The sequence below is a fragment of the Colwellia sp. MB02u-9 genome (assembly GCF_014077085.1).
GTDB lineage: Bacteria > Pseudomonadota > Gammaproteobacteria > Enterobacterales > Alteromonadaceae > Cognaticolwellia.
Genome location: NZ_JACGVF010000098.1, coordinates 57,672 through 173,014, shown reverse-complemented (window position 1 = coordinate 173,014; position 115,343 = coordinate 57,672). Strand labels below are relative to the sequence as shown.

The window sequence follows — 115,343 nt, the reverse complement described above, 5'->3', positions numbered from 1 at the left end:
TCGGTGCCATGACAGTACGATTTTTTAAGGTTAAACCACCGATAGAGAAGGGTTGAAAAAGTTTAGCCGCACTATTTTCGGTGTTAGTTACAGTTTTAATTACGGCTTTATTTACGCCCTTATTCTCAGCTTTTTTTTCTACATTTGTTTCTGCGTCAATGCTAGTCATCTTATTCCCTAAACTCGTTCATTTTTATTTGCTCTGCGTAAATTAACTAAAGTGGCGACAATAAGTCTAACAGCCGGAGCCAACACTAATTGACGCTTGTGATATAAATTTAAAGGGCTATTACCTAGCCAATCAAATAGCCGCCATCAACATTAATCGCCGTACCTGTGGTGTAGCTTGAAGCGTTGGAAACCAAGTACAATACAGTACCCGCCATTTCTTCAGGCTGAGCCACTCGCTTCATCGGCACGTGATGTAACATTTGTGCTAATATTTTTGGATTATTAACTAAGGTAGAAGCAAACTTAGTGTCTGTGCCACCGGGTAATATGGCATTAACACGAATGTTAAATTGGGCACATTCTTTCGCGAAAGTTTTGGTCATCGAAATAACCGCAGCTTTAGTAATAGAATATATACCTTGATAATCACCCGGTATAACACCATTAATAGAGGCCACGTTAACAATCGCCCCACCGTTATTTGCTTTCATCAATTTAGCGCCAATCGTTGACATGAAAAAATAGCCACGAATATTAACGTCAACCGTTTTTTGAAACACCGCTAAATCAGTATCTAATACATGGCCAAAGTATGGATTTGTCGCGGCATTGTTCACTAATATATCTAGCTTACCGTGCTCTGCTGAAATTTGAGCAAATATGGCTTCTATCTGCTCCATTTCACCAATATGACAAGCAATGGCTTGTGCACTGCCACCCGCGGCAATAATTTGCTCAACAACGGCTTGGCAACCTGCTATTTTACGACTCGAGACAATAACATGAGCGCCGTTTTCTGCGAGCAGTTTAGCGATATGCTCGCCAATGCCTCTGCTTGCACCGGTAACTAAAGCAATTTTTCCTGTTAAATCAAATAAATTGGTACTCATATCTTCATTCCTTGTTATAAATTTTGTCTTTATTTACACTTGTCTCTTAACGCTTATCTCACCTAAACGTAACCCAGTCAGCACCTGCTTGGGTTAAATGACTATAATTATTAAAATAATCAATGCTTAAGTTTTTTTTTGAAAAGAGTAATTTGGTCACACCGGTATTACGTAACTGTTGAATGATGGCCAGTGTATTTTGATCTGATAACCCTAATATATGTTGAACAAGCACAGAGATTGTTCCGCCCGAGGTAAAAATACATATATCGTTTGACCCTTTGGCGTTATTTAAAGGTTTTTTAATCATTAATGCTTGGTTAATAACGTCTTGCAAAGCTGTGATACAACGTTTTTTAAATTGTGGCCAGCTCTCAATATAATCACTGTCGTATGCGCCACCAACCCAGCGTTTAATTGCCAGTGAAAATTCTGCTTGAAAAACCTGATTGGCGTTGGCTAACTGATTGGTTTTTGCTACCTTATCAGCAAAATTTCTCCATTGGGCATCATAACGTGTCAGCACTTCTACATGGTTAAATTCATTAAAACCTGAATGTAAAATCCTCGCGGGCTTATCACCCTGATACCCCAATAAAAAATTTTCAAGGGTTTGTTCATGGCGCAGTAAATCGCCCGAAAAAATGTGCTCAGGTGCAGGTAATGACTGCCAACACTTACCCAATAACTGAGATTGCATTGCCCCTTTTTGGGATAACTGATCATAATCAGCTTTACCAAATGAGGCTTGGCCATGACGAATCAGATAAATAGCGGCCATAAAACTAGGCTGCTGCCATAACGTATTGGTTTTGCATTAAATTTAAATATTCTTTTATGATCATTTTATTGCTTACCACTTTATTGCTTATCTGTTTATTACTTGCCATTGTCATGATTAAAATATCAGCTTAACGCGATTAATCTATGCTAAGTGCCCGCAAAAAATTAAGCAAATGAATAGTTCTTATAACTTACTATTCAAATTATGAATAGATAATAAGGTGGATTACTTGTAACATAACTAAAGAATAACGCATCACCCTTGACACTATTTTAATTGGCTTGTTATTAATTGCCTTGGTATCAATGATTATGCTTTTACGGATGATAATACAATTGTGGGTGATTTTTTGTAGGTCGGACTTTAGTCCGTCAACGGTTAAACCAGCTATTAACCTAGTGAGTTAACAAAGATCTACAGCGAGCTATTTTTTATCTGTCTTAATACCATAAGTAAAAAATGAATAGTTCTAGCTAACTAGTAGCCAAAAATGCACATAGATTAAAATAATAACATGACCCATAGTGGCTTAATGCTTGCTAAATTAAATGGAGAAAGTATGAAAGTAGATTTAAATCTATTTGTGGTGTTTGAAGCGATTTACTGCGAAGGAAATATTACCAAAGCGGCTTCAGCCCTTAACTTATCGCAACCTGCCGTGAGTCATTCATTAAGTAAACTTCGGCATAATTTTGATGATGCTTTATTTATTCGTCAAGGTAACCAGATGCGGCCAACACCGGTTGCCAATAATGTTATTGCCGATGTGCGTGAAGCCTTACAACAATTAAAAGTTTGCTTGGCGCAGTCTAGACAGTTTGAACCTTTGGTCTCGCGTAATAACTTCAATGTTTCGTTACATGGCGCTTTAGAAGCCTCATACTTACCCCCTTTAATGCAGCGCATCAGAAAAGAAGCGCCTTTAATTAATTTACAAAGTAGTCGCCGAGTCAATCGTCATGAATTGGAAAACAAATTGGCCAGTGGTGATATTGATTTAGCGATAGACACCTTATTGCCGGTTAGTGACAATATTTTGCATACCCAATTAGATCAAAGCAAATTAGTGGTGCTAGCACGAAAAAACCACCCAATTGTAAAATCGACACTTGATTTAGCGACCTACCTCGCACAAGAGCATGTACTGGTTTCATCTCGCACAGTAGGATTAAGTATTGAAGATTTTGAGTTAGGACGGTTAGGACTACAACGAAAAATTGGCTTGAGGTGTCAGCATGCCTTTTCTGCCTGCCAAGTTATTGCCGATAACAACATGTTGCTAACTCTGACCGAAACAACAGCCAAAATGTACAGCCAGCTGCTTGATTTGCAGGTATTTTCCTTACCCGTGAGTTTGCACGATATTGACGTACATTTATATTGGCACAGCAATGTCGATTTTGACCCCGCCAATAAATGGTTAAGAAATAAAATTATTCAAACTACATCGACCAGTTCAACACTTAATGGCCAAAATACGTAACCGAAAACACTTAACAGAAAACACTTTACCGAAAACAATGGCGGCAATAAACTTATGCCCATTTCATTAATTAGGTGGTCTACTTTATACACAGGAATAATGGCCAAATAGAAGGCATTTATTTAATAACGAGTTGTTCTAATGATTAAATAAATAACGCAGTAGTGGGTTATTTTAACCCGTAAAAATGATCAGATAATTAGTGAGATTGGTATTAATAAGAAAATAATACTAACCTTGAAATTTAGTCTATTGGGTTGGCTAGCCTAGACAGGCTAAGATTTAAAACAGTGAACACCGACTCGGAGAAGTCAGCTTTAAAGCTCAGATAAGATGTTTATATTATTTTTTACCGGAACCGGTCTAACTTAACAGCCAACAAGTGTGGCTTTACATTTATTCATCCGTATTGAAACCCAGTATTGAAAACTGATTTTACACTTAATTAAGTTGGTTCCATTTATTAATTATTTTATCTAACTCACCCGATTTTTTTAAATCACCAATGGCCTGATTAATCGCTGTAACCACGTCAGGTTTAACTGATTTTTTGCTAAAAATAATATGAATGTCTGCCTGGTAAATACTTAAAGCATGCTTTTCAAACTCTCCAGCCATTTTGTACTTGTCAGAGAAGGCTTTAATGGTGGCCGGATCAACCAAAAAGCCATCAATGTGCCCGGCTAATAGTAATTTAACATTCTCTTCAATATCAACAACTTCAATAATATGTTCTTGAAATCCAGCCGTTTTCATTAATGCTTGATATTCATCACCGTAATAATAACCACTTTCGATACCAATCATGTAATTGCTGTTGGTTAAGTCTGATAAACCACCTAACTTAATATTATCAGCTTGGCCATTTCTAACAAATAAATTCACTGTCTCTTGTCTATAAGCTTCACTAAATATAGCGTAACGCTGTCTTTCTTCGCTTAATGACGCGCCCATAGCAACATCCATTTCACCGGTTTTTATATAGTGTAAATGTCGCTTCCAGGGTAATTCAGTATATTCTGCGGTATAACCAACTTTGGCAAATATTGTGTTGAAAATTTCGAAATCTAAGCCGACAAGCTCTTGCTGGCTATTACGATATTGATAAGGAAACCAAAGTTCCCAGCCAGCATAGAAATTTTTGGCATCACTAGTAAAATTTACCATTAAACAAACTAAGAGGAGAAATTTTTTCATAGTAACCTCACTTATGACCTTAGCTAAATTATTTTTATTTTTATTTCAACGGTTTGAGCTTTAAGACTAATGCTGGATCTAAGCGCATATTAAACCAATTTATGCGCCAATCTAAGTGTGGGCCTGTCGCTCGACCACTCGCGCCAACAGCAGCGACCAGTTGTCCTTTGCTTACTTTGTCGCCAACACTGACATATGAAGCGCTTAAATGCAAAAATGTTGAACTAACACCATGGCCATGATCTATGATCATTGTGCCACCTGAGTAGAACATATCAGAGACAAACATCAGCACAGTGCCATCGGCAGGCGCTTTAACAGCGTCGCCTGTATCGCCTGCATAATCTAAACCATAATGTGGCCATTTAGGCACGCCGTTATAATAACGTTGACTACCATAAACGCCGGTAATTACTCCTTCAATAGGGGCAATAAATCCCTGAGCAAAGGCGATTAAGTTACTGTCAATTTTTCGAGCGGCTTTAATTTTTTTATTATCTTCCCTAACACGAATATTGGCCTTTTTGTTAGGGTTCATAATGCTTTTAGCAATACCTTCAACCCGTTGAATATTGTATTCACGTTTTAGCGGTTTTAATATCTGCTGTTCAATTACGCCACTTGGGCTAATGATGGTGAGTTCACTATTATTTTTTTCATCTCGGCTGAAGCCTAAGGCATAGTCGCCGTTTAAAGAAACCTTAATCACTTTACCATTAAGCATGACTTTATTTTCTGGCGCTGTTTTACCTACAATTAACGCCCCTTGAAAAAACTGCTCACTCAGCTGCGTTTGAGTTGACGTTTTTGCTGACACCTCTTGCGTGGCCAGTAAACTAGCTGTAAAGGTGAGTATTAATAATAATGAACACTGTTTAGCCATTAGCTATAGCTCCTTTAGCAACACCTTCAAAAGCAACCACTTTAAATTCATCGTTCGGAGCTTGCTTTTTAAGTTGGCGCAAAATAAAGTCAGCCAATAATTCAACCGTTGAGTCGCAATCAACCACATCTAAAATGTTACTTGGCACGGCAATATCAAATCGACCTTGTGGCGCAAAGTAAGAAAATAATTGGTGATCGGGCGTTAAATTAGCCATAGCTGTAGCTGACAATTCTATCTCACTTAACGCCATGCGGTCAGCTTCACTAGCAAGATATATATCTTGCCAACGTGAACTCCAAGCCGCTTCATGTGCTGCTGAGCGTTGACCATTTTTATAAATATGAATTTTTGAACGATGACCATGGGCGATACGCTGACAATTACCGTCATGTAATTTTAAACCATGGGTATAGTGATAATAAGCACCATCAATATTTTCTGGCCGTAATTTTAGTATCAAACCTTGGACATTTTTTGGTAAATGACTCAAAATTATATCGGTTAAATAATTTGTCACCGCCGCGATGTCTATTTGCTTGGTATCTATTTTGGCAAATGCACAGCTCGGTGATTGTAAATAGTAGCTACTCTGCTTAGCACTGAAATTGACAAATTCATGACCTGCTCGATGAGAGGATACTTCCACACTAACGGTGTTACTTTGCATGGGCAATAATAACTTATGATCAACCGCATCATCTATAATGGCCTTAATTTGCTTTTTAACCACAGCAAAATCAAGCACCATACTCATTTCATTTAAACTACCCTCAAGCAAAACATCAACAATCCAACTTTCGCCCACAATGCCACGTTCAGCACAACAGTACGAGAAGTCGATAACGGTTAAATCATTTACAAATAACTGCATTTAATAACTCTCCTACAACTTAACTTGCCAAGCAATGGTTTCATTCGCGCGAATAGGCACCACTTCGTCGTTACCAAAAGCCATGGTGGCCGGTACAGTCCATGCGGCTTTAACTAGGGTTATTTTATCAGTGTTTACCGGTAAATTATAAAATTTAGGACCATGTAAACTAGCAAAACCTTCAAGCTTATCAAGCGCACCGGCTTGTTCAAATGCTTCAGCATATAACTCGATAGCAGCATGTGCGGTGTAAGCACCGGCACAACCACAAGCATTCTCTTTTGCATGTTGTGAATGCGGCGCAGAATCTGTACCTAAGAAAAATTTATCACTGCCACTGGTCGCCGCGGCAACTAAGGCGTCTTGATGAATATTACGTTTTAATATTGGCAAACAATAATAATGTGGACGAATACCGCCCACTAACATGTGGTTACGATTAAATAATAAATGATGAACGGTAATGGTGGCGGCTACGTTGTCACCCGCGGCTTTAACAAAATCAACCGCATTTTTGGTGGTGATATGCTCTAACACTATTTTTAATGTCGGATGCTTTGCCACTAGTGGCCGCAATATAGTATCGATAAAGACCGCTTCACGGTCAAAAATATCAATATCGTGACTGGTTACTTCGCCATGCACCAACAACGGCATGTTCTCGGCTTCCATCGCCGCAAATACGGGGGCAAGATTGTCGATGTTAGTTACGCCAGATGAAGAATTTGTTGTCGCTCCTGCTGGGTAAAGCTTGGCCGCATAAACAATACCTGAGGCTTTTGCCGCTTTAATATCTTCTGCGCTGGTTTGATCGGTTAAATACAACACCATTAGCGGTTGGAACTGTGCACTCGGCTTTGCCGCCATAATACGCTGATGATATTGACGCGCTAATTCAGCATTGGTTACCGGTGGTACTAGGTTTGGCATAATAATAGCGCGGCCAAAATAGCGGCTAATATCAGCAACTGTGTTATTTAAGCTGGCGCCATCGCGCAAATGTACATGCCAGTCGTCTGGTCGAGTAATGGTTAATGTGGTCATTTTCTTTCCTAATGTCATCTATTCATCTGCTACTGCCGTGTGTAGGCAATATGTTTTATCACTTATTAGCTTAGCTTGAGCTAATACTAGTATTCGTCTTCTGAACTTTCTGAGCTTTCTGTTTCTGTGCTTAGTCCTGACGTTATGGCTTGGCCTTGGCTAGCGCTCTGGTTAGCATTACTTTCTAATAACGCTAGTAGTTGATCTTTTAAATTTGGCGGCACTTTATAAATGGTAATACTTTCATTGGCTGGATTATAAACCACATCTTGGCCAAAATGACTACGCTCGAAGCTTAAACTGATACCGTTACCATAACCCGCATATTTAGTGACTTTATTTACTACGGCCTGATCATGAGGAAACGATTCCTCAATGGGGTATGATTGCTCTTGGCAAAACTTATAAAAGTCTTGGCCGCTCTCTTCGGTTTTAATCACATCACTTATTTCTTGCAATGAAACATCTTGCGCCGACTCTTTTTGCTCTTTGCAGTAACTTAGGAGTTCTTTACGGCTGTGTTGTTTTTCATTGGCGTCAAATTGATTAACTGCAACATAATCTTCAACCGCTTGCACTAAGGTTTGGGTTTGTTCCTTTGAGTTTAAGCCTTCTTCACAGCTTAAAAAATCTAAGAAAAAGTCAGACACTTTTCTGCCCGCGCGACCTTTAATAAAAGAAATATAACGGTTACCTTGGGCATTATTCTGATAATCGAATAAATCGATGCGAGCCGCTAACTGAAGCTTATTGGTATCAAGGTGTTGATCAGCTGAAATATGTAAATCACCGTCAACTGAATAATGTTCAGAAATAGGAATTATCGCCACGAGTAAGTAGCGTCCACCCATATACTCGTAATGACAAACAATTAAATAACCGGTTTCTGCCAGGTCATATTTTTCTAATTCATTTTTAAGTAAATTTCCCGCTTGGCTACTAAATTCATGAAAACTTTGTGAATCACCTAAATAGCTTTCCATAATATCAACAAATCGGGCTTTGTCGCCTTGGGCTGGCATAGCAGAAAAATGTCCGTAGGCCTTACTGCCTTTGCTGTTGTAAATTTTATGTAGTGCATCAACAAAACTTTCAATTTTGCTGCTAGCTGCAACATTCTCAGGACCTAACCTGAGTACAACTTCGCCAGTTTCTTCTTTTTTTGTTAAAAAATGCAGTGCAATATTCGAAATTATTAAGCTCATAGATAAAGGTCAGTATTATATTGTTCGGGCATTTGATAAACTTATGTCTGTTTATTAAATTACCATTAAGTGTATAAGATGCCCATTGTATCCAAGTATTCCAACGAACGTGTAGAAAAAATTATTAAAGATTTGCTTGATGTACTCGTTAACGAGTCTGCAACCCCTGATCTAGCGCTAATGTGCCTAGGAAATACCCTAACAGAAATTATTACAAATAATGTGCCGAAAAAGGAACGAGAGGCAATAGTAGACAATTTTACCAAGGCATTAAAACAATCTATACAAAATTCTAAATAAAACGTATAAATAATCAGCGACATTCATAAAAAATAATAAGAGAATTAAACGACGCAATGGTTTCATTTGAATCAAAACCCTATAGTAAGCGACTATTACAGTTAATTAGCTGGAGCCACTGGTTCACTTTTTTTAATATTATTGCGGCGATCTTATTATCGTCAATTTATGTATTTAGTGAAGCAATGCCTGACACTTTGTTAGGGCAAACCTACTTAGTCACCACTTGGTTAAGCCATATAGCTTTCTTAACTTTTATGAGTTTTGTGCTCATTTTGTTTCCAATCACCCTGTTGTTTCCTCGAACCCGATTTATTCGGGTGGTCGCTTCTATCATTTTTAGTGCCCAGTTATTGCTTTTGCTGCTCGACGCATTTATCTATACCCGCTTAGGCTATCATTTAAATATTTCATCAAGTGCGCCCATACTTGACCTTATTAATAACGAAATACAACAAAATAGCCGAGCGTTCTGGTTTGTTAGTCTAGTATTGACCATGGTGATATTATCATTTGAACTGATAGCGTCAAATTATGCTTGGAAACACCTAAAAGAATTACAAAAAACTATTTTTGCGCGCTTTATCGTTATTCCTCTGGTAAGCTTTTTCTTTTTTAGTCATATTATTCATATTTGGGCTGATGCCAACCTGGAATATGACGTATTACGCCAAGACACAGTATTGCCCTTGTCTTATCCATCAACCGCCAAAACCTTATTAACCAAATACGGTATGTTCGATCAAGTGGATTATATTGCCCGTCGCACTAGCCCGCTTGCCTTTACAGATGCCGTACCCCAGTACCCGCTTTATCAAGGCCAATGTCTCAATGACACCAAATTAAAACAGTCGGTTTTCATGGTGATTACAGACCAAATATTGCAAACTCAACAACTAGATAAAATAAAACAAAGAACCAAGCAAGGTGTACTATCGCTAGACAATCATATTGATAACGCGTCACCAAAAGAAGCCTGGTTTAACTTGTTTTATAGCTTGCCAAGTATTTACCAAAAAGCCTTGTTCGAACAGCAAGCACAACCACTATTATTTCAAATTATGGCTCAGAAAGATTTAGCCACATCACTTACTATTGTCGGTGAAGATCACAATGAAGCCTCAGTCATTAATACCGATGGTTTGTTAAGCCTGACCCATAAACTATTTCCAACAGTAACAAAACTAGCCGATATATCGAGTTTGATATTTGCGGATAAACTCAATAGTTACGCCCCAGGTTTACACGTGTTTTATTTTAAAGGTAACAATAGCTATCAGTTTGAACTGTTTTTAGACGCTTTAATGTCGGTGCAAAATAACCAACGAGGCGATAAGCAACTCAAGGATATCCTTTGGATCAGCTCTATTGGTAATAGCACCACAGAAACAAGTTTATCGATTAAACCTGCGCTATTGGTTTTACCGGCAAGTAAAAATAAATCAATTAATAAACTCACCAGTCATATGGATATGCAACCTACGCTGATTAAAAACTGGCTAAACTGCGATATTAAAGCCACAAGCTATAGCAACGGTACTGATATCAAAAAATTAAATAATGACCGTATTATTGCTAATACCATGGACAACGGCATTGTAGTGTTTAATAAAGATAAATCGATGTTTGTTGACCAAAATGGTAACTTTCAAAGTTATTCTATTCAACTGGCCGCCCCTATTACGGCAAAGCCTGATTTTCCATTAATGATTGATGGTGTTCACTTTATTAAGCAATTTAGTAAACAATTCGATGAACAAGTGGATAAACAATTGAATAACGTACAATAATTAGACGCTTAACTCAATTGATGATGTTTTTTAATTGCATTCGAGCGATAAATCATTAATATAGCCCACATAAGCTTTTATCCCCATTAAGCTTATCAATCGGGGTATAGCGCAGCTTGGTAGCGCGCGCGTCTGGGGGACGTGAGGTCGCAAGTTCGAATCTTGCTACTCCGACCACATTTAGAGCAAAAAAGCCCTGTCTTGACAGGGCTTTTTTGTAACTGTTATATGTTAACTCGATGTAATACCCAGTTGATTAATTATCTACTCATGTTTTATCGCTTATTGACCAAGATAAATGACCAAGATAAACCTTAACAGCTAATTTTAGGTATATCTCGCCACTTACTCGTAAAGCTTGGCGAAAGAAATTCACGTCGCATATGCCACTTATCAATTTTACCTTGTACGGCTAATTGCAACGTATAATTACCGTAACGATTATTTATCCCGTCATAACAGCGCATTAGCTCTGGATCTTCTTCATTTAGCGAAAACAAATCACCTTGTTGAAATTGAGTATTTTCAAGCTCAATGGCTCCTACCCCACAACGATAAAAGTTAACACCGCCGGCATAAACACAATCAAAAACGGCTGATATAGCGTTCGCGATACTTAGGGTGTTATCTGTTGCCACTAAAAATTCATAAATTATCGATTTGTGGTAATAATTATCATCATGAGGCGAGCTAGCAGCGGATATCACCAGCCGTTTTACGCGCGAATGCTGTTGTCTTAGTTTACGACCTACAATGGCGCCGTGGCTCACTAAAGCCGCTTTTAATTGATGTTCTTCATTTATCCGTTGACCAAAGCTTCTAGTGGAAAATATTTCTTTTTTTGCCTGCTTAACTTCATCCCAGTTTAAACAAACTATACCGTTTAACTCGTTAACCGTTCGTTCAACCATAACGCTAAATTGGCTGCGCATAATTTTAGGTGACTGGTTGGCTAAATCCCAAGCGGAATTTATTCCCAACACGTTTAAACGCTTGCCTAATCGACTACCAATGCCCCACACGTCAGTCACCGCCATTTTTGATAATATGTCTTTACGTGACGTGACATCATCTGCAACTGCCACACCGTTATAGCCCGCTAATTTTTTAGCTGCGTGGTTTGCGGCTTTCGCTAATGTCGGCGTTGAGCCAAAGCCAACACCCACCGGCAAACGCGTTTCCTGCCAAACCGCACGTCGTATTTCATGGCCATATTTATGCCAATCATTAATAATTTGGTTATAGTTTTTAAATTGTAGAAAAGACTCGTCAATCGAGTAAACATATTGGTTATCGCAGAAACGGCCAATAACATTCATCATTTTGTCACTGAGATCCGCATATAGCTCATAGTTAGACGAGCGAACAACCACATGGTGTTTGGCTAAAAAATGTTTAATTTGAAAATAGGGTTTAAATTTTGGTATACCTAAACGCCGACCAATTGGACACACAGCACATATACAGCCATCGTTATTTGTTAGTACGACCACAGGCCGATTTCTGATTGAGGGGTCAAACACCTTCTCACAAGACGCGTAGAAAGATACCGCATCAACTAACGCATACATGCGCTTAACTCCCTTAGCTGTCGATGCAAACGAATTGAACGGGTAACGACTCCCTCTATTTGAAATTCATCCTCAGGTGTAATGCTGACCGGTTGATGCTTGAACGATGCAGATAATAGCCTAGCGTTTTTTTTATCAATAAGTTTACAAGTAAAACAGCCATTGTAATTCGCCACAATAACATCACCATCTTTTACTGGCTCGCTACGATCGACTAGCAATAAATCACCATCAAAAATGCCAACCTCTTGCATCGACTGCCCTTGCGCCAAACCGATAAAGGTGGCATCGGGGTGTGCTATCAAGAGTTGATCTAACGATAAGCCGAGTTCTTTATATTCAGCTGCAGGTGATTCAAAGCCGGATATACCCGCCTCAATAAAAATGGGAATAACTTTCATAAAATACAACCTATACTGTACATTTAACCAGTATAGGTTAAGGCGTAAAATTGAGGAAGCTTTTTGTTAACTGCTCATACCGTTTTTCTGATGGATAAAATAAAGCTGGCGCTTGTCACTTTGTCTATATTAACGTTGTCTATATTAACTTTGCTTTAAAATATTTTATAACTCAGTAGCAAACACAACTTGACTGAAACTTTACTGCGCCCTTTTAACCTGGCTATTTTAAATGTCGTTATTCTTTAGCGCATTGTGTTAACGTCGGTCTCATAGCAAAACACGGGGACAAACACGAGGTTTTTTATAAAAACTTTCCAAAATTTATTGCACACTACTTAATATATTAGTTTACTATAATGTAATGGAGCAAAAAATAAATATACCTTAATGAAAAATAAAATAAAAACCACAAAACCAAGTACTGCCAGTGACTCCCGTCGGTTGAATGCTCTAAAAAAACCATCCAATATTGTCGGCATCGGTGCTTCTGCGGGCGGTTTAGAAGCATTGGAAGACTTTTTTACTCAGGTACAAACGCCTTCCGATATGGCGTTTGTCGTTATCCAGCACTTAGATCCCTCTCGCACAGGCATCATGGCTGAGTTGTTGCAACGTACTACGCAAATGATAGTCAAAGAAGCTCGCAACCACATGAAAGTACAGGGAAATTGTGTTTATGTAATTCCTCCCAACAAAGATTTATCCATTTTGCACGGGTCATTATTTTTGTTTGAGCCCGTGCTTAGTTGCGGATTACGCTTACCGATTGATTTTTTCTTTCGATCGCTTGCCAGTGATCAGCGCGAACATGCTGTGGCCGTTATTCTTTCTGGCATGGGTTCTGATGGCACCCTAGGTTTACATGCCATCAAACAAAATGCTGGTCTGTCTCTGGCCCAGTCGCCTGAATTTGCAAAATTTGCTTCTATGCCTCAAAGCGCCATTAATGCAGAATTAATCGACATCGTTGCCCCCGCTAAAGAATTACCCGAACATATACTGAGTGGGCTCAAACATGGCCCTCGTATTGCCCCAAAAGATATTGAACCAAGGTTAGAAATCAAATCAAAAAGTACATTGGAACAAATCGTTATTATCTTGCGTGAACGCACAGGAAACGACTTCTCACTGTACAAAAAAAATACCATCTATCGTCGTATTGAACGGCGTATGGACCTACATCAACTTGAAAATATAGCGCTTTATGCGCGTTATCTGCGAGAGAACCCACAAGAACAAGACCTATTATTTAAAGAACTGTTAATTGGGGTAACCCATTTTTTTCGCGATAAAGACGTTTGGGCGCAACTCAAGTCAAGCTCGCTGCCAGCACTATTAGAAAATTATCCTGAAGGTAAAGAACTTCGAGCTTGGGTTACCGCCTGCTCGACCGGTGAAGAGGCTTATTCACTCGCCATGACTATGATGGATGTCTTAGATGAGATTAAGCCTAAAGCGCGTTTTAAACTACAAATTTTTGCGACCGATCTTGATGAAGATGCTATCAATATTGCCCGGCAAGGCTTTTATCCAGCAAGCATTGAGGCGGATATAACGCCCACACAATTGGCGCGTTATTTCATTAAAGATGATAGAGGTTATCGTATCAATAAGAAGATACGTGACATGATCATCTTTGCACCCCAGAATATCATCATGGATCCACCATTTACCAAGTTAGATATTGTTACCTGCCGTAATCTGCTAATTTACCTTGGACCAGAATTACAAAAAAAGTTAATTCCATTGTTCCACTACGCATTGAATTCTCATGGTATTTTGATGTTGGGCAATGCCGAAACCATAGGTAATTTTACCAACTTGTTCTTAGCACTTAACGATAGTGCACGGATTTTTACCCGTATCGATATTTCCAAAAAACGAATGGATGTCGACTTTCCCTCAAGGATATTTCCTGTTATATCTTTGATACACAATGAACCCAAGAGAACCCGCGACATGAGTAAAGACATCATTAACCTACAAACGCAGGCAGACCAAATCCTACTACAAAATTACTCGCCTGCAGCGGTATTGGTTAATGCTGCCGGTGATATTATGTATATCAATGGTCGCACGGGTAAATATTTAGAAGCCTCGGCGGGTAAGGCCAATTGGAATATTCACGTGATGGCGCATGAAGAACTCCTCATGCACCTTAACCTCGCGATGAAAAAAGCGCAGACACAAGAAGCGCCAGTTATTATTGAAAACCTGATGGTAGGCAAAGAAACCATTAACTTAACGGTGCAAGCCATTGCTAAGCCAAAAGCTTTAATGGGTTTGCTGATGGTGGTTTTTACCAAGGTGTTAGCACCGACCGCGCAGCCGAGTAAAAATCAGGGTAAAGCAGCAGAAAATAATCAGCTAGAACTGCAACATGCGCGCGATGAGATAGAAGCAACTCGCGAACAAATGCAGGCGGCACAAGAAGAACTCAGGTCCACCAATGAAGAGTTACAATCAACCAATGAGGAGTTGCAATCCACCAATGAAGAATTGACCACTTCTAAAGAAGAAATGCAGTCAATGAATGAAGAGTTGCAAACGGTTAATACCGAACTACAATCTAAAGTTGATGATTTGTCATGGGTCAACAACGACATGAAAAACCTGCTTAATAGCACAGAAATAGCGACGATATTTCTCGATAATGGGCTACGTGTAAGACGATTCACCAACTACGCCACCCACCTATTTAAGCTGATCCCGAGTGATGTCGGTCGACCACTGTCTGACATAGTTACTGAGCTCGATTATACTTCACTACAAAAAGATGCGCGGGAAGTGTTAGACACACTGGTTTTCATAGAAAAAGAAATAACCGCCAGTAATAATCGTTGGTTTAGGGTGCGCATTATGCCTTATGCCACACAAGAAAACGTGATTGACGGCGTGGTCATTACCTTCACTGACATTAGCGAAGCCAAGCTGCTTGAATCACAGTTACGTAAAATAAAGCCAACTATATGACCAAGCCTACACAGCCACCCAAACTATTAGCGAAACTCTCACCCAAAGAGTTACGCCAGCTTGCTGAAGCACAAGTGAAAAAAAATAAGGACAACAAAAAAGCTGTTCTTATCGAAAATGATACCCTAAAGCTGTTACACGAACTGCAAGTTCATCAAATTGAATTGGAAATGCAAAATGATGAGTTGCAGCAAGCGCGGATAACTGAAAAATTACATTATCGCTACACTGAGTTATTTGAGTTTGCACCCATTGCTTATTTTTCTTTTGATCTGCAAGGTAAAATTACTCAGGTCAATTTACGAGGTGCGAACTTATTGGCTATTGATCGCGTTCACTTAGTCGGAAAAAGCTTTGTCAACTACGTCACAATACCTCATCGCCATACTTTTAATGATTGTTTGGCAAAAGTATTTCAGCATAAGGGCATACAATCTTTTGAGATATTAGTTCGCGTTAACAAGACAACACGTTGGCTAAATATCGAAGCTAATCTGGGTATTACAGGCACTGATTGTCTTGCCGCACTGATTGACGTTACCGAAAGAAAACAAGCTGAAAATGAGCAAAAACTGTCCGCCAGTGTCTTTACTTATGCTAGAGAAGGCATCACGATTACCGATAGTAATGCTATTATTATCGATGTTAACGACAGTTTCACCCGTATAACAGGTTATAGTCGTGAAGAGGCGATTGGTCAAAACCTGCGTTTTCTCCAATCAAGTCAAGAGACCCCTGAATTTTTTTCCAACATTGATCAAGCACTGCAAAAAGATGGCAATTGGTCTGGTGAAATTTGGAACAAGCGTAAAAATGGTGAAGTGTATGCTGAAATGACGACCATTAGTGCGGTGTGCAATGAGCATGGCATCGCGACCCATTATATCACCTTAGCTAACGATATTACCCCGATGAAAGAGCATCAAACTCAACTAGAGAGAATAGCTCATTACGATGTACTGACTAATTTACCCAATCGAGTATTGCTGGCTGACCGATTATCTCAAGCCATGTTACAGTGCCGTCGTCACAAGCATTTACTTGCCGTGGCTTTTCTAGATTTAGACGGTTTTAAAGCGGTTAATGATATGCATGATCATGACGTGGGGGATAAACTACTCATTGCCCTCTCAGTTCGTATGAAAGAGGCGTTACGCGAGGGTGATACCTTAGCCCGCATTGGCGGTGATGAGTTTGTCGCCGTATTAACTGATTTAGACAAAGTGGAAGATTGTGAGCCGGTATTAGAACGCTTGTTATTATCCGCGTCTGAGCCGATTACTGTCAATAATGTTATCTTCCATTTATCAGCCAGTATTGGCATAACGATTTACCCACAAGATAATGCCAATGCTGACCAGTTGGTACGCCATGCCGATCAAGCTATGTATGTAGCTAAAGGTTCAGGTAAAAATTGTTATCATTTGTTTGATACCGCTCAAGATGACGCGGTTAAAATGCATCAAGAAAACCTAGAAGCTATTCGTAATGCCTTAGACCATCATCAATTTGTACTTCATTATCAGCCTAAGGTTAATATGAAGACTGGAATAGTGATAGGCGTTGAAGCGCTTATTCGCTGGCAACATCCTCAACGAGGGTTATTAAACCCTATCGATTTTTTACCCGTTATTGAAAATAACCCGATGAATATTGAGGTGGGTGAATGGGTTATTGATAGCGCACTGACACAAATCAGCGAATGGAAAAAAATGGGGCTTAGCCTCCTAAACATAAGCGTAAACATTGCTGCGGTTCAATTACAACAGTCTAGCTTTACACAGACCTTAACCTCATTACTAGCAGCCCACCCCGATGTTGAACCTCGCTATTTAGAACTAGAAGTGCTGGAAACCAGTGCGTTAGATGATATTAACCATATCTCAAACATCATGCATGACTGTATCGCGCTGGGTGTAAACTTTGCCTTGGATGATTTTGGCACCGGTTATTCATCACTCACTTATCTTAGGCGTTTACCCGCCAGCATGATTAAGATAGACCAGAGTTTTGTCCAAGACATGCTAATTGACGTTGAAGATTTGGCCATTGTTGAAAGCGTAATAGCTTTAGCTAAGTCATTCAAACGTGGCGTAATTGCTGAAGGCGTTGAATCAATTGAACATTGTAAGGCTATACTAGAACTGGGCTGTGACTTAGCTCAAGGTAATGGTATTGCCAAACCTATGCCAGCAAGCGATATTCCTGCTTGGGTTAATCAGTGGAATCCTGATGTGAGTTGGCAAACGCAATAAGCTTAAAAACCTCGCAGTAACAGGTCTTTTTTTCTATAAAAGTGCAGTTAACCTTAGGCCCACTTTATGGCTGCAGCACTTCATGGTTGTAGCACTATATTCAAAAACCAAAAAAACAGCTTATCGCCAACAAATTTATTAATTTTTCACCTGTAAATACCCTACAGTCATCTCTTTCATAGTCGCCAATATCATAAACTAGCGATTGTTTGACAACATGCGATTGTATTCTCTCCTGCCTTACCGCCATTTAATAGCAATCACATTAAGTTATTGCTCACTTGTGAAGGGTATCAATTAGCATGGTCTGACTTGGCAAAAATTGCTGGTTTTCCAGTAATTTCTAACAAATCGATACGCTTTAGTAACGGAATACGATTCGCAGAAATGTCAGCAATAGTGACACCATCTAGCACATCCATAAATGCATGAGTTGCTTCCTGAATTTTTTTAGATAGCTTGCAAATACCAATCAACGGGCAGGTGTTTTTCTCAGGGTTAAAACACTCCACTACATCTAATGGCCCTTCGGTAAGACGCACAACATCACCGACAATGATCTCTTCTGCCGGGCGGCTTAACCGAAAGCCACCATTACGTCCTCGCACTGTTTCTAAATAACCGGCTTTGCCTAGCTCGTGCACCACTTTGACAATGTGCGGGCGTGACACGCCATGAATGAAAACCACGTCATCTACCCGCACTAGTTCAGGGGCTTTAAGTGCGGCCAACTGTAAACAACGCATCGCATAGTTGGTATAACTGGTTAATTTCATCAGGTGCTCTCTATTTTTATGTTGGGCTTTTATTGATTGTCACATTTAAAAGTTATATTTTCAATATTGCTTTTATTGCCACATCAGTTTAACATACATTTAAAATACAACTTATATGAGCACTATAGTTATGTTGGAAAGCTTCACTGCGGAGACCCTTGCCAGAATGCAGTTTGCATTCACTGTCTCCTTCCATATTATATTCCCAGCCTTTTCGATCGGAGTGGCCAGTTATCTAGCGGTATTGAATGGCTTGTGGCTAAAAACACATGATCAAACTTACCTTTTTTTGTTTAACTATTGGAAGAAAATTTTCGCGGTTGCCTTTGGCATGGGTGTAGTGTCCGGTATTGTGATGTCGTATCAATTTGGCACTAACTGGTCGGTGTTTGCAGATAAAACTGGGCCAATACTTGGGCCACTTATGGCCTATGAAGTACTCTCTGCCTTCTTCTTAGAGGCGGGTTTTTTAGGCATCGCTTTGTTTGGACGTGAGCGCGTGGGTAATGGACTACACATGTTCGCAGTGTGTATGGTCGCCTTTGGCACTTTGATGTCAGCTACTTGGATTTTATCAGTCAACTCGTGGATGCAAACGCCTGTTGGCTATAGTATTAATGACGTAGGGCAATTTATTCCAGAAGACTGGTGGCAGATTGTTTTCAACCCTTCGTTTCCGTACCGTTTAGTACACATGGTAATGGCTGCCTTTCTGACAACCGCGCTAGTGGTTGGTGCTGTTGGTGCATTACACCTGCTAAGAAACAAGGCTGATGCTGCTGCACGTCGCATGTTTTCAATGGCGATGTGGATGTTAATTATTGTCGCCCCCTTACAAATTGTTGTGGGAGACTTTCACGGTTTAAACACTTTAGAGTATCAACCAGTCAAAGTTATGGCGATGGAAGGACACTATGACAGCCACCCAGAGGGTGGACCGCTCATCTTATTTGGCATTCCTAACTCAGAAGAAAAAAGGATTGATTACGCTATTCAGATACCCAAACTCTCTAGCTTGATCTTAAAGCATGACTTAAACGCCCCGCTCGCAGGTTTAGATACTATTCCTGATGAAGACGAACCCCCTGTTGCAGTGATATTCTGGAGCTTCCGTATTATGATTTTGCTAGGCTTTGCCATGTTAGGACTGGGCGTATGGAGCTTATGGCGACGCATTCGCGGCAAGCTTTATGATGACGATTTGTTAAAGCGGGCGACAATTGTTATGGGCCCCATGGGATTTGTTGCCGTACTGGCAGGTTGGGTTACTACTGAAGTCGGCCGTCAACCTTTCACCGTTTACGGACTATTGCGCACAACCGACAGTCTTGCACCGATTGATGCGCCTGCGGTTGCGGTATCGCTAATCGCATTTATCATCGTTTATTTCTTTGTCTTTGGTGCAGGTACTTTTTATATATTAAGACTGATGAATAAACCGACAGCGACGTCAGACCTTGAGATAAATGACGGCCCTACCCGGACCGCACAAAACCAATTTATTGCAACAACTGCCGCAGACCTTAAGTCAAGTGCGCAAGGAGACAATCGTGGAATTTGAATTATCGTTTATCTGGGCGATGATTATCGCCTTCGCTGTACTCACTTATGTCATTTTAGATGGCTTTGATCTGGGCATAGGTATTTTGTTTCCGTCGGCTAAATCAGAGCAAGATAAGTCCGTTATGATGAATACCATTGCCCCCGTTTGGGACGGTAATGAAACTTGGCTAGTCATGGGAGGCGGTGGTTTATTTGCCGTTTTCCCTCTAGCCTATGCCGTTATTATGCCAGCCTTGTACATGCCTATTATACTGATGCTGTTAGCACTGATTTTCAGAGGCGTTGCCTTTGAATATCGCTGGCGAACTGTTCGTTGGAAGCCTGTTTGGGACTTTGCCTTCTTCGCAGGCTCGGTTATAGCAGCCTTTACTCAAGGTATTTCGCTCGGGGCCTTGGTGCAAGGTATTGAAGTGTCAAATCGCGCCTACGCTGGAGGCTGGTGGGATTGGCTAACCCCGTTTTCACTATTAACCGGCTGTGCCGTTGTCATTGGCTACGGCTTGCTGGGCTCCACTTGGTTGATTATGAAAACAGAAGGTGAACTACAAGCTAGAATGCGCGGTTATGCAAAATGGTTAGGCATTGCTACCCTAGGTTTTATTGGTGTTGTCAGTATTCTCACCCCGTTCAAAGACCCCGCTTATTTTCAACGTTGGTTTACACTGCCAGGTAGCATTTTTAGTGTGTTGGTTCCCGCTTTAGTCGGGCTGTGTACTTGGTTGCTATTTATGGGGTTAAAACAAAACAAAGAAGCGCAACCATTTCTCGCCTCACTGGGCTTATTTGTCCTCAGTTTTATCGGTATTCTTGTTAGTTTTTACCCTAATATTGTACCGCCAAGTCTCACAATTGCTGAAGCAGCAGCGCCTGATTCAAGTTTAAAGTTCACGCTGGTGGGGACTATGGTTTTAGTGCCACTTATTTTAATCTATACCGCTTATGCATATTGGGTTTTCCGGGGCAAAGTAAAACCTGAAGATGGCTATCACTAATGGCTTGGCAAAAATGGAAAAAACTAGCTTGGTTTGTTGGCATTTGGCTTGCTGGGGTTTTAGCACTGAGCATTGTAGCTATGCTTATCAAGTCAGTAATTCTTTAACGGTTTGCTGTATCGGGTCTGACTAAAACTTGCTTGGTTTGTTAAATTAAACCGAGCAGATTTTGGTTGCTAAGCCGTCCAACCTATCACTACATTTTAACCATTAAGAATAAGAAAGTAATTAATCAATTTGGTATGAGTGTTCATAGCGGCCTTGGAGTGAAAGTGTGCCCGTGAGGCACAAAATAAAAGGCGGCTGAATAAATTCAGCCGCCTTTATATATCAACAAGAACGATCAATAAATCATAAGATATTTATTAACGGATCGTATTAAGATTACGCTCGATTTTTATCGAGATGATAAGCCTTAATTTACTGCTGTTATTTTCCTTTTTTACCTTTCTTTGATTCACAGCTTGTAGCGGCATAAGCCATTTCATTAGTACCATTAGTGCTCATGTAAACTTCATTGACTTTGACACTGTCATGTTTTTTATGACAACGTTCTATTTCGCCTTGGAAATTCAAGGTTGCCATGCCACCTTCTGAACTCAACACTTGAAGGTCTTCGCCAGGTACTGGTGCTGTGCCATTGCCATCATTGAAATATGATGAGCCAACACTACCATCGTCATTTTCTATGCCAACGGTTAAGTTTGCAGGAATAAGCGGCAAGTCAGCATAAACAAACCAAATGTTTGAGGTATTCGTTTCTACCCAAACTTGGAAAGTAGAAGTGGTAGGGTCACCAAAAAATGGCACGTTTTCCCATTCATAAATAGTGAACTGTCGTGGTCCTGCATCCAGTACAGCTACATACCAATTACCACCTGCAGCAAGATTTAAGTCTGACCAAAATGGCGCTAAAATATTATTAGGCAGTGAAACGTTGGGTAAATTTTGGTTGGACGCTCCAGCAGCAGAGCCACTGGCGGTGCCTACTTCAATGGTGCCATTCACCGACCAAATAACACTAGAGTAGGTTTGTCCATTGTAATCAAACGAGGGGACGTTCAGGGAGAATGAACCATCATCACAATCTACCGGACAACCAAAGGGTGCTATTCCGAAGGCTCCTAACGAGAAGTAGCCAAAAGGTGCTGGTGAGCTTTGTAAATTAAGGCCACCCACGTCAAGGAAAACGCTCCAGTCAACTTGATTATCATTTACGTTAACAGGAGATGCTTCTGAGCCATTAGTGATAGCACTACTGACTGAGCCATCTACTAAACTCATGCCTGCAGGTAACATGTCAGTAATATCAATAACATCAATTATTTGCCCGTTAGTTACCTTGATTTCATAGTTAAGCACGTCACCTTCTTTCGCCGATGCCATATCGACAGTTTTTGACAAGTTAGGCGTTGAGCTTCGATTGGCGTTAACGGCAATCGGCATGTGCAAGTCAACATAATGATGGCCCGACGATTTTAGCTTTAACTCACCAAAATTCCAGCCTGCTGGCGCTAATGTGGTGTCAGCCGTGATAGTTATAGTAGCGCTTTCACCTTGATGTAGTGAAATGTTTTTAGGTGCAACGCTTACCTCCATAGTGTCACTTTTACCACTTAGCTTCCAATGCCCGTGTTTGTCACCTGTATGCGTAACCACACGGGTCCAGCTACAGGTTCTTACACAGTTGCTTTCTTGCATACTGGCAATGTTTAAGGTACGAGGATCTCCGCCGGTATCTGGGTTAGCGGCAAGAAAGTTTTCAGGCGTTTCACTTAACACTAAGCCTGCGCGTAATACTTTATTGAGTTGTACTCTACCTGCACCAACATCAAAGGGGTCTGCTGAAGTTATGCCATCATCTTTTAGAAGATGCTTAGTTTTAGAGGTCATCATTAAGGCAGATTTTATTTCATAAGGGGTCCAGTCGGTCAGCATGCCTACTAAAGCACCACTACCGGCATTATGCGGACTTGACATAGACGTGCCCGATAAAAAGGCAAATTCAGGCGAAGGTGTTACGCCGTCAGTATTAACTGCTGCCATAATGTCGACACCAGGAGCACCAATATCAGGCTTTAATATATCAAGGGTAGTATTTGGACCACGTGAACTAAAACCCGCAGTGACATCGCCATTAGCTTTATCAAGATTAAGTGTATAACCTTGAATAGAGCCGATAGTATTGGCATTTGATGCAAGCCAATTTTTTAGTATTTCACCATTAGTGAAACCTAAATGTACCCCAGGTAAAAAGTGAGCATCGCCAACAACGGCTTCGCCGTTAGCCGCAGCATTGGCAAGTACAAAGCCACCAGCCCCACCTGCTAGCACATTAGCACCTTTTGCTGTACGTGCTATAGCACCACGATCACAAACCACTATTTCACCATTGAAATGACCTGCTGGAAATGGCGCTAAGCATTGCTCCGGTGTGGCATCGTTTTGCGAACCATTTGCTGTTGGGAAGTTACCCGCAAACACGATAGGAGCCGGACCATAACCACGGGTAAAGCCCTTGCCAAAAATATTTGCTAAGACATCACCATCACTGGACATATCCACTACCGCGTTTTCTATTTTTCGGTTATGTGTCATTGCTGCAGTAGTACTTACCCACGGAGAATTATGGGCAACCGTTGCCGCACCTGGGCCACTATTACCGGCAGAAGTTGATACATAAATACCGGCAGCCGTAGCATTTAAAAAACCGAGTTCTACGGGATCGCTATAAGGGTTTTCTCCTCCTGAAATAGAATAGTTTAATGATTGAATACCATTGGGTAGATTAGAAGCATCTACTACCACTTGGTCAATGGCGGCTAATAGCGCTGAACCCGGGCAGCTGTCAACACAAACATCATACATAATAATATTTGCATGAGGAGCAACACCTGATATATCACGAGTTAAATCAGTTGTTGGCGCATACATAACCGCAGGTTTTACAAAGTTTCCTGCTGTGGTACTGGCCGTATGGCTACCGTGACCATCACTGTCTTCAGGCGAGTTAGGATCGGCTGGTGTTTGCACCATATCCCAAGCACCTATCAGTTTGTCATTACAAAACCCTGGGTTAGTTTCACAATAGCTGCCTGGCAGGTAATTGCCAGATCCTAATGGATTTTCATGATCGTAACCATCACCGCCTATGTCAGCAAATGAAGGATGATCGTGATTAATACCGCTATCTAATATGGCTACCACAGCGCCTTCACCCATTGAGCCTTGCATATGATTACCGTGGTTACCATGATGTTTACCATTACTATGGCTACCTTGCCAGATTTTATCTGCACCTATCCATTTTGGACCTACATCAGTCAAAAGATATTCAATGCGCTCTTTGCTGACACTAATGACATTGGGTAAGGTAGCCAAAATTTTAGCTTCTTGTTGATTGAGCTCCATCGCTACACCATTAAAGGCATGTTGATATTTATATTTCACATCAACTTTACGACCAAAGGCACGTTCAGAATTTTCGACTAAATCCACTTGCTTGGTTTTTAAAAACTTAGCATATTGTTTACTTGCTTTTGAATTAGCATTGAGTGACTTCACTCCTAAAGTTGCCGGGTTTGTGGCGCTAAATGCTTCAATACCACCTTTATAGCTTGCTACTGAAGGTGCATTCATTCTGACTATATATATCGACTTTTTATGGTCTGCTGACACTTTTTTATAGTTTTCATTAATAGAAACAATACTCTTAGCCTGAAAGTCGTGCGCGGTTATATTTATCTTTTCAGCATTGGCCGAAAGCGCTACAAATATACCGAGAAAAAAGCTAGATAGTCGTTTTATATTGTGTAGATTATAAGGAGGGATCTTTTTACTTATCATTGTTTATATCTCCAATTATTTGAAATAATTTCCGAGAAGCGCACAACAAAAGCGCTAATACATCACGGTAAAATATAATGTAATAAAATGAATATTTACCTGTTTCTACCAAAATATTTTTTTAATTAATATCAATCACACCATTACAATTTATTTAAGTTACCTAAATGTAATTGCTTGTATTTAGCCACTAGCACTGACCTTTAAACCTTAAAAGGCCTTAGATATTATTTAAAAACAAGCAGAAATAATGGCTTATTTCTCCCGATACAACTCATATTTTGGTGTTTGTGTTAAATATCATAATTTCAATTATATTTTTGCTTTTATGAACGAAAATCGTTCTTTATATACAAAAGCAATAATTATACTTTGATTAATCATTTTTTAATTAACAACTCGTTATAGAAAGCAAACATTACGTTCGTTGTTAAGTGTAAAAATATGACAATTAGCTATAATTTATTACTGTTTATATAGTAAACACTTGAACTAACTCAGAGCTAGGGTAAGTCAATTTGCATAAAAACCACATTAAGATCTAGCTCAATGAGGTTTTCAATAAGACAGAATGACCAATATTGGTCAAACATGAAACATCTAGCTACATCTTGTAATGATAGTTTTTCTTACTCATTTAGCCATCTTGCTCAACCAAATAATTTTAGTCAGCGCTATCACAATTTCTTTCCGCTGCGCGATAACTCAATCGCCTATATGTTTTTAAATGAAAGTATTGGCAAAGTGAATTAACTACATTCATAGTTTGATAAGCTCAAAACAGTATGACTATAGGCTTAACGGCGCTATTAGTGTGCGCTTTTCAACATAATTTAATGCCGCTTGTAGGGCTTCATGGCGATAGGTATAAGTGTTTTCTTTAGGCACCATAGCTAATAACTCAAATTTTTCTAATTGTTTTCGCGTTTGCTGATTTGGGCAGAGTAAGAACACGGCACAATTTGCCTCTCGGGCATCTTTAATCACATTTTCAAGCGCCAAACCGACGGTGACATCGAACATAGGTACGTCGGTTAAATCAAGGATCATCGCTTCATAATCACTGACACGGCTATGTTGACGCGCAATAGCTTTTGAGACGCTAAAAATCATTGGCCCTGAAAGATAAAAAAATAGCACTTTACCATTGGCGCGATCTAATAATACTCGTTCACCGTCGGTTAGCGGTACCACATCTTGATCTGTGTCACTGATCGCCTTTACTTGCTTGGCTTGTGCTCGACTCAGTTGTTCAATAATGAGGATGTTGGAGATAAATACGCCCAGCCCTACCGCTACAATCAAATCAACAAACACGGTTAATAACATAACGCCATACATAATCATCATGCCTTGTAGGCTGACTTTATGGGCGCGTTGAATAAAGCTCCAATCTAAAATATTTAAACCAACATAAACCGCAATACCGGCTAATACGGCCATCGGAATAGGCTCGGTTAGGCCACCTGCAATTAATACCACCAATGTTAATACCAGTGCCCTCACCATGCCTGATAACGGCGAACGCGCGCCAACTTGAATATTAGTAACTGTGCCCATAGTGGCGCCAGCGCCAGGTAAAGCGCCAAATAATCCTGAGATCATATTGGCAAGCCCTTGGCCACGTAGCTCCTTATCTGAGTCATGCTCTTTTCGGGTCAGTGAGTCACCAATAACCGCGGTTAATAAAGTATCAATACAGCCTAGCGTGCCTAAAACAAGAGCATCAACCACCATGGTCATAAACATGTCAGCCGTAAAGTGTGGCATAACTAAAGCAGGTAAGCCTGCAGGAATTTCTCCAATACGGCGAATACTGTCGATATCAAAAAATACAATGGAAAATAAAGTCACGAATACTAAAGCAACAAGTTGTGCAGGCACGTATTTTCGATACGGTTTTGGGAAAAAAAATAACACCGCTAAAGTCAGTATGCCAAGTAATAACTCGCTAAAATTAATATTTGATAAAATATTAGGCAGTGCTGATATTGTGCCTAAAACTCCACCGGCTGGGGCCGCTTGGCCTAACAGTGGTGACAGTTGCAAAATAATTAAGATCACACCTATACCTGACATAAAGCCAGATATGACACTGTAAGGCATTAAGGTAATATATTTACCCAACTTAAGTGTGCCGATTAATATTTGAAAGGCACCCGCCATCATGACCACAGTAAATGCCATCGCCATGCCTGATTCAGGATATTTCGCCATCATACTGGTAAGCACAGCGGTCATGATCACTGTCATCGGCCCAGTAGGCTCAGAGATCAGCGATGTTGACCCGCCAAATAAGGCAGCAAAAAAGCCAACTAAAATAGCCCCCCAAAGCCCAGCTTCAGCACCGGCTCCTGACGCTACGCCAAAAGCGAGTGCCAAGGGTAAAGAAATAATAGCGGTTGTGACACCACCAAAAATGTCACCTTTGAGATTTATATCGTTAAAGCGCTCACCAAACAAAACTTGATTCCTTGCCTTTGTTTAAATTAACTAATTCTAGCAAAACTTTAATTAGATAAGTACAGAAATAGCTTTAGATCAACGCTATTTAGATTGCCACAATAAGACACATTTATAATAGTGACTTAAACCAAAATGGCGAACATTACTGCTGGCAAATCCTACCCGAGTTATAGCTAATATTAAACGAGATAAAATTAATCCCATAAACTGCTATTAGTTTATCTATCACACACAATCACAGCATACATAGCCTTCTTTAAAAGGGTGAAACACCTCATACTGCGCTTCGCCAATGGTTAGCTATTATGATGTTTGGGCTTGTGTCTGATATGAATTAAAACCCCATCAATAAACAGAGTGTTAAAGGTTTTTCCAACACGCTCTATTTTGATGCTAATGCTAATGAAAAGTTTGCTTTTTAGTTTGTCGAAAAAAAGATAAAAAAAAATCCAATAACTAGGTATTGGATTTTATGATAAAACTTTCATAAACGCTGATTAGTTTATGTTAGTACAACCTTTCATATAAGGTTGTAAAACCGTGGGTACATTAATACTACCGTCAGCTTGTTGGTAGTTTTCTATCACAGCAACTAGCGTGCGACCCACTGCCAAACCTGAGCCATTGAGTGTATGAACAAGCTCTGTCTTATTAGTTTCACTATTGCGATATCTAGCTTGCATTCTACGGGCTTGGAAATCTGCCATGTTTGAGCAAGATGAAATTTCGCGATAGGTGTTTTGTGCTGGTAACCACACTTCAATATCAAAAGTTTTTGTCGCGCTAAAGCCGATGTCACCGGTACATAACACAACCGTACGATAAGGAAGTTCTAATTTTTCAAGAATTTTTTCTGCATGACCGGTTAACTCTTCTAAAGCTTTAAAAGAATCTTCAGGTTTAACAATTTGTACCATTTCAACTTTGTCGAACTGATGTTGGCGAATTAAACCGCGAATGTCACGACCATAAGAACCCGCCTCACTACGAAAACATGGGGTATGAGCACACATTTTAATGGGTAATTCTTGTTCGTCAACAATTTCGTCACGCACTAAGTTCGTTAACGGAACTTCAGCAGTTGGGATCAAAGAGAGTTTTTTATTGTTGAGTTCGGTATGGAATAAATCTTCACCAAATTTTGGTAACTGGCCAGTACCGTATAAAGATTCATGATTGACCAAGTAAGGCACATACATTTCTTGGTAGCCGTGCTCTTCACTGTGCACATCTAACATAAATTGTGCTAATGCTCGGTGTAATTTAGCAATTTGACCGCGCATAACAGCAAAGCGCGTACCCGCAAGCTTGGCACCACTTTCAAAGTCTAAACCTTTACCTAGAGCCGTGGCAACGTCAACATGATCTTTTACTTCAAAGTCAAATACACGCGGCGTACCCCAACGTTTAATTTCTACATTGTCGTCTTCACTTGCACCGGCAGGCACTGACTCATGAATTAAATTAGGTATGGCTGAAGCGATAAGGTCAATTTGCGCCAACACTTGCGTTTGTGCTTCTTTCGCGGCTTCTAACTCATCACCGAGTTTACTCACTTCGGCCAACAAGGGCTGAATATCTTCGCCACGGGCTTTCGCTTGACCTATCGACTTAGAGCGAGTGTTACGCTGATTTTGCAAATCTTGCGTGCTAATTTGGATCGCTTTACGTTGCTCTTCCAACATAATTAATTGCGCGGTGTCTAATTTATATCCGCGTTTAGCGAGCTCAGTTGCGGTATTTTCGATGTCTGTTCTAAGTAATTTTGGATCAAGCATGATATATCAGTGTTTTCTTTGTTATTTACTTGTTAAAAATAGATACAATATACATACCTAATGCTGCTGCAAAAATGCATAAACTGACATTAAGTAAGATGTTTATTGTCGCTTTAAATATGTCGCCTTGTTGTATTAATAACAAGGTATCTAATGAGAAGGTCGAAAATGTGGTAAATGCGCCTAAAAAGCCAATACCAATAAGTGTTCGATAAATACTAACCTCAATAACACCTTGTTCAATTAACCCATAAAGTGCTCCCATGATCAGGGAGCCGGAAATATTAACCGCCAGCGTCGCAAAAGGGAATCCTTTTCCGAGCCAATTGAAAATTAATTGTGAAATGTAAAATCTAAAACTCGCACCAAATGCACCCCCTATGGCGACAAATAGATATAAATAAAAGTTGCTTAGGGTATTAGTCATATCGTTTTTGGTCACTTTGTTGGTCTAACTGGTTTAAATAATTTAACTTATCACGCAATTGCTTTTCTAATCCGCGATCTGTGGGTTGGTAAAGTGTTGTTTGGGCTATTGCTTCTGGAAAGTAATTTTCACCGGCGGCAAAACCACCGACTTCGTCATGAGCATAACGATATTCTCCACCGTGCCCTAGTTCTTTAGTAATAGCGCTGGTCGCATTTTTTAAATGTAGCGGTACGTCAAGGTCACTAGTTGCAGCGGCCAAAGCTTTTGCTTGATTGAATGCGGTATAAACGGCATTACTTTTCGGCGCTAAGGCCATATAAACTGTAGCTTGGGCAATCGCTCGCTCGCCTTCACTTGGACCAACACGCTGAAAAGTATCCCAGGCATTCAGGGCTAATTGTATCGCCCTTGGATCAGCATTGCCAATATCTTCACTAGCAATCGCTAACAACCGACGAGCAACATACAGCGCATCACCACCACCGGTTAAAATACGGGCATACCAATATAGTGCAGCGTCAGGGTCTGAGCCGCGAACTGATTTATGAAAAGCACTAATTAAATCATAAAAGGCATCACCACCTTTGTCATACAGGGCAATTTTATTACCCGCTACTTGAATGAGCTGGGCTTTATTAAGTATTTGTTGGTTATTTTCAACGTTAGTAATTTCTAAACAGTTCTCAAAGAGGTTAAGTAACCTACGGGCATCACCATTTGCCAAAGCAATAAGTTGCTTTTTTGTTGCCTCGTCAATAATAATATCAAAGGTTGAACTTTGCTCTTGATAACTTATCGCACGGGCCAAGACATTACTGAGGTTGCTTTCACTGAGTTTTTTTAAGGTGTAAACACGAGCTCGCGATAATATCGCCTGATTGAGCTCAAAAGCCGGATTTTCAGTGGTTGCACCAATAAAAATAATAGTACCGTCTTCAATATGCGGTAAGAAAGCATCTTGCTGACTTTTGTTAAAACGATGAACTTCATCAACAAATAGTACGGTTCTGCGTTGTTGATGGGTAGCACGGTCTTTGGCATTTTCAATCGCCTGTCGTATATCTTTAATGCCTGACGTTACTGCAGAAACTCGTTCAATATCGGCATTGGCGTGATTGGCAATAATTTCTGCAATCGTGGTTTTACCTGTACCAGGTGGCCCCCAAAATATAAGGGAATGCACCTTACCTTGCTCGATAGCCAAAGCTAATGGCATGCCTTTAGCTAAGATATGTTCTTGGCCTTCATACTCAGCAAGCGATTTAGGCCTTAATTTTGCTGCTAAAGGCTTAAAACTGTCATCTTCAGCAAAACCTAGATCAAGTGAACCATTAGCGTTGATCATCTAAATAAACACCTTCGGGAACAGAAAACGTAAATAAATTCGCCTTAGGCGCTTTATCTTGATGTGTCAGGGTAATGACACTTAATTGGCCCGTGGCATCAAGAATATTAAACGCGGCAAGTTCGAGGTGGTTAAGCTTTTGTACAAAGCTAAGTTCTAAACTTTTAACACGAGCATTTTCATTGTTAGCGCTGATTAAATAACGATTATCTGTTAACTGCTTTACGCTATAATCTTGCCATAGCTGCTCGTCATTACTGGTGATTAATAAAATGGGTGTATTAGCTATCGCACTTTCTAAGGTATAGACACTGACCTGTTCAACAAACGGGTCATAAAACCACAGGTTTTTACCGTCTGAAACAATCAATGACTCATCGGGCATGATGGTTTGCCAATTAACTAAATTGGGTTTGCTAACGGCAAGTAACCCACTGCCTTGTTGTAATTTATTGCCCGCTTCATCAAAAATTTGCTGATTAAATTCAGCGCTAAAAAATTCAATTTTAGCTAATATTGCCATTAATTCACGTTTACTGTCATCGGCCTTTTTTTCAGCGGTATGAGATTCGACATTGCTAGTCGTCATGCTCACTTCATTGTTCGCTACACTACTGACTGCACTGGTTTTTACTGTGGTTTTTAGCTCTGCTATCACTTCACTTTCAGCACTTAAAGCAAGGCTAGTCGTTGATAATGCGGTACTAAAAAGTGCGGCGATGACCACAGCATTTTTTATCAATTTTGTCTTGGTTAGCATATTATGGCTCCTTAATTGGCGGTGGCGCTAGTACTTCTCGTGCGCCATTATTGCCCGGTTTGGTTACGACACCATGTATTTCCATTTGCTCGACAATACGGGCTGAACGGTTGTAACCAATTCTAAATTTACGTTGAATACTGGAAATAGAGACTCGGCCATTTTCAGTAATAAAGGCGATGGCTTCGTCATATAAGGTATCGAGTTCTTCTTCGCTGTCGGCGTCTGCTTGTTCACCGGGTAAAAGAATTTCTTGGTCTGAACCGCCTGACAAAATGTCTTCAATATAATTAGGCTCAGCTCTTGATTTCCAATCATTGACTACCGCATGCACTTCGTGATCATCAACAAAGGCACCATGAACTCGAATAGGTACAGCTTCACCTGGTGGTAAATAAAACATATCACCCATACCCAATAACTGATCAGCACCTTGCTGGTCTAGGATAATACGAGATTCAATACGAGATTGCACTCTAAGCGCCATACGGGTTGGAATATTGGCTTTAATTAAGCCAGTAATAACATCGGCTGATGGACGTTGCGTGGCTAAAATTAGGTGAATACCTGCGGCACGGGCTTTTTGTGCTATTCGAGCAATTAGTTCTTCTACTTTTTTACCCACTATCATCATCATGTCAGCAAATTCGTCAACAATAATCACGATTGATGGTAATTTACCTAAAGTAGGAGGTGTTTGCGTAAAAGCATCACTGGCTTGCCATAAGGGGTCAATCAGTGGTTCTCCCGCGGCGATGGCTTTAGCGACTTTGTCGTTATAGCCTTTAAGATTTCTCACCCCGAGTTTCGACATTAATTGATAACGGCGTTCCATTTCACCTACACACCAACGCAAGGCGTTAGCAGCTTCTTTCATGTCAGTGACCACTTCAGAAAGTAGATGAGGAATACCGTCATACACTGATAATTCAACTTGTTTAGGGTCAATCATGATCATACGGACATCTTCCGGCGAAGATTTATACAATATGCTGACAATCATGGTATTTACCGCAACAGATTTACCCGAACCTGTTGTACCTGCCACTAATAAATGCGGCATTTTCGCTAGGTCGGCAATCACAGGTTCGCCAGATATATCACTACCAATGGCCATGGCTAAATTTGATTTTGAATTAGCAAACTTGTCGCAAGCAATCACATCAGAAAAGAATACGGTTTCGCGATGTTTATTAGGTAATTCAATACCAATAACTGATTTACCTTCAATAACTTCTACCACACGCACACTTTTAGCTGATAACGAACGGGCTAAATCTTTCGATAGGTTGGTAATTTTACTGGCCTTAACACCTGGTGCTAAGTTTAATTCAAAACGGGTAATGACCGGACCAGGAAAAACACCCACCACTTCGGCTTTAATGCCAAATTCAATAAGTTTTGCTTCCACTAAGCGAGAAACTAGGTCTAATTGTTCTTGATCAATCGGATTTTTAACCCTATCGGTACGATCTAACAAATCTAATGACGGCATGTCATGATGATTTGGCGCTGCGGGCTTATCATTTTCTAATTGCTGGTAAATTTTGTCATGCAATGTGGCCGGCTCTTCAACAATGATTTTTTCAACTGGCTCAAATGCCGCTGCAATTTCATCAGCACTGACGTGTTCTTGCACATTGATGGCTAGCGGCTCACCCATTAACTCGTCGATATCAACATAGGGTTCTTTTTCGCGGGTGTTATAAGCACTGTCGTCATCACTTTTGGCAAAAATACTCTCATATTCTGTATCACTGATGGTCTCCAGCGCTTTTTTTACTTCTTCCGGCTCTTTCTCAAAAGCAATATAATGCTCAGTTACACTGCTGTCACTGTCACTATTATCACTGTCATTATTATTTTCCATATTTAAATCTTGTAATACTTGTTCAGTGTCATCAGATATTGCTGCTTTGGGCTCTTGTTCAGGCTTAGTGTCTAAATGTTGCTTGATCAGCGCGGGTATCGTTAAGCAGTATTCAATGGCGATAATGGCGTACTCCCCAACTCTGTCAATAGCCTTAAGCAGCGAAATTCCTGTTAGCAAGACGAATCCTGAACCGCAAAATGTTACAAATAACAAGGTGCTACCAATGAATGATAAATACGGCAAGAGTGAGTTACTTAATACATCCCCTAGAATACCGCCAGCAGAGAAGTAAAAAACATCGTCAAAATTCATACTGGCAATCGAAGTTATGCCAATATAAAACAAGATGAAACCAATAAATTTCAAGCCAAGTGTAAGGTAATCTAGTCGGATTAATTGGTGATATTTTTGAAATAATAGCCAACCGATAATTGCGATAACAAAAGGTAAACTGTAGGCAACTAAACCAAATAAGTTTAATAACAAATCAGATAAATAAGCCCCCACTGCACCACCTAAATTACGCACAGAACTTTGATAACCTGTTTGTGACCAACCAGGATCTGCGGGATCAAAACTAAAGAGCGCTAACATGATAAACATGGCAAAGACGCAAAAGACTAAAAGTCCTGCTTCGAGGAGACGTTGAACGCCGTTTAACTTTGGAGATGGAGAAGACAAATGCACACTCTTGAAAAAATTATCATTATATTAAGCTTAAAATACCAAAAATTAGCGATGAATAAAACGTAATACCGAACATTAGCGCTTTATTGGCAAGAGATTTGACGATTTTACCTCTTCCATCACGACATAAGTTCTACTTTCACTCACCGCAGGCAGTCTTAATAAGGTATTACCGAGTAACTCACGATAAGCGGCAATATCAGCCACACGTGTTTTCAATAAAAAATCAAAATCCCCTGAGACCAAATGACATTCTTGAATAACATCTAATTCATGAACCGCTTTGGAAAAGTCATCAAATACATCTGGGCTAGTTTTGGTTAACGTAATTTCAACAATAACCAATAACGCGGCATCTAATTTTTGCGGATTTAGCATGGCTTGATAACCGAGAATAAAACGGTCGTTTTCCAGACGTTTTACTCGCTCTAAACAAGGCGTAGCACTTAAGCCAACCCTTTTTGACAATTCAATATTAGATAAACGGCCATTTTTTTGTAGTTCAATCAAAATATTTTTGTCTATACGATCAATTTTTTTAGCTGTTGATGAACTCATATATAATTCGCTATAAAATAAAGCATTAACAGGATTATACCCTAATTTAGTGAAAAAAACGATAGGTTAATCCGCTATAAAGTCATTATACTAGCTCCATATTTTACCGCAGAGATAAAGCTATGATTATTGGTGTACCTAAAGAAATAAAAAACCACGAATACCGTATTGGACTAACTCCAGCAGGTGTTAAAGAGTTAGTTGTAAATGGCCACAACGTTATCGTTGAAAATAATGGTGGAGCAGAAATCGGTTTTGATAATGAGCAATACATTACCGCCGGTGCAAAAATTATTGATACCGCAGCAGAAATTTTTGCTACTGCTGACATGATCATCAAAGTAAAAGAGCCACAAACCAATGAGTGTAAAATGCTTCGCCCTGGCCAAGTACTGTTTACTTATTTACATTTAGCCCCAGATCCAAAACAAACAGAACTGCTTGTCGCTTCTGGTGCTACTTGTATTGCCTACGAAACAGTGACTCAACATGGCGGTGGCTTACCTCTTTTAGCACCCATGTCTGAAGTGGCCGGCCGTATGTCTATTCAAGCAGGTGCGCACGCATTAGAAAAAGCACAAGGCGGTTTGGGCGCATTATTAGGTGGTGTACCTGGTGTTGCTCCTGCCAAAGTACTTATTATTGGTGGTGGCGTTGTTGGCACTCAAGCAGCCCGTATGGCTGTTGGTATGGGCGCTGATGTGACCATTTTAGATCGCTCTTTGCCACGTCTTCGCCAGTTAGATACAGAGTTTGATAGTCGCTTAAAAACAGTCTATTCAACGGCTGATGCTATGGACCAGCTTATTGTTGAAGCTGACCTAGTTATTGGTGCAGTATTGATCCCTGGTGCTGCAGCACCTAAATTGGTTACGGCACAACACATTAAAATGATGAAGAAAGGCGCTGTTGTAGTTGACGTTGCCATTGACCAAGGTGGTTGTTTTGAAACATCAAAAGCAACTACTCACCAAGACCCAACTTATATGGTTGATGATGTCGTACATTACTGTGTCGCTAATATGCCTGGTGGTGTCGCAAGAACATCAACGCTGGCTTTAACCAATGCTACTATGCCATTTACAGTTACTTTGGCAAATAAGGGTGCTAAACAAGCAATGCTTGATGACGTACACTTAATGGCTGGTTTGAATGTTTTAGGTGGAAAAGTCACTTATAAGCCTGTTGCTGATGTACTAGGTTATCAGTATGTTAGACCAGAAGACGCTATAGCAACGTTATAGGCTTTACTGGATAACATACTTAAAGCCGCTAGTTAATAGCGGCTTTTTTTATTAGCGATTCTAATAGCGCCAAGATTACAAATCTATGGGCCATTTGTAAAAATAGCCTTGCAGTTTTGCAAAATAAGTTATTAATTATAATTATTTCTTTGTTGCTCTCTTGAGATAATCACTTAGAATCCCAACCATTGTCACATCAACGTATTTTATTTTTTGGAGTAGTTCATGAGCGAAGCAAGACATTGCCCGTTACTCATATTGGGTTCAGGCCCTGCAGGATATACCGCAGCTGTTTATGCTGCACGAGCAAATTTAAAACCTGTGATGATTACAGGTTTACAACAAGGTGGTCAATTAACCACCACTACTGAAGTAGAAAACTGGCCCGGTGATGCCGATGACCTAACAGGCCCAGCATTAATGGACCGTATGCAAAAACATGCGGAAAAATTTGATACTGAAATTATTTTTGACCACATCAATGAAGTTGACTTTAGTGAGAAACCGTACAAATTAAAAGGTGATTCTGGCTATTATACTTGTGATGCCCTTATTATCTGTACTGGCGCCTCAGCGCAATACCTAGGGCTACCTTCTGAAGAAGCCTTTATGGGTAAAGGTGTTTCTGCCTGTGCAACTTGTGACGGGTTTTTCTATAAAAATCAAAAAGTTGCAGTTGTTGGTGGTGGTAATACCGCGGTTGAAGAAGCCTTGTACTTATCAAATATTGCCTCTGAAGTTCACTTAATTCACCGTCGTGATACCTTTCGTTCAGAAAAGATTTTGATCACACGTTTAATGGATAAAGTGGCCAACGGTAATATCATATTACACCTAGACCGTACGTTAGACGAAGTACTAGGTGACAATATGGGTGTAACAGGTTTACGCCTTAAAGACATGAAGTCAGATGCTACCGAAGAACTTGATGTTATGGGTGTCTTTATCGCGATTGGCCATAAGCCAAATACTGATATATTTAATGGCAAACTTGAGATGAAAAACGGCTATTTAACCATTCAAAGTGGTACGAATGGTAACGCGACACAAACCAGTATTGAAGGTATTTACGCGGCTGGCGATGTTGCTGACCATATATACCGTCAAGCCATTACTTCAGCTGGTGCTGGTTGTATGGCAGCACTAGATGCCGAGCGTTACCTCGACGCAAAAGGTAGTCGCTAGTCAATGAAACGAGCTATTCCTTGGTTATCTTCGAATAGCTCAACTTTCCCTGATTTATCTAGCGCCTTAGATGAACCAAACGGTCTTCTTGCTTTCGGCGATGACTTATCACCCCAGCGAATTATTCAAGCTTATCAACTCGGGATTTTCCCTTGGTTTAGTGATGGCGATCCGGTGATGTGGTGGAGTCCAAATCCACGTGGGATTATTAATATTGCTCAGCTTAATATTAATAAAACACTACAAAAAATACTTAAGCGCGAGCATTTTAGTGTCACACTCAATAAAGATTTTAAGCAGGTTATTGAGCTATGTGCTGATGCACCCTTTCGCTGTGAGGAGACTTGGATTGTTAATCCAATGCTATCAGCTTATAAAAAACTACATGCTCAAGGTAAGGCCCACTCGATTGAAGTTTGGCAAAATGAGCAATTAGTGGGTGGATTATATGGTGTGGCCGTTAACGGTTATTTTTCTGGTGAATCAATGTTTTACCGAGAAAGTAATGCCTCAAAAGTAGCCTTGGTGTATTTAGCTAGCTTACTAAAATCAATAGGTATTGAGCTTATTGACTGTCAAATGTTGAATCCTTTTTTAGCGTCAATGGGTTGTATTGAAGTATCCAGAGAACAATTTATTACCCAGCAAGTAGCGGCAAAAGCTATCGTACCGCCAGCCAACTTTTGGCAACCGAGGCCACTAACTTTAGCCTGATCCAAGATACCCACTTATAATATTGTTGTTAAACATTATTTTATAGTTTGCCTAGATAAAAAAATATTCCATAAGTTAAACTCATCAGTAAATCAAGGCAAGTTGCTCAATTGGTAATGGCTGATTATTGCGATTGAGCGCACAAAGCCGTGGTGTATTTTAACCAGCAAAAGTGAGCAATAATTTAATGAAATTGGTATAAATACTAGCCAAGGGCATACTGTTCAAATAATGCGCTAGCTTATATAAGTATAAGTATTAATAGCGGCTTAAATTTGATATAAAGTTTATAATAAATAAAAATAAAAAATTCATCTGGCATAACTCATTAATTAAGGACAAATAATTGAGAAAAAATCTTTATTGGTTATATTTAATCTTAGTTGTGTTTCACTCAAATTTTGCCTTCTCTTTAGACACGGCTGACATTGAGCAAAAGCTTAGCCGACAAAGTACGGTTAATCCAAAAGCAGTATTCTACAAAATTGAAGCTTTATTAGCAGATCCAGACATCCATATCGCTTTAAAAGCAAAGCTGATGGTCATGCAATCTGATATTGCTTACGTTATTGACCAAACTGAAAGTATTCTTAAATACTCAAAGTCGGCTTTAGCAACCGGCTTGTTAATTGAACCTTGGCACACTAGAGTGCTGATTAGCCAATCAAGAGGATATTATCAACGCGGGCAATTTAAAGAATTTTTTGCCACTGCAAATATGGCAGTTATCAAAGCAGAACAATCAAATTTATCAAATTATAAGGTGGCCGCCTTAGTAGAAAGAGCTTTTGCCTATCACTTATTAGACGATAATGAAGAAGCAAATAAAGATTTAAACCTAGCGTTAAAATATCTAGAATTACTGCCTAGCGTCTTTGATAAAGCAATAATACTTCAGCGATTTAGCGCCGTAAGTAAAGGCCTGGGTAATATAGAAATAGCTAAAAAATACCAAGGTCAAGCCAATGATATTTATAAAAAAAATAATGCCGCTCATTATTTATCTGTTGGTTATTATAATCTGAGCCGAATATATCAAGAAACTCAAGCTTGGGACGAAGCAGGTAAATTAATGCTGAAGTCTTATCGTTGGGCCTTAAAAGACAACAATAAGCTCAATCAAGCATTTTCATTATCTTGGCTATCAGAGTATCAAAGTAACTTAGAAAATCACTCACAAGCAAAAAAATATTTAAATAAAGCTATAATTGCTGCTGATGCAAGCACTTCAGAGCGGGTAAAAATACATGTTCGTAAAAATATGGCCCGTATCTTATGCCAAAACAAAGAATTTCAAGCCTGTAAAACCTTGCTTCTGGAAACCATTTTATTTGCAAAGTCTTATGAAATGCACCGTGATCAAGTGGAATTAATGCGAATATTGGCAGAAACATACTATCAACTGGGCGCGTTCGAGAAAGCCTATTTAATCTTAAAAGAAGCTAATTTAATCTAACTAAAATCTGTTGTTAAACTAGATAAAAAATCACCCTTCCTGCTATTTACAATGGCTAATATTAAATGTTTTTCAAGACAACTACCCTTATTTATTATTGTTACTGTGGTTTAAATCCACAACGACTATTGGGCAACCTGAAAATCACATTGTTGACCAGCACTAGCTGCTTACCTCTTTTATGCTGTCACAGTACCCTATAATAAACGTATCAATTACTAACCGTTAAAAGTTCTACCGAGTAAGCTTATTTTTTTGCCATGACATATACTTGCTCTTGGTCGATAATATAGTCCTATATCGCTCTACCCGTTTACATCATCGTAAAAAAACTTACTCATGCCACCTTTTCGCACCAGGATGTCAGTGATTATAAATGTAGTGAACCATTACCGAGGTGGTGATGAACGGCCATTTAGTGATCAATAACTCGCCTTGAATTGAACGAGTTATTCTTGTTGAATCGTGGCCAATTATTTAATCCATTAGGCCTTATATTTCACCATCACTCGGCGGCAAAATTGCTATAATGATTAAGTCACATTGCTTTGCAATGATTATATTTCATCTAAAAATTCAGTTACGGGTAGAGTATTAATGAGTTTAAATTATAAACTGGGTATTACAAAATCGTTTCCTTGTAATTACCTACCTGAACAGGAAGAGCGACTATTAATCGCTGTTGATGACGTCCTACATGATCGTGAACATTATGGTTGGCTAATGCAGCAAGGTTTTAGGCGCAGTGGTAATGATATTTATCGTCCCCATTGTATTGCCTGCCAAGCATGCCAATCACTACGTGTGCCAGTTCAAGACTTTAAGCCCTCAAGAAGCCAAAAACGCTTATTAAAAAGTAATCAGCTATTCAAGGTGATGTTAAGTAAAAAAGTTAAAGAAAACTACTACCCACTGTATGAACAATACATTAATACTATTCATCACGATGGCAGTATGTTTCCAGCATCAGACGAACAATTTCAAAGTTTTACCCATAACAATATTACTGAGCCATATTATATTGAAATTTGGCATGACCAAGTATTGATCAGTGTTGCCGTAACCGATGACATTCCTAATGGCTTATCAGCGGTTTATACCTTTTATCACCCAAGCTATAGGAAGCAGGGGCTTGGTGTTTTTTCAATTTTAAAACAAATTGAAATTGCAGCTGAACTTAAACGAGAGTTTCTCTACCTTGGTTACCAAATAGAGCAATGCAGTAAAATGAATTACAAAAATCGTTACCATCCCCACCAAATATTGGTCGAAAATCAATGGCAAACCGTAAATAAATAACACTATAGCTTTACATTAGCGCTGCAATTCGGCATTATCTGCGCAGCTTTTTGTTTACGCACTAATTTAGAGGTTCGGCGCCCAATGGCGAAAGAAGAAAATATTGAAATGCAAGGTACTGTTTTAGATACTTTGCCAAATACTATGTTCCGTGTTGAATTGGAAAATGGTCATGTTGTTACTGCTCATATTTCTGGGAAAATGCGTAAAAATTACATTCGTATTTTAACTGGCGATAAAGTCACTGTTGAATTAACACCATATGACTTATCTAAAGGTCGTATTATCTTCCGTGCTAGATAGAAATTAATTATTTCAGTTTTAGAAGTGCTTTAGTAATATGTAGTAAAGCGACTTTATGACTAAGATTTAATTAACGCCAATTAAGTAATGACAAAAAACCGAGCTTGCTCGGTTTTTTTATGTCTGAAAATAACCCTCAGCTTTTTTGTTCTGCACAACAACTAATACCCGCTAAATGATTCAAGTGAGCCATATAAGTAAGCCTAAAGTACCGACATCCTTGTCGGTACTGATGTGTTCACATTGACGTTAAAGAACGCTGATACGCTAAACAAATTTAAGGGCTTAAGCATCAAAGCTTAGTGTTCAACTAATTCTTTTTTTGATTCATAGTTAATCACCAACTTGTCTTTCTTCACCGCAACTTTAGCTACGCCACCTTGTGTTAGCTCACCAAAAAGTAATTCGTTTGCTAATGGTTTTTTCAACTGCTCTTGAATCAATCGAGCCATAGGTCGTGCACCCATTGTTTTGTCATAACCTTTAATGGCCATCCACTTTTTAGCATCTTTAGTGACCTCTAACGAAACACCCTTTTCATCAAGTTGAACCTGCAGTTCGACAATAAATTTATCAACAACTTGCTGGATAACTTCATCACCTAAGTGATTAAACCATACAATGTTATCTAAGCGATTACGAAACTCAGGCGAAAATACTTTGTTTATTTCGTCCATAGCATCAAGACTATTATCTTGTTGTTTAAAGCCAATAGATTGCTTCACAGTGTGTGCTACGCCCGCATTAGTTGTTAACACTAAGATAATATTTCTAAAATCGGCTTTACGGCCATTATTATCCGTTAAGGTACCATGGTCCATAACTTGTAATAGTATGTTGTAAACATCTTCATGTGCTTTTTCTATTTCATCTAACAACACAACGGCATGGGGATTTTTAATCACTGCATCGGTTAATAAGCCACCTTGTTCATAACCAACGTAACCTGGAGGAGCTCCAATTAAACGACTTACCGCATGTTTTTCCATATATTCAGACATGTCATATCGCAGTAGTTCTACGCCCAGCACTTTAGCTAATTGTTGAGTAACTTCTGTTTTACCAACCCCTGTTGGACCAGCGAAGATAAATGAACCAATAGGCTTACGTTCATTGCCTAAACCTGCTCGCGACAAGCGAATAACAGAGGTCAATTCGTCAATAGCATGATCTTGTCCAAAAACAACCAATTTTAAATTACGGTCGAGTGTTTTTAAACTATCAATCTCTGATGACGATACTGATTTTTCAGGAATACGTGCCATTTTGGCGATAATATTTTCAATGTCGTTATTATCGATCACTTTTTTACGTTTATCTGCAGCAACCAGTTGTTGACGCGCTCCGGCTTCATCAATAACATCAATGGCTTTATCGGGTAAAAATCGATCATTGATATATTTGGCAGAAAGCTGTGCCGCTGCCCTTAAGGCGCTATTAGTGTAACGAACACCATGATGCGCTTCGTATTTATCTTTCAAACCGTGCAAGATTTTTGTGGTGTCGTCCACACTGGGTTCAACAACATCTATTTTTTGAAAACGACGCGCTAATGCACGATCTTTTTCAAAAATACTTTGATACTCTTGATACGTGGTAGAGCCCATACAACGTAACTTGCCTGATGAAAGTAAAGGCTTGATCAAGTTTGAAGCATCTAACATGCCGCCAGACGCAGCACCCGCTCCTATAATGGTGTGAATCTCATCAATAAACAGAATGGCGTTGCCGTCTTGTTCTAACTCTTTTAATAGGGCTTTAAAGCGTTTTTCAAAATCACCACGGTATTTAGTACCCGCTAATAATGCGCCCATATCAAGAGAGTAAATAGTTGCATCAGCTAAAAACTCTGGCGCTTTGTCAGAAACCAATAAATTAGCTAAACCTTCAGCTATCGCTGTTTTACCAACACCTGCTTCACCAACAAATAAAGGGTTGTTTTTGCGGCGGCGACTTAGTACCTGTAATGTCCGCTCTAATTCGTTATCGCGGCCTATTAGTGGGTCTATATTACCTTTTAAGGCTTCTTCATTAAGATTAGTAGCAAAGTTATCAATCGTGCGTGGCTCTTCTTCACCTGCCGGCGCTTGCTCTTCGTTATGACTATTTTCTTGTTCAACTTTAGCAATACCGTGAGAAATAAAATTAACAATATCTAAGCGACTAATATCAGATTTCTTTAAAAAATAAGCCGCTTGTGATTCTTGTTCACTAAATATTGCAACGAGTACATTCGCACCATTAACTTCACTTTTACCCGATGACTGAACATGAAAAACGGCCCGTTGTAATACGCGCTGAAAACCTAGCGTGGGTTGAGTTTCTCTTTCTTCCTCACCGGAAGGAATAACCGGGGTCGTATCGGCGATGAAGGCTAACAATTCTTTTTTTAAGTTTGCCATATCAGCGCCACAGGCTTTTAAAGCCTCAATGGATGATGGATTATCTAACAACGCCAACAATAAATGCTCAACCGTCATAAATTCATGGCGAGACTCTTTAGCCTGACGAAAAGCCATATTTAACGATACTTCTAAATCTTTATTCAGCATAGGTTACTCCAATTTAAATCTTGCGTTTTTACACTTTTTCCATAGTACATTTAAGCGGATGTTCATTGCTTGTTGCGTAACTCAACACCTGATCAACTTTCGTTTCTGCTACTTCAGCAGTAAAGATGCCACAACGCCCTTTCCCTTTATAATGAATCGCTAACATAATCTCTGTAGCTTGCTCCGAGTTCATGTTAAAAAATTTACACAACACATCAATGACAAAGTCCATTGGAGTATAGTCGTCATTTAATAACACTACTGTATACATTGGGGGTTTCTGAAATTTTTCAACAACCTCATCATCAAGAACGTTTTGATCGTCTATTAACTCTTTCCATTTACTCATAATTCTATATTAGTCTGTCAGTTAAATTTTTGCTTTAAGATTTGAAAAAAATAATAACTAAAAACATCAAAAATCATAATATAACACTTGACTATTTTTATTTATTATCTACGATTTACTTTGGTGACTGTTTTTTAGTCTCCAAAAGTTAATACTAATACTTTAAAGAGTACTTTAAAGAATGCTTAGATAAAGCATACCTAATTACCGATGATTTTAGAAGGATGTTGAAGTATGGCTCACGGTACAGTTAAGTGGTTTAATAATGCAAAAGGGTTTGGTTTTATTCGTCCAGAGGATGGTGGTGAAGATATTTTTGCCCATTATTCAACGATTCAAATGGAAGGATACCGCACATTAAAAGCGGGACAGGATGTAAACTACGAATTAAACGGGGGGCCAAAAGGTGACCACGCGGCAAGCATTACGCCATCAGAAATAGAATCAGACAACTAAGTTAAGTTAAGTTAAAATTACTTTGTGGCTTAAAGTAAAAAACACAGCAACTGGGCTGTGTTTTTTTATGGTTAGCGATTATCAACAATAAAATATTTTGACTCTACCTATAACCTATTTCCAGTTTATATATGTGTTCGATTTACCTGTGATCAATTTACATGTGATCAATAATACAATCACCAAATTCAGAACAAGTCACCAATGTCGCATCATCCATTAAACGCTCAAAGTCATAAGTTACTGTCTTAGCGTTAATCGCACCAGACATCCCTTTTAACAATAAGTTAGCGGCTTCTGTCCAACCCATATGTCGTAACATCATTTCTGCAGATAAAATAACTGACCCAGGGTTAACCTTATTAAGTCCAGCATATTTTGGTGCTGTACCGTGTGTTGCTTCAAAGATAGCGACTTCATCATTTAAATTAGCGCCTGGTGCTATACCAATGCCACCCACTTGTGCCGCTAAGGCATCTGACAAATAATCACCATTTAAATTTAAGGTAGCAATAACGCTATATTCTGCTGGACGTAATAATATTTGCTGTAACATCGCATCGGCAATAACATCTTTAATGATGATTTCTTTACCTGTTTTAGGATTGATAAGGCTACACCAAGGACCACCATTTAATAGATCAGCGCCAAACTCTTCTCGGGCTAATTCATAACCCCATTCTTTAAAAGCCCCTTCAGTAAACTTCATGATATTACCTTTATGTACCAAAGTAACCGACTCTCTGTCGTGATCAATAGCGTATTGAATAGCTTTTCTTACTAATCTTTGGGTACCTTCTTTAGAAACTGGCTTGATACCGATACCACAATTTTCTTCGAAACGAATTTTTGTAACACCCATTTCTTCAGTTAAAAATTTGATCATTTTTTTAGCCTGATCACTGCCCGCTTGATATTCGATACCCGCGTAAATATCTTCAGAATTTTCTCTGAAAATCACCATGTCAACTTCACTAGGTTTTTTAACTGGGCTTGGTACGCCAGTAAACCATTGAACCGGGCGCTGGCACACATACAAATCTAGTATTTGTCTCAAGGCAACATTCAATGAACGCATACCACCGCCAACTGGTGTGGTTAGTGGGCCTTTAATTCCAACTTTGTATTCTTTGAACATGGCTAAAGTTTCATCGGGCAACCAAGTTTCTGAGTCATAAATTTGTGTTGCCTTTTCTCCAGCATACACTTCCATCCAATGAATTTTCCTATCTCCGCCATAAGCTTTATTCACGGCAGCATCAACCACTTTCATCATAGGGGGTGTTACATCGACACCTATGCCATCACCTTCAATAAATGGAATGATGGGATTGTTAGGTACTTTTAACAAACCTTGCTCTGAAGTAATTTTAGCACCTTCACTAGGAATATTTACATGGTTCGACATATGAGCTCTCCAAAATTTACTGATAAAATAGCCGTTTGCTAATTTCTTAATCTTAAAATAATAGAAAAAGAGCAATGACACTAATACTGAAATCGTGATAATGAAAATCATCAAGATGAATAATTAAAACGCTTGTATAAATAAAATGCAAACTTTTATCACAAATAAAGCCATCACTTGCAATAAAACTTTCACTGTACGGGTTAAAATTTTGGCAAAAAAAAACTAGGCAAGCGCCTAGTTTTCAAAATTTATTGATAAATTACGCTTAGAGTAAATTCGATAAAATTGTATTCAATGTCGCACTTGGACGCATGGCTTTTTCGGCTAATTCTCTGTCAGCAAAGTAATAACCATTAATATTCATACTAGGTCCTTGAGCAGCATTAAGCTCTGCAACAATTTTTGCTTCTTGTTTAGTCAGTGCTTGAGCAACAGCAACAAAACTTGATTTCAAGCTTTCATCGCTTGTTTGTTCTGCTAGTGCTTGTGCCCAATACATCGCTAAGTAGAAATGAGAACCACGGTTATCCAATTCTTTAACACGACGTGATGGTGATTTGTTTTCTTGCAAAAATTTAGCCGTTGCTATATCTAAAGTATCCGCTAACACTTTTGCTTTAGTATTGCCCGTTTTGATGCTTAAGTGCTCTAAAGAAGCCGCTAACGCTAAAAACTCACCTAATGAGTCCCAACGTAAGTGATTTTCTTTTTCAAACTGTTGCACGTGCTTAGGGGCTGAACCGCCGGCGCCTGTTTCGAATAAACCACCACCATTCATTAATGGCACAATAGAAAGCATTTTTGCACTCGTGCCAAGCTCTAAAATCGGAAATAAATCCGTTAAATAATCACGTAATACGTTACCGGTAACTGAGATAGTGTCTTCACCTTTAGCGACGCGCGCTAAAGTGTAGTCACAGGCTTTAACCGGTTCCATAATCTGAATGTCTAAACCAGTAGTGTCATGATCGGCAAGGTAGGTGTTAACTTTTTTGATCATTTGTGCATCATGACCACGGTTTTCATCTAACCAGAATATAGCTGGAACATTTGTTGCTCTGGCACGAGTTACTGCTAATTTTACCCAATCTTGAATCGGCGCGTCTTTAGCTTGACACATTCTCCAGATATCGCCTTCGCTCACTGCATGTTCTAGTAGCGTTGTGCCGTTATCGTCAACAACACGCATACTACCTTCACCGGACATGGTAAATGTTTTGTCGTGTGAGCCATATTCTTCCGCTTTCTGCGCCATTAAGCCAACATTAGGTACTGAACCCATGGTTGTTGGGTTGAAGGCGCCATTTTCACGACAAAAATCTACAACAGAAGAAAATACACCAGCGTAGTTACGATCTGGGATCATAAATTTGGTTTCTTTTAACGTACCATCTGGCGCCCACATCATACCTGATGAACGCAGTGCTGCCGGCATAGAGGCATCAATAATAACATCGCTTGGTACGTGTAAATTGGTAGTACCTTTGTCTGAATCAACCATAGCTAATTCAGGACGAGTGGCATATACAGCAGCAATATCCGCTTCAATTTCAGCTTTCTTTTCTGCTGATAAACGGCCAATTTTCGCATACACATCGCCAATACCATTATTGGCATCAACACCTAATTGATTAAAAGTAGCACCGTGCTTGGCAAAAACATCTTTGTAAAACACTTTAACGGCATGACCAAACATAATCGGGTCAGACACTTTCATCATAGTGGCTTTCAAATGTAGAGAAAGTAAAACACCTTCAGACTTTGCTTTGTCAGTTTCAGTAGCAAAAAAGTCAACCAGTGCCTTTTTGCTCATCAGTGAGGCATCAATGACTTCTTTATCTAATAACGCTAAATGCTCCTTTAATAAGGTTACGTCACCATTAGCACTGACAAATTCAATTTTAACATTGGTTGCGCCATCAATGGTTACTGATTTCTCACTACCGTAAAAATCGCCTGATTGCATATGTGCTACGTGTGATTTAGTCTTTGGTGACCAAGCGCCCATTGAGTGCGGATTAGTACGCGCATATTGCTTCACTGAGCTAGGGGCACGACGGTCTGAGTTACCTTCTCGTAATACAGGGTTTACCGCTGAACCTAGCACTTTAGCGTAAGTGAATTTAATCGACTCTTCAGCTTCATTTTGCGGCTCTTCAGGGTAATTAGGTAAATTATAACCTTTGGCTTGCAATTCTTTAATCGCTGCTTGCAATTGAGGGATAGACGCAGAAATGTTCGGTAACTTAATAATATTAGCTTCTGGTGTTTTGGCTAATTCGCCTAACTCAGCTAAGGCATCGTCCATACGCTGCTCAGCAGTTAAGTATTTAGGAAAGTTAGCTATAATACGACCGGCAAATGAAATATCACGAGTTTCAACATCGATAGCAGAAGACGCAGCAAATGCTTTCACGATAGGTAAAAAAGAATGCGTAGCTAAAGCTGGTGCTTCATCGGTAATAGTATAAATAATTTTTGATGTATCTGTGGTCATTTAAAAATCCTTTGATGATTTGCCATTTATCGATAAAATGAATGGTCATTTGAAATTGAATGGCTCTTCATTTTATCGATAAAAGATATATTTTTCGCGCGAATAGTATCGGAATTCAGAGCGCATTAAAATAGATGAATTATTACTAGTCTATATTTCACAAGGTGAAAATTAGTGACAATAAAACAAAATCAAACAGTTATGAGAAAACACAAGCGAAAAACCACAAAGGTACGACCAGTTGACTTTAAGTCAGAAATCGTGCTTTTTAATAAACCTTTTGATGTATTGTGCCAATTTACGGATGATCAAAATCGAAAAACACTCAAAGACTTCATTGACGTTAAAGATGTTTACGCGGCCGGTCGTCTCGATCGAGACAGTGAAGGACTACTTTTATTAACCAATGATGGAAAGCTTCAGCATAAACTCGCTAATCCAAGCCAAAAAACAGATAAAACCTATTGGGCGCAAGTTGAAGGTGTACCAACAGAAACCGATATTTTGGCACTTCGCCAAGGCGTTGAATTAAAAGATGGCCTAACAAAGCCCGCTATAATCGAGATAATAGCCCAGCCTAACATTTGGCCGCGTGTTCCGGCCATTAGAGAACGCGCAGCGATCCCAACGACCTGGTTAGAGATAACCATACAAGAAGGAAAAAACCGTCAAGTAAGAAGAATGACGGCTCACATCGGTTTTCCAACCCTGAGGTTAATTCGCTATCGTATCGGTGAATGGACCTTAGATGGCATTAATAATGGTCAATATAAAAGAGTCAATCATGGATAGTCTAGTATCAAACACACCCTTAGCAAACCCGCACGGCAGCGAACAATTCAAACCTAACACCACGGTTGCCGTGGTAGTTGCCTGCCAAGATAAATTTCTATTGGTTGAAGAAATAGAGCAGGGTAAAACAGTTTATAATCAACCTGCTGGGCATTTAGAAGCCGATGAAAGCTTAATCACTGCCGCCATGAGAGAGTTACAAGAGGAAACAGGATTAAGCCATTCGCCTGATCACCTTTGCGGTATTTACTATTATTATCGGCAATCGTTAAACCTGTATTATTTACGCTTTTGTTTTGTTATTAAGCTTGAATCGCTAGTATCATGCCAACCACAAGATGAAGAAATTATAGCCTGCCATTGGTTTACGTTAGCAGAAATTAAAGCAAAATCAGCGCAATTACGCAGCCCTTTAGTCCTAGAATGTATTGAAGATTACCTTAGCGGTAAAAAAATCCCCTTAAGTCACTTAAAATCTAATCTTTAATCTTTCATCACGCTAAATGACCATGCTATAATTCCGCGCCATTTTCTATTGAAATCTAGTTGTCATGACCTCAAACGAACATGTAAATGTAAACTCAATAACGCCAAACGAAAAATTACCGCAAGATACTAAAGTAATAGTGGGTATGTCGGGTGGTGTTGATTCATCGGTTTCTGCTTATTTATTAAAAGAACAGGGCTATCAAGTCGAAGGCTTGTTCATGAAAAATTGGGAAGAAGATGACGACGATGAGTATTGCGCCGCGGCAGAAGATTTAGCGGATGCACAAAGTGTTTGTCAGAAACTAGGTATTAAGCTTCATACTATCAATTTTGCGACTGAATACTGGGACAATGTTTTCGAGTATTTTTTAGCTGAATATAAAGCGGGTAGAACACCCAACCCTGATATTATGTGTAATAAAGAAATTAAATTTAAAGCTTTTCTTGAATTTGCTTGTGAAGACCTAGGCGCTGATTACATCGCTACCGGTCATTATGTACAACGTAAATTTAACCACGGTAAATGGCAGATGCACCGTGGTTTAGACAGTAATAAAGATCAAAGTTATTTTCTCTACACCTTGAGTCATCAGCAAGTAGGTAGAACACTTTTTCCGGTTGGTCATATTGAAAAACCACAAGTAAGAGCTATCGCTGAACAAGCAGACTTAATCACCCATAACAAAAAAGACAGTACCGGCATTTGTTTTATTGGTGAACGAAAATTTAAAGACTTTCTGGGCAAATATTTACCGGCGCAACCCGGTGTAATAGAAACACCAGAAGGAGAAGCTATTGGTGAGCATGATGGTTTAATGTATCACACCCTAGGTCAACGCAAGGGCTTACGTATTGGCGGTCTAGCCAATGCGGGTGACGCGCCATGGTATGTTGTTGACAAAGATCTTAATCGTAATGTATTGGTTGTTGGCCAAGGACATGATCACCCTCGCCTATTTTCTAAAGGCTTAGTAGCAAATCAATTACATTTAGTTGAGCGAGTTGAATTAACTACGCCGATAAGTTGTACGGTAAAAACCCGTTACCGACAAGAAGACGTCGCTTGTAATCTTTCACCTATGGCCAATGGTGAATATTTAGTGATGTTTACTGAGCCGCAAAGTTCAGTAACACCCGGTCAATCTGTGGTGTTTTATCAAGATGATATTTGCCTAGGTGGCGCTATTATCAACTCCCTTATTCGTTAATATAAGGCATACATGAATAATTTAGAAAAACAAACTATTACCATGGCAGCAGTCTGCCAAGCCTCAGTTTTAGTGCAGAAAATAGCGCGTACTGGCACAGTAGAAGAAGCTGAACTCGCTATCATGCTCAACAGTATTATGGTGACTTCACCCGAAAGCATTTTGGAGGTTTATAGTAACGATGTTGCCCATTTAACATCGGGATTAAAAGCCTTAATTGAGCAGTTAGGTAATCAAACCAGCAAAAAAGATCCAGAGCTAACCCGCTATGTGGTCAGCTTATTAGGTTTAGAGCGACGTTTAGCCAATAAAAAAAATCAATTATCGCTACTGGGTGAACGTATTGAACAAAGCCAACGTCAGCTCGCACATTACGAGATTACCAGTGACACCCTCATTGCTAGTTTAGCCAGTATTTATAGCGACTTACTCAGCCCAATAGGCACGCCTATTCAAGTGGCGGGTGAACCAAGTTTGCTCAAGCAACAAAGTAATCAGCATAAGATCCGCGCTTTACTTCTCGCGGGTGTTCGCTCAAGCGTGTTATGGCGTCAAGTGGGCGGCAAGCGTAGAAATATATTATTTGGGCGCACAAAACTGGTGGCGTGTGCACAACAATTACTTAAAGAACTTTAAAATTAACTTCAGGAAATTACTATGGAACTTTCAGCATTAAGTGCAATATCACCGGTTGACGGGCGTTATGGCAGTAAAGTTAAATCATTGCGCCCTATTTTCAGCGAATTTGGCTTAATTAAATACCGTGTTACGGTCGAAGTACGTTGGTTACAAAAGTTAGCAGCGACCGCTGAAATTATTGAAGTTGCGCCTTTTTCTGCTCAAGCTAATACGCTATTAGATGCCATTATTACTGAGTTTTCTGAAGCCGATGCCCAAAGTATTAAAGACATTGAAGCCACTACAAACCATGATGTAAAAGCGGTTGAGTATTTCCTTAAGGAAAAAATTAGTGGTAATGCTGAATTACATGCAATAACAGAGTTTATCCATTTTGCTTGTACTTCAGAAGACATTAACAACCTTTCACATGGCTTAATGTTAACAGATTGTCGCGAACAAGTATTAATGCCGATGATTGACGATATTCTTGGTGATATAAAAGCCTTGGCGGTTGAATATAAAAATATTCCCATGATGTGTCGTACCCACGGTCAACCCGCATCTCCTAGTACACTAGGTAAAGAAATGGCCAATGTTTACATGCGTTTAAAACGTCAACGTGAGCAGATTGCACAAGTTGAAATGCTAGGGAAGATTAACGGTGCTGTCGGTAACTATAATGCCCATTTATCGGCTTACCCTGAAGTTGACTGGCACAAGTTTGCTAATGAATTTGTTAACTCATTAGGTTTAAGCTTTAATGCATACACCACGCAAATTGAACCGCATGATTATATAGCAGAGTTATTTGATGCGATTGCCCGTTTTAACACCATTTTAATTGATTTTGACCGCGATGTTTGGGGCTATATTGCCATTGGTCACTTTAAACAAAAAACTATTGCCGGTGAAATTGGCTCTTCAACCATGCCACATAAAGTTAACCCGATTGATTTTGAAAATTCAGAAGGTAACTTAGGTATTGCCAACGCTTTATTTACCCATTTAGCCCAGAAGTTACCAATATCTCGCTGGCAACGTGACCTTACCGACTCTACCGTTTTACGTAACTTAGGTGTTGGTTTTGCCCATACCTTAATTGCTTATCAAGCAACACGTAAAGGTATCAGCAAACTACAAGTGAATGAAGCGAACTTATTAGCTGAACTCAACTCAAATTGGGAAGTGCTTGCCGAGCCAATTCAAACCGTTATGCGTCGTTACGGCATCGAAAAGCCTTACGAAAAACTAAAAGAGTTAACCCGTGGCAAACGTGTTGACGGTGATTCTATGCGTGCGTTCATCATGACGTTAGAACTACCAGAAGCGGCAAAAGCACAACTGTGTGAAATGACACCTGCTTCTTACATTGGCCGCGCAGTAACATTTGTTGACGAACTAAACTAGTTACACCTAGCACTTAGTTTTGCTGATATAAAAAAAGGGATCCAATAGGCTCCCTTTTTGTTATTCAGTTTTTAAAAATCAGCCATTAATAGCAATGCAAATAAGGTTTCACTATGAATGTAGACTCGTTAAATTGGGGTGATTTAACTCCAGAAATATTTCTTGCACAATATTGGCAGAAAAAACCATTATTGATCAAACAAGCTTTTGCTAATTTTAAAGACCCAATAAGTGCAGACGAACTGGCGGGATTGGCCATGGAAGCTGAAATACAATCGCGTATCGTCAGCACTAACAGTAAAGACGACTGGCAAGTTGACCATGGCCCTTTTGAAGATTTTTCTCAATATGGTGAGTCTAATTGGACACTATTAGTACAAGCAGTAAACAACTGGTCGCGGCCGACACATAATCTACTTGCGCCCTTTGCTTTTATTCCAAGCTGGCGTATAGATGACGTTATGGTCAGTTTTTCAACCCCTAATGGCGGTGTTGGTGCGCATTTAGATCAATATGACGTTTTTATTATTCAAGGCAGTGGCAAAAGGCGCTGGCAAGTCGGTGCACCCGATAGTAGCTTAGAAAGCTTACTACCTCATGCTGATCTTAAACAAGTTTCAAGCTTTGAAGCGATTATTGATGAAATAACAGAAGCCGGCGACTTGCTTTATATTCCACCAAACCACCCACACAAAGGTCTATCAATAGAGAATTCAGTTAATTTTTCTATTGGTTTTCAAGCACCATCAAGCCAAGAATTATGGTCAAGCTTTGCTGATAAACTCATTGATAACAATCTTGGTGAACAAAGGTTTAGTGATCCTGCAAGAGCCTTATGCCAATCGAACTTTACTATTACACCCGATGACAAAAAGCAATTAAAAGCCTTTATGCTACAACAGCTTGAGCAAGAAGAATTTTATGAACAATTTATTGGCCAATACCTAACACAGGGTCATCATGCCCTAGAAATTTTAGTGCCTGTCAATGACATAGATAAAGATAAACTGCTCGATATACTATCAGAGCCAGATATTTCATTTATGCCAGTATCAGGATTAAAGGCCGCAATAATAAATGATGTGCAGCCAACACTTTTTCTCAACGGAGAAAGTTTTCCATTAGAAAAACAAACCCTGGCACTAGCGCAGCAGTTAGCACAACAAAAGCCTTTAAGCACAAGTAAAATGAAAACGCTCAACACTTGTTTGAAAAACACTCAGCTGTTACTCGATGTTTTAAATAAAGGTTATTGGTATATAGAATAAAGCCCAAGTTATCAACGGAAAGTAGAGTTCAGTAACCGCAAACGGTTACTGAACTTAAAATGTCAGCTATTACAATTGCTGTAAGTACTGATATTATCTCTCTCATTGGCGCCACTATACTAGTCAACGGATCTTTTTCCCCTTACCTACCCTCACTTAACGCACAAGCGTTAACGCAAACTCATACCTTAAAAACTCATACCTTAAGAAATCAAGTAGGTGAGCAAACAAGTTTTACCTCACAAGACGGCTAAAAAATACAATTAAATACCAACAGCCTTATTAAGCAATTGAATATAACCCAAAATAGCGTTGACTTACCCTAGTTCGAGGCGAAGCTGGGTTTGATGTGGCTAAAGATAAAGTTCGTCCTTTCACCGAGACAGTGGGCGAAAAATATTTCAATGCACTTAATAAACATTACAAATAAATTAGAGGACTTCCCCTGCCTAGCTGTTTATTCATATTGCACACTGGGCGAAAGCAATTGCGTCTGAATATAACCTGGGTTAGTTATCCCTTGTTAACAAATATCATCCTAGCGATGTTATTAACAACAAACTACACTAATGTTGAGGATTTTATTCGTTTTTATATTAATAAAAAACGCGCTGACAAAGCCCTAATTACATTTGACCAAGCAACATCAAGCAAATGCATTAAAAGGTTATTATCGGATTAACTTTGGCCTAAAAAATCACTAAGTGGCTCAGGTTTAACTGCTGTTGTTAATAACTCTGGTCATCTGAGCATTCAAGTTGATTCACATAAAAAGAGAGATAACAATGAAAAATAAAAACATGCACGCCGCGCTAATTCCCCTTTTACTCGGGGCAGCAAGTCAAACAGCGCTTGCACAAGAAACTACTCAAGTCCAAGAAAGTGAAATAGAGAAAATAGCGATTATTGGTAGCCGAGTCGCTGGCCGCTCTGCCGAAGAATTACCGGTACCGGTCGATATTTTATCTGCAGAAGCATTAGCCAATACTGGCCAAACAGAAGTGGGTCGTATGCTTCAAGCTATTGCACCATCATTTAACTTTTCTAGCTCTTCCATCAGTGATGGTAGCGATGCATTACGTCCAGCAACACTAAGAGGCCTAGGACCAGATCAAACCTTAGTATTGATTAATGGTCGTCGTCGTCACCAAGCCAGTTTGATTCATATCAATACCTCTGTTGGTCGCGGCACAGCAGGAACAGATATGAATGCTATCCCTGCGGCATCTATTAAGCGCATTGAAGTATTGCGAGATGGTGCAGCCGCTCAATATGGCTCTGACGCTATCGCGGGCGTTATTAATATTGTCCTTAACGATGCTAGTGAAGGCGGTAAAGTTGCAGTATCTTATGGTGAATACTCAGAAGGTGATGGTGAAACAACCAATGTAGACCTTACTAAGGGGTTTAACTTAGGAGACAATGGTTACTTAAATACTACCCTAAACTTTAGAGATCGTGGTCTTACTAACCGCGCAGGTTTACATGGTTCATGTCAATTCTCCGGATGCACCGACTTACCTAATGGTCATTTATTATTAGGTGACCCAAGAGAAGCGACAGCTAGCAGGTCCACTTTTAGAATTGGTGATGCAGACTCTAGCCAGTTTGGTTTAACCATTAATACCGGTTATGAATTAGGTAATGGTGAATTATACGGCTTCATTACTTACTCAAATCGCGATAATGAATCCGCCGCATTTTTTCGCCACAACAACAATACCGGCGGTAATGCCTTACTGCAAGATGGCGATGCGACCATTCCTAGCGGCTTTTTACCTAAAATCAATACGGAAATAAAAGATTTCTCTTATAATATGGGTTACCAAACAGGGTTTTCTGATGGCTCATCTTTAGATTTTTCTTATACCTATGGCCAGAACAATATTGATTATGTCACCAGTGATACCATTAACTCTTCTTATGCTAATTCATTACGCTATAGCTCAAGTTTAACGGCGGATGAAATTCGATCTTCTATTCCGCGCGAAGCTTCAGCATACGGGTTAGAGTTATCGCTGCAAACCTTAAACCTTGACTATACCCAAGACTATGAGTTTTTTTCATTAGCCATGGGGGCAGAAATTAGAACAGATCAATTTATAGTCACGGCGGGGGATGAATATTCCTATCGTGATTATGATACTGATGATAAAGGCAACAGCTTATACGCAGATGACCGTTCTGCGGGTACGCAAGGCTTTGGTGGCACAGCACCGATGCAAGCGGTAGATGAAACGCGTGATGTCATTTCTTTTTATGTCGATGTTGAAACTGAAGTAACAGAAGACTTAATTGTCAGTGCTGCAGCCCGTTATGATGATTACCAAGGTTTTGGTGACAGTACTAATTTTAAATTAGCCGCAAATTGGTCAATAACTGAGACTATCGCCATTCGTGGTGCGATGAGTACGGGTTTCCGAGCTCCGTCAATGCAGCAACTTTATACCGATAATATTAGTACCCAATTTCAAAACGATCCGAACAACCCCGGCGGCGATCAAATTGCCGTACAGGTGGGTACTTTTCGTAATGACTCAAACCTCGCCAAAGCGATCGGTATTCCTGAGTTAAAAGAAGAAGAAGCAACCAATTTTAGTTTAGGTACTGTGATTAATCTTAGTGATGAAATTAACCTAACCCTAGATTGGTATTCAATTAATATTGATGATCGAATTGTGCTGAGTAATTCATTAGGTCAAGGTTTATCTCCGGCTCTAGATGCGGCATTAATTGCCTCTGGCGCGGGTGCTGGACAGTTTTTCCTTAATGGTGCTGACACTGAAACCAAAGGTATTGATATCATTGCTACTTGGAATACTGAGCTCTTAGGTGGTGACTTTAACTTAACCGCAGCCGCTAACTTTACTGAGACTGATGTAGTCAGTATCTATACGCCACAAAACAGTGCGCTAGGAGGGGTAAACCCAAGTGATGTTTTTTCAGAACAAGCTATTTCTATTATTGAAGAGTGGCAACCACAAGATCGTATTAGCTTAAGTAGTTTATATACTATCGATAATGTCAGTATCAATTTGTCCTTTAACCGTTATGGTGAATACACAGTGACCGATGGCGGTAGTCAAACCTATGGCGCTGAAGTATTAACTGATTTACGCATCAACTATCAGGTCACTGATGACTTGTCATTTAATATTGGCAGTAATAATTTGTTTGATGTTTACCCAGATAAAAATACCATAGGTAACTCACGCTCAGGCACAATAGAAGATGCAAGTGGCAATATTGTGGTCAGTAGCCCAGGTGTATTTACTTATTCACGTCGCTCAGCACCTTTTGGATTTAATGGCGCATTTTATTATGCAGGCGCTGAATTTAAATTTTAAGCTTATCGACTAGAAGCTAAGCTTAGAAGATAACGCCAAGCGCAGAATAATCTGCGCTTTTTATTTCAGTTTTTTTATTGCAGTCTTTGAAAATCAAGCCATCTTCATCGTTGGCGCTTAAAGTAGCAAACCGTTGCAATGTCAGTCTATTGCTCAACCCATAACTCGTCTTTAGCATGAAGCTGATACAGACCTTCCGCTTTATTGATTAGCAGCTTGGCATACTCGACTTGTTCCTCAACGTCACTTTTTAAAAGACTATCAGCCTGTATTTGCCATTTAAAAGTAAAGTGGCGTAATACGTCACGAGCCGGCTCGTTTTGTTCCAACACTAAATGGTCAGTCGGTAAATCGCCACTGATCACCCACACCTTGGTTTTATCTAACAAGTTAATTTTCCATACCGCCATTAAAGGGATCAAATAACGACTTTCAGTGTCGGCAACACTCTCGGTTACTAAGCCTTTCTCTGCAAGATATTTAGTTGCTTTTAAATACTGCTCTCGAATCCAAGCTTGTTGTTGTTCTTGAGTCATGGCTAATTTGTCTGTCATGTTTAGGGTCTTTTTATTAATAAGTTAATATGTTAATAACGGGAAGTTTGTATGGATTAATTCACAGCAAAGTTCAAATTTATTTATAGCTTCACTAGCGAAGCATTTATCTAAATGATATTGTGCGCAGCGAATTATTACAACCCTAGTTGAAGTAAAATTAATACTTGAACTATTTTTAAGATCAATGGAGATTTCGATAGTGGCCGTTTTTGATTTAGTAGATTTTGATAACCATGAACAAGTTGTTTATTGTAGTGACGAAGCATCAGGGCTAAAAGCCATTATAGCCGTTCATAGCACAGCCTTGGGGCCAGCAGCAGGTGGTTGTCGTTTTTGGGATTATGCCAGTGATGAAGCCGCACTTAAAGATGTATTACGTTTATCTAAAGGCATGACTTATAAAAATGCCATGGCCGGTTTAAAACTAGGCGGTGGCAAAGGCGTTATCATTGGTGACGCCAAAACACTGAAATCAACCGCCTTGTTTAAAGCCTATGGCCAAGCGGTTAATAATTTAAATGGTCGTTACTATACCGCTGAAGACATTAATATCACTACCGCCGACATGGCGATTGTTAACCAAAGTACCGAATTTGTTTCTGGTCTTGAAGGTAAAAGTGGTAATCCCGCGCCATTTACCGCATTAGGTACATTTTTAGGTATTAAAGCAGCGGTTAAATTCAAGTTAGGTAAAGATGATTTAACCGGTATTAAAGTTGCCGTGCAAGGCTTAGGAAGTGTAGGTTATTCACTTTGTGAGAAATTGCATGCCGCTGGCGCTGAGTTAATTGTTACTGATATTAATCAGCTTGCGCTCGATAAAGCCGTTGCAGAGCTAGATGCTACTGTTGTTGGTTTAGACGAGATTTATAGCCAAGATGTTGATGTATACTCGCCATGTGCATTAGGTGCCTCAATTAACGATGATAGTATAGCGCAATTAAAAGCCACAATAGTTGCCGGTTGTGCTAATAATCAATTAGCCGAGTCTCGCCATGATCAAATGCTGACAGAAAAAGGGATTTTGTATGCCCCTGATTATGTTATCAATGCCGGTGGTATTATTAATGTTGCTTTAGAAATTTATCCAGAACCCTATTGTGCTGACAGTGCAACAAAGTTAGTGGAAAATATTTACAACACCTTGATGACTGTTTTTGAAACTGCGGAGGCTAATAAGATGCCAACGGGTTTAATTGCTGATGAAATGGCACGTAATATTATAGCTAACGGGACGAACTAGCTTTAACACCAATAAGCTATTCGCTTTCAGTATTGAGCTATCAGCATACCATTAGTCTATAAAATAAAAGCACCGAGAGGTGCTTTTATTTTATAGACAGTAAGTTATGCCATGATCACATGAATAGAAAGCATGGCGATATTTCAGTTGATTTTATCAACACTTAGCAAATCTGGTTAAGTGTTGATGCGAACAATAGGCTATAAAACGTTTAATAAAGCCTGCACTGGATGCAAGGTTACCTTGTTATCTAAGCGCTTTATTTGACTACGACATGAATAGCCAGTAACCAAGATTTGCTCAGTCGCCAAATCTGCTACTTTATTATGCCAACTCATTTGATACAGTGCTTTCGAGTTATCTAAATTAACTTTTTCATGGCCATAGGTCCCAGCCATACCACAACAGCCCACTGACACACTGGATAACGACAAACCAAAGTGTTGGAATATATGCTGCCACTGCCCTTCACTACCCGCTAATGCGGTTTTTTCCGTGCAATGAGCAAAGAGCTTATAGTCTACAGAATTTTCGCTCTTAAACGCTTGTTCAATCACCATGCTACTTTGTGATGCAATAATCGCTATTAGCCATTCATGTGCTAATTTGACCTCAAAATCGCCACGATTATTACCTAATACCTGGTTATATTCGTCCCTGAAACATAAGGCTAGTGAGGCGTCTAAACCCACCATAGGTATGTCGAGTTGATGAATTTGATTTAAAAATTCTGCCGTTGATTTAGCCGTTTTGGCAAACTTAGCTAAAAAACCTTTTACGTGTTGTGGCTTACCATTGGGCTTAAAGGGTAATAATATAGGTTCAAAACCAAGCTTTTTCACCAACAACATAAAGTCTTCAACCACTTTTGCATCATAAAACGAGGTAAATGGGTCTTGAACAATTAACAATGACTTCGCACGTTTATCAGCAGACAAGCTTTTAAGTGCTGATAAATCAAAGGCGGTAAATTTATGCTTAGTAACCCTTTGCGCTAATGTCGGCGTCGACAATAAAGGCGTGTCAACATAGCCAATAGTAACTTGCGAGAATTTATCGTAAATATTAGACGCCAAAACACTATTGACTATTTTGGGTGCTTTAGCCATGACTGGCGTCATTAATTCTACATTCGCCACTAAGTGATCTTTTAACGGCCTAAAATATCGCGAGTGATAAAGGTTAATAAATCTAGCCCTAAAGTCAGGTACATCCACTTTAATAGGACACTGACTCGCGCAAGCTTTACATGCTAAACACCCTTGCATGGCTTCCATCACTTCATGGGAAAAATCATCGTTTTCAACAGTTTTAAACTGGCTATTGAAACGATTTCTCACCTTGTCTAATAATCTTTTTACCGACCAACTTTGTATGTTTTGCTCCAAGGCTAGCACATCAACACCCTTAGATTCGACTAAGCGCAACCACTCACGCATTAAGCCAGCTCTGCCTTTGGGCGAATGCCTGCGATCTCGTGTAACCTTGCTTGAAGGACACATAGGGCTGTCTACATCATAGTTAAAGCACAAGCCATTACCATTACAGTCAAGCGCAGAGCTGAAGGAGTCTTTTACCGTCACAGGTATTTGTCGGTCATAAAAACCACGCTTTTTATCATCAACAGAAACTAGCTTGTCAGTGGAATGATAAGGTGTACAAATTTTACCTGGGTTCATTTTATTTAAGGGATCAAAAGCGGCTTTGATCTTTCTTAATTCGGTAAATAAAGTCTCACCAAAAAATTCAGGGCCATATTCACTGCGATAACCTTTACCATGCTCGCCCCACATTAAACCACCATATTTAGCGGTTAATGCCACCACCTGATCTGAAATTTCTCTCAGTAAAAGCTCTTGCTCTGGATCACACATATCCAATGCAGGTCGAACATGTAAAACACCGGCATCCACATGACCAAACATACCATAATGTAAACCATGGCTATCGAGTAACTGTCTAAACTCAACAATATAGTCAGCTAAATGTTCTGGCGGTACGGCGGTGTCTTCAGCAAACGCTAACGGCTTTTGACTCCCTTTGGTATTACCTAATAAACCAACCGCTTTCTTACGCATGCCATATAACTTGCCAATACTGGCTAGATCTGAGGTAACTTGATAACCAATAACACCGGTTTTGTTAGCTATATCTTTATCAAGCTCTACGCATAAGGCGCTAACTTGCTCGGCCAGACCTTCAACACTCTCGCCGTTGTATTCCACCATATTGATGCCGTCCATTACGGCGCCATCAACATCTTGCAACATATCGCTAACCAGTTGCCAAACAATATCTTGTTTAGCTAAGTTCAATACTTTACTGTCAATAGTTTCAACTGACGTCGCTTTAGCTTGCACTAGTCTCGGTGAATGACGTAACGCCGAGTCAAAACTGTCATATTTAATGTTAATCAGCGTTTTAGCTTTAGCTATCGGCGTTAGATTTAGTTTGGCTTCACAAACAAAGGCTAACGAGCCTTCAGAGCCAGTAATAATACGGCTTAAATCTACTATCGATAAGTCATCATTAAAAACATGTTCTAGATCATAGCCGGTAAGGAATCGGTTCAAGCGGGGAAATTTTTCTAAAATTAAGGCGCGATTATCCCCACAAGACTTCAGTACTTGTTGCATCAGTTTTGCTTCAGTACTGTCTTGCTGAGCTAATGCCTGTGCTTGAGCAATGGTTTGGGGTTTTGTATTTAAAAATTCGCCATTCACTAATACGCTTTCAAGTGCTAAAACGTGGTTAGAGGTTTTACCATAAACTAACGAGCCTTGACCTGACGCATCTGTGTTAATCATGCCACCAATAGTGGCTCGACTGCTAGTAGATAAATCAGGAGAAAAGAAAAAACCATAAGGCTTAAGATAATCATTTAATTGGTCTTTAATCACCCCAGCTTCGACTCGAACCCAATTCTCTTCGACATTTATCTCTAAAATACTATTCATATATTTTGATAAATCAAGCACGATACCCGGCGTTAAACTTTGGCCATTAGTACCCGTACCGCCGCCGCGAGCACTAAACTTTATCGCGTCAAATTGCGCTTCGCTGCCCAGTAGCGTCACCACTTGAATGTCTTGCTTACAGCGTGGATGCAGCACTAATTGTGGCAGTTGTTGATAAATACTATTGTCGGTGGCGTGCGCTAAACGTGCGCTATATTGAAAGTTTATATCACCGGTAAAATGTTTAGTCGCCAAGATTTTGGCAAACTCTTGATATAAAGGAGAAACTAACTCTTGAGGACTTAAGCGAGGTAACATAGGTGAAAAGTCTATTAACAATATTATGTGGCTAATATTATATCACGCCATATTGTCAATTTGATCAGTTAACAAAAAAAGCCTAAGAACTTTTTTATCATCGTCATGATAAAAAGCACCTAGGCTTGATTCAATGTAAAATTAATGTAAACCCGCGCTACTTGAAGTCAACCTCAAGTAGCAGGTTTGTACCCGTATAAAAGGCTATTTATTTTTATTATGCTGTTCTGCTAAATATAACCAGGTGGGTAAAACAGTGTCAGGGTTCAGTGATAAACTTTCAATGCCCTTTTCAACTAACCAAGCAGCAAAGTCAGGGTGATCTGACGGACCTTGACCACAAATACCGACATATTTCCCACGTGCCTTACAGGCGTTAATCGCCATTTCTAACAAAATTTTAATCGCAGGATCTCGTTCATCAAACAGGTGAGCCACTAAACCAGAGTCACGGTCTAAACCTAAAGTTAATTGCGTTAAATCATTAGAGCCAATAGAGAAACCATCAAAGTAGTCTAAAAATTGATCGGCTAATAAAGCATTCGATGGTAATTCACACATCATAATAATACGCAGTCCATTTTCACCACGTTTTAAACCATGCTCTGCTAGAATATCAATAACTGCAGCGGCTTCGCCCAGGGTGCGAATAAATGGGATCATAATCTCAACATGGGTCATGTCCATGTCGTTACGTACGCGTTTAATCGCCTCACATTCAAGCGCAAAACAATCTCTAAAATCTTTCGATATATAGCGTGAAGCACCACGGTAACCTATCATAGGATTTTCTTCTTCTGGCTCAAAACCTTCGCCACCGACTAAGTTTGCATATTCGTTTGATTTAAAATCAGACATACGCACAATAACTTTTTCAGGCGCATAGGCTGCAGCTAAAGTAGAAATACCTTCAGTTAGCTTAGCAATGTAAAATTCAACGGGGTTGTCATAACCGGCAATAATCTCGCGAATTTCTTCTTGAAGTTCTGCTGATTGTTCGTCAAAGTTCAAGAGTGCTTTGGGATGAACACCAATCATTTTGTTAATGATAAATTCTAAACGCGCCAAACCAATACCGGCATGTGGCAAACGAGCAAAGGCAAAAGCACGATCCGGGTTACCCACATTCATCATTATTTTCAATGGTAACTCTGGCATTGAGTCCACTTCTGAAGTGGTAACGGTAAAGTCCAATTGACCTTGATAAATAAAGCCTGTATCACCTTCAGCACAAGAAACGGTTACTTCGTCACCTGTAGATATTTTACGGGTCGCATCACCGCAACCAACCACCGCTGGAATACCCATTTCACGGGCAATAATTGCGGCATGACAAGTTCTCCCGCCACGGTTAGTCACAATAGCGGAAGCACGTTTCATAATAGGCTCCCAATCTGGATCCGTCATATCGGTAACTAACACATCACCCGGTAAAATTTTATCCATTTCAGCCAGTGAAGATAAAACTTTAGCTTTACCACTGCCTATTTTATGACCAATTGAGCGACCTTCACAAATAATGTTGGCGCTAGATTGTAATTGAAATTGCTCCATCACATTAGCATTTTCACGGCTTTTAACTGTCTCTGGTCGCGCTTGTACAATGTACAACTTACCGTCTAAACCGTCTTTAGCCCATTCAATATCCATAGCACGGCCATAATGTTTTTCAATCACTACCGCTTGCTTCGCTAATTCTTCAACTTCTTGGTCTGTAAGAGAGAAAGTATCTGATTGCGCTTGATCAATATCAACAATTTCAACTTGTTTACCGTGTTCTGGATTATCCGCGTAAATCATTTTAATGGCTTTACTACCAATATTGCGGCGTACAACCGCAGGCTTACCTTTGGCTAATGTTGGTTTATGAACATAAAATTCATCAGGGTTAACCGCGCCCTGCACCACCATTTCGCCTAAACCGTAGCTTGACGTAATGAAGACTACATCTTCAAAGCCTGATTCAGTATCAATAGAGAACATGACACCACTAGAAGAAATATCACTGCGCACCATACGTTGAATGCCGGCAGAAAGCGCAACACCACGATGGTCATAACCTTGGTGTACGCGGTAAGAAATAGCACGGTCATTAAAGAGAGAAGCAAATACGTGTTTAATCGCGATCATTACCGCGTCTAAACCGCGAACATTGAGGAAAGTTTCTTGTTGGCCGGCAAAAGAAGCGTCGGGCATATCTTCAGCGGTTGCTGATGAACGTACAGCAAATGAAGCGTCATCGGCAAAGCCACCGGCAAGTTTTGCATAAGCTTTTTCAATGTCTTGCTGCATATCAGGTAAAAATGGCGTCTCAATAACCCATTGACGAATTTTACCACCACACTCAGCTAAGGCATTAATATCACCAACATCTAAATCATCTAACAGCTGATAAATTTTGTCGTTCAGACCGCTTTGTTCTAGAAATTCATTAAAAGCAAATGAGGTCGTTGCAAAACCACCCGGCACTTGCACACCAACATTTGAAAGATTAGAAATCATTTCACCCAATGATGCATTTTTACCGCCTACGCGATCTACATCATTCATGCCTAAATCTTCATACCAAAGCACATATTCTTGCACGACAACATCTCCAACAAATTAATAAAATTTAAGAAAGCAATTTTAAAATAATCTAGTAACCCGTAGACAGAAAATAGCCTAAAAATAGCTTTCTTAACGCTTTTATCAAAGTATGTTTCATTAAATGGTTTATTTCACGCTGCAGACATTTTACACTGCTAACCTTGAAACTAAAGCACTATTTGCAAGTTTTCACTCGGGACGATGGCATTATCCCCTATTCATCACAGCATAATATATAGGATTAACTATGCGAGCAGCTTTTTATATTTCTGACGGTACAGCGATCACATCTGAAGTTTTTGGTCATGCATTATTGTCACTTTTTCCAATGGAATTTGAACACGACACCATTCCTTTTGTAGAAACTAAAGAAAAAGCACTTGAGGCTTGCAAGCGGATAAATAAAGCGGCAAAGCGAACTGGCATACCGCCATTGGTTTTTCATACCTTCGTTAATCCAGATATAAGAGAGATTATCGACGGCTGCGACGGCATTATTTATAATTTTCTCGAACACTTTATTGCGCCACTTGAACAACAGCTTGGTCTCAAGGCTAAACCCAAAGCCCACAGAACACATAGTATTCATGAAAATAGTTATGACTATCGCATCGAGGCGGTTAACTATTCTATGGCAAATGATGACGGTTCAAATGTCACTAACTATGAGCATGCTGACGTAATACTGGTGGGTGTTTCCCGCTCAGGTAAAACACCAACAGCGCTTTACTTAGCTCTGCAATACGGTATCAAAGCAGCAAACTATCCCTTTACTGACGATGATATGGACGAACTTAAAATACCCGCTTTTTTAAAAATGCATAAAAAGAAACTCTTTGGTTTAACCATAGATGCAGAACGTTTAGTCGATATTCGCGATGGTAGAATGGCCAATACTAAATACTCTTCAGCTCGCCAATGTCGCATGGAAGTAAGAGAAGTTGAAAAACTATATAAACAAGAGAAAATTCCGTTCCTAAATACCACTAAGCTTTCTATTGAAGAAATAACCGCAAAAATATTGTCAGAAACAGGTCTTCAGCGCTATAAATATTAGCTTAAGAGCATTTAGTTATATAATAATCTTAGAAAGCGGTTCACTTAACCAACTATTTTCGTTATGTTAGCGCGATATTATTATTGCGCTGCATAGCTATATGCAGGCTAACAAGTATTTGATAGCCCATGACCATAAAAACTGATGAATTTAGAACCACATTAATTGACAATTTAGTTTCTCCTGCTGAACTTGCTCAACAGATCCCACTTGACGATGAAACCGCGAATTTTATTATCAATAGCCGCAAAGATATTGAAGCCATTATTAAGGGTGATGATAAACGTTTACTGGTCATTATTGGCCCTTGTTCTATTCATGATACTGATGCGGCAATAGACTACGCTAAAAAATTAAAAGTCTTGCAAGAAAAATATGCTGATGACTTATTGATTGTTATGCGGGTATATTTTGAAAAACCACGCACAACGGTAGGTTGGAAAGGTTTAATCAGCGATCCTGATTTAGATAAATCGTTCCAGGTCGCCAAAGGCCTCAACCTAGCACGTAATTTGCTACTGCAAATTAATAAATTAGGCTTAGCGGCCGGCACTGAATTTTTAGATATGGTTACTGGCCAATATATTTCCGATTTGATCAGCTGGGGCGCTATTGGCGCACGTACCACAGAAAGCCAAGTACACAGAGAATTAGCCTCTGCGCTTTCTTGCCCCGTTGGCTTTAAAAACGGTACCGATGGTAATATTCAAATTGCGGTTGACGCCATTAAAGCGGCCAGTGTTCCACATGTACTTTATTCACCGAATAAAAGTGGTCAAATGTGTATTTATCAAACCCATGGCAACCCTTTTGCCCACGTTATTTTACGCGGCGGTAAAACACCTAACTATCAAGAAGAGTATATCAAGGCCACATGCGAAACATTGACTAAATCAGCATTAGCAGAAAAAGTGATGATCGATTGTAGTCATGGCAATAGCTATAAAGATCATAATAAACAAATGGATGTAGCACAGTCACTGGCTGAGCAAATACAAGCTGGCAATCAGTCAATATTTGGCGTGATGATTGAAAGCTTTTTAGTTGAAGGTAATCAAAAAGTTGTTGCCGAGCAACCGCTTGTTTATGGACAAAGTATTACCGATAAGTGTATTAACCTAGATACCAGTGAAGAAATTCTCAGTGTTTTAGCAAATGCGATTAAAGCAAGAATGTTATAGTGAGTATTTCACAAAATCTGTTACAGGGTCAGTTAAGTCTCTGACTTAGCCTTTGGCTGCTTGCTTATTCATAGTTTGCCTATCCTAAACCTTAGTTGGGTATTAATGATAGGCAGTTACGCAGATTTTTTTACAGAGTTCTTTCTAAGTGATTCAAGCCTTATATTTAAGTAAATACTACTTAAATATAAGGTAATTACATCGACAGCACATTGCTTATTAATAACTCGCCGCACTTGATGCGCTTATAAATAATTACCCTGTGCATCAAGTGCATTGACCCGCAATGTATCAGGATTTGAGTCAGTCGCATCAGGTATCCACTTACTCAAGCATTCTCTGTCTTCAACACAAGGATCTGTTAGTACTTCCAGAAAAGCCAACAATGCTTCGACCTCAACATCGGTTAAACTAATATCCTCAATACTGGTGATACCATTCACTCTGTTGGTCACCAGCTTATCAATCGCAAATTGAGTATTAGCCACCATATCAACCGCTTGAATATTCGGAGCTAATTGAGAGAAGTCATAGTTGTTCAATTCTTGTTGTGGATTTAAATGCGTGCGTATCGCTTGTTCAAGTGTTGCTGATCCTCCTGCATGTCCCCAAGGGCCTGTCGCAGTAACATTAAGTAGCGAAGGCGTTCTAAATGCATATTTGTCTTTTTCATCTCGCGTTTCACGGAATCGACCAAAGTCTTCCGTGCCAAAATCACCATCACCTTTACCTCGTCCTATCTGGGCCATACCAATGACATGAAAACTCTCATCTGTGAAAAAATCGCCTGAATGACAAGAGCTACAGTTTGCACCACCATCTTGACGAGTATTAAAGAATAACAATGCGCCACGTTTAGCGGTATCACTAATGGCAGAATCATCACCTTGCACATATTCTTTCCAGGGTGTTTCAACAAAAACCTGCGAACTTTCATACTCACCAATGGCATCAGTAATGTTATCAAACGTAATTAATTCTTCTGCTGTTCCATCAGGAGTCGAAAAGGCTTTTTTAAATTCCGCTAACCAGTAATTAACAATTAACTTTCCACCTAAAGGATTACCATAATCGCCTAAACGTTGTTCTAAATTTTGTCTAACTTCAGTATTATTTGTCCCATCAAAAGTGGTGAAATTTTTCATTTCTTCTTTTGATGTCACCGGAAACCTAGCTTGAGCCACCACTAAATTTACACCCGCATTACTATCAACTTCACCAAAAGAAACATCTGGTGTACGAATTCCTAAACCATCATTACCGCCCAATTTAGGCGTTTTTCCTAAGCTTTCAACTCGACCATCATGAAATAAAAAATTATCCCATAAAGCGATATTAAAGGTTGTTGGTGCGTTTCTAGGCACCGTGGGGCCGCCATCAAAATGTTCACCATTTGTACTATGAAATCGACCAGGACCTAACAAATCATCTACTTCAGCATCAACACCGATCGGTAAAACAAGATCATCACCACCACCTAGCATAGGATGATGACAGGTAACACAGGCAGAATCGAGATCACCACCTAAGCTTTTAGTAAAAAAGAGTTTCATACCTAACTGAGCTTTGGGTGCCTCGATATCAGGTAATGTTCTTCCTGTACTAGGGTCTCCTGTCAATTTTTGTGTAACAATGATGGCTCTAATATCCGCATCTAGGGTCGATGCAACTGGAACAGGAGGAGGGATTAAAACCTTATCAGGCTCTTTATCATTACAACCCGCTAAAAGTATTGATAGCACAAGAAACAAGGAGTTGTTTTTTAGGCGTGTTTTTTTTGAAAAACGATTTATTATTAAACGAAATTTATGTCTATGATTCATATTGAGTTCTCGACTTCTATTAAATATCATTATTTAGTTAATTAATTATTTAATTTAAATTGTAATTAACTAAAAATTAGTTAATTACAAAGCTATCGACGATTTTATAAACTACCATGAGATATTTCAGGCTGTAAAATAAGCTGATGTTCATGGGTATTGCTTTGCACGTCAAAGTAACCCACCATTTGCATGGAAAAGTGATCCACCCTAGCAGTCATATTATTACCTTTTATTTCATTTTACTTCTAGTTGTTTCTAGTTATTTCTCATTGTTTTTTTGAACTGATTCTTTAAATGGTTAACTATCATTAGCTGTTTCGATTATATGACAGTGTTGAGTTAGCCTATCGAGTAGTGCCCTTGTTCTTTTTACATCGCTAAACACTTTCAACCATTACGTAAAATTCAAGTTAGGTGTGGTGATGATGCTTGATTTTTCATAGAAAAAGCTCAGTAAATCGAACAATAATGCACCTTCTGCCTGACTAAAGGGTAGATAACCAAGTTCATCCAACACGATTACTCAGCATTAAAAGTGCTGCTTATAGGCATTGAACAGTTAGATAAAAGAGATGTACACAAAACAAAAAGACAAGGCTATTTTTGATGATTCACCAGGAACCGGCCCACAACTTGCTCCACGTTTATTAGTGGCTTCTGGTCATAATCGAGAGCGTTATAATGATGTTTCTGAGCTTCAAAAGTATACGGTTATTGCTTTTGTTATTGTTATTGAACGCAATGGCAGAGAAACGGACACATTGGCGATATACTTGTCTTACTTTGTTAAGACAAATCTTAGTTGAATGGGCCGGTGTTTCGATACGACATTCATTCTTGGCAAAGGCTTATTATGAGCAAAAAAACTAAGGGTAAGCTGCATAATAGTATCATAAAGTCGTTGTATTTAAGTGGAGAAGGATAATCATTCGGTGCTGAAAAACCAACACGCTGTATGATGAATCAACATACTTGGCAGCACTAAAACAAAGAGGCTCACCGCCATTAACATTTGCAATAAATAATAGTTGATTTGTTACTAGCGGTCCACCTCATGCCATGTTGTGAGTAAATTACACCGTAATTTTGATCTGTTTAATTACCTTCGCAGGATTACCACCGATGACAATATTGCTACCAAAGCTCTTTGTAACTACAGCCCCTGAAGCAACAACTACGTTATCGCCTAAAGTCACTCCAGGATTAATTGTCGCTTGCCCCCCAATCCAGCAGTTATCTCCAATAGTAATTGGTTTGGCAAGCTCTAATCCGCTAATTCTCTCAATTGGGTCTAAGGGGTGGGTTGCAGTATAAATACCTACTTGTGGCGCAATCATACAATTGTCACCAATTCGAACTTCTGCTACATCCAAAATAACGCACGCAAAGTTAACGTAAAAGTTTTCTCCAACGTGAATGTTAGAGCCGTAATCACAGTTAAATATTGACTCAATATGTATATTTTTACCCGTACTGCCGAATAGAGACTTTAATAATTTAGTTCTTACCTGTAAATCTGCTATGGAGGTTTGATTCAATTTTTCTGTCGTTAGGCGAGCATTTAATCTCATTTCAACAAGTTCTTTATTGCTAGGGTCATACAATTCCCCTGCTAGCATTTTTAATTTCTCTGACACTTGATCAATCTCCTTGAGTTGCATAACAGCTTATTAGCGAGCATTTCAGTTTAAAACAAAATACTCAAACAATTTTTTCCATGTGTAAGTTACTTTTTATCAATTATTTTAATACGTTACCAGTAATTATTTACCTTCTCAAACCAAAGCTCATTTGGAGAAAGTGAGTATTGGTATATGTGCGCCCTTACACAACTCGCTATGTAATATTTCTAATTGATTTATTTTTTGTAAAATAATCAATTAAGGGATCATTCTTTAATATTCGTGCCGCTTAAAAAATTACATAACGTGCCATCACCTTACGTTTTCATATAAAAATAATGGTAACTGTGTTGGATATACCGCTACCATTTTAGGTTAAATAAAATGGGAAATTCACCTTTTTTAGAACGAGTTCGAACTGAACTTCTCACCAGACGGTATAGCTTAAGAGCTGAGAAAGTTTATTTACATTGAATTAAGACTTTTATTCTTTTCAATGATAAAAAGCATTCAGAAGATATGGGGAATAATGAAATTAAAAGGTATCTGAATAACCTTGCTGTAAATCGACAAGTCAGTGCCGCAACTCAGAACCAAATATTATGTGCCAATATATTTTTGTATAGATATATCGTCAATCGAGATATTACTGACTTACGTTATTCTTTTACAAAGCTTGAGAAAGCCATGCCAACGTTACTAACACATGAAGAAGCAACAGCTATTATTAGCAAATCAACTTCAACACAAAAGCTAATCGCATCTATATTATACGGGTGTGACTTTGCTAAGAGGCAAATGATAGTTGGCTATAATGCGCGAAGAAAAGTCGACTATCATTTGTTCGTTTGAGCAAATTTATATACTTACATTTCGCGCAATCATTAAAACTTCATCATCAGAATAAAGGTTTTTAATTGTGGCCTCAATTTCAGCGCCTAAAGTACTTTTATATAATTGCTGAGCGAAATTATCTGCACGTGTTGTTACTAAAATATGCTTAAGTGTTGAACCATTCGATAACAATTGCTTTTTAAGTAAAGGGAGTGATTTCATTATTAATTGACGACCATGCCCCTGACCTTGGGAAACAGGTAATATAGCTAATTGTTCAAGTTCAATAACCGCTTCAGGACGAAAACCACTTTTTTGTCCCCATGTTATATAACCAACAATTTTTCCATCCTTTTCCCCGACAAAACTTAAAACTCTAGGAAAAGCATTAAAGCTACATTGCATCCATTCAAATGAATTTTTTTGCCTGACGAAAGCTAGTTTATGAACATTAGCAACGCTTTCTAAATCATTTTTCCCCATGAATCTAATTTTCATACAAAGAGCCTAATTTGAATAAATATAGACACAATGACTTCCCACGAGGTGCTAGCCTCCAAACGTGGGTTAGTTATACAAAACAGAGCCATAATATATGTGTCAACAATATAAAACAGAGGTTAGCATGATTAAACATAGCATACTTTTTATCAGCTTAGACACTCACAAGTCATTTACTCAGGAACAATCAGGAATGGTAGGTCTATGCCTACTGCAGGCTCAAACTTGCCGTTACTTACTCAAAAGCTTATGTCTCTTTCAGGCAAAAGTAATCAACAGAAGATAATCTCATTGATTGGTAATATAGCATTACGGATGACGAGTAGACTTTGCATTCACTCTACTTGAAAAACCACCCATAAATGAGCATACCGAGAATATTCTCATTCACGACGAGATTAACCAACATTTTTCAACACGTTAATATGAAGTGCTATTTAGAGTAATTAATATACTTAATTAAAGGCTCTACTCAATTTTATATCTTACTGAGTAAATTAGAATTCGAAAAAATCAGACTTACTGTAAATCCTGTGCATAAAAAAGCCAGTAATCAAAATGATCACTGGCTTTTTTTATGCTGATTTTTTAAACTATTTTAAAGCTACCTTGCTTATTAATAGAAGTTAGCCTTAAATTCAACACCCCAAAAGCGAGGTTCATTAACAAAACCTGTTAAGTTGTTGAAATCGATAGCACCTGTAAGTTTCTCTTCATCAGTAATATTACGACCAAAAACAGCTACTTCGTATTCTGCGCCATCTGAGTACCATTCGTAACCAACACGAACACCACCTTCTAATAATGCATCACCGGTAAACTCTGTTGACTCGTATAAGAAGAAGTTAACTTCGCTACGGTAAGACCAATCAGTGTAAACATAAAGTTGACCTTCACCCATCTCTTTCGTCCAACGGGCCGCTAAGTTTGAAATCCACTCAGGCGATTGTGGTAATGAGTTACCATCAATCAAGGCTAAACCGTCACTATTTAATGGTGAAGTTACCGTACAACCACCGCCACAACCAGGTACAGCAACATTGCTATCTTGCAATTCTGTGTGGTTATAACTTAGGCTAGCTGTTAACGCTAGGTTGGGGGTAATAAAGTATTCTGAGTCAAGTTCAAAACCATAACCTACTGATTTATCTGCATTCAGTAAACTTGCTACGTTACCCGTACCACCAACAGCAGTTAGCTGCTGGTCGTTAACAACGTAGTAATATACTGAGCCATCAACGCGAGCGGTGTTTTCTAAAAATACTGATTTGAAACCTGTTTCTACAGAATCTACTGTTTCAGAATTTGCTGTCGTTGAATTTGCCGAGAATAATAAGCTACGACCTTGAATGCTTGGCGCACGGTAACCGCGAGCTAAACGTGCATAGACGTTAGTTTCATCATTTAGTGTGTAAGTAGCACTTAAGTCACCACTGACTTGTGAGTCTTGCACATTATTACTTTCAGAAAAACTTGGCGCACCAAATGGTGACTGAACTAGTTGACCATCCCAGTCACGTTTATCATCTGAATAGCGTAAACCACCGTTGATGTTTAACTGATCAGAAACTTCATAATCAAGTGATGCAAAAACTGCCCACGCTGAAGTTTTCATTTGTTGTGTCGCAATACCATCTTGAACACCGCCGCCTAAGGTATTAAAACTTAAATTATTAATCGTTAAGTCTTCATCAAATAAGAAATAACCGAATTGATAATCTAACTTACCTAAATCGTTACTCGCAATACGTATTTCTTGGGTCAGTTGCTTATGATCTGGCATTTTAGCGCCAGTTTCAGAAGGGAAAGGAATAAAACCAGGTCCCATATAATTATCTAAGAATGCAGCACCGTAACCACCATCAATATCGCCTACTGAAAACATTTCAGCTGACTCATAACCGGTGACAGATGTTAAGGTATGACTACCCATATTGTATTCAATTTTTAAGCTAGCGCCTTTCATATCAACCGTTTGGTTGTTACGAACAGCCGCATCTTGAAATACAGTTTCGCGGTCAAAATCATCAATTAAGTCATTAGTGCCAGGTTTAATGATATTGGCTCTGAAAACGCGTGAATCGGCTTGAGCATCACGATAATGATAGTTAAACAACGCAGAAAAGTCGTCATTTGGTTCCCATAATAGTTGCAAACGACCTGCAGTTTCAGCGTAACCGCCTAATTGATCTTCTTGCTCAAAACCGGGTGCTTTGTTGTCAATCCAATCATCACGGTCTTGTTGTAGTAATGCGATGCGTGCTGACAAAGTATCGGTTAAGCCACCACCAACAGCAACACGAAAATCAGTGCTACCAAAACTACCATATGAGCCAGAAATATTGGCATCAAAGTCTTGTGTTGGTTTTTTCGATTCTACTTTCACAATACCTGCTGGGGTATTACGACCAAATAATGTACCTTGAGGACCACGTAAAACTTCTACGCGTTCAATGTCGAACATTGGCATACCTTTAGTTAAGGCATTTTCTAATACAACGTCATCATAAATCAATGAAACGGGTTGTGATGCTAGCAAATCAAAATCTGTATTACCTAAGCCACGAATGTAAAAACGTGGGAACGTACGTCCAAAAGAAGACTCGATTAATAAGCTCGGCACTTTTGCAGACAGTGCTCTAACATCCATCCCTGAAGAACCTAATACTTCAAGTTTTTTAGCGGTAAGTGCTGATACTGAAATCGGCACATCTTTTATGTTTTCAGTACGCTTACGCGCGGTTACTTCAATAACTTCAACGCCGACAGCATCACTTTTATTAGCATTTTCTTGCGCTACAGCAGCGGTAGATGCGCCTGCACCACACGCAAAAATAGCCGCATTGACGCAAAGCGCGAGCGACGTTTTATTAAAAACATTCATTAAGTACTCTCCCAAGAACTGTTTATGTTTTGTGTAAAGATTTTATTAACCTGACATTCTATATTGAATGTCAGGTTATTAGTGTTGTTTCATAGCTCAAGATCAGACAAAAAGCTTGTACCATAAGGCATCTTATCTAATTTAAATAATTCTGCGATGGTTTGACCAATATCTGCAAAGGTACTACGTTCGCCAATATTAACAGATCGTATCTGTTTGTGGAATGCAATAACAGGTACATATTCACGTGTATGGTCATTACCATGCCAAGTTGGGTCACAACCATGATCTGCGGTTAAAAAAAGTACATCATTTTCATTCATAGCCGCAACCACTTCGGGTAAACGCTGATCAAAATTCTCTAATGCCAAAGCGTAACCTATCGGATCACGGCGATGGCCGTAGTCTTGGTCAAAATTGACTAAATTAGTAAATATCAGGCTATTGTCTTGTGCCGTATTGATATGTGAAATGGTCGCATCTAATAAAGCATCAATACCCGTGGCTTTAGTTTTTTCACTAATACCTTGGTGTGCATAAATATCGGCAATTTTACCTACACTGATGACATAGCCACCCGCTTGGGTAAAGGTGTCTAATACTGTGGGTGCTGGCGGTAAAATAGAATAGTCGCGTCGATTACCCGTTCGGGTAAAATCTTCAGGGCTGCTGCCAATAAAAGGTCTGGCGATAACACGGCCAACATTTCTGTCAGCAAGTAACTCGCGCACTGTTTCACAATATTTATAGAGGTTATCCAAACCAAAGTGTTCTTCATGAGCCGCCACCTGAAACACGCTGTCAGCAGAGGTATAACAAATAGGCAAGCCAGTGTTAATGTGCGCTTGCCCAAGCTGGTTAATAATATCGGTACCTGATGCATGGCAATCGCCTAAAATACCCTTATAGCCAGTGGCTTGATTGATTTTTTCAATCAAATCTGCGGGGAAAGCGTTACCTTTTTTTGGAAAGTAGTCCCAATCAAATAATACTGGCACCCCCATCATTTCCCAATGGCCACTTGGCGTATCTTTACCTGTACTGATCTCAGCCGCATAACCATACGCACCCTGCACAGGTGCTTGCTTTGCCACAGGGAAACTAGCTTTACCCGCTTCAAAAGCGGCTTGCACTAAGCCCATTTTTGCTAAATTAGGTAATTTAATTTCACGTTTTTCGTGCTGATAAAAATGTCGTGCTAGGTTAGCAAAAGTATTGGCACTGATATCGCCAAAGTCTGCCGCATCGGGCGCATGCCCAATACCAAAACCGTCGATTACTAAAACTATTGCTCTTGCCATTTTAATTTCCCGTTATTAGATCGTTGCATTTTAACAAATTCTTCAAATTTATCCTCGTTTATAGCGATAAATTTCATGACCAAATGGTCAGCATGTGGTACTTTACCAAGCAATAAATTATAGACAATAGATATTTTATAAATATTTAAGGCACAGAACACCCTTTTGCCTAAATTTTAATGAATTTCAATATAATTAGTTCATAATATGAATGCGTTGACTTATTCACAACAGCATCACAATAAATAATAACTTAACCCTTTTTTAATCACATTTTTAAGGCTCTCTGTTTTGCAAACCAATAAACCGACGATTATTGCGGTAACCGGTGCTTCGGCATCTGGTAAATCACTTTTTGCGCAAACTATTTACGATGAACTATTACCTGAGCTAGGGTCAAGTGGTATTGCTATTATCAAAGAAGATGCTTACTACAAGCATCAATCGCATCTCTCGATGGCTGAACGTATAAAAACAAATTATGATCACCCTAACGCTTTTGAACATAGTTTGTTGTCGCAACATCTAAGTCAGTTAAGTGCAAATAAAAGCGTTGATATACCCACGTATTGTTATAAAACACATACCCGATTAGATGACACTCAACATTTAGCACCAACACCCATCATTTTAATTGAAGGTATTCTTTTATTTGCCGATCAAGAACTGAGAGACAAATTTGATATTAAAATATATATTGATACCCCGCTCGATATTTGTCTAGTGCGCAGAATAAAGCGAGATACCCTTGAACGTTCTCGCAGCATAGCGTCAATCACCGAACAATACTTAACCACAGTTCGACCTATGTACCACCAACATATACAGCCAAATAAAACCTTTGCCGATATTGTAGTGACGCGTGGTGGCAAAAATAGAATGGCAATAGAAATGCTAAAAGCAAAAATTCGTCAACTCATGCAAAGACGTCTTTAAATTTGCACGATTTGAACAAGCAATAAAATTAAAAATTGATGTCATTAAAATAAATATAATAACGATAACAAAACAATTTATGAGGTAATTATGGAATTAGGTGCACTTAGAGGCGTCATTGGCATTTTCGCGTTATTGGCAGTGGCGGTCTTTTTCTCTAAAGATCGCAGCGCAATTAATTGGCGAACCGTAGGTTTTGCCTTTGCATTACAGATATTACTCGGTGCATTTGTACTTTATGTGCCCTTTGGTAAAGATATTTTAGGCTCGATAACCAATGGCGTTCAACAAGTTATTAATAGTGCACAAGCCGGCATAAACTTCTTGTTTGGTGGTTTAGGTACCGATGCCATGTTTGATAACGGCGTTGGCTTTGTTTTTGCTATTCGTGTATTGCCGGTTATTATCTTTTTCTCATCGCTTATCGCAGTACTTTACTACCTTAATATTATGCAATGGGTAGTAAAAATTATCGGCGGTGGCTTACAAAAACTATTAAAAACCTCTAAACCTGAGTCATTATCTGCCACAGCTAATATATTTGTTGGCCAAACAGAAGCCCCTTTAGTCATCCGCCCTTATATCGCCAAAATGAGTCAATCAGAGCTTTTTGCCATTATGGTCGGTGGTTTAGCATCTGTCGCAGGCTCTATATTGGCCGGCTATGCTGGTTTAGGCGTGAAACTTGAATATTTAATTGCTGCATCGTTTATGGCCGCACCTGGTGGCTTGCTGATGGCAAAACTACTCATGCCTGAAACAGAGGTCATTAACAATGATTACAGCGATGTAGAGTTGGCTGAAGCAGAAGCTAAACCGGTTAATGTTATTGATGCTGCTGCCACAGGTGCCGCTTCAGGTTTAAAACTAGCGGTTAATGTAGGCGCCATGTTACTGGCTTTTATTGCCATTATTGCATTACTTAATGCCATGGTGTCAGGCTTTGGTAGCATATTAGGCTTTGAAGGCGTAACAATTGAATGGCTACTGGGCTATATTTTTGCCCCTTTTGCCTACCTTATTGGCGTGCCATTCGACGAGATGTTGCAAGCAGGCAGCTTTATTGGCCAAAAAATTGTCGTTAATGAGTTCTTTGCCTACGTAAATTTTGTTGAAATTAAAGATACCCTTTCCCCAACAACTCAAGCGATTATTACCTTTGCTTTATGCGGCTTTGCCAACTTATCTTCCATTGCCATTTTATTAGGTGGTATCGGCTCAATGGCACCTAATCGTCGCCCTGACATTGCACGATTAGGTATGAAAGCCATGTTAGCAGCAACTATGGCTAACTTAATGAGCGCCGCTATTGCTGGGGTTTTTGTAAGTTTATAATTAACTAAAAGCTGTAAAGGTTTAGCTTTCAGTTTTAAGCTGTCAGCTCTCAGTTATTTGGGATTAGTTATTAATTATTAGTGATTAGTGGGCAATTTGGGTTTTGAGGTGAAAATGAGTACTATTGAACAATACGCACAGCGTGCACTTAACATGATGGATTTAACCAGTTTAACTGACGTTGAAAGTGCCGATGATATTATTCAGCTTTGCCAAAAGGCTAAATCACCTTGTGGTAACACTGCCGCTATCTGTATCTTTCCGCGTTTTGTGCCCTTAGCAAAAAAAACCTTAGCGGCACAAGGTACGCCTGAGATAAAAATTGCCACGGTAACTAACTTTCCACACGGTAACGACGATATTGATATTGCTGTAGCTGAAACTAAAGCCGCGGTTGCCTATGGCGCAGATGAAGTCGATGTTGTATTTCCTTACAAAGCCTTAATAAAGGGTAATGACAAGGTGGGCTTTGAACTCGTAAAAGCCTGCAAACAAGCTTGTGGCAATAACACCAAACTGAAAGTTATAATTGAAACCGGTGAGCTTAAAACTGACCAGCTTATTACTCAAGCGAGTGAAATTTGTATCGCTGCCGGCGCTGACTTTATTAAAACCTCAACTGGTAAAGTTGCAGTAAATGCCACACCTAGGGCAGCCAAATTGATGCTAAAGGTCATTAAAGCTAAAAACACTCAGGTAGGCTTTAAACCTGCTGGCGGCGTAAAAAACGCTGAAGATGCTGCGGTTTATCTTGATTTAGCGGCTAATATTTTAGGCACAGACTGGGCGACTAAAGTTCACTTTAGATTTGGCGCCAGCAGCCTATTAACCAACTTACTTAATACCTTAGGCTCGAGTAATAAAACAGCTGAGCCAACAAGCTATTAAGCACATTGCACCCAACAGATTACATAGCCCCCAACAACCATAAGTAGGATATCAATATAGCGATGGCGCAATTATATTTTTATTATTCAACCATGAATGCCGGTAAGTCGACCCACTTATTACAGTCTTCGTATAATTACCGTGAACGTGGTTTAAACACATTGCTGTTCACCGCACAAATTGATGACAGGTTTGCCAAAGGCAAAGTCTCATCTCGATTAGGTATCCATGCTGACGCCTTATTATTTGATGATAAATCAAATATTTTCGAGCAAGTAAAATGCCAAATAAGTAGTAGCAAAATTGCTTGTATATTAATTGATGAAGCCCAGTTTTTAACTACACAGCAAGTTAGGCAATTAACCGATATTGTCGATGAATTAAAAGTGCCTGTTTTAGCTTATGGTATTCGTACCGACTTTCTCGGTGAAACCTTTGTCGGTAGTGCAGCACTTCTTGCCTGGGCTGATAAATTAGTAGAGTTAAAAACAATTTGTCATTGCGGTAAAAAAGCAAATTTTGTTATGCGCTGTGATGAGTATGGCAATGCCGTTAAAGGTGGCAAGCAAATAGAAGTGGGTGGTAATGAACGTTACGAGTCTTTATGTCGCCGGCATTTTAAAGCCCTTGTTTGGCATTAACTAAGCAACTACGCTATTTATATTTCACATAACAAATAAAAAGGAATGCCATGGCATTCCTTTTTTGTTGTGCTTATTTCAATAGCGCTAATTTATTAATACGGCTCTATTAATGCCAAGTGTATTAACACTATTCTATTAATACAAAGTTTATTAAAACTAAGCGGAAATGGTTTGATAAATAACCGGTTGTTGCTCAGCTTGCTTGCTATCAATCACTAAAGCCCCTTGATACTGTAGACTAGCTAGTAGTGCTGAGCTTTCATCTCTAGCATGCACTCGAGCCACCACATCACCACGGTTAACTAAGGTGCCAATGGGTAATACTCTGTCAAAACCAACACTATGGTCAATTTGCTGACCATTTGCTGTGCGTCCACCTTTTAAGCCCACCACAGCCAAGCCAATATCACGGGTTTGCATAGCATTAATATAACCGTGATCTAATGCAATAACATCTTTAATACATGCGGCGCGTTGCATTGAACGCCAAGGATCTTCCATAAAATCACTTGGACCACCCAAGGCATGGATCATTTTACTGAAAATTTCAGCTGCAGCGCCAGAGGCCAGTGCATGGTTAATTTTTACTAATGCGGCATCTTCATTATCCACAACTTTTGCGCTAACTAACATAGCTTTAGCTAATGCAACTACCACGGCATGCAAGCGAGGTTCACGCAGCGAGCCAGTTAAATATTTAACCGTTTCGGCCATTTCCAAAGCATTACCCGCGGTTGCACCTAATACTTGGTTCATATCAGTGATAATAGCTTGTGTCGGTACACCGGCGCCATTAGCCACATTAACAATACTTTGCGCTAGCGCTTTAGCATCAGCAATATTTGACATCATAGCGCCATTACCAACTTTGACGTCCATGACCAAAGTATCAAGCCCTGCTGCCAATTTTTTTGACAATATAGACGCAGTGATCAGGGGAATAGATTCCACCGTGGCAGTAATATCGCGAATGCCATATAAACGTTTGTCTGCCGGCGCTAAATTATCCGTTTGAGAGATAATTGCCATACCTAAATCTTTTACAATCGCTTTAAATTCAGCAGTACTGGGTTGAACATTAAAGCCGGCGATACTTTCTAGTTTATCTGCTGTTCCGCCGGTGTGACCCAAGCCACGCCCTGCAATCATGGGAACATAAGCACCACAAGCGGCCACAATAGCAGCTAACATAAAGCTAACCTTGTCGCCAACACCGCCGGTTGAATGTTTATCAACCACTGGGCCGTCTAATTCTGGCCATGACAACACATCACCTGAGTTTTTCATCGCCATAGTAAAGTCGATGATCTCACGGGTTTGCATGCCTTTTTGAAAAATTGCCATGGCCATTGAACCGGCTTGAGCATCATTAAAATCTAAGGTAACTAAACCATCAACAAAGCTTTGAATTTGTGCTTGTGAGAGTGAACCACCATCACGTTTGGTACGAATTATTTCTTGTGGTAATAACATGAACTAAAATCCTTATTTTTCAAGTAAATCTTTCGGCATAAAAGCATCAGGTAATAATTCATTAACTGTCCATTGCTTTTTATTATTGTTGTGATTAACCGCCATAACAAGTGCATCGGGTGCTAAAAATTCAACAATAACCTGTCGACAAGCACCACAAGGGGGCGTTAACTTTTCTTGATTAGTATAAATAACGATGGCTGAAAATGCTTGTTCACCTGAAATCACCCCTTGTGCTAAACAATTACGTTCAGCACAAACGGTTAGGCCGTAAGAAGCATTCTCTACATTGCAGCCTTTAACTATTTTGCCGCTAGCGGTTAACGCTGCCGCACCAACATGAAAGTTACTATAGGGTGCATAGGCGTTTTCAAAGCCCGCTTTCGCGGCATTAACCAATCTTGATATTACATTATCTTCAATATTTGACATTATAAAAGCCTTTATCTGACCAAGTGGTCAACTTATGTTCTATCGTAGTAAATCAGTAGGAGAAATGCAACTGAAAAAAGCGTTAAATAAAATCTATTACAGCGTATTGTAATCAACTTATTTTTCGCACGTTATTTAACGGTAGATTAAAAGGTAAAAAAAAAGCCAACATTACTGCTGGCTTTGTTAGTAAGGTTTATGAATGATTAGAAAGTATATTTAACACCAATCTTCATAGACCATGTAGACTCACGATCTTGGAATCTAGCAGGTGACTCTCCTGCAGAAATATTTGCACTTTCGTACACGTATTGACCGCCATCATTAATGCTGTAATCAAGTAATTCTGTTGCAGATTGACCAAATGGTAATTGGTAAACGCGTGCAGCACCTTCATCAAAAATAGCTAATGCGTTTTTAATATCAACATAGAACAAACCTTTATGCCCAGTTAAGAAACCTGGAATTTCTTGTTCAAAGCGTAAATCCATCGTCGTTGTCCAAGGCGCTGTATAAGCATTCTTGTCAAGATAACCACCATCAGAGCTAATACCCGCTGTTGCTAACTCGGCCATAATTTCGTCGTAGCTTAAGCCATTATCAAAATCGACAGCACCGTCACTAGCACCCGTTGGAATATAAGGTAAGTTAGCGGTAGTAAGATCTAAGTTGCCTGACAAACCGTCACTGTCGTTATAACCTAACAAGTAACTAAATGGTCTACCTGATTTACGCTCCCAAAACATATGCATACCTGTGTTATAACCTTCAAACATTTCAGTATTATATGAAAGGTTGAACGTTAAACGATGCTTAACTTGGTAGGCTGATGTACCAATAGTAGGATTCTCAGGATCAACAACCGGGTTAAAGTTATATGCTGTATTTGATGAAGTACCAGTAGCATCTACACGATTACGAATAGTTGAATGAGTATATGAGAAGTTAGCTTTAAAACCGCTCTGCCAGTTCTTTGCAATGCTCAATGTTTCAATTATCGTATGACCACCAGACGTATTAGTCAATAACACATCACGAGCTTCTCTATCAGCATTAGCAAAAGTATAAATTGGGCGGCCTTCAACAGTTAGACCACCATTTCCTTTTGAGGTATCTAAAGTACGAGAAAGATCAGACCAAGCCATGTCTTTCTGGATATCTTTATAAAGTACTTCACCACTTATGCGCCAATCATCACCTAAACCTATGTCACTTAAATTAGCAACATAATCTGCAGCTAAGCTGTATTGCCATGTAGTAGGGATTTCGAAGTTTGGATCAATAGCATCAATATTAGAGTTTGGTCCACCTAACTCAGATTGAGCAATTTGGTCTTGCGCAGTTTGTGGTATGCCACTTGGATCAGCATCTTGCAAAAATGCTGCGCTGCTACTGCGATATAATGCGATTCTAGAACCGTCATTACTGAACGCATTTGAGATGAATACATTGGGACGGCCACCACTAAATAGACCAGCGCCACCACGGATAGTCAACTCATCAGTTGCGCTCCAAGTAAAGCCAAAACGTGGTAAAATGATGTCTAAGCCGTCAAGGTTTTCATTATTGGCATAAGCATAGCGATCGAAGAAGCTTTCATTAAAGTTTGGTGCATCATCATTCACCGTTGATTCATAACGTAAACCATAAGTTACGTTAAGTGAATCATTTACATCCCAACTATCTTCAATATAAAAAGCGTGATTTTCAAGCGCAAACTCAGCGGCTGCATCATCACGGTTTAAGCTCGGGTTATTTTGATATTCAAAAAATCCTGCATTGCCAGCTTCAAAGTCATCAATGCTATCAAAATACCAAGAACCTAAATAATGCTGCATGAAAAGGTTATAAACATCTACTTTTTCGTATTCCCAACCAAATGAAATCGCATGATCTTCATACAAATAATCACCACTGATACGAACTTGTAAGGTCTCATTGGTTAACTGGTTTGCGTGGCGACTGTCATCAGCGCCCAACATAATTTCGCCGCCATTAACGGTGTCAATTTTAACTTCACCAAATTCATAGCCACCTAGTGATACTTGACCGTTAATAGATTCTTTTTTCGATACCTTAACTTCTGTTGAAAATTCTTGAGTCCAGTTTGAAAATACTTGAGCAACATAAGTGTCAAACTCGTTAGAGCGATTATACCAATGAGAAGATAAATACAAGTCATCAGAGTTACCACTACCCTGATTACCGGCGCTATTACTAGAGCCATGCGCATAGGTAAAAGTCGCACGATGATCTTCATTAATATTCCAATCTAACTTCAATGAATATTTTTCATCTTCTAGTGGAATAGAGTTATCCCAACTACCGGCATCATAACCATATTTACTTTTAGCAATATTGACCACACGATCAACTTCTGCTTGCGACACTTGGCTAACTTTGTTGGCTACATTTGCATCTGACGGGCCTTTGTCTACCGAACTGGGTGATTCAAAAGTTTCGTATGACGCGAAGAAGAAGAGTTTGTCTTTAATAATTGGACCGCCGAAAGTTGCACCCCAAGTCTCTTCATCAAATTTTAAAGCAATTTTATCGCCATCATCTGTTTCAGGTGTTCCTGCCCAAGCATCTTTAGCTTGCTCAATAAACATAGAACCATGAAACTCGTTAGTACCCGATTTAGTTACTACGCTAACTTTACCACCTGAAAAACCACCTTCTTTAGCGGTAAATGGCGCAATAGCAACACTAATTTGAGCAATTGAATCAAAAGCAATAGGAGAACGCTCTGTAGGGTAACCGTTACCGGCTAAACCAAAGTCATCGTTAAGGTTCACACCGTCAACCGCTAAACTGTTATATTTAGGGTTACTACCTGCTAAAGATAAGCTATTGCCATCATTACTAACAACAGCCATTGGATTTTGTCGAACAATATCTTTTAAATCACGGTTAAATGCGGCTGATTTAGTTAAAGCATCACCACTAAAGACACTTGATGAGCCTTTTGACGGGTCAAAAAATGTTGAAGAACCTGTTACCGCAATACGCTCAATATTAGTATCTTCTAATACTTCACTGATTCGAAATACATCACCTAAAGTAATGTAAATACCTTTAAGTGTTTTATCTGCATAAATATCAGAGTCGATCGTGACGGTGTATGGACCACCAACACGTAAACCTTGTGCAGAAAAATTACCTGTGTCGTTAACTTTTAAAGTTTTACGAGTACCTGAAGGTTCGTGAACAATAGTAATAGTAGCATCAGTAACAACACTGCCATTGTTGGTTAGAATGTTACCGCGCATTGACGATGACGTATCATCAGCCATGGCCGATGTTGACAATCCAAACGCAAGTACAATTGCGCCAGTAATCCTTGAGAGACGATGATTTTTCATCATATTATTCCTTGGTATAAGTTAAATTTTTATTTGTTAAGTGTTTTATGTAAGTTTTACTGAGCTAATTTTAAGCTCTTTATTATTTTTTTAGTGCTATCTCGGTGAAATTAAAACAGAGTTTTCTTACATTATCATTACAAAATTTTACAGGTCACCTGCTGAGAATTTACATTTTTTAACTTCACAAAACAGCAAAACAAAGCGAATGCGCTTAAAGCTATAAATAACAACAGCCTAACCTTGTTTTTAAAACATGACTAAAAATAGCTTATAACTATAGTCACATTAAAACAGATTAACTATAACAAAAAATGATAAAAACAAACCATTTGGTCAAGATAAAATAAAGTATGATTTTATCTAAGTTAATAAAGGCCTGTATTAACTTAGATAAATTAACCATAGGTAAATTTATCTAAGTCAACTATTTTTAAAAATATCAAAAAATGCTGATGAAAGAAGACCAAACTTATTAAACAGTGTCTTAACACTATATTTAAACTAAACTGGCCAGTTTTTAACTCCTCAGCATGAGTTTATTGATATATGTACCAGATTAACTCCGTAAAATTTTTAACAATTTTACCAGTGTTAATAGTAATTTTTATTGGCTGAGCATAAGCTAACAACTGTAATATTGACCTAATAAAATAGTGTTAATGACTATAAAAATATAAACAGAAAGGTTATTCGCGTGAACAACAATACCAGCAATGAAAAGCAAGGAAGTATTCGGGCCCGAAGTGAAGCTATTATTTTAGCGGCGGCCCAAAAAGAGTTTATTCTCCAAGGTTTTAAAGGTGCTACCGTTCAATCTATTGCCGATAGCGCGAATCTGCCTAAAGCAAACGTATTATATTATTTCAAAAATAAAGAAAATATTTATCATGCGGTATTACAGTTAACCTTAGATACCTGGGATCAAGGTATTGGTGAACTTGATATTAACGACGGTCCTGTTGTGGCGATTGAAAAATTTATTGCTTCGAAAGTAAAAATGTCTTTTGAACACCCTCAGGCATCAAAAATTTATGCCATGGAAATCATACAAGGGGCGTTGCATTTAAAAGAGTTTTCTCGCACTTATTTACGCCAATGGGTAAGAGAAAAAGCTAAAGTATTTCAAGTGTGGATAGATAGCGGTGAAATGAAAAATGTTGATCCGGTAAAACTTATTTTCTTAATTTGGTCTTCAACTCAACATTATGCTGATTTTGAACAACAAATATTAACCATTATGAATCGTGCCGATTACGAAGAAGACGATGTAACCCAAGTAACCGAGTTTTTAACTGATTTTATATTACGGGGTTGCGGCCTAAAATAGGAATTTATATGCGAGTATTAAGCTATTTACTGACAACTACCTTGTTAGTCTATTCAGGTATTGCTATGTCACAAACGTCAAATAGTTCAAGTCCAACCTCAAGCTTACGCATTGCTACTTTCAATGTCAGCATGGAAGCATTAAATTACTTACCTGCAAAATTAGGTAAAGAACAAAAGCCGACAGGAAATGAGTTAGCCGTAGCGTTAGTAGAAAATCATCAGCAAATTAAAAATATTGCTGAAATTATTCAACGCGTAAATCCTGATATTATTTTATTGAATGAATTTGACGGTAATGACCCTAAACATCAATCACTAAAACGCTTTTTAAGCAATTATCTAGCAAAAAGTCAGCAAGGTCACACGGCGGTTAACTACCCCTATTTTTATCAAGGCCCAGTTAATACGGGTGTTGCTTCTGGTGATGACTTAAATAACGACAACAAAGTAGGTGAATTACCCAATGATGCCTATGGTTATGGGCTTTTTTCAGGGCATTTCGCCATGGCATTGTTATCTAAATATCCTATTGTTGAAGAGAAAATCAGAACCTTTCAACTGTTTAAATGGCGCGATATGCCAAACGCCTTAATACCCGTAAATCCTGACTCAAAAACACCTTGGTATAATGAACAAGCCTGGAGTAATTTTAGATTATCATCTAAATCTCACTGGGATATACCACTGAACGTCAATGGTAATGAAGTTCACATTTTGGCAAGCCATCCTACCCCACCAGTATTTGATGGGCCAGAAGATAGAAACGGTAAACGAAACTTTGATGAAATACGTTTTTGGACTGATTACCTAACCCCGAGTGCTGCCAGTTATATTTATGACGACAATAAGCACTTTGGTGGTTTAGCTCAAGATAAAGCTTTTGTTATATTAGGTGATTTAAATGCCGATGCTATAGAGGGCAGTGCAATAAAGTCGGGCATTGATCGCTTAATCAATCATCCCCGTGTTATTGATGCCAAGCCAAGTAGCGAAGGTGGAAAGTTACAGCGAAATAATAATGCCAATGCAAAATATCACACGGCATTTTGGGGCATGCGAGCTGATTATGTTTTGCCTGCAAAAGCACAATTTAACGTACTTGGCTCAGGTATATTTTGGCCAAAAGAAAATGAAGCTGAGTTTCGTTTAATTAAAGACCGTGCTGCCTCGTCAGATCACCGACTTGTTTGGGTGGACCTAGCGTTTAAAAATCCAATTAATAAATAACTGTTCTATATCAACCGAGTTAAATTCGACAGAGTTAAATTCGACAGAGTTAAATTCAACAGAGTTAAGCAGTTATATTTACCAATAATATTTAACGGAAATCAATATGAAAAAATTCATTCCAACCTTATTAACCAGCTTGATGATCTTGTCTTGTGGTCAGCTACAAGCATCTGATGATGCTAAAACAAGCACTATTGCAGACAGTAGCCCGAAAAATATCATTATGATTATTGGTGATGGTATGGGCCCAGCATATACCAGTGCCTATCGCTATTTTCATGACGACCCTAATACAGCTGAAATAGAACAAACAGTTTTTGACCGTCACTTTGTCGGTAATAGCAGTACCTATCCAGCTGCTGAGTCAGGTTACATTACCGACTCAGCCGCTAGCGCTACCGCATTATCAACCGGTATTAAAAGCTATAATGGCGCTATCGGCGTCAATGTTAACAAACAGCCCGTTGAAACCGTTTTGGAATATGCCAAACAAAGTGGCAAAAAAACCGGTGTTGTGCTTACCTTGCAAATTAATCACGCCACCCCTGCGGCTTATTTAGCTCATAATGTTCATCGCTATAATTACAATGCTATTGCCGACAGTTACATTGATGATGGCATCAAAGCCGACTTATATTTTGGTGGTGGCTGGAAATACTTTATTCGTGAAGATAGAAATATTGTTGATGAGTTTATAGAATCAGGTTTCCACTACATTGATAAATATAGTGAAATAAGCACTATCCCAGCAAATAAACCCGTACTAGGTTTATTTGCTAAAACTGGTTTACCTTGGGCCTTGGATGATACTAACAAGTACCGTTTATCCATGATGACACAAGCGGCAACAAAGCAATTAGAAAATGATAACGGCTTCTTCATGTTAATTGAAGGTAGCCGAATTGACTATGGCGGACACGCTCGAGATATTGCCGCCGCTATGCATGAAATGGACGATTTAGCCAAAACCTTAGAATACCTTGAAACTTATGTTAAAGAACATCCAGATACCTTAGTGGTGATCACAGCCGATCATAGTACTGGTGGCTTAAGTATTGGTAAAAAAACTGAACGCTCTAACGCTAATATCAACAGTAAATATTTATGGAAGCCAGAATTTTTACGTAGCATGACCATGTCACCAGAAACAATAGCAAAACGTTTTATGGATAAGGAATTATCTCTGACACAACTGGGTGAGTTGCTGTCATTTAAAATAACAGCTGCAGATATGGAAAATTTACAACAAGCTAAACTTGCTGATCACCAAATTGTTAAGCAATTTAAATTATTAGCTGCTGATGTAAAAAAAGCTAAAAGAAAGCCTAGACCATACCAGTCTGTACTTAATGTTATCACCAAAATTATTGATGTAAAAACCAACACAGGTTGGGGTTCCATTAGTCCTTCAGGTACCCATACCGGTATCGATGTGCCTGTGTTTGCCTTTGGCAAAGGCAGTGAAATGTTTTCAGGTTTTCAAGACAACACTGACATTGCCAAGAAAATTTTCACCCTATTAGGTAAAAAATAAAACAGCGCTATACCTACAAAAAAAGTAAAGCAAAACAAAGCAAAAGGCCGAGTAGTTTATAAATTATTTATAACTTGCTCGGCCTTTTGCTTTACTCTGTCCTGAAATGTGTTTTACCTGCAAGCGTATATTAGAACCTGTTGTGTAGACATGTCATAAAAAATGAGAATCGCGTCACGAGGTGAGAAAAATTAACATCATATGTGACTACGAATAATGTTTGAGACTACTAATCACTAAATTAGATTAACTGCTAATGATCACTTTTGCCACATAGAAGACCTAATTCACGCGTAAATTTATCTCCATAAATAGTCCGATCTGCTACTACAGGCCGCGTTCAGAATGAATTTATAACGCTAATTAATTGCGTGTAAAAATCGTTAGCTATTGGTTGTTCTTTAGGTCAACTGATCGCTAACAGATGACCTAGATGAGTTAATTTTAATTACTCCTTTTTCTTGCAAGCGCTACTCTCAATCTAATGTCTGCTACATGCTGGGATAGATGACATTAGCATATATTTCCTAAGGCGCTTTCGTCCACAATATTACTATTAGGCTAACATCCACTGTATCGGTTAAAATGCCCCTTATAGATGGTGACTGAGTCATCTATGGCGAAACAAAAAGGTAAAAATAATTGGAAAATACACAGCATAATTGGACTACTTGTCAGGAATGTCAGGGACGCAGCCAAAAAAGGAGAAAGCTGCGCAAAAAAGTGAAACTCAGCTTTCAAAGAGCGTTAGCGCACTTTGAAGAAATGAATGCCCAAGGCACGCCCCCCGTTCAACCGAAAGGTCACCTCTATGATTGTTTGAACTGTAGCGGCTCTGGCTTAGTTCAATCAGCTAGTCATCCTACAGCCGATACAGAAAACTACCCACACCTTGCTATTATTGGTGGTGGCATAGGTGGAGTAGCTTTGGCGGTAGCATGTAAACACCGCGGTATTCCTTTTACACTTTATGAACGTGATAGCGGCTTTGGTGCTCGCTCTCAAGGTTATGGCCTCACGTTGCAACAAGCAAGTAAGGCAATCAAAGCATTAGGCATTTTATCACTAAAGCATGGCGTAATTTCTACAAGACATGTGGTACACACCACTGATGGCAAAGAGATTGGAGAATGGGGCATAAGAAAGTGGTTGCCGTCTGAGATAAAGACCTCTGTGAAACGCAGAAATATACATATCGCCCGCCAATCTTTACGCTTTGCTTTACTTGAGCAACTTGGTGATCATGAGACTGTTAAGTGGGATCACCAATTAGTTGATTTTAAGGAAACTGAAGGTGCGGCCGTTGATCTGATCTTTAAAGTTAACACTAAAGGAAAGACCAAGAACGAGAGCAGCGCAGAAATAAAGCATGTTAAGGCCGATCTACTTGTGGGTGCCGATGGTATCCGCAGTTCGGTACGAAAATTATTGATTGGAGATGATATAAAACCACTACAATACCTAGGTTGTATTGTGATTTTAGGTATCTGTCCTTTGGCTGATCTCAACGGGCTTGAAAGCCCTTTGCTCGACTCGGCTACGGTATTTCAAACCGCCAATGGCCATGAACGAATTTACATCATGCCTTATGATTCAGAGTCGGTAATGTGGCAACTTAGCTTCCCTATAACAGAGGAGAACGCTAAAGCCTTGAGCGCTAAAGGTCCTCAAGCACTTAAAGAAGAAGCCTCTAAAAGATGTCAGTGGCATGATCCCATTCCTCAAATTTTATCAGCTACTAAGTCAGCGCTAGTTTCTGGTTACCCTGCTTATGACCGTGAATTACTTAATGCAGAATTGTTGGAAAAAGCAGGTAAAGTAACCTTAATCGGCGATGCAGCCCACCCGATGAGTCCATTTAAAGGGCAAGGGGCGAATCAAGCGCTGTTAGACGCGCTATCATTAGCTCGGGGTATATCCATAGGATGTAGACCTATGTCTCAATGGCGAGAAGCGGGTGTAAGAGCAAGTGTATTAACTGAGTTTGAAGCAGAAATGTTGACCCGCAGTGCTTCTAAAGTGAAAGGCTCAGCAGAGGCGGCACAGTTCCTACATTCCGACGTTGTACTTCATGAAGGTGATGAACCAAGAGGACGATGTTTGCTCAGAGAAGAGGCACAATATTAAACAAGCGCCATATTAATACTTGTTCTTTATAGCTATGAGCGTGTTACTTTTTAAAGCTATCTGTTTTTAACGTCAAGCGGCGTTTTATCGCATAATGATCTGACCAAGTAAACTGCTCAATAGGCTCACGCGTGCAAATACGTGCAGATTTTGATATCCACAGGTGAGCAATCGCCAAAGTAAACAAGATAGGCAAATATGACTTGTTTGGCGATGAATTGACAGATTGGCTATCTCGCTAAGTGCCTTGAATCGTGATAGAACAAAGCGCTGCTTTAATGACTACTTAGGCTAACTGTAAATGTTCATTTATCGAATTTTAATGGCAGCTTTGAGCCTTGAAGCGGTCACTAGGATTGAAAACAGAAAAACCAATAAGCGCTCATTTGTTTTGGCCCATCAAAATAAACTTAATAATTTTCTGATGATTTATGACGTTATGACTGTTTTTCTTACTCGTTTTGCCCCGAAAAATAATAAATTATTTCACATGTCAGCCTACAGGAACTATCAAGCCAGAAAATCCATTCTCGAAATTTTTGAAGAGCGACAGTTGTACTATTTAACTAAGCCTTTTGGCAACTAACGTCTGCGGTAAACAAGTTTAAAAACACTGGGTATCAAAGCATAAAGCTATGGCTAGTTCACAACTCATCTAACTATGACTAACCCAACATGATGCTAATAAATGTTTGAAGCGTTTATTTAAGGCGAACTATCGAGCCTGCCATTGTTAACAGTAAAATGAAGATATTTATGATCAATTATTTAATATATAAGAGATTTTTTATTTGCATTTTTAATGGTTAAAATTCAAAACGATTGAGTGATAAAATTTATAAGGTGAATACCTACTGAGTAAATTTTATAGCTTGTATTTAGCCATTTTTTCGCATGAAAAAGTAGAACGCTTAATTAATCAAATGGCTATAACCATAGCTTATTCGCTTGTTTCATCGCTTATTATTCGCTGGATTGAAAAAAAATTATAGTATTCTTTGACTTATATTAGATATGCCGTTTATATTCTATTAAGCTCAATGACCGAAACTTAAGCTCAAAAAATATCCGGTCTATCTTTTTACATAATGAAAATTATTACTAAACTAAAAGGTGATTTACCATGCTTCAATCAGTTGGTTTGCGCGATTATATGATCACTAACCCAATCAAGGTCAAAGAGGATGATAATTTATTAGATACGATGAAAATCATCATAGATAATAAAGTCTCAGGGGTTTGTGTAATAAATGAAAAGAAAGTCCTCGTAGGCGTACTTTCCGAAATGGATTGTTTAGCCGCCATACTCGAAAGCACTTACAACAATATTGGTGTTGGTTTAGTGAGTGAATATATGACTAAAGAAAATATAGTTGTTGCTCACCCTAGTGATGACATTATCAATGTCGCTCAGGACATGCTACTAAAAAAACATCGTCGTCGACCTGTGATTGAAGATGGTAAGTTGGTTGGGCAGGTTTCTTGTCGGCAATTACTGACAGCAGTTAATAAATTTAATAAGTAAATTTATTAACTTTATTAAAAGTACCAGATTTTTTATCACAGTACGGGCAAATAAGAGCAGTGACTTTATCTTCATTGATGGTTTTTTAGTCGCTTACACTGTTTTAGGCTTTATCAAACATAAGCCATGGTGCAGCATGCTTTAGCCATAATTGATTATGTTTGATAAAGCCCATTTTTGATTGATGTAGCTATCTGATTAGCGACATTAGAAAGTGTTTATTTATCGCCTTGTTCACTGAATTTGACCGCTTTATCGGCGATTGAGTAGGTAAAGCCTTTGGATATTAAATGCCGTAGCGCTTTTTGCTTTAATTTCATATCGTCAATAGGCTCTTCGCCAAACTTTCTGATCTTTAATGAAAGCGCCTTAGCAAAATAATCATCCTCAGACGTTTCTAACGCCCCAACACAGTCATTAATGATCTTGGATGCAAATCCCTTTACATACAATTTTTCTTTGATTTTATTAGGGCCAATATTTTTTTCTGATAAACTTGTCGTTAAGCGTGTTGCATAACGAAAATCATTAATAATGTCATGTTCTATCAGATAATTAAGTGCTGGCTCATTAAATTGAGTATCATCTTTAAACAACATATTGGCTTTTTGAAGTAACGTTTTTGCAGAGTAATCTCCATACCTTTCAATCATCCAAATCATATAAGATTTGACCCGATCATAAGAAATCACTTGTGGCTTTGCCTCTTTTTTACTTGTTTTTTTATACATGTGGCTACTTTGTTACTTTCAAAATCGGGTTTATTATAAGTCAGTCTTGCTTATACCAATTTCATTAATTAGGTGGTCTACTTTATACGCAGTAAAAATGACCAAATATAAGGTATTTATTTTAATAAATAGTGGTTCTAATTATTAAAATAAATAACGCAGTAGTTGGTTATTTTAACCAGTAAAAATCATCAGATAATTAGTGAGATTGGTATTAAACGCTTAGGCATTAAATGTCCATCAAGGTTTGCACAAAAGGCCAATAAAATTGGCCTTTTGATGATAATTAATTTTGATTACTACATTGCCATGCATTTAAATAAGATGAGTTAACAATAATCCCATCAAAGCCTTGTTCTTTTATCTTAATCAAACTTTTGAAGGCTTGACGATAGTCTTGATAAGCACCTGTCATCAACGCCACCATTTGCCATTCAGATGAATAACATAAATGATAATAATCGCTTAATGACCTGTTTTCTGTAGCAAATCTGATAACAGAACGTTTATGTTTATATACGCCATACTGAATATAGACTTGGTTATTTTCTGTCTGTAATTGATGATTTAAATTAATATTATAATCACTTAGCCACTCGCTCGGTAAAAGCTTAAAGTACCAATGTGGTTTTTCTGGCGTTAAAATATGCTCTGCAACTTTGATATTGTGCATATTAATATTTTTTTCAGCTGTGCTATCTGTTGCTTCTATATCGTTTGTTTTGTTTGTTTCATCTGTATTGCTTGCTAATGTTATAGCGAGGTTTTGCCCGTTTTCTTTAAATTCTGCACTATCATTAAGTGCTAGAACATTTGCTTGTCTGGTGATCTCGGCTTGCTTGTTATTCTCATCGTCAAACGCAGGCTTTACTGCTATTGCTTTTGGCGCTAGTTTCTCTGTGTTTATATTATTGACTACATTTATTGTTGGCTGTGTTGAGCTATTATAAATATTTGACAATTTTTCTAGCAAAGGGGCTACTTGCGGGCCTAAAAGTAATCCGGCCATTAAAGCAATGAAGAGTTTAAAGTTAATTGATTTGAAGTTAAATAAGGCGATTTTTGACTTAAGAGTGAGGTTTTCATCAAGATTAATAGGGTAAATTTTACTTTGATAATATTGGCTAATTTCCCCTGAGCTATATGATTTTTCTAATAAGGTATGGCCCCATAATTCAATAGTCAATAATGAGCTACCATAGCGTTGCCATGCCAGTAGCTGTCCTAACAAGTCATGTATATCCGTTGAAATCAAATCAGCATTTTCAAATGCCCAAATAGTGATAACTTCTTTGTCTTTGTTCTCAATTAAATACTGCTTGGCATTTTCAAGGAACTGTTCATTAGTTTCTATTGAGGAAAACTGATCGATACCGGCCGTTACTAAGACACGAGTTAAATCATCGAGGTGCTCAATTTTTCCTGGTAAAAAAACAACTTGATGATGTTCAGGGATATTTTCAATATAGGTTTTTTTTAAACTCGCTAACAGCTTTTCAGATTTGCTGGTAATAACTCGGCAAACTCCTGTTTCTATCACAGAATATAAAAGTTGAAATAAACCTTTTCTTATGGGTGAATCATTATTCATTCAACTCTCTTATATCAAGTACTATACATAGAACACGGATCACAACTTACTTTGCCATAATACTGACTATAATTATGATTTCTCACATATTACAACAAGGCAAAGGATGAAAACAAGTAAACTGTTTTGATCATCCCTCACTCGTTGTGTTCTGGTATGTTTTAAAAGCAGTAAAGCATTAAGCGTTTGATATTTGGCCTTTGATCTTTATAACCCGTATCAGGATCTGTTAGACAATAATATCTGTTGAAAGTAGAGCTAGACTCTGGCTAAACCCTGGCTAAATGGTAAGGTTCAAAAGTGCTTGCAGGCAAATACTTTATTGTACTTTATCAGTGCACACCTGAAAAATGCTAACGTGTGCTGTTTTACCCTAATAATTAAGGAAAAAGATAATTCAATGAAAAGTGCTTTATCTTGCGATAAGTTGTAGCGATGCAAAATAGGTCATGCTCATAGCCGCTAGAAAACGGCTTTGAATCAATTTATGATTAAATTCAAAGTCCGTTTAAAAGGCTTTATTTAACATCAGTCGTTAAACAAAATTTGCTACGAATTCTTAAGTTAAGTCACTTGCTATTGTTAAGTTCACTAGTGCAATACTAACTTGACAGATTAATGATACAAAATGCTCTTAACTACCTTGTTGCTCAAGCACTTGATTAAAATGCGCAAACCCTTGTGCTAAATCATCAATTAAATCATCAACATTTTCCAAACCCACATGCAAACGAATCAAGGGAAATTGATATGGCCAAGTGGTTGCAGTGCGCATATTATTAACCTTTGAAATACCTAAAACAAGGCTTTCAAACCCCCCCCACGAATAACCCATTTTAAAATGTTCCATGCTGTCTAAAAATGCCGTTAATGCCGCTTGATTCCCCTTGTTTAATACAAACGAAAACAAACCATTTGAGCCGGTAAAATCACGCTTGAATGCTTCATGACCTGGGCAAGATGGTAGCGCTGGATGTAATATAGTTTCAACCTCTGGGCGCGTTGACAACCAATGCGCTATTTTAAGTGCACTGGCCTGATGCTGCTGTAAACGTACGCTTAATGTTCTAATACCACGCATGGCTAAGTATAAGTCATCAGGAGAGGTACATTGCCCCATAATATAGCTGCTTTCACGCAATTGTGGCCAATGCTCAGCGTTTGCTGTTGCGGTACCTAACATGACGTCTGAATGGCCAACAATATATTTTGTCGCTGCTTGTATTGAAACATCGACACCGTAGTCAAAGGGTTGAAAATTTACCCCTGCTGACCAAGTGTTATCTAACATCACGATACAGTTGTGCCTATGAGCCACTTCAGCGATGGCGGGAACGTCTTGCACCTCCATGGTAACTGAGCCCGGTGATTCAAGAAACACCACACGGGTATTCGCTTTAATTAACGCTTCGATACCTGAACCAATCAGTGGATCATAATAGGTCGTTTCAATACCTAACTTAGCTAATATTTTATCGCAATAATCACGGGTGGGTTCATAGGTGCTATCAACCATTAAGATATGATCGCCCGTTTTAACAAAGGCTAGTATGGCATTAGTAATTGCCGCAGTACCCGACGGATATATGGCACAACCTGCGCCACCTTCTAACTCGGTCATAGCATCACTAAATGCGAACGAGGTTGAGGTACCACGACGGCCATAAAACAACACCTGATTAGTTTTATTTGCTGTGGCATGCTTCATTTCTTTGACAGAGTTAAATACTACGGTAGACGCGCGCTCTACGGGTGGGTTAACGACACCGCGTGTCCATTGGCTTTTGCGGCCGGCATTAATAAGTTTTGTTTCTTTTTTCATCTCTAGGTTACACTCCACGGTTGTATTTTTGGATATCGCTCGATAAGGGACTTATCCTTTTGAAATCAAGCAGCGCTGACAATTCACCAAGCGGCTAACTCATTTTTAACTTCAGCTTGCTAAAGTTCACACTTTTCAAAAATCAATTATAGCTATCTAGCCATCTATAGGTATTTGTATCGCGAATTAAATAAAGAAGCACGCTTTATTTTGTCATAACATAGTCGTGAACAGTATTAAGCAGATAAAATAGTATCATATGAGTAGTAGCCATTTGATTAATTAATACCAATCTCACTAATTATCTGATCATTTTTACTGGTTAAAATAACCAACTACTGCGTTATTTATTTAATAATTAGAACCACTAGTTATTAAAATAAATGCCTTATATTTGGTCATGTTTCCTGCATATAACGTAGACCACCTAATTAATGAAATTGGTATAATCAATTTTTTCTGAACTCAATTAAATACCAGCTATAACTTGTAGTTAGGAGATAGGAGTTATTCACCTTATAAATTTACCCCTTAAGCACTTTAACCCTTAAGAGCAAAGCAAGCATTAACTGGGTATAACACTATCAGTTGCCACCAGTGTTAGTCAGTTAGCTCAATTGTCCGTTTTAGCGCTCAAACAAGCTCATTTGGCTATTGGTAATTTCATCAAAACTGGTATTAATAAAAGGTAAAATAGCATCAGCTACCGCCAGCAATTGTCGATCAATGTAAAATTGATAATCCAAAGCAGCGCTTTGACAGCCTTTAGCTTGTGGGCCATTGGTGGTCATGAGATATTCAATCCACCCTTTATTTTGATACTTAAGAGGTTTTCCCTGTTGCTGATAAATTTCATCGGCTAGCCTTGCTGCTCTGACATGTGGCGGCACATTTTTAACGTAAAGTTCAAGCTTTCTGCGCAATCGTTTACGATAATAAAGTAGGCCATCATGCTTACCCGCTAAGGTATCGGCCACCATTTGCTTGATGTAATCAGCAACCGGTTCGTTATTAAAAACTTTCAAATACAAAGTACGTTGAAATTGCTTGGCTAATTCGGTCCAATCGGTGCGAACACTCTCTAACCCTTTAAAAACAAGTTGTTGTTGTTCGCCCTTTTGTACTAAGCCTGCATAGCGTTTTTTTGTACCTATATCTTGGCCACGAATGGTTGGCATTAAGAATTGACTAAAGTGGGTTTCAAATTCAATATCAAGCTCGCTAACAATATTAAACTGTTCTTTAAGTAATTTTTGCCACTTTTGGTTAATGTAATCTTGTAAAACTTTACCAAGCGCCCTACTCTGCTCTGCGCTTTGGTGGTCACCGACATGGACAAATATTGAGTCGGTGTCGCCGTAAATAACTTGATAACCTTTTGCTTCAATCCATGATTTAGTGGTTTTTAGTATGCTATGGCTGCGTTTCGTAATTGAGCCAGATAACCGGGGATCAAAAAATCGGCAGCCGGTTGAGCCTAAAACACCATAAAATGAATTCATAATAATTTTTATCGCTTGTGATAACGCAGCATTTTTATCTCTTTTGGCAATATCTCGCTCTTTCCAAAGCTCAGTGATGATATCGGGTAGAAAATGCTGTTCTCTTGAAAAATAAGCCCCGTCAAAACCCTCTATGGCTGTTTCTGGTGATTTTAAACCTTCAATTAAGCCCATAGGATCAATATTAAAACTGCGGATAATACTGGGATACAGGCTTTTAAAATCTAACACCAGCACATTTTGATAAAGCCCAGGGGTAGAGTCCATTACAAAGCCGCCCGGTGATTCAAAGCCTTGATCACCATCGCCCATATTAGGCGCAATATAGCCACTACGATGTAATTTAGGCAAATATAAGTTGGTAAAAGCGGCGACAGAGCCACCGATTCTATCAATGGCTAAACCCGTTAGCTGTGCCCTGAGCATGGCAAATTCTAATAATTGCGTATGCTGAAAAATTAACAGCACTAAGCGACAATCTTCTAAATTATAAATTGCTAGCGCTGTTTTATCATGATGAAAATTATTAGTTATTTCTTCAATTCGGTGATCAACATCGTCAACTTTTTTGCCAATACCTAGTAACGTATTCGCAACATTGTCGAGTGAAAAACTGGGAAAATTATAAGTAGCACTTTTCAGTAAGTCGATACCATCGAGCACTACACGGCCATTAATTTCAATAAATTGCTGTTCACTACTTTGATTTTTACGCCAATGGGGTGCTTTTTTATCTCGACCAATCGTAAATTTAAGGCCATATAAATCATAACGTTTTTGTAATAAAGCAAAATCAAAATTGATCACGTTCCAACCCATAATAATATCAGGGTCGTGTTGAGTAAACCAAGCGAGCAAACTCACTAATAATTCTTGTTCATTAGCTTGCCAAACAATATCAATGTCACGGGTAGCTTGTTGCTCGCGGGCTATTTCTTCTGCATTAGCAATCATCAACACTTGCTGACAATGCTCGCTATATAGCCCGATAGAATAGAGTTCACCCGACATTGAACATTCGATATCAAGCGATACGCTCGACAGTGCAATGTCAGTTTGTTGCGCTTTATCAATACGTTTACATTTAACCTGCTCAAAGCGCTGGTAAGCTTGATTATCAGCCGATCTCACCTTTACTGCCTGACCAGCAAAGGTGAGATCGGCGGTAATAAAACGCTCCATTAAAAAACGATCATCTGGGCGAATGTCGTCTTCATAACACTTAATACCTTTTTGCTTTAGTACAGCGCGGGCTTGGTAAAAATCACGTAAGGTCAAAAAATACACTGCCGCCACCGCAGCTTGATTAAATGCTTTTAGCGCAAGCGCTTTTATCTCGTCAAGGTTAATGCCTTGTTTAGCTAAAATGTCTTTAACATGAGTCACATCACTAACTTCAACAAAAAAAACCGCACGTTCGTTATCAATAATCAGCTGCACTGGCCCTTGTGGTGTTTTCAACCACAGGGTAATTTCAAGGTGATTGTTTCTGTCTGCCGCATTTCGGGTCAACAGAAAACCACGAGTGCTCGCTAACGATTGAACTACGCCAGGAAGGTTTTCAGGAGAAAGTTGCATTAATGGTTCTAATTACTCATGACAAACTGTTAATATATACAGCAGTGTAAATCATCTTTTGTCGATAGGAAACTACAGCCGCGATGTTAAGCGATAAAATTAAACAAGTTATTAGAACCTCCTATAAAAGCATAGGTGAAAACCTCACCAACTTTAACCCGCGCCAACAGCAAACCTTTTTAATTGCTGAAATTGCCAAAACACTGGCGGGTGATTACGACAAAGTACGTAAAATTATTACTATTGAGGCGGGCACAGGTACGGGTAAGTCTTTAGCTTATGCGCTTGGCGCTATTCCGTTAGCGTTAAATCGCAACAAAAAAGTTTGTATAGCGACCGCCACCGTGGCATTGCAAGAACAACTGGTTGATAAAGACCTGCCCTTTCTAAAAAAACACAGCGGTTTAGACTTTAACTTTACCTTAGCAAAAGGACGCCAACGTTATGTTTGTCGGCAAAAACTCGCGCAAGCGGTGGCGAATGACGACAGCCCGCAAGCCGGTTTTACCTTTGCAGAAAAACCCCAAGCGAGTGATATTCGAACCTTAAATAAGATGCACCAAGCGCTCAATGATAATAGTTGGCCCGGCGATATTGACGCTTGGCCAGAGTCAGTTAATCATCATATTTGGCAACAAATACAAGCCGATAAACATAGTTGCTTAAAGCATGTTTCAGAGCATAGTCATTGTCCATTTCATAAGGCCAGAGAGACCATGGACGCTGCTGATGTCTTAGTGGTTAATCATAGTTTACTCTTGGCTGATTTAGAACTGGGTGGTGGTAAAATATTACCGGCTCCTGAAGACACTTTTTACATTATTGATGAAGCACATCACTTGCCAAAAGTAACACGCGATCACTCCAGTGCAAACCTGACGCTTAAGGGCGCGATTGACTGGCTTAGTAAATTGCCAGAAACCGGTGATAAAATTGCAAAATTGGTTAACTCAAATAGCGCAATTTCTCCCTCAATAAAAATGGCTGACGATTGCCAAGATATATTAGCTGACATGCAAAAAGTGCTGAGTTTTATTGATAATAATCGCAGCCTTTATTTTCACCAACCAGTAAAAAATAGCAAACAGATGCAGATGCAAAACCAGCCACTGCAATTTCGTTTTGAAAACGGCGTTATTCCGCAATCATTAAAGCATTGGGCGGAAGATTTAACCCAGAGTTCTAAAAAATGTTTAACGCATTTAAACAAGCTTTATAACCTGCTGATGGAATCGGTGAAAGACGGTGATACGCAAATGTATTTAGCCGAACCCTTGTTGGCCGAATCTGGCTTTATGATCCAACGCTTGGAAAATTTTAATGCCTTATGGCAAATGTATGCCAAAACGGATAGCGACAAAGGTGCCCCTATGGCGCGTTGGCTGGAGCAAATTGAAGGTAAACGTACTGACTATTTAATGAGCGGCTCGCCAATCGAAGTGGGTTTCACCTTAGAAAATATGCTGTGGTCAAAATGTGAAGGCGCAGTGTTGTGCTCTGCCACTATTCTCGCTTTAAACTCGTTTGACCATTTTCGCCGACAAGCGGGTTTAAGAACCGATGATGGTAGCCAATACCAAAAAGTTGATTCTCCCTTTGATTATCAAAACAACGCGCAGCTGATCGTACCTAAAATGCAATATGAGCCAAGTGCGGATCAGTTTACTGACGAATTAATTGCCAAGTTGCCTGAACAAATCAAACGCGGTAAAGCAACGCTAGTGCTGTTTTCCTCATATTGGCAAATGGACAAAGTGGTGACCGCCCTGCGAGAAAAAACCAAGCTCAGTATTTTGGTGCAAGGCGAACAGTCTCGACAAAAAATCATTGAAACTCATAAAGCCCTTTGTGACAAAAAAGAAGACAGTATTATTTTTGGTACGCAAAGTTTTTCTGAAGGCTTGGACTTACCCGGCGACTATCTCACTAATGTGATTATTACCAAGTTGCCGTTTTCGGTACCATCATCGCCAGTAGAAGAGGCACAAGCAGAATATATCACGGCTAAAGGCGGCAATCCGTTTATGTCTATTTCGGTACCTGAGACCTCGAAAAAGCTGATTCAAGCAACTGGACGACTACTGAGAAACGAAAAAGATTATGGTGTTATTATACTAATGGACCGGCGTGTGGTGAATAAACGTTACGGTAAAGACTTATTAAACTCTTTACCGCCATTTAAACGTATTATTGAGTGAAACGACGCCTAGTTAAGAAACTATACCGGTTTAATTGGGTATAGTTTCCAATAAATTAGCATTTAACTATTTACTACAACCAACGTTTTTTCTTAAATATCATCAGCAGCACCACTGAAACCACCGCCATTACCCCTAATAAAATAAAATAACCATTAGCTGCTTTTAGTTCAGGTATATATTCAAAGTTCATCCCATAGATACCGGCAAGAAAGGTTAAAGGCACGAATAATGCCGTGATCACGGTTAATACCCGCATAGTGGCGTTAAGTTGATGCGAGGTTACAGACATATAGCCATTGATTAAATCACCGCAAATATCGTAATACATTTGCGAAAGGCTCAGCAAACGGTCTAAACGTTCGCGTAAATCATTAACCGTATGGATTTCTTTATCTGTGATGAGATCAGTATCTTCATCATCTACATAAGCTTTGAGCCTTTCTCCCATGGTGACATGGTAGTTAAAAGTACGTCTTATTTTTACCAGTTGTGAGCGGTATGAGGTAATTTGTTTCATCATCTTGTCATTACCACTTGATTGAAAGTCATCTTCAATTTTTTCTAGCTCAGCTTCAAAACTAAACATTTCCTTTAGATAATAACCACAACTGCTGTGGAAAAGCCTCAGTGCCAAATGCACAGGACTACGCTTAAGGTATTTCTCACTGTTTTCGGAAAATAACTCGTTAATCGCTAATGAGCTTTGTGGGTGACGGGTAATGAGTACACGTTTACCGATAAACATACTGATTTGCAAATGACCAAATCTTAGGCCATCGTCATTGGCAATAATGCCGCGGTACAGCATAAAAATATAATCGTTAAACAACTCAATCTTAGGTGGATGGCGCTCACGAAGCGCATCATTTATCGCTAAAGGATGGCAATTAAACTGCGTTAATAGCCGTTTCTCTTCTTCTAATTCAACGTTATCAAGATCAATCCACAGTGTAGTATCGTCATTTTCTTGCCATTGCTTGATTAATTCACTGCTACCAAAGACAGTTTTTTTAGTTGCTGATATCAACATACATTTTATCATTATATACTCTCAATATGCCCCGAGTTAAACGGGATAATTATTACCCCTGACCTTTGATTTTATTGTTATAAAGTCAAAAAAGCAGCAACAAGCCAAAGCTAAAAAAATAGTGAACTAAATTAGCATTAAAGCTAACTTATTTGCGCTTGATTGTAATACAATTGTTTGCAAATACGAATATAATTTACTAAAAGTAATAGCATAAAAGTTAAGAGTGAATAACAAACAGTTACCCTCCCACACAAGGTCATATGCCTTTATTAAAACAACTTTAAGGATAAATAAATGTTAGAAAATCCCATTGATAAATTATCCTTAGTCATTGACGACATTCTCATTGCAGAGCATACGCAAGAAATTGTCCAGGTAATGCGCTCGGCCATTGAAACACTCGCGCCAGAACAATTTGCCCTGTTAATTGAAGCACTGCCACAAGATAAGCGTTTAAGTGTTTGGTCTACTTACCCTGAAACCATGCAAAGGTCTGCTTTTGTCGATATGGGACAAGGCACTCGAACCAGCTTAATTCAGGCGTTGAGCGACGAGGAGTGTTTTGAGTTACTGGCCCAACTAGATGTTGATGAAGTAATTGAAATTGCAGAGGAAATACCAAGCCGCCTATTAAAATATGCGATAAAAAATTTAGATGATTCACAGCGAAAACTTTACCAACAAGCACAGCAATTTAGTGTTGATGAAGTCGGTCACTGGTTAGATTACAATTATGTTCGCATTTCAGAAAAGCTTAAAGTCACTAGTGCGCAGCTACTTTTACAAAAAGGTCTATCGCCCTATACCGAAGACTTTTATGCGGTCAATAAAGAAGGTGTTTTAACCGGTACTGTCGCCATTAATGCGCTAATACAAAGTGACGGCGAAAGCACGTTAAAAACACTTTTTTCTGCTGAGATAACAAGACTTAATGCTAATGAAGAGTTAACAACTGCGGCGGAAACGGTCATATTATCAGGTAAAATGTCGCTACCCGTTGTGGATGAAAACGAACATTTTCTTGGCCGATTTACTGTCGAAACCGCCTATCAAGTAAAGCAAGAGTCGCAAACAGAGCAAATGACTACCGCCGCGGGTTTAAGTACCGACGAAGACTTATTCGCTAGTGTACGCACCAGTGCCAAAAACCGTGGCATTTGGCTTGGTATTAACTTACTGACCGCATTTTTGGCGTCTTGGTTTATTGGTTTTTTTGAAGCAACCCTGCAACAAGTGGTAGCCTTGGCGGTACTAATGCCGGTAGTTGCCTCTATGGGAGGCGTATCGGGTAGTCAAACCTTAACGGTTATTGTTCGAGGCTTAGCCCTAGGGCAGATAACAGAACAAAATAGAAAAGTGCTGCTGCGAAAAGAGTTAAAAGTGGGCGGGGTCAATGGCATCATTTGGTCTATTGTTATCGGTGCAATTACTTATTTTTGGTTTGACAGCATCGAACTAAGTTTCGTTATTGCCTTAGCGATTTTATTAAATTTACTGACCGCGTCTGCATCCGGCGTTATGATCCCGGCATTATTAAACAAATTAAATATCGACCCAGCCTTATCTGGCGCGGTTATTTTAACCACAGTAACCGATATTGTTGGCTTTGTGGTGTTTTTGGGATTAGGTAGCTTACTGCTACTTTAGAAAAGTAAAAAAAGGAAAAAAGTAATGCCCGTAGAAACTATCACCTGGATTGCTATTGTGTTTTGTATTTCACAATCTGCCATTTTTTCTGGATTAAATTTAGCGTTTTTTTCACTCAGCAGGCTACAACTAGAAGTAGAAGCAAATAAAGGTAATAAAGCCGCCATAACGGTATTAACACTGAGAAACGATTCTAACTTTTTATTAGCGACTATTTTATGGGGCAATGTGGGGATTAATGTTTTGTTAACCATGTTGTCTGACTCGGTACTTGCGGGTGTTGGCGCCTTTTTGTTCTCAACCATAGTGATCACAGTGGTGGGTGAAATTACGCCTCAGGCTTACTTTTCTCGCAATGCCTTAAAAATGGGCAGCATGCTCGCACCTATCATTCGCTTCTACCAGTTTCTGCTTTACCCCGTTACTCGCCCAAGTGCCCTAATACTTGATGCTTGGTTGGGCAAAGAAGGTATTACCTACTTAGCAGAAAGTGAATTAGGCAGTATTATTAAAGAGCACATTAGCGCTGAAGAAGCAGACTTGAACCATGTTGAGGGTATCGGCGCCCTGAATTTTTTTGCTTTAGATGAAATTAGAGTCACAGAAGAAGGTGAAGTTATTGACCCTAACTCTATTATTGCCTTGCCAACAAAGCTTGATTTACCCGTTCTGCCAGATACTTATTCTGGCCCCGACGATCCATTTTTAACTATGCTAAATCATTCTGGTTATAGTTGGGTGGTATTAACCAACCTCGAAGGTAAACCTTTACTTGTTATTGATGCTGATGGCTTCTTGCGTAGCGCACTGTTTCAGTCAGAAAACTTTGACCCTTACAATTTTTGTCATCGTCCGGTTGTTATCACTGATGAAACAACATCGTTAAATGAAGCCATTTTAAAAATGAAAGTGAGTACCTCTATTGATAAAAACTTCGATGGCGTGATTGAACACGATGTGCTGCTGGTATGGGGTGAAACTAAACGTATTATTACCGGTGCAGATATATTTGGCCGTTTACTTAAAGGTATGCTGCCCCCGATGCAAGATACCGATAATGCCACGGTAAAAAATAAAACTGAAAAAAGTAAGGCTAAGCCCAGTAAAGCCAAGGTCAGTAAAGCTAAACCAAGTAAAGACGAGAAATAAGCATCTAGCGCTGAATCATCCTTTTTCAGCGCACGTTTCGGCTATTAGTTTCGGCTATAAATAGCATAGCCGAAACGCTTGGTATTAGTTCTGCTCATAGTCCTGATCAAAGTCCTGGTCAAAGTCATAAAAAACAGTGATCATTGAGGTTAAATAGCCGCTAGTTATTCTGGTTTTAGGGCTAGCACGTCTGATTTTAATAAGCTTAAAATTTTCTCGGCGGTATTACCTAACACTTTTGCTTTCAAACCTTTTCGACCAATAGTACCAATAACCACTAACCCTGCTTTTTGCCGGGCCGCAATACTGGGAATTACTTTTTCGGGTTCACCGGCCTTAATAAAAAAATTCGCGACAGGAATGTCATATTCCGCCGCTAACTTTTCAATTTTATGCTTTAGGGTTTTCCCTGCTTTAATTTCTAATTCGTCTTTGTATTGTAAACCTAAGTCACGTAAAAACTTTGAAAATTGTAAGGTATAACAGACAAATAATTCTGCGTTGTTCGCTTTAGCAAACTCTTTCGCTGCCGTTAATATCTGATGATTTAGTGTTTGTTTGCTTTTGCGCTTAGTCTCTAAATCAATAGCGGCTAAGACATTTGGCGATTTACGCCATTTATGATCACTGACAATAAATATCGGCGCTGGGCACGCGCGTAATAATTGCCAATCGGTAGATGTGTATAAGAAAGTCTCAGTGCGATGGGCTGTTTTCACTACCATTGATAGCTGGTGTTGTTTTGCGTAGTCACTTATCCAATGGTCAATACGCTTTTCCCATACGACTTCATAACTGTAATCAATGTCGTCAGGCACTAAGGTCTTGAGTGATTTTTCTGCGTTATAGGTGACCGCATCGATTACCGCTTGTTTAATATTTTGTGGATCATCTTGAATATGACGTAAACTTTGATAACAAAAATAAACAATATGCAATGATTGGCTTTTAGTTTTAGCCAGTTCACAAGCTCGTTTTATAGCGACTTGTTTGCTGTCTGATAAATCGGCAACAACGAATATTTTACTCATAATATCTTCTTTTATTTATAGGTATAAATTAAAAGTAGCATACAAAAATTTATTTACTTTGATATAAAACAACTATCTAAAAATTAATGACGAGGAGTTATTGATCACGATAAATTTAACATCTGGACAGATGATTTTAAGAGTTAAGCAGGTCATTATAGGCGAGTGTAATGCTTAACTTGCCCAGGTATTTAATCTTCAACTTTTGCTTTATGTTTTTTATTAAAATAAAGATATAAAAAGCCAGCGATAACAATATTTAAGATACAACGCAATACCTCAGCGAGTTGAATATTTGCGTCTGCTAAAGCATATATCAAGTCAACCGCAGAGCCAAATCCTAGTATGATCGCTATAATAATAAATATTTTTTCTAAAGACATTGAATTAGACATGGGTTTCTCGATAAACATAACGACATTAAGCGACATAAAATGATAGTGGCTTATTAAAACAGTTCTGCTCTTGCATTTCGCAATCAAACCGAACTAGCTAAAGGCTAATTATACAGGTTAATATGCAGATAATTAGTATATAGGTTAATAACTTACTTAACCTATATACTCGCTTTATTTAAGGTAAAAACAACAGAGCCCACTGATTTAAGGTAAAAACAACAGAGCCCACTGATTTAAGCGCTTATTTTTACAAAAAATACAAACAATGCAAACAATAAAAATTACGCCACAACACCAGCTTGCAATAACGCGGCAACTTTCTCGTCATTATACTGTAAAAACTGCGTTAAAATCTGTTGGCTATGTTGGCCAATATTTGGCGCGGCGTGTTTATATTGTAATGGCGTATCCGATAAGTTAATAGGTGATGCCACGGTTTTAATTAGCCTACCGTCTTTATCCGGTACTTGTTTTACCATCTCGCGATGGTGTATTTGTGGGTGGTTAAATATTTGCTTTAAGGTATTTACCGGTCCACAAGGTACCGCGATTGCTTCTAATATCGTGACCCAATAATCAGTGCTTTGCTTAGCGATAATAAGCGCTAAAAGCGGCACAAGTTCAATACGGTTTTCGACCCTATGTTGATTAGTTTTAAATAAGGCATTGTTTGCTAATGCTGAGCACTGAGCGGCCTGACAAAATCGTTCAAACTGTTGATCATTACCTATCGCTAATATCAAGCTGCCATCATTAGTCGCGAAGGTTTGATAGGGCACAATATTGGGGTGAGCATTGCCTAAACGCTTTGGATTTTCACCTGTGGCTAAATAGTTCATGCCTTGATTAGCCAGTGTTGCCACTTGAACGTCAAGTAAGGCAATATCTATGTGCTGGCCTTTGTTGGTATGGGCTTTAGCGAGTAATGCCGCAAGAATAGCATTCGCGCTATAAAGCCCGGTCATTACATCAATCACGGCCACGCCAACTTTCATCGGTTCGCCATCAGCAGCACCGGTTAAACTCATTAAGCCACCCTCACCTTGGATCATGGCATCGTAACCAGCTTTATGTGCGTATGGGCCATGTTGACCAAAGCCTGTGATTGAACAATAAACTAATTTAGGGTTGAGTTTTTTTACTTGCTGATAACTCAACCCATATTTTTCAAGACCGCCCACTTTATAGTTTTCAATTAAAACATCGGCTTTAGTGATCATGTCTTTTATCACTTGTTGACCTTGTCGCTGGGTTATATCAATAGCGATTGACTGTTTGTTGCGGTTTGCACTGTGGTAATAGGCAGCTTGGGCAGGTTCATTACCATGCGCTGGTTTAATAAATGGAGGACCCCAGTGACGGGTATCATCACCTTTTTTGGGTCTTTCTACCTTAATAACGTCAGCACCCATATCAGCAAGCATTTGTGATGCCCAAGGCCCGGCCAAAATTCGGCTTAAATCAACAACTTTAATACCCTTTAACGCTTCAGACATATACCAAACTCTACCCTTTACATTGTTGCCATAGCAATGATGATCTTCTATCTGCCAATGATAATTTATCATCAGCAGTTAGGCTAATTTTTTATGCTTGATTAAGCAATGTACTCACCACTTTGACATTATTGTGCAGCGTTTTATGTACTGGACATTTATCTGCTATGGCTAAAAATCGCGCGTATTGAGCTGTTTCTAGCTCGCCAACAAAGCTAATTTTCCGCACTATGGCTTCAATACCCTGACTTTCACTTTCACATTTTTGACAGTCTTGTTGGTAATCTCGACTGTGCGTTAGCTCCACTTTAATATGTTTGATAGCCAAATTTTTACGCTCAGCGTACATACGTAAAGTCATGGCGGTACAAGCGCCTAAGCCCGCTAGCAAATGCTCATAAGGATCAGGTCCCATGTTATTACCACCAACACTTTCTGGTTCATCAGCAAGCCAATAGTGGCTATTGGTGCTGACGTGTTGAGTAAATTTATGGTTTTTTTCTTCTACGATGACGTGCCCTTTAGCGATCTCATTTTTGTCATGCTTACTGCTAGCAGTTTCAGCAATATGTTCAGTAATATGGTTAGCATTGTCCGCGTAAGTAATATATCGCCCTGCCCACGCCGCGATTACATCAGCAGCATATTCAGCATCACGTTTATTGGTCAGTAAATGGTCGGCATCATCTAAACTAACAAAGCTCTTAGGATGTAAGGCGGCTTGGTATATTTTCTCCGCTTCGCTGATATTTACCGTGCTGTCAATTGGCGAGTGCATAACTAAAAGTGCTTTTTTTAGTTGACCAATATGACGGGTATCGTAGCGCTTTATATCATCTAAAAATTGTTTTTCTATGGTGAATACACGCCCAGCTAAATTAACCTCTGCTTTACCATTTTTTTCAATATCATCAAGCTGCAGGGCAAAATTCTTCGCGACATGCGCTGCATCTAATGGCGCGCCAATAGTGACCACTGCGCTCGCTTCTTCAACATATTGAGCAACGTTAAGCACAGCTGCACCGCCTAAACTATGACCAATAAGTAGTCGTGGTGCTTGATATTCTGTGCGAAGAAAATCTGCTGCCGCAATTAAATCTTCTATATTTGAAGAAAAATTACTATTAGCAAAATCACCATCACTATTACCTAAACCGGTAAAATCAAACCTTAATACCGCAATACCTTTTTGCACTAAAGCTCGGCTAATACGTGATGCCGCCGCGATGTCTTTGCCACAGGTAAAACAATGAGCAAATAAGGCATAAAACTTAACCTCAGATTCAGGACTTTCCAGTAAACCACTTAAGCGGTGTTCACCACTGATAAACTCGACTTTTTTACGCATAGCTATTCCTTGGGTTAATTGAGTTAATTGGGCTTGTGATCTTTCTGGGATTACAATATTTGACCGTTTAGCTTTAGGATAAATTTCTTTCATCATACCGCTACTTTATTTGTTAGGATACATGGCTTATTTTTTTGTATAAAATATATCAGTATTAATTAAATTTTTTAAGGAACCATATGACTATAGGTGTTGGCGGCTCTACCGCGAAAATTGAACTTGAAAAGTTAGTCAATATGACTAGCAAAGTGCAAGCAATAACAGCGACTGAATTAAAACAGCGCATTGTGAAAGCGCAAAAAATTATGGCTAAAAATAATATTGAAGCCACCTATATCAATGCCGGAACAAATCTATATTACTTTACAGGTACCCGTTGGTACGCCAGCGAACGTATGGTTGGCGCTATTATTCCTCAACAGGGTGAGATTAAATATATCACGCCATTTTTTGAAGTGAATACGCTTGAGCAATATATGACCATTAAAGGCGAGATAAAAGGCTGGCAAGAACATGAAAGTCCTTATCTGCTATTTAAACAAACCTTGGCTGAGTGTGGCATTAACTCAGGCCAAGTAGCCATAGATGAGTCGACCGCTTTTTTTATTGCCGACGGTATTAAAAAAGCGGCACCAGAGTTTGAACTTGTTGATGCAAAATGTGTAACCGCGGGTTGTCGTGCAGAAAAATCAGACACTGAAATAGCCTTATTGCAACAGGCAAAAAATATGACTATCGAAGTGCATAAAGCTGTTGCTCGAATATTACATGTGGGGATTACTACCCAAGAAGTCACTCACTTTATTGACCAAGCGCACCGCAAAGTGGGCGCTTCTGCCGGTTCCTATTTTTGTATCGTGCTATTTGGTGAAGATTCATCTTATCCACACGGTGTAAAATCACCAAAAACACTGGAAACAAATGACATAGTTTTGATTGATACTGGCTGTCAGGTTGAAGGATACAACGCTGATATTACCCGCACTTATGTATTTGGAGAGCCTAATCAACGCCAACGTGAAATGTGGCTTTTCGAAAAGCTAGCACAAAAAGCGGCCTTTGATGCCGCCAAAATTGGCGTAGCTTGCGGTGATGTAGATGTTGCCGCCAGAGCTTATTTAGCCAGCCAAAATTTAGGACCAGATTATGAAACACCAGGCTGTCCACATAGAACAGGCCATGGTGTTGGCTTAGATATTCACGAATGGCCTTACCTAGTGCGCAGTGATAGAACGCCACTGACTAAAGGTATGTGTTTCTCAAATGAGCCTATGTTGGTATTGCCGAATGAATTTGGCGTACGTTTAGAAGATCACTTTTACATGACTGATGCTGGCGCAAAGTGGTTTACTGAGCCTTCTTATTCTATTGACGATCCGTTTGGCTATCAGCAAACTTAAGCAAAGCTACAACTAACAATCAAATACAAGGCGTTAACTTCAATACCAGTATCATCTAGTAAAAACTTAGTAAAGTTAGGGATAAACGAACGTTTATCCCTAACTTATCAAAACTAATACCGCTTATAACCTTAAATAGTTTGGCGTATAGCTTAGCTTTGGATAGAATTGTTATCTTATCGTTTTTGATACGAGCTTATGTACGCATTTTAGAAGATATCCCGTTAGTTATTTTATTTGTTCTTTATTGCTATTGGCTCAGTGTTGTCTTGTTATAAATACAGGTCTGAAGCTTAGGCAGAAGATAAACAATAATAATTTAACTTGGACGCTACTTGCGGCTTTTAATTAATAATTTTGGATGTAATATGTTTTATCTTATCTACAGTGAAGATGTTGAAAATAGTTTAGCTCTGCGTATGAGCGTGCGTGAAAATCATTTAGCGCGTTTACGTGTATTGCAAGATCAAGGCAAGCTACTTGTGGCTGGCCCTTGTCCTGCTATTGATAGTGAAAACCCTGGCGACGCAGGGTTTACCGGTTCACTTATTATTGCACAGTTCGACAGTTTAGCTGACGCTCAACAGTGGGCAGATCAAGACCCCTACATAGCAGCGGGTGTTTATAAAAAAGTGACCGTTAAACCTTACAAAAAAGTACTGCCAGCATAATGATTAATATTAATTCATGAAGAGTAACTTTTAGCAAATACCTATGGCTTAGCTTGTTGGGGTTTTCTACTGCCGCAATGGCTAACAACACCATAGAAATGTGTCAAGCCAATATGGAAACGCTTGCTTGAAGTGGTTAATTCTCTATAGGTTTAAGATTAATTAAACTTTATTTTTGACGCTGATAACGGCTTAATATTGCATCAATAATTAGTGCTAATAGTAAAGCGATTAAGAGCAATTGTCCGGCTATAGCGGCAAAAATATCAGGCGCTTTCATAAGTGAAGCCATTAACGAGTCTTGATAATAAAAAAACCACTGATGATCGTTAGGAAATATAACGGTATGTAAATAATAAAAAATGGGTGTAAAACCCCATATCCCCAACATAGCGATAACCAAAAAAACAAAGCAGGCTAAAGAGATTAACTTCTGCTTTGCTGTCGGCATTGCTCTTATCGACTCTGCCGTTAATTGCTTAGCTTTATGGCCATAAAATATCAATAAGCTGAGCAAAAAAAGTAAGTTCCCCCACCACAATTTACTCATATTATCGAGTAAATTAGCCACATCTTGCAAATGCTGCACTTCACTTTTAGTTAATAATTTTTGTAATATCCCCTGATGATTTAAATAACTAATTTCTGTTAAACCATCACCCTGATGGTGGATAGACTGCACAATATCGGCAAACTTTTTTTCGTGTAATTTCACATCGTTAATGGGAAAGTCACGCTTACCTTGGGTGTTTTTTGGCACGCTTTTGCTAATCACGGTATTTATTTCTAATGTTTGGTACCAAACATGATATAAAAAGTTGGTCGCTTTACTCATTTGCCAACTGATACCTAAAGAAAAAACCAGTAATGCTAAGGCAAAAACACACCAAAATAATTGTCGCATCAATAAATGTTTCAACATGATTTTTTAAAATTCATATTCAATGGAAGCACGTAAGATATGGTCTTTGTCATCGCCATTTAAACCGGTTATAAAACCCAATTCCCATTTCAATTGCTTTTGACCATCAAACCTTTGTATGCCCATAAAAGTGGGACCAATACCGGTATAGTCTTGGCCAATATAAATTTCAATGGCTGGCTGAACTTGTGGTAGCCACCGATAGCGGTATTGTAAACGAAACTCTGTTTCAAATTCATTTTTGATATCGCTACCACTTTCATAAATTAAAAACGCATTCAAGGCTAAGCTGTCACGGCCAAATTCTTTTTCAAATAACAAACCGGTAGTAACTTCCCAAATATCCAATTCATGTACTTTTTCGACTTCAAGTGACAGACCCCAATCGGCCCAATATTCGCCTTGATCTGTCATCATCCAGCGCGTTTCAACTTCATAGGCAGACAAGCCAAAGTCACCATCTTTATCTCGCTCACCCACGATATAAAATTCAATCATAACATTGTCAGTTATTGACTTTCCGTAGGCTATTCGTTGCCCTAAACTGTTACCCGCGTCATTTTGATGTGACAACATACGCCATTCAAATTCTTGCTCGTTAGGTAGCACATAGGGATGATATACCTTATCAACAACAACACCGTCAGCCAGCGCAACTTGACATATCAGCGCTGAAAAAGCAGATAAAATCAACAGCAAAAAACTAAATCGTGTTAATTTTTTAAAGATTAGAAAGTTCATCACACCATCTCCTTATGACTCACTATAGTGCGTGTTGACTTTGAAAGCGTCGAGCAAACAAAAATCAAAGTAAAGGCAATCACAATGGCCGAAATATAAAGTGATAGTTGCAGTAATGTTGGCGTGGCGTCGTAGCCAAAAAACACTGTAAACAACTGCCCTAGTTCGGAATTTTCCATTATTAAATAATTAGAGTCCCACAAAAGCCTATTCCCAGGTAAAACATCGATTTGGATCAGTAATTTTGTCGCTTTCATCAATAGTCCAACACTAAAAACGATCAATAGTGCTTCGCGAATGAGGCGACAATAACGCTCAATAAACGCCATTAAAAAATACAACAACACAGCGATACTGGCGCAAATACCCACACCGAGAGTAACGCCTGCCACCAAGGCATTAGAGGCATTATTTTGATGCCAAAAGCCTGTGATATAAATTAGAAAATTCGCACCGTTGAGTGTCATAACAATAACGGTTAAGGCCACTGCACAAAGCCGAACAAGGGTAAGTTTTCGGACGCTTAATGGCCTTTTTACGATTGCAAACTGGCTCAATAACAACAGCGATACAAAATAACAAACAATGTAAAGACAAGCATAAAGCCATTCTCGCCCCGTATCATCTAGTGTATGTGCAATTTCATCCATAGTATTTAATAAAATTAGGCTTAACATTACGCTAGTCAATAACGCGAGGTAATACCACCGCAACTTAATACCTTGTTGCTGGAGCATAGAGATCAAAATAATACTAATGACAAATATGGGTAAAGCATCTCTTAAAAAAAGAATAACGGTATTAATTAACATGTAAAACCTCCTTAAGCAGAAGGCTATTCGCTGCTAGCGGTGCAGTATAAACTAGCGCTAAAGTCTCTATGTTAGTATCAGTT

The 115,343-nt window shown here is 39.1% G+C and carries 87 protein-coding genes, 1 tRNA gene and 3 pseudogenes (2 of these 91 cut by a window edge); 43 read left to right on the top strand and 48 right to left on the bottom strand.

Translation table 11 applies throughout. The features are described 5' to 3' along the window. The 3 genes from H4J65_RS14825 to H4J65_RS14815 form a co-directional block, all read right to left on the bottom strand. Positions 1 to 169 carry the 5' portion of an NADH:flavin oxidoreductase gene (locus H4J65_RS14825; RefSeq protein ID WP_182198676.1) on the bottom strand. It extends 1,031 nt beyond the left edge of the window, so the window shows 169 of its 1,200 coding nt (coding positions 1–169); the start codon lies at positions 167 to 169; its stop codon lies beyond the left edge, outside the window. A 124-nt stretch (positions 170 to 293) separates the two neighbouring features. Then, positions 294 to 1,061 carry an SDR family oxidoreductase gene (locus H4J65_RS14820; protein WP_182184676.1) on the bottom strand — a complete coding sequence of 256 codons (768 nt, stop codon included), beginning with the start codon at positions 1,059 to 1,061 and terminating at the stop codon, positions 294 to 296. 58 nt (positions 1,062 to 1,119) lie between these two features. Beyond that, entirely contained in the window at positions 1,120 to 1,842 is a 723-nt protein-coding gene (locus tag H4J65_RS14815) for a histidine phosphatase family protein (protein ID WP_182198675.1), read from the bottom strand. Between the two features lie 562 nt (positions 1,843 to 2,404). Here H4J65_RS14815 and H4J65_RS14810 point away from each other — a divergent pair. Beyond that, positions 2,405 to 3,328: a LysR family transcriptional regulator gene (locus H4J65_RS14810; protein ID WP_182198674.1), complete on the top strand. Its 924-nt coding sequence runs from the start codon at positions 2,405 to 2,407 to the stop codon at positions 3,326 to 3,328. 441 nt (positions 3,329 to 3,769) lie between these two features. On the opposite strand, the gene H4J65_RS14805 is transcribed toward H4J65_RS14810, so the two are convergent. The 5 genes from H4J65_RS14805 to yejK all read right to left on the bottom strand — a co-directional run bounded on the left by H4J65_RS14805 (position 3,770) and on the right by yejK (position 8,531). Beyond that, positions 3,770 to 4,525 carry an ABC transporter substrate-binding protein gene (locus H4J65_RS14805; RefSeq protein ID WP_182198673.1) on the bottom strand — a complete coding sequence of 252 codons (756 nt, stop codon included), beginning with the start codon at positions 4,523 to 4,525 and terminating at the stop codon, positions 3,770 to 3,772. Between the two features lie 40 nt (positions 4,526 to 4,565). Then, a complete protein-coding gene (locus H4J65_RS14800) occupies positions 4,566 to 5,408 on the bottom strand; it encodes a M23 family metallopeptidase (RefSeq protein ID WP_182136764.1) in 843 nt (280 codons plus the stop codon). Then, a complete protein-coding gene (locus H4J65_RS14795) occupies positions 5,401 to 6,282 on the bottom strand; it encodes a 6-carboxytetrahydropterin synthase (protein ID WP_182198672.1) in 882 nt (293 codons plus the stop codon). The genes H4J65_RS14800 and H4J65_RS14795 overlap by 8 nt, the downstream gene beginning before the upstream one ends. A gap of 12 nt (positions 6,283 to 6,294) precedes the next feature. Continuing rightward, entirely contained in the window at positions 6,295 to 7,326 is a 1,032-nt protein-coding gene (gene pyrC / locus H4J65_RS14790; RefSeq protein WP_182189605.1) for a dihydroorotase, read from the bottom strand. 86 nt (positions 7,327 to 7,412) lie between these two features. Continuing rightward, entirely contained in the window at positions 7,413 to 8,531 is a 1,119-nt protein-coding gene (yejK, locus tag H4J65_RS14785) for a nucleoid-associated protein YejK (RefSeq protein ID WP_182198671.1), read from the bottom strand. Between the two features lie 78 nt (positions 8,532 to 8,609). On the opposite strand from yejK, the gene H4J65_RS14780 reads away from it, so the two are divergent. From H4J65_RS14780 to H4J65_RS14770, 3 genes are all read left to right on the top strand, one after another. Then, a complete protein-coding gene (locus H4J65_RS14780) occupies positions 8,610 to 8,831 on the top strand; it encodes a DUF1414 domain-containing protein (protein WP_182136768.1) in 222 nt (73 codons plus the stop codon). Positions 8,832 to 8,887: 56 nt separating this feature from the next. Next, on the top strand, positions 8,888 to 10,621 hold the full coding sequence (locus tag H4J65_RS14775) for a DUF3413 domain-containing protein (protein WP_182198670.1): 1,734 nt from the start codon (positions 8,888 to 8,890) through the stop codon (positions 10,619 to 10,621). Positions 10,622 to 10,721: 100 nt separating this feature from the next. Continuing rightward, positions 10,722 to 10,798 (top strand) — tRNA-Pro (locus H4J65_RS14770). 137 nt (positions 10,799 to 10,935) lie between these two features. Here H4J65_RS14770 and H4J65_RS14765 read toward each other — a convergent pair. Next, positions 10,936 to 12,192, bottom strand: a complete 1,257-nt coding sequence (locus tag H4J65_RS14765; protein WP_182198669.1) for a Y-family DNA polymerase — start codon at positions 12,190 to 12,192, stop codon at positions 10,936 to 10,938. Then, a complete protein-coding gene (locus H4J65_RS14760) occupies positions 12,180 to 12,593 on the bottom strand; it encodes a LexA family transcriptional regulator (RefSeq protein WP_182184685.1) in 414 nt (137 codons plus the stop codon). The genes H4J65_RS14765 and H4J65_RS14760 overlap by 13 nt, the downstream gene beginning before the upstream one ends. Before the next feature lie 390 nt (positions 12,594 to 12,983). Between H4J65_RS14760 and H4J65_RS14755 the strand changes: the two genes are divergently transcribed. Beyond that, a complete protein-coding gene (locus H4J65_RS14755) occupies positions 12,984 to 15,569 on the top strand; it encodes a chemotaxis protein CheB (protein ID WP_182198668.1) in 2,586 nt (861 codons plus the stop codon). Further along, positions 15,566 to 17,824: a bifunctional diguanylate cyclase/phosphodiesterase gene (locus H4J65_RS14750; protein ID WP_259363203.1), complete on the top strand. Its 2,259-nt coding sequence runs from the start codon at positions 15,566 to 15,568 to the stop codon at positions 17,822 to 17,824. Before H4J65_RS14755 ends, H4J65_RS14750 begins: the two co-directional genes overlap by 4 nt. A gap of 293 nt (positions 17,825 to 18,117) precedes the next feature. Here the strand turns inward: H4J65_RS14750 and H4J65_RS14745 are convergent, their stop codons facing one another. Beyond that, the gene (locus tag H4J65_RS14745) at positions 18,118 to 18,600 is read right to left on the bottom strand and encodes an Rrf2 family transcriptional regulator (RefSeq protein WP_182136774.1); all 483 of its coding nucleotides are present in this window, start codon (positions 18,598 to 18,600) and stop codon (positions 18,118 to 18,120) included. A gap of 115 nt (positions 18,601 to 18,715) precedes the next feature. Between H4J65_RS14745 and H4J65_RS14740 the strand changes: the two genes are divergently transcribed. The 3 genes from H4J65_RS14740 to H4J65_RS18315 are packed head-to-tail and all read left to right on the top strand — an operon-like array spanning position 18,716 to position 21,262. Continuing rightward, complete coding sequence (locus H4J65_RS14740; RefSeq protein ID WP_182198667.1) at positions 18,716 to 20,161, top strand: cytochrome ubiquinol oxidase subunit I; 1,446 nt, start codon at positions 18,716 to 18,718, stop codon at positions 20,159 to 20,161. Continuing rightward, positions 20,151 to 21,155, top strand: a complete 1,005-nt coding sequence (cydB, locus tag H4J65_RS14735; protein WP_182198666.1) for a cytochrome d ubiquinol oxidase subunit II — start codon at positions 20,151 to 20,153, stop codon at positions 21,153 to 21,155. Before H4J65_RS14740 ends, cydB begins: the two co-directional genes overlap by 11 nt. Then, positions 21,155 to 21,262, top strand: a complete 108-nt coding sequence (locus tag H4J65_RS18315; protein ID WP_182198665.1) for a DUF2474 family protein — start codon at positions 21,155 to 21,157, stop codon at positions 21,260 to 21,262. The genes cydB and H4J65_RS18315 overlap by 1 nt, the downstream gene beginning before the upstream one ends. Before the next feature lie 322 nt (positions 21,263 to 21,584). Here H4J65_RS18315 and H4J65_RS14725 read toward each other — a convergent pair whose 3' ends face one another. The 8 genes from H4J65_RS14725 to lrp all read right to left on the bottom strand — a co-directional run bounded on the left by H4J65_RS14725 (position 21,585) and on the right by lrp (position 34,898). After that, positions 21,585 to 25,001: a S8 family serine peptidase gene (locus H4J65_RS14725; RefSeq protein ID WP_182198664.1), complete on the bottom strand. Its 3,417-nt coding sequence runs from the start codon at positions 24,999 to 25,001 to the stop codon at positions 21,585 to 21,587. Positions 25,002 to 25,790: 789 nt separating this feature from the next. Beyond that, positions 25,791 to 27,464: a SulP family inorganic anion transporter gene (locus tag H4J65_RS14720; protein ID WP_182198663.1), complete on the bottom strand. Its 1,674-nt coding sequence runs from the start codon at positions 27,462 to 27,464 to the stop codon at positions 25,791 to 25,793. Positions 27,465 to 27,964: 500 nt separating this feature from the next. After that, positions 27,965 to 29,245 (bottom strand): serine--tRNA ligase, encoded by a 1,281-nt coding sequence (gene serS / locus H4J65_RS14715; RefSeq protein WP_182136780.1) that lies wholly within the window; start codon positions 29,243 to 29,245, stop codon positions 27,965 to 27,967. A 25-nt stretch (positions 29,246 to 29,270) separates the two neighbouring features. Next, on the bottom strand, positions 29,271 to 29,672 hold the full coding sequence (crcB, locus tag H4J65_RS14710; RefSeq protein ID WP_182136781.1) for a fluoride efflux transporter CrcB: 402 nt from the start codon (positions 29,670 to 29,672) through the stop codon (positions 29,271 to 29,273). Then, complete coding sequence (locus H4J65_RS14705) at positions 29,665 to 31,020, bottom strand: replication-associated recombination protein A (RefSeq protein ID WP_182198662.1); 1,356 nt, start codon at positions 31,018 to 31,020, stop codon at positions 29,665 to 29,667. Before H4J65_RS14705 ends, crcB begins: the two co-directional genes overlap by 8 nt. After that, positions 31,007 to 31,780, bottom strand: a complete 774-nt coding sequence (lolA, locus tag H4J65_RS14700; RefSeq protein WP_182198661.1) for an outer membrane lipoprotein chaperone LolA — start codon at positions 31,778 to 31,780, stop codon at positions 31,007 to 31,009. Before lolA ends, H4J65_RS14705 begins: the two co-directional genes overlap by 14 nt. A gap of 1 nt (position 31,781) precedes the next feature. Further along, a complete protein-coding gene (locus H4J65_RS14695; protein WP_404851954.1) occupies positions 31,782 to 34,340 on the bottom strand; it encodes a DNA translocase FtsK in 2,559 nt (852 codons plus the stop codon). Between the two features lie 75 nt (positions 34,341 to 34,415). After that, positions 34,416 to 34,898: a leucine-responsive transcriptional regulator Lrp gene (gene lrp, locus H4J65_RS14690; protein WP_182136784.1), complete on the bottom strand. Its 483-nt coding sequence runs from the start codon at positions 34,896 to 34,898 to the stop codon at positions 34,416 to 34,418. Between the two features lie 122 nt (positions 34,899 to 35,020). Between lrp and ald the strand changes: the two genes are divergently transcribed. The 6 genes from ald to infA all read left to right on the top strand — a co-directional run bounded on the left by ald (position 35,021) and on the right by infA (position 41,099). Beyond that, positions 35,021 to 36,142, top strand: coding sequence for an alanine dehydrogenase (gene ald, locus H4J65_RS14685; protein WP_182136785.1), 1,122 nt, complete (start codon positions 35,021 to 35,023; stop codon positions 36,140 to 36,142). Positions 36,143 to 36,367: 225 nt separating this feature from the next. Then, entirely contained in the window at positions 36,368 to 37,327 is a 960-nt protein-coding gene (gene trxB, locus H4J65_RS14680; protein ID WP_182136786.1) for a thioredoxin-disulfide reductase, read from the top strand. A gap of 3 nt (positions 37,328 to 37,330) precedes the next feature. After that, positions 37,331 to 38,041: a leucyl/phenylalanyl-tRNA--protein transferase gene (aat, locus tag H4J65_RS14675; RefSeq protein ID WP_182198660.1), complete on the top strand. Its 711-nt coding sequence runs from the start codon at positions 37,331 to 37,333 to the stop codon at positions 38,039 to 38,041. Positions 38,042 to 38,387: 346 nt separating this feature from the next. Further along, positions 38,388 to 39,497 carry a lipopolysaccharide assembly protein LapB gene (locus H4J65_RS14670; protein WP_182136788.1) on the top strand — a complete coding sequence of 370 codons (1,110 nt, stop codon included), beginning with the start codon at positions 38,388 to 38,390 and terminating at the stop codon, positions 39,495 to 39,497. 597 nt (positions 39,498 to 40,094) lie between these two features. Then, positions 40,095 to 40,796 (top strand): arginyltransferase, encoded by a 702-nt coding sequence (locus tag H4J65_RS14665; RefSeq protein ID WP_182136789.1) that lies wholly within the window; start codon positions 40,095 to 40,097, stop codon positions 40,794 to 40,796. Between the two features lie 84 nt (positions 40,797 to 40,880). After that, positions 40,881 to 41,099 (top strand): translation initiation factor IF-1, encoded by a 219-nt coding sequence (infA, locus tag H4J65_RS14660; protein WP_011043571.1) that lies wholly within the window; start codon positions 40,881 to 40,883, stop codon positions 41,097 to 41,099. 299 nt (positions 41,100 to 41,398) lie between these two features. Here the strand turns inward: infA and clpA are convergent, their stop codons facing one another. Continuing rightward, a complete protein-coding gene (gene clpA / locus H4J65_RS14655; RefSeq protein WP_182136790.1) occupies positions 41,399 to 43,651 on the bottom strand; it encodes an ATP-dependent Clp protease ATP-binding subunit ClpA in 2,253 nt (750 codons plus the stop codon). A gap of 28 nt (positions 43,652 to 43,679) precedes the next feature. Continuing rightward, positions 43,680 to 44,000 (bottom strand): ATP-dependent Clp protease adapter ClpS, encoded by a 321-nt coding sequence (clpS, locus tag H4J65_RS14650; protein WP_182136791.1) that lies wholly within the window; start codon positions 43,998 to 44,000, stop codon positions 43,680 to 43,682. 234 nt (positions 44,001 to 44,234) lie between these two features. Here clpS and cspD point away from each other — a divergent pair, with 234 nt between their 5' ends. Continuing rightward, complete coding sequence (gene cspD, locus H4J65_RS14645) at positions 44,235 to 44,456, top strand: cold shock domain-containing protein CspD (RefSeq protein WP_182184695.1); 222 nt, start codon at positions 44,235 to 44,237, stop codon at positions 44,454 to 44,456. A 157-nt stretch (positions 44,457 to 44,613) separates the two neighbouring features. Here the strand turns inward: cspD and icd are convergent, their stop codons facing one another. Together icd and H4J65_RS14635 are read right to left on the bottom strand one after the other, a co-directional pair. Beyond that, positions 44,614 to 45,864, bottom strand: a complete 1,251-nt coding sequence (gene icd, locus H4J65_RS14640; RefSeq protein ID WP_182136793.1) for an NADP-dependent isocitrate dehydrogenase — start codon at positions 45,862 to 45,864, stop codon at positions 44,614 to 44,616. A 268-nt stretch (positions 45,865 to 46,132) separates the two neighbouring features. Then, on the bottom strand, positions 46,133 to 48,364 hold the full coding sequence (locus tag H4J65_RS14635; RefSeq protein WP_182198659.1) for an NADP-dependent isocitrate dehydrogenase: 2,232 nt from the start codon (positions 48,362 to 48,364) through the stop codon (positions 46,133 to 46,135). 201 nt (positions 48,365 to 48,565) lie between these two features. Between H4J65_RS14635 and H4J65_RS14630 the strand changes: the two genes are divergently transcribed. The 8 genes and pseudogenes from H4J65_RS14630 to H4J65_RS14595 all read left to right on the top strand — a co-directional run bounded on the left by H4J65_RS14630 (position 48,566) and on the right by H4J65_RS14595 (position 57,496). Next, complete coding sequence (locus H4J65_RS14630) at positions 48,566 to 49,156, top strand: pseudouridine synthase (protein WP_182136894.1); 591 nt, start codon at positions 48,566 to 48,568, stop codon at positions 49,154 to 49,156. Then, a complete protein-coding gene (locus H4J65_RS14625) occupies positions 49,149 to 49,643 on the top strand; it encodes an NUDIX hydrolase (RefSeq protein ID WP_182198658.1) in 495 nt (164 codons plus the stop codon). The genes H4J65_RS14630 and H4J65_RS14625 overlap by 8 nt, the downstream gene beginning before the upstream one ends. 64 nt (positions 49,644 to 49,707) lie before the next feature. Continuing rightward, the gene (gene mnmA / locus H4J65_RS14620) at positions 49,708 to 50,853 is read left to right on the top strand and encodes a tRNA 2-thiouridine(34) synthase MnmA (RefSeq protein WP_182198657.1); all 1,146 of its coding nucleotides are present in this window, start codon (positions 49,708 to 49,710) and stop codon (positions 50,851 to 50,853) included. 12 nt (positions 50,854 to 50,865) lie between these two features. After that, the gene (gene hflD, locus H4J65_RS14615) at positions 50,866 to 51,489 is read left to right on the top strand and encodes a high frequency lysogenization protein HflD (RefSeq protein WP_182136797.1); all 624 of its coding nucleotides are present in this window, start codon (positions 50,866 to 50,868) and stop codon (positions 51,487 to 51,489) included. 21 nt (positions 51,490 to 51,510) lie between these two features. Continuing rightward, positions 51,511 to 52,881 carry an adenylosuccinate lyase gene (gene purB, locus H4J65_RS14610; protein WP_182198656.1) on the top strand — a complete coding sequence of 457 codons (1,371 nt, stop codon included), beginning with the start codon at positions 51,511 to 51,513 and terminating at the stop codon, positions 52,879 to 52,881. Between the two features lie 113 nt (positions 52,882 to 52,994). Next, positions 52,995 to 54,149, top strand: coding sequence for a cupin domain-containing protein (locus H4J65_RS14605; protein WP_182136799.1), 1,155 nt, complete (start codon positions 52,995 to 52,997; stop codon positions 54,147 to 54,149). Positions 54,150 to 54,208: 59 nt separating this feature from the next. After that, positions 54,209 to 54,403 carry a hypothetical protein gene (locus tag H4J65_RS14600; RefSeq protein WP_182136800.1) on the top strand — a complete coding sequence of 65 codons (195 nt, stop codon included), beginning with the start codon at positions 54,209 to 54,211 and terminating at the stop codon, positions 54,401 to 54,403. A 176-nt stretch (positions 54,404 to 54,579) separates the two neighbouring features. After that, a pseudogene (locus H4J65_RS14595) lies at positions 54,580 to 57,496 on the top strand (TonB-dependent receptor plug domain-containing protein). Positions 57,497 to 57,642: 146 nt separating this feature from the next. Here the strand turns inward: H4J65_RS14595 and H4J65_RS14590 are convergent. Beyond that, positions 57,643 to 58,050, bottom strand: a complete 408-nt coding sequence (locus H4J65_RS14590; protein ID WP_220465164.1) for a DUF4826 family protein — start codon at positions 58,048 to 58,050, stop codon at positions 57,643 to 57,645. Between the two features lie 202 nt (positions 58,051 to 58,252). Here H4J65_RS14590 and H4J65_RS14585 point away from each other — a divergent pair, with 202 nt between their 5' ends. After that, on the top strand, positions 58,253 to 59,296 hold the full coding sequence (locus H4J65_RS14585) for an amino acid dehydrogenase (RefSeq protein ID WP_182198655.1): 1,044 nt from the start codon (positions 58,253 to 58,255) through the stop codon (positions 59,294 to 59,296). A gap of 200 nt (positions 59,297 to 59,496) precedes the next feature. Here H4J65_RS14585 and H4J65_RS14580 read toward each other — a convergent pair whose 3' ends face one another. Together H4J65_RS14580 and ppsA are read right to left on the bottom strand one after the other, a co-directional pair. After that, entirely contained in the window at positions 59,497 to 62,571 is a 3,075-nt protein-coding gene (locus H4J65_RS14580) for an FAD-binding and (Fe-S)-binding domain-containing protein (protein ID WP_182198695.1), read from the bottom strand. Positions 62,572 to 62,775: 204 nt separating this feature from the next. Next, complete coding sequence (gene ppsA / locus H4J65_RS14575) at positions 62,776 to 65,157, bottom strand: phosphoenolpyruvate synthase (protein ID WP_182198654.1); 2,382 nt, start codon at positions 65,155 to 65,157, stop codon at positions 62,776 to 62,778. 250 nt (positions 65,158 to 65,407) lie between these two features. Here ppsA and H4J65_RS14570 point away from each other — a divergent pair, with 250 nt between their 5' ends. After that, entirely contained in the window at positions 65,408 to 66,217 is an 810-nt protein-coding gene (locus H4J65_RS14570) for a pyruvate, water dikinase regulatory protein (RefSeq protein ID WP_182136805.1), read from the top strand. Between the two features lie 128 nt (positions 66,218 to 66,345). After that, the gene (locus tag H4J65_RS14565) at positions 66,346 to 67,398 is read left to right on the top strand and encodes a 3-deoxy-7-phosphoheptulonate synthase (RefSeq protein ID WP_182198653.1); all 1,053 of its coding nucleotides are present in this window, start codon (positions 66,346 to 66,348) and stop codon (positions 67,396 to 67,398) included. Between the two features lie 245 nt (positions 67,399 to 67,643). Here the strand turns inward: H4J65_RS14565 and H4J65_RS14560 are convergent, their stop codons facing one another. Further along, complete coding sequence (locus tag H4J65_RS14560; RefSeq protein ID WP_182198652.1) at positions 67,644 to 69,221, bottom strand: cytochrome-c peroxidase; 1,578 nt, start codon at positions 69,219 to 69,221, stop codon at positions 67,644 to 67,646. Positions 69,222 to 69,522: 301 nt separating this feature from the next. Continuing rightward, positions 69,523 to 69,747: pseudogene (locus tag H4J65_RS14555) on the bottom strand (ATP-binding protein); the annotation flags it as partial. Between the two features lie 49 nt (positions 69,748 to 69,796). Between H4J65_RS14555 and H4J65_RS18080 the strand changes: the two are divergent. Next, positions 69,797 to 70,030 (top strand): hypothetical protein, encoded by a 234-nt coding sequence (locus H4J65_RS18080; RefSeq protein WP_259367630.1) that lies wholly within the window; start codon positions 69,797 to 69,799, stop codon positions 70,028 to 70,030. A 267-nt stretch (positions 70,031 to 70,297) separates the two neighbouring features. Here H4J65_RS18080 and H4J65_RS14545 read toward each other — a convergent pair whose 3' ends face one another. Then, positions 70,298 to 70,861 carry a sugar O-acetyltransferase gene (locus H4J65_RS14545; protein ID WP_310649945.1) on the bottom strand — a complete coding sequence of 188 codons (564 nt, stop codon included), beginning with the start codon at positions 70,859 to 70,861 and terminating at the stop codon, positions 70,298 to 70,300. A 459-nt stretch (positions 70,862 to 71,320) separates the two neighbouring features. On the opposite strand from H4J65_RS14545, the gene H4J65_RS18310 reads away from it, so the two are divergent. Next, positions 71,321 to 71,698, top strand: coding sequence for a phage integrase N-terminal SAM-like domain-containing protein (locus H4J65_RS18310; protein WP_404851955.1), 378 nt, complete (start codon positions 71,321 to 71,323; stop codon positions 71,696 to 71,698). Positions 71,699 to 71,704: 6 nt separating this feature from the next. On the opposite strand, the gene H4J65_RS14535 is transcribed toward H4J65_RS18310, so the two are convergent. The 3 genes from H4J65_RS14535 to H4J65_RS14525 all read right to left on the bottom strand — a co-directional run bounded on the left by H4J65_RS14535 (position 71,705) and on the right by H4J65_RS14525 (position 76,366). Beyond that, positions 71,705 to 72,178, bottom strand: coding sequence for a GNAT family N-acetyltransferase (locus H4J65_RS14535; protein ID WP_182198651.1), 474 nt, complete (start codon positions 72,176 to 72,178; stop codon positions 71,705 to 71,707). 619 nt (positions 72,179 to 72,797) lie between these two features. Then, complete coding sequence (locus tag H4J65_RS14530) at positions 72,798 to 75,065, bottom strand: TonB-dependent receptor (RefSeq protein ID WP_182136809.1); 2,268 nt, start codon at positions 75,063 to 75,065, stop codon at positions 72,798 to 72,800. An 89-nt stretch (positions 75,066 to 75,154) separates the two neighbouring features. Beyond that, a complete protein-coding gene (locus tag H4J65_RS14525) occupies positions 75,155 to 76,366 on the bottom strand; it encodes a phosphopentomutase (protein WP_182198650.1) in 1,212 nt (403 codons plus the stop codon). 291 nt (positions 76,367 to 76,657) lie between these two features. Between H4J65_RS14525 and udk the strand changes: the two genes are divergently transcribed. The 4 genes from udk to H4J65_RS14505 all read left to right on the top strand — a co-directional run bounded on the left by udk (position 76,658) and on the right by H4J65_RS14505 (position 80,166). Continuing rightward, positions 76,658 to 77,302: a uridine kinase gene (gene udk, locus H4J65_RS14520; RefSeq protein WP_182136811.1), complete on the top strand. Its 645-nt coding sequence runs from the start codon at positions 76,658 to 76,660 to the stop codon at positions 77,300 to 77,302. A 90-nt stretch (positions 77,303 to 77,392) separates the two neighbouring features. Continuing rightward, complete coding sequence (locus H4J65_RS14515) at positions 77,393 to 78,637, top strand: NupC/NupG family nucleoside CNT transporter (protein ID WP_182198649.1); 1,245 nt, start codon at positions 77,393 to 77,395, stop codon at positions 78,635 to 78,637. A 114-nt stretch (positions 78,638 to 78,751) separates the two neighbouring features. Then, the gene (gene deoC / locus H4J65_RS14510) at positions 78,752 to 79,525 is read left to right on the top strand and encodes a deoxyribose-phosphate aldolase (RefSeq protein WP_182198648.1); all 774 of its coding nucleotides are present in this window, start codon (positions 78,752 to 78,754) and stop codon (positions 79,523 to 79,525) included. A gap of 62 nt (positions 79,526 to 79,587) precedes the next feature. Next, a complete protein-coding gene (locus H4J65_RS14505; protein WP_182198647.1) occupies positions 79,588 to 80,166 on the top strand; it encodes a thymidine kinase in 579 nt (192 codons plus the stop codon). Positions 80,167 to 80,325: 159 nt separating this feature from the next. Here the strand turns inward: H4J65_RS14505 and deoA are convergent, their stop codons facing one another. From deoA to H4J65_RS14490, 3 genes are all read right to left on the bottom strand, one after another. Continuing rightward, complete coding sequence (gene deoA / locus H4J65_RS14500; RefSeq protein ID WP_182198646.1) at positions 80,326 to 81,642, bottom strand: thymidine phosphorylase; 1,317 nt, start codon at positions 81,640 to 81,642, stop codon at positions 80,326 to 80,328. Positions 81,643 to 81,654: 12 nt separating this feature from the next. Next, positions 81,655 to 82,074, bottom strand: coding sequence for a cytidine deaminase (locus H4J65_RS14495; RefSeq protein ID WP_182198645.1), 420 nt, complete (start codon positions 82,072 to 82,074; stop codon positions 81,655 to 81,657). A 206-nt stretch (positions 82,075 to 82,280) separates the two neighbouring features. After that, the gene (locus H4J65_RS14490; RefSeq protein ID WP_182198644.1) at positions 82,281 to 85,442 is read right to left on the bottom strand and encodes a TonB-dependent receptor; all 3,162 of its coding nucleotides are present in this window, start codon (positions 85,440 to 85,442) and stop codon (positions 82,281 to 82,283) included. Positions 85,443 to 86,136: 694 nt separating this feature from the next. Between H4J65_RS14490 and H4J65_RS14485 the strand changes: the two genes are divergently transcribed. From H4J65_RS14485 to H4J65_RS14465, 5 genes are all read left to right on the top strand, one after another. Beyond that, positions 86,137 to 86,769, top strand: coding sequence for a TetR/AcrR family transcriptional regulator (locus H4J65_RS14485; protein WP_182136818.1), 633 nt, complete (start codon positions 86,137 to 86,139; stop codon positions 86,767 to 86,769). 65 nt (positions 86,770 to 86,834) lie between these two features. Next, positions 86,835 to 87,998, top strand: a complete 1,164-nt coding sequence (locus tag H4J65_RS14480; RefSeq protein WP_220460904.1) for an endonuclease/exonuclease/phosphatase family protein — start codon at positions 86,835 to 86,837, stop codon at positions 87,996 to 87,998. A 106-nt stretch (positions 87,999 to 88,104) separates the two neighbouring features. Then, a complete protein-coding gene (locus H4J65_RS14475; protein ID WP_182198643.1) occupies positions 88,105 to 89,535 on the top strand; it encodes an alkaline phosphatase in 1,431 nt (476 codons plus the stop codon). Between the two features lie 642 nt (positions 89,536 to 90,177). Beyond that, on the top strand, positions 90,178 to 91,662 hold the full coding sequence (locus tag H4J65_RS14470) for an NAD(P)/FAD-dependent oxidoreductase (protein WP_182198642.1): 1,485 nt from the start codon (positions 90,178 to 90,180) through the stop codon (positions 91,660 to 91,662). A gap of 1,123 nt (positions 91,663 to 92,785) precedes the next feature. Beyond that, the gene (locus H4J65_RS14465) at positions 92,786 to 93,187 is read left to right on the top strand and encodes a CBS domain-containing protein (protein WP_220460897.1); all 402 of its coding nucleotides are present in this window, start codon (positions 92,786 to 92,788) and stop codon (positions 93,185 to 93,187) included. A 218-nt stretch (positions 93,188 to 93,405) separates the two neighbouring features. Here H4J65_RS14465 and H4J65_RS14460 read toward each other — a convergent pair whose 3' ends face one another. The 4 genes from H4J65_RS14460 to H4J65_RS14445 form a co-directional block, all read right to left on the bottom strand. Further along, a complete protein-coding gene (locus H4J65_RS14460) occupies positions 93,406 to 93,918 on the bottom strand; it encodes a regulatory protein RecX (RefSeq protein ID WP_182198641.1) in 513 nt (170 codons plus the stop codon). A gap of 286 nt (positions 93,919 to 94,204) precedes the next feature. Next, positions 94,205 to 95,509, bottom strand: coding sequence for a hypothetical protein (locus H4J65_RS14455; protein WP_182198640.1), 1,305 nt, complete (start codon positions 95,507 to 95,509; stop codon positions 94,205 to 94,207). A gap of 634 nt (positions 95,510 to 96,143) precedes the next feature. Next, positions 96,144 to 97,331, bottom strand: coding sequence for a cystathionine beta-lyase (locus H4J65_RS14450; RefSeq protein ID WP_182185424.1), 1,188 nt, complete (start codon positions 97,329 to 97,331; stop codon positions 96,144 to 96,146). 626 nt (positions 97,332 to 97,957) lie between these two features. Then, positions 97,958 to 100,411, bottom strand: coding sequence for a DNA polymerase II (locus H4J65_RS14445; protein WP_182198639.1), 2,454 nt, complete (start codon positions 100,409 to 100,411; stop codon positions 97,958 to 97,960). 83 nt (positions 100,412 to 100,494) lie between these two features. Between H4J65_RS14445 and dinG the strand changes: the two genes are divergently transcribed. Then, entirely contained in the window at positions 100,495 to 102,609 is a 2,115-nt protein-coding gene (gene dinG / locus H4J65_RS14440; RefSeq protein WP_182198638.1) for an ATP-dependent DNA helicase DinG, read from the top strand. 73 nt (positions 102,610 to 102,682) lie between these two features. On the opposite strand, the gene H4J65_RS14435 is transcribed toward dinG, so the two are convergent. Continuing rightward, positions 102,683 to 103,642: a magnesium transporter CorA family protein gene (locus tag H4J65_RS14435; RefSeq protein WP_182198637.1), complete on the bottom strand. Its 960-nt coding sequence runs from the start codon at positions 103,640 to 103,642 to the stop codon at positions 102,683 to 102,685. Between the two features lie 297 nt (positions 103,643 to 103,939). On the opposite strand from H4J65_RS14435, the gene H4J65_RS14430 reads away from it, so the two are divergent. Then, positions 103,940 to 105,292, top strand: coding sequence for a magnesium transporter (locus H4J65_RS14430; protein WP_182136827.1), 1,353 nt, complete (start codon positions 103,940 to 103,942; stop codon positions 105,290 to 105,292). A gap of 24 nt (positions 105,293 to 105,316) precedes the next feature. Further along, entirely contained in the window at positions 105,317 to 106,441 is a 1,125-nt protein-coding gene (locus H4J65_RS14425) for a DUF21 domain-containing protein (RefSeq protein WP_182136828.1), read from the top strand. A gap of 164 nt (positions 106,442 to 106,605) precedes the next feature. On the opposite strand, the gene H4J65_RS14420 is transcribed toward H4J65_RS14425, so the two are convergent. From H4J65_RS14420 to H4J65_RS14405, 4 genes are all read right to left on the bottom strand, one after another. After that, entirely contained in the window at positions 106,606 to 107,472 is an 867-nt protein-coding gene (locus tag H4J65_RS14420) for a universal stress protein (RefSeq protein WP_182136829.1), read from the bottom strand. Between the two features lie 191 nt (positions 107,473 to 107,663). After that, the gene (locus H4J65_RS14415) at positions 107,664 to 107,867 is read right to left on the bottom strand and encodes a hypothetical protein (RefSeq protein WP_182136830.1); all 204 of its coding nucleotides are present in this window, start codon (positions 107,865 to 107,867) and stop codon (positions 107,664 to 107,666) included. Between the two features lie 284 nt (positions 107,868 to 108,151). Further along, positions 108,152 to 109,366: a CaiB/BaiF CoA-transferase family protein gene (locus H4J65_RS14410; RefSeq protein ID WP_182198636.1), complete on the bottom strand. Its 1,215-nt coding sequence runs from the start codon at positions 109,364 to 109,366 to the stop codon at positions 108,152 to 108,154. A 91-nt stretch (positions 109,367 to 109,457) separates the two neighbouring features. Next, the gene (locus tag H4J65_RS14405; protein WP_182198694.1) at positions 109,458 to 110,714 is read right to left on the bottom strand and encodes a bifunctional alpha/beta hydrolase/OsmC family protein; all 1,257 of its coding nucleotides are present in this window, start codon (positions 110,712 to 110,714) and stop codon (positions 109,458 to 109,460) included. 179 nt (positions 110,715 to 110,893) lie between these two features. Here H4J65_RS14405 and H4J65_RS14400 point away from each other — a divergent pair, with 179 nt between their 5' ends. Together H4J65_RS14400 and H4J65_RS14395 are read left to right on the top strand one after the other, a co-directional pair. After that, positions 110,894 to 112,114 (top strand): Xaa-Pro peptidase family protein, encoded by a 1,221-nt coding sequence (locus H4J65_RS14400; RefSeq protein WP_182198635.1) that lies wholly within the window; start codon positions 110,894 to 110,896, stop codon positions 112,112 to 112,114. A 368-nt stretch (positions 112,115 to 112,482) separates the two neighbouring features. Further along, positions 112,483 to 112,785: a YciI family protein gene (locus H4J65_RS14395; protein WP_182190509.1), complete on the top strand. Its 303-nt coding sequence runs from the start codon at positions 112,483 to 112,485 to the stop codon at positions 112,783 to 112,785. A 169-nt stretch (positions 112,786 to 112,954) separates the two neighbouring features. Here the strand turns inward: H4J65_RS14395 and H4J65_RS14390 are convergent, their stop codons facing one another. From H4J65_RS14390 to H4J65_RS14375, 4 genes and pseudogenes are all read right to left on the bottom strand, one after another. After that, positions 112,955 to 113,689: a DUF1461 domain-containing protein gene (locus H4J65_RS14390; protein WP_182198634.1), complete on the bottom strand. Its 735-nt coding sequence runs from the start codon at positions 113,687 to 113,689 to the stop codon at positions 112,955 to 112,957. Between the two features lie 24 nt (positions 113,690 to 113,713). Further along, positions 113,714 to 114,448: a hypothetical protein gene (locus H4J65_RS14385; RefSeq protein ID WP_259367629.1), complete on the bottom strand. Its 735-nt coding sequence runs from the start codon at positions 114,446 to 114,448 to the stop codon at positions 113,714 to 113,716. Beyond that, entirely contained in the window at positions 114,448 to 115,260 is an 813-nt protein-coding gene (locus tag H4J65_RS14380) for a hypothetical protein (RefSeq protein WP_182198633.1), read from the bottom strand. Before H4J65_RS14380 ends, H4J65_RS14385 begins: the two co-directional genes overlap by 1 nt. Before the next feature lie 70 nt (positions 115,261 to 115,330). Further along, positions 115,331 to 115,343 (bottom strand): annotated as a pseudogene (locus tag H4J65_RS14375) (cupredoxin domain-containing protein) (its annotated part continues 353 nt past the right edge of the window); the annotation flags it as partial.

What these genes read in the sequence shown, in the direction of transcription:
- H4J65_RS14820 (WP_182184676.1), bottom strand. Translation starts at nt 1,061, where the DNA reads ATGAGTACCAATTTATTTGATTTAACAGGAAAAATTGCTTTAGTTACC.
- H4J65_RS14815 (WP_182198675.1), bottom strand. Translation starts at nt 1,842, where the DNA reads ATGGCCGCTATTTATCTGATTCGTCATGGCCAAGCCTCATTTGGTAAA.
- H4J65_RS14810 (WP_182198674.1), top strand. Translation starts at nt 2,405, where the DNA reads ATGAAAGTAGATTTAAATCTATTTGTGGTGTTTGAAGCGATTTACTGC.
- H4J65_RS14805 (WP_182198673.1), bottom strand. Translation starts at nt 4,525, where the DNA reads ATGAAAAAATTTCTCCTCTTAGTTTGTTTAATGGTAAATTTTACTAGT.
- H4J65_RS14800 (WP_182136764.1), bottom strand. Translation starts at nt 5,408, where the DNA reads ATGGCTAAACAGTGTTCATTATTATTAATACTCACCTTTACAGCTAGT.
- H4J65_RS14795 (WP_182198672.1), bottom strand. Translation starts at nt 6,282, where the DNA reads ATGCAGTTATTTGTAAATGATTTAACCGTTATCGACTTCTCGTACTGT.
- pyrC (WP_182189605.1), bottom strand. Translation starts at nt 7,326, where the DNA reads ATGACCACATTAACCATTACTCGACCAGACGACTGGCATGTACATTTG.
- yejK (WP_182198671.1), bottom strand. Translation starts at nt 8,531, where the DNA reads ATGAGCTTAATAATTTCGAATATTGCACTGCATTTTTTAACAAAAAAA.
- H4J65_RS14780 (WP_182136768.1), top strand. Translation starts at nt 8,610, where the DNA reads ATGCCCATTGTATCCAAGTATTCCAACGAACGTGTAGAAAAAATTATT.
- H4J65_RS14775 (WP_182198670.1), top strand. Translation starts at nt 8,888, where the DNA reads ATGGTTTCATTTGAATCAAAACCCTATAGTAAGCGACTATTACAGTTA.
- H4J65_RS14765 (WP_182198669.1), bottom strand. Translation starts at nt 12,192, where the DNA reads ATGTATGCGTTAGTTGATGCGGTATCTTTCTACGCGTCTTGTGAGAAG.
- H4J65_RS14760 (WP_182184685.1), bottom strand. Translation starts at nt 12,593, where the DNA reads ATGAAAGTTATTCCCATTTTTATTGAGGCGGGTATATCCGGCTTTGAA.
- H4J65_RS14755 (WP_182198668.1), top strand. Translation starts at nt 12,984, where the DNA reads ATGAAAAATAAAATAAAAACCACAAAACCAAGTACTGCCAGTGACTCC.
- H4J65_RS14750 (WP_259363203.1), top strand. Translation starts at nt 15,566, where the DNA reads ATGACCAAGCCTACACAGCCACCCAAACTATTAGCGAAACTCTCACCC.
- H4J65_RS14745 (WP_182136774.1), bottom strand. Translation starts at nt 18,600, where the DNA reads ATGAAATTAACCAGTTATACCAACTATGCGATGCGTTGTTTACAGTTG.
- H4J65_RS14740 (WP_182198667.1), top strand. Translation starts at nt 18,716, where the DNA reads ATGAGCACTATAGTTATGTTGGAAAGCTTCACTGCGGAGACCCTTGCC.
- H4J65_RS18315 (WP_182198665.1), top strand. Translation starts at nt 21,155, where the DNA reads ATGGCTTGGCAAAAATGGAAAAAACTAGCTTGGTTTGTTGGCATTTGG.
- H4J65_RS14725 (WP_182198664.1), bottom strand. Translation starts at nt 25,001, where the DNA reads ATGATAAGTAAAAAGATCCCTCCTTATAATCTACACAATATAAAACGA.
- serS (WP_182136780.1), bottom strand. Translation starts at nt 29,245, where the DNA reads ATGCTTGATCCAAAATTACTTAGAACAGACATCGAAAATACCGCAACT.
- crcB (WP_182136781.1), bottom strand. Translation starts at nt 29,672, where the DNA reads ATGACTAATACCCTAAGCAACTTTTATTTATATCTATTTGTCGCCATA.
- H4J65_RS14705 (WP_182198662.1), bottom strand. Translation starts at nt 31,020, where the DNA reads ATGATCAACGCTAATGGTTCACTTGATCTAGGTTTTGCTGAAGATGAC.
- lolA (WP_182198661.1), bottom strand. Translation starts at nt 31,780, where the DNA reads ATGCTAACCAAGACAAAATTGATAAAAAATGCTGTGGTCATCGCCGCA.
- lrp (WP_182136784.1), bottom strand. Translation starts at nt 34,898, where the DNA reads ATGAGTTCATCAACAGCTAAAAAAATTGATCGTATAGACAAAAATATT.
- ald (WP_182136785.1), top strand. Translation starts at nt 35,021, where the DNA reads ATGATTATTGGTGTACCTAAAGAAATAAAAAACCACGAATACCGTATT.
- trxB (WP_182136786.1), top strand. Translation starts at nt 36,368, where the DNA reads ATGAGCGAAGCAAGACATTGCCCGTTACTCATATTGGGTTCAGGCCCT.
- aat (WP_182198660.1), top strand. Translation starts at nt 37,331, where the DNA reads ATGAAACGAGCTATTCCTTGGTTATCTTCGAATAGCTCAACTTTCCCT.
- H4J65_RS14665 (WP_182136789.1), top strand. Translation starts at nt 40,095, where the DNA reads ATGAGTTTAAATTATAAACTGGGTATTACAAAATCGTTTCCTTGTAAT.
- infA (WP_011043571.1), top strand. Translation starts at nt 40,881, where the DNA reads ATGGCGAAAGAAGAAAATATTGAAATGCAAGGTACTGTTTTAGATACT.
- clpA (WP_182136790.1), bottom strand. Translation starts at nt 43,651, where the DNA reads ATGCTGAATAAAGATTTAGAAGTATCGTTAAATATGGCTTTTCGTCAG.
- clpS (WP_182136791.1), bottom strand. Translation starts at nt 44,000, where the DNA reads ATGAGTAAATGGAAAGAGTTAATAGACGATCAAAACGTTCTTGATGAT.
- cspD (WP_182184695.1), top strand. Translation starts at nt 44,235, where the DNA reads ATGGCTCACGGTACAGTTAAGTGGTTTAATAATGCAAAAGGGTTTGGT.
- icd (WP_182136793.1), bottom strand. Translation starts at nt 45,864, where the DNA reads ATGTCGAACCATGTAAATATTCCTAGTGAAGGTGCTAAAATTACTTCA.
- H4J65_RS14635 (WP_182198659.1), bottom strand. Translation starts at nt 48,364, where the DNA reads ATGACCACAGATACATCAAAAATTATTTATACTATTACCGATGAAGCA.
- H4J65_RS14630 (WP_182136894.1), top strand. Translation starts at nt 48,566, where the DNA reads ATGAGAAAACACAAGCGAAAAACCACAAAGGTACGACCAGTTGACTTT.
- H4J65_RS14625 (WP_182198658.1), top strand. Translation starts at nt 49,149, where the DNA reads ATGGATAGTCTAGTATCAAACACACCCTTAGCAAACCCGCACGGCAGC.
- mnmA (WP_182198657.1), top strand. Translation starts at nt 49,708, where the DNA reads ATGACCTCAAACGAACATGTAAATGTAAACTCAATAACGCCAAACGAA.
- hflD (WP_182136797.1), top strand. Translation starts at nt 50,866, where the DNA reads ATGAATAATTTAGAAAAACAAACTATTACCATGGCAGCAGTCTGCCAA.
- purB (WP_182198656.1), top strand. Translation starts at nt 51,511, where the DNA reads ATGGAACTTTCAGCATTAAGTGCAATATCACCGGTTGACGGGCGTTAT.
- H4J65_RS14605 (WP_182136799.1), top strand. Translation starts at nt 52,995, where the DNA reads ATGAATGTAGACTCGTTAAATTGGGGTGATTTAACTCCAGAAATATTT.
- H4J65_RS14600 (WP_182136800.1), top strand. Translation starts at nt 54,209, where the DNA reads ATGTCAGCTATTACAATTGCTGTAAGTACTGATATTATCTCTCTCATT.
- H4J65_RS14590 (WP_220465164.1), bottom strand. Translation starts at nt 58,050, where the DNA reads ATGACAGACAAATTAGCCATGACTCAAGAACAACAACAAGCTTGGATT.
- H4J65_RS14580 (WP_182198695.1), bottom strand. Translation starts at nt 62,571, where the DNA reads ATGTTACCTCGCTTAAGTCCTCAAGAGTTAGTTTCTCCTTTATATCAA.
- H4J65_RS14570 (WP_182136805.1), top strand. Translation starts at nt 65,408, where the DNA reads ATGCGAGCAGCTTTTTATATTTCTGACGGTACAGCGATCACATCTGAA.
- H4J65_RS14565 (WP_182198653.1), top strand. Translation starts at nt 66,346, where the DNA reads ATGACCATAAAAACTGATGAATTTAGAACCACATTAATTGACAATTTA.
- H4J65_RS14560 (WP_182198652.1), bottom strand. Translation starts at nt 69,221, where the DNA reads ATGAATCATAGACATAAATTTCGTTTAATAATAAATCGTTTTTCAAAA.
- H4J65_RS18080 (WP_259367630.1), top strand. Translation starts at nt 69,797, where the DNA reads ATGTACACAAAACAAAAAGACAAGGCTATTTTTGATGATTCACCAGGA.
- H4J65_RS14535 (WP_182198651.1), bottom strand. Translation starts at nt 72,178, where the DNA reads ATGAAAATTAGATTCATGGGGAAAAATGATTTAGAAAGCGTTGCTAAT.
- H4J65_RS14530 (WP_182136809.1), bottom strand. Translation starts at nt 75,065, where the DNA reads ATGAATGTTTTTAATAAAACGTCGCTCGCGCTTTGCGTCAATGCGGCT.
- H4J65_RS14525 (WP_182198650.1), bottom strand. Translation starts at nt 76,366, where the DNA reads ATGGCAAGAGCAATAGTTTTAGTAATCGACGGTTTTGGTATTGGGCAT.
- H4J65_RS14515 (WP_182198649.1), top strand. Translation starts at nt 77,393, where the DNA reads ATGGAATTAGGTGCACTTAGAGGCGTCATTGGCATTTTCGCGTTATTG.
- deoC (WP_182198648.1), top strand. Translation starts at nt 78,752, where the DNA reads ATGAGTACTATTGAACAATACGCACAGCGTGCACTTAACATGATGGAT.
- H4J65_RS14505 (WP_182198647.1), top strand. Translation starts at nt 79,588, where the DNA reads ATGGCGCAATTATATTTTTATTATTCAACCATGAATGCCGGTAAGTCG.
- deoA (WP_182198646.1), bottom strand. Translation starts at nt 81,642, where the DNA reads ATGTTATTACCACAAGAAATAATTCGTACCAAACGTGATGGTGGTTCA.
- H4J65_RS14495 (WP_182198645.1), bottom strand. Translation starts at nt 82,074, where the DNA reads ATGTCAAATATTGAAGATAATGTAATATCAAGATTGGTTAATGCCGCG.
- H4J65_RS14490 (WP_182198644.1), bottom strand. Translation starts at nt 85,442, where the DNA reads ATGATGAAAAATCATCGTCTCTCAAGGATTACTGGCGCAATTGTACTT.
- H4J65_RS14480 (WP_220460904.1), top strand. Translation starts at nt 86,835, where the DNA reads ATGTCACAAACGTCAAATAGTTCAAGTCCAACCTCAAGCTTACGCATT.
- H4J65_RS14475 (WP_182198643.1), top strand. Translation starts at nt 88,105, where the DNA reads ATGAAAAAATTCATTCCAACCTTATTAACCAGCTTGATGATCTTGTCT.
- H4J65_RS14465 (WP_220460897.1), top strand. Translation starts at nt 92,786, where the DNA reads ATGCTTCAATCAGTTGGTTTGCGCGATTATATGATCACTAACCCAATC.
- H4J65_RS14460 (WP_182198641.1), bottom strand. Translation starts at nt 93,918, where the DNA reads ATGTATAAAAAAACAAGTAAAAAAGAGGCAAAGCCACAAGTGATTTCT.
- H4J65_RS14455 (WP_182198640.1), bottom strand. Translation starts at nt 95,509, where the DNA reads ATGAATAATGATTCACCCATAAGAAAAGGTTTATTTCAACTTTTATAT.
- H4J65_RS14450 (WP_182185424.1), bottom strand. Translation starts at nt 97,331, where the DNA reads ATGAAAAAAGAAACAAAACTTATTAATGCCGGCCGCAAAAGCCAATGG.
- H4J65_RS14445 (WP_182198639.1), bottom strand. Translation starts at nt 100,411, where the DNA reads ATGCAACTTTCTCCTGAAAACCTTCCTGGCGTAGTTCAATCGTTAGCG.
- dinG (WP_182198638.1), top strand. Translation starts at nt 100,495, where the DNA reads ATGTTAAGCGATAAAATTAAACAAGTTATTAGAACCTCCTATAAAAGC.
- H4J65_RS14435 (WP_182198637.1), bottom strand. Translation starts at nt 103,642, where the DNA reads ATGTTGATATCAGCAACTAAAAAAACTGTCTTTGGTAGCAGTGAATTA.
- H4J65_RS14430 (WP_182136827.1), top strand. Translation starts at nt 103,940, where the DNA reads ATGTTAGAAAATCCCATTGATAAATTATCCTTAGTCATTGACGACATT.
- H4J65_RS14425 (WP_182136828.1), top strand. Translation starts at nt 105,317, where the DNA reads ATGCCCGTAGAAACTATCACCTGGATTGCTATTGTGTTTTGTATTTCA.
- H4J65_RS14420 (WP_182136829.1), bottom strand. Translation starts at nt 107,472, where the DNA reads ATGAGTAAAATATTCGTTGTTGCCGATTTATCAGACAGCAAACAAGTC.
- H4J65_RS14415 (WP_182136830.1), bottom strand. Translation starts at nt 107,867, where the DNA reads ATGTCTAATTCAATGTCTTTAGAAAAAATATTTATTATTATAGCGATC.
- H4J65_RS14410 (WP_182198636.1), bottom strand. Translation starts at nt 109,366, where the DNA reads ATGTCTGAAGCGTTAAAGGGTATTAAAGTTGTTGATTTAAGCCGAATT.
- H4J65_RS14405 (WP_182198694.1), bottom strand. Translation starts at nt 110,714, where the DNA reads ATGCGTAAAAAAGTCGAGTTTATCAGTGGTGAACACCGCTTAAGTGGT.
- H4J65_RS14400 (WP_182198635.1), top strand. Translation starts at nt 110,894, where the DNA reads ATGACTATAGGTGTTGGCGGCTCTACCGCGAAAATTGAACTTGAAAAG.
- H4J65_RS14395 (WP_182190509.1), top strand. Translation starts at nt 112,483, where the DNA reads ATGTTTTATCTTATCTACAGTGAAGATGTTGAAAATAGTTTAGCTCTG.
- H4J65_RS14390 (WP_182198634.1), bottom strand. Translation starts at nt 113,689, where the DNA reads ATGCGACAATTATTTTGGTGTGTTTTTGCCTTAGCATTACTGGTTTTT.
- H4J65_RS14385 (WP_259367629.1), bottom strand. Translation starts at nt 114,448, where the DNA reads ATGAACTTTCTAATCTTTAAAAAATTAACACGATTTAGTTTTTTGCTG.
- H4J65_RS14380 (WP_182198633.1), bottom strand. Translation starts at nt 115,260, where the DNA reads ATGTTAATTAATACCGTTATTCTTTTTTTAAGAGATGCTTTACCCATA.